Consider the following 115,343-nt stretch of genomic DNA (forward strand, 5'->3'; position numbering starts at 1 on the left):
AAACCGGTCTTATAATATCATCGATTGTTAACCCTTCTGTTACATTAAAAAATCCACCATCTCCCATACCTGCTACAATAGGCAAAGGCGTTACTTTTTTTACCAGCATTGATTTCGGTGGATCTGCATTAAAGGTGCTGCATAAATTTTTCCCCGATGCAAATGGTATTAGTTTTTACGCTTACCTCGCTATACCGCTAAGTAATTCTGAATTTATCGGCCAGATCGGTACGCCTTCTGCAACACAAAAATACTCGTTCGACGGCCTTCTGTTCATTATCTCACCAGCTAATAAATCTTTTTCTTTACAAACAGGCGTTACCTTTTCCTTTACAGAGATCGCGGGGCCGAATAAAGGCAATACAGTTAAACTTGACTTTGTTGGTGGCGGTACGTTGAACCTGGAAGGTGAATTCGATTTGTATTTCGTGTTGCGGGCAGATGTGGAAATGCAAAACGTAGAAATGGTAAAGCGTTTGCAGCAGTATACCAACGCTAAATTGGCAAAACAGCTGAATTTGGCTAGAGACTCTGGTCCGGGATGGAAGGATCCTTTAGGGCTGCAGGGAATTACCATTGAAGATTTCTGGGGTGAAGTTGGTGTATCGGCAGAAGGTGAATTGTTCTTTGGGTTTGGAGGCAATGTTGGTATTGGCGAAACCGATCCGGTAGAGTTGGAAATGGACCTTGTTGGAGGTGTATTGGATGGCGGAGTGCCTGAGCTTAATGCCTTTGTTTTTAAGCTGATTGAAACTGATAAAACAAAGGCGATTCAACTTACCAGCCTCATACAGGAGTTTACTACCCTGAATGTAAGCTGGGTACCTGTACTGAATGGCATCAGCTTTAAAGAGTTTCAGTTATACATAGTGCTTGATCCAAACGGATGGATAAACCCGGCAACCCACACCCTTTATAACATGGGTTTTTATTCAAGCGGCGACATCATTTTTTATGGGTTTGAAGCTGTTTTCGATATAGAAATCTATTTTAACACCGGTATCAAAGCTTCGGGCTATGTAAATAAGCCGCTTTCACTGGCCGGCGGCCTGGTTACACTTTCTAATGCGCAAGCCGATAAAGGGCCTTACGGATTAATAGATACAACAGCCATAAACAGCCCCGACCCGGATAAGCCTTACCTGATTCTTTCCGGTTCCATAACTGTTCTTGGAATTAGTGATACCCTGTATGCCTATATAAAAGAAGGTTCATTTTATATAGATATGACATTACATCAATACATTTTCACTGAGCATTTAATTTGCAGCCTTCATTATTCCGGTAGTTCATTCAGCTTCTTTGGCTCTGTAGGAGGTAGTATTGGTTTGCATGTAAACACACCTGATGTAGTTGAGGGCGGCCTTACCATCATCCCGGCATTAAAAATTGACTTCGACCTTGACCTCACCTGTTCATTGAGTATTAACCCGGGATTCCAATTTAACGTAAGTGGTTCCTTTTCTTTTGGTACACTAACCCTAACCGTTGATTTCAACCTCATAGACATTACATCATGGAATGATCTCAAAGATGATCTCGAAGATTTTTTCGAAAAATATCCGAAAGAATTATTCCGCGATCTTTTAGATAAGATGAACGTAAAAAAATGGATTGACGCGTTGAAACAGGGATTATTTAATGTAGGGGAGGATGTTACAACTATACTTCACCAATATTACCAGGTTTCGGCCGAACTCGCAGCCGAACTGTTGAATGACCTTAACTGGGCGGCGGAAGATATTGAAGATGCTCTCGAAAATGTTTGGGGAAAATCAAAAAAGGAAGCTGAAAAAATCGTCTCGGAAATTTCAAATTTCTGTTCCGTAATTAGTTCTTATGGCTTGCTAAACTTTTCAGGATTATTAACAGTTCGCCCCGATGTGGAAATGTTGCAAAGTTTGTCAAACCTTCCCGGCGCACAGGAAATGCTTTACCGGTATTATTTGTGTCAGAATGAAATTAATGCAATTTGTTCAACAGATGCAGTGGTAAGAAAACGACTTGTGCGGATGTTGCAGGATCACCTGCCGGGCAAAAATGAAACGACGCCTGCCATTGAAGATATAATAACCCTTATGAATATTATACAAAAAAAAGGAACCAGTAAACTTCAAAATAATCTTGATTCTTTAATTACGCTTTTGCGCCGTTATCGCAAGGATACATACATAGCGTTTATGACCAAAATGCAGGTGCCGGGTTATAATGAATAAATAATTACAGACATTAAAACAATTTCCATTGATTGCCGCTTTTGATAATTACACACAAAATTTAAGCAATGCACGGGAACTGATATCCCTGGATATCGAGCGTTTTGAAATTATTTTATTTAAAACTCTGAAAACACAGCGAAAATATATCGGTGTAAATACATTGGAAGCCTATAAACGCGGAAAAAAGTTTCGCCCTATTCTTCTTATGCTGAGCGCAAGGCTTAATGGTAAAGAGGATCCCACAAAACCCCTGCCTGATAAAATTATACGGGCGGCTGTTTCGCTTGAAATGATGCATACAGGTTCTTTAATTCATGATGATATCGTTGATGGCGCTACGCTGCGCAGGGGATTACCCTCGCTAAACGCGGAGCGCGGGCATGAAGAGGCTTTGCTGATTGGAAATATGCAAATGATTGAATCAATGCGAAGCTTTGTAGGCGCTGTAAGATCGAAGAGTGATTTAAGACTTGTGCGGTATTATATGGACACCGCCTTTACGCTTTGTCGCGGTGAGATTGATGAATTAAGGCAAAAACCTTCCTGGAAAACAGCGTTTTTAAGGAAAAGGTATTTGCGTACGATCGACCGGAAAACCGGGAAGCTGATTGCCCTGGCCTGTGAAGCCGGTGCGCGACTGGTGGATGCCAGGATAAGAGAAGTGATTGCCATGGAAAAATTTGGCATGTACAGCGGAAGAGCTTTCCAGATCATGGATGATCTTAAGGATATATTTCATTCAAAGGAAGATTCAGGAAAGGAACAGTTTATTGATCTAAAAAACCGGAAGATATCCCTTCCTTATATCTATGTTCTTGAAGCATTACCTGCACAAAACCCATTAAAAAAAATTCTTTCCGGCAGAAATTATACTGAAGCCGATTTTCAAAAAGCCACAACGCTGGTGCTTCGGTCGCCGGGCATATATAAAGCATATTCTGAAGCCCGTGTATACATGATTAAGGCAATTGAGCAGTTAAAGATCTATGAAAGTAATCCTTATGCTTTATGCCTGCAGCATTTACTGGAATCGGTTATAAATAATTGAGAACCGCATAAAAATTATTATATGAAAAAGCAAACAGACGGAGACATTCTTAAATTCCTGGTAGATTATCTTTGGAAGGAGATGTCTGACCAAAGCTCAAACTTTTTTCTTCCGAAATTGCTTAGCAGCCAGGACATCAGCTATGACCCCTACATTGCAGGTGATTGGGATATGGGTGCCCTTCCGGATAGTACGAATACTGTTTGTACAATAAATTTTGAGCCCGGAACGTGTATCGGACTTCCTACCTTACAACTAAGCGATGTAGAAATTAAAGGCTTATACAATCTTCAGCCCACCCAGGGTATGCCCGAAGTGAATGACACCAATGTAAAAGCAACTTTAAATTTTTGTACACTGCCTATGGGTACGCCTTATGTTACCAGCCAATACATAACGGTAACCGGAAATTACCTGTACAGTCAGTTATGTAAGGCTGATAATGATGAACATCAATATATAACTGATGGAAGGGGAACCTTTACTACATATATTTTCGAAGCCCAGGGTTACGGGGATATGGATATTGTTCCGGACCCTAATGATCCTGATAATAAATTAATGGTGATTATGAATGAAATGAAAATGATTGTTAATTCAACCACATCACTCAATTTGTGTAATGCACCCGGGGCTCCAAAAAACTCCAACATTTGTATTTCTATACAAATGGATAGCGGTACCAGTTACAACTTCCTGGCCAACAAGGCTGCGAATTATAAAACAGTAAGCGACACCATTATAAGTAAAATCAACGAAAAACTCCAGGACCCCAAGGCATTAAAAGATATCAGTGCTATGCTTACAAAGCAAATCAACAACCTTGCAGAAAACCTTAAAGAAAATTAACGGTAGGGCTTCATCACCGTACACCCAGCCGTATCAACAGTTGCTCTCTTCTCGTTCTCGACACATTCAATTGATCGCCATTGGTCATAACAATTATATATCCATCGGCTTTGGAGTACGAGGTGATGTGTTGTATGTTCACCAGCAGCGAGTGATGGGCCCTTTCAAACAGCGCCACCGGAAGCATCTGCACGGTTTCGCCCAGCGACCGCGAAAGCAACAATTTTTTATCTTTTAAAACAATGTTGGTATAAGCTCCCTCTGCCTTGCAATACAAAATATCATTAATATAGATGAAATCGTAACCCGAACGGTTAGGGATAGCTATCCGTTGTTGTTCATGGGGTAGGCCGGCATTGTGAAGCAGATTGGCAATAGCTTTATGATCGTTTTTTTTGCCTTGCATTAAACCGGCGGCTTTGTTTACAGCTGATACCAGTTCTTCACTGGGGATAGGTTTTAACAGATAGTCTACGGCACTCACCCTGAAAGCGCGCACGGCAAACTCGTCGTGAGCGGTAGTAAAAATAATCTGAAAATTTAATTGACCTATCATTTCCAGCATTTCAAAACCACTCATGCCCGGCATTTTCACATCCAGGAAAATAAGATCGGGCGGTTGCTTTTCAATGATCGTCAGTGCTTCCCTGGCCGAGCGGCAGGTAGCTATTACAGTAACATGGGGACAGTATGTTTCTAAATCGTTCTGCAACGAGGTAAGGCAATTCGCCTCATCATCTATAATAATAGCTTTCATCATACTTCTTTTTTAAAAGAAATGGTAGCGATAGTGCCACAGGGTACACCCTGTGCGTTTATCTTATCTGTTATTGTAATGTTTGCGCCACGCTGGTACAGCACATTATACAAATGCATCCTGTTTTGTGTGAGCTGTAAACCCTGCGACGCGTGTGCATCTGCGATGGCCAATTTATTGCGCATTGATTGTTCACGCCCTATACCGTCATCATCAATTATACATAATACATGGTCTTCGCGGTCGGTTACTTTTATCGTTACTTTTCCGCCTTTTTCACGGGGCAATATGCCATGCCAGATAGCATTTTCAATAAAGGGTTGTATCAGTAATGGAGGAACCATCAGCGAATAAATGTTTGCTTCTTCTTCCACTTCAAAGTCAAAGGTTAAGCCCGGGCCAAAACGCAATGCTTCCATTTGCAGGTATAACCGGCATGTTTTTAATTCTTCTTCCAGGCTTATTTCTTTCTGGCTGTTGTGCAGCTGGTTGCGTATCAGTTTTGAAAAGGTAGTTAAGTAGGTGATGGCCTCCTGTTTTTTATCTTCCTGGATAAGCAGTTTAATAGCACTAAGACAATTGAAAATAAAATGAGGATTCATTTGTGCGCGCAGGGCGCCGGCCTCCAGTTCCATTAATTCCCGTTCAACTCGCAATTGCTGTTTTTCTTTTTTACGGATACTTTTAATTCTGCTGTAAATAATAAGAAAAACAAGCAGGGCTGATAATATAACTACTGATGTTAAAAACCAGGCTGTTTTCCATAAAGGAGGTATGATCACCAGTCGCATCTTTTTAACATGCGAACTCCATTTGCCCGACGTATTGGTGGCATTAATTTGTAATTCATAACTGCCCTGCGGCACATTGGTATAGGTGGCGGTATTACCCGATTGGGCATATACCCATTTTTCATCGATGCCTGTCAGGCGGTAGCGGTATTGCAGCTTGCCGGGTATGTTATATTCAAGGGCAGCAAAACTAAACGACAAAAAGTTTTTATGCCAGGGCAGGGTAATCTGCGACAGGCTGTTGACTGATTGTGAAAAAGGTGAACCGGGCTGTCCGTAATCTGCGTGTTCATTATTGATGCTTAAACCGGTAAGTACCACGTGGGGTTCAAATTCATCTGCATTAATAGCCAGCGGATCGAATGCGGTATAGCTTCCTACACCGCCAAAAGCGATCATGCCATTGGGCAGTTGTAAAAATTGGTACCGGTTAAATTCATCATTCAACAAACCATCTTTCGTGGTAAAGCTGCGTACTTCTGCTGTGCGTGGATTAAATGAGAATATGCCCTTATTACTGCTGCACCAGAATATGCCCCTGCTATCGGGCACTATGGCATATACGGTATTGTTGGGCAGTCCATCTTTCGTAGTAAAGCAACGGGCACGGTTGGTGGTTTTATCGAACCTGATAAGTCCTCCACCCAATGATGCTATCCACATAATGGTGCTGTCATCAGGATCGTTCTCCATATCCAGCAACTGACCCGAAGGCAATTGACCCGGCACATCGTTCTGTTCAAAGTGCTGCAGTTTTTGGGTAGTCATATCATATCTGAATAAGCCGTGGCTCATAGATGTTATCCAGAAAATATTTTCACCATCTATCAGCAGATCGTTGAACCCGCTAAGTGGGTATAACGATGGATAAACGGACACTGTTCTGGTATTGATATTAAAGTGAACCGGTCTGAAGCGGGAATCAATACCCCACAGCATCCCTTTTTTGCTAAAGGCGAGCCCGGGAATACCGGTATGCCTGGGTGCCGTTGCGGAAGCATAGTTAAAAACCATGGTGTTCATCCGGCCTTTATACAGGTAACAAAGCTTTGAAGTAAAAGCCGTATCTCCACCGGATACCGAAAACCATATGGCGCCATCTTTTGCAGTTGCATGCCGTATCATGAAATTGTCTGCTGTGTTTATAAAAGCAGATTGCATGTTGCCGGCAGGTACCATAGCGTATCGCTGTAATACATCCTGAAAAAAGTCGTGGTTATACGGGAATCCATTAATGTGGGGCAGGCGCAAATCGTACAATGTAATACCACTGGCGTTACCTCCCGTCCATAAAATACCCGAACAGTCAAACAGCATAGAAATCGTGTTGGGGTTACGGCCCTTTCGAGGTCGCCATACCTGTAACCGGTTGTCGGGTGAAAGCATATATATAATCCCGTTATTATCGAAGTATATATTTTCTTTATCATCCATTACCATTGGTGAGGTTAAGTATATTGTTTGCCTCGGCAATGGCATAACCGTGAACAAACGCCTGTTGGCTTTGTAAATCAGTAATCTGTCTTCGTCGGGTATAACAATGTCTCCATTGCTACGTACAATCGGCCGGTTATCTTTCCATGGTGTTCTTGCATTGAACAGGTGCGGCCGGTTAAAATGATAAGGCTTTATGTCAATGATTTGCCGGTTCGTGTTCATGGTTACGAGGGCCGTGTCGGTAACCAGCAATATATTACCTCTCATGCTTGTTATGCCGCTGATTCTGTTTTTATGCAAGTTCAGTGCTGAATCAGAAAAAAACTGCAGGCTGTTCTGCACAGGGTTATAAATAAATACCCCTCCATTTTGAGCGGGCATCCAGATATTTCCATTGCCATCTTCTGCAACAGACTGCACTACAGACCCATACCCTTTCAATTTGCGGTATATCGCTTTATAAGCAAGATGCCGGGAAAAGTGAAATAATACTTCCGTTATGGTATTCAAAATATCTATGTCGCCCGATTCATATACAATCCATAATCTGGAATGCCGGTCGATATAAAGATTGGAAATTGTATTGGCAGCGAGGCTACCGGTATCGCCCGGCAAATGATTATATAATTTGAATTGAATGCCATCGTACCGCGCCAGCCCGTCGCGCGTGCCGATCCATATAAATCCCTGCTGATCCTGTACCAGTCCGCTGATAAATGCCTGGGGAAGGCCATCTGCCACAGTTAATGTTTTAAAAGGTAGCGGTGCTATAGCCGGCGCCTGAGCTGTCATAGTACAGGGAGCTGCCAGCAACAGAACGATATAAGCGAAAACGGGTTTGAGCATGGTTCAAATGGGGTACATCAAATATAGCAAATAGGATAGCCTGGATAAAATTCAATTGTTACCTGCAGGCTACCGGTTATAAACCCGCGCATACCAACTGTTAATTTTAACTACTATTCGATAAAGGTGGTTAGTAATATTACGTTTAGGCAGATAAGATATAATAAAAAAATATATCCTTATAGGCGTATTAACAAGATAAAGGCTCGGTGTAAGTGTACGATTTTTTTCACGGGCACTGGGCATAGAGCGCATTGCTCTTTAATACCTTTTTGGTCGGTACAATTGGGCAAAAAAGAAATGATTGCGGCTCAGCTTTCCGAAAGAACAGGCGAACTTTTATGTATCGATGAAAAGGAAAGAGTGATTGTCGCCGGGAAGGCCGTGAATTTTCAAAAGGGATATTTTATTTGTAATTAATCCGATTGTACTGCTCCCAAAGCACCGATGATGACACTTGAGCCCGGCATGTCCTGTTTTTTTAATACAGTAACAATTACAGAAACCGATAATAATCGATATTGGTTTTCATGACTATATCAAGCGGTAGGAAATAAGAAGGCGCTATTGGTTTTTTCAATATTAAATAGTCATAAAACAATTTAATTCCCTGGTACGCCTGCTTTTGGGGTTGCTGGCTGATGAGGAAATCGATGGCTCCATTCTTTAACAATTGAATATTCTTATCAATAAGATCATAACCAATCATCCGGTAATTGGATTTTTGCGTTGGGGTAACCGCAGCTGCAATCTTATCAATTCCATTAACGACAAATATTCCTTCCAAATGTGGGTTATCCCTGAAAATGGCCGAAAGCCCTTTGCTGATCACTTGCTCATTTCCTGTATTATCGGTGAATTGTAGTATTCTTCTGCCGGCATTTTTAAAGTAAGTTAAAAAACCTTCCTCCCGAACGGAAAACTGGATGTGGTTATCCTCTTCCCTTTCTATGGAAGCAATTAGTATGTCTGCCTTTTTTGAAATCGTATAATCCATTAAGTTAGCAGCCAGGTACCCACTGTCCTTCGAATTGCTTCCAATAAAGCTGAGGTTGGATAACCCGGGAATATTACTGTCAAAGAAGATGACCGGAACATTTAAATTCTTATAATGTTGCAATAGCCTTATGGTTTCATTATAGAATACCGGTACCATAAATATGCCGTCATAACCATCATGGATCACCTCATCTACGCGTAACTTAAAAGAAGCTTCGTTGTTTTGTTCAAACGTCAGTATGCTGATGTTGATCCCAAAGGGGGAAACTTCTTTCACTGCCTCCTCAAACCCGGCGTTATGGGCAAACCAAAAAGGGATCATATCGGTGGCTTCAGGAATTAAAACTGCGATTGTATAATTTCTTGATGACTTTAACCTGCTGGCCAGGATATTTGGCGTATACCCCAAATCCTTAATGGCCTGCAAAATACGCTCACGGGTTGCTTTGGAAACGCCACCCCGGTTATGCAATACCTTATCAACCGGACCGATGGATACATTAGCCCGTTCTGCAATTTCTTTAATTCCGATGCTTTTATTGGAGCCTGTTTTCAAGGGTGGCAATATACATTTTTAATATAAAAATATTTGGAAGTACAAAATAAAGCATCTAGTATTGCTAAATAGTTAACGTACACTATTTCGCTGTAAAATAATGTAAATAGCTTGTAATCAGCTAAATATCATTTTATGAAACCCTGCCCAAACCGGGTAACGAATTGAGATGATCTAAATAAAAAAAGCCATATGAAAAGTCTAAAAGAATCCTTCGAAAAAGAGGGGTATGTGATTGTTGATGTCTTAACGCAACCCGAAATTGATCACTTCAGGGGTATTATGGACGATTTGCTTAGCCCTAAAATTGAAGCGACTGACAAGCGGGTCCGCAGTTCTTCTTTCCAGCACCTGGGTGATGAAATTGCCTCATTTGGGCAGGAAGCCCGGCAGTATTATTTTCATTTATTGACAAAGCCCGGAACCGAGCCTATTCACCACGCCTTTTATAACCCGGTGATCTTAAAAGTGGTGGAAGAGATCATTGGGCCCAACCTGATCATCAACAATGCATCGATCCTGGCAGCAAATGCAGGTACCTCTTATTCCCTCGGCTGGCACCGTGATATCATCCAGATCCCGCAGGAAGAGATAGAAGACTGGCTATTTTCAAAAGAACGGTTTCATAACAGCGTACAGATCAATTTGCCATTGGTAGATGAAAATTCCCTTTGGATTGTGCCCCGTAGTCATAACCGGCCCAACACACCGGAAGAAAATGAAGCATTCCAGGGCTCGAAGCACTATGCGCCGGTTGGTGTGGAAATGCCCGGCGGTATGCCCGTTCCTTTAAAGGCCGGGCAGGCGGTGATCTATAATAATAATTTGATCCATAGGGGATATACCAAAACGATGGAAGTGCCGAGGCGCACCCTGCATATGGGTTACCATAGCGCGGCACACCCTCCAACCTGGCATTTTTACCTGCTCAACGCCAGCCTGTTAACGCCTGAATACCTGCAAAGGCTTAACCCCACCATGCAAAGGATGATGAACGAATACCTGGAATGCAAACGGCAGTATCCGAAGATGAGCGACACCTGGAAATATGATTATAATTTTCCCGGGCAGGCAGCAAATTAGAGCACCCGGTACCGTGATATAGCTACTATTAACAAGCATAATTGAAAATAAATGAAACTAACGATTGACAAAATACTTGTAAGCTTTTTAGCTTTTCTGTTGCCATCCCTGCTTTTTGCCCAACAGAATATGTTACCTCAGCAAAATGACCGTTGGGCTATACAGCCTGATGGAAGTATCAAATGGATAATCAATGGTCGCCTGCCGCATACTGATCATATTGAAATGTCGGGAGAAAAAGTATCTGTTTGGGTTCAGTATGGATTAGATAGTGCAGGCAGATCTTCTGTTTTGCGAACAGTGGTTTTCCCCACATTCAGGATGCTGCCCGATGTTACCCGAAGCCACATTGATTATACTTTCCTCGACAACGAGCTGCCACGGTTCTTTATTAATAACCGGCAGTTAAAAATGGACCTGGCCGTTGGGAAAAAGTCAGGCAATCTTTCCTATAATATCAAAAGCATCAGCCATAAAGGTATTATGCAGATTGATGCGGTAACAGGTAATCCGGCACTGGTAAAAATTGAACGGCGAATTTTTCCTTCCGTGGACAAACCTATGGTCATTGAAAAATTTGTTTTCACAAATACAACCGATAAGCCGCTTACCATTTCCATGGAATACCTGAAGCGTGAGGTAAGAACGGATAGCATTCAAAGTAAAGAAAGGCCGCACACGATCATCATGGCATCTGTAGGCGATGGCAGCCGGATAGTGCAACCGGGTGAGCGCACCAGTTTTGCCGTTTGTTACCGGGCAACAGATTTTCCCGCCCAGCCCATTACCGTTGATGCAGATGCAGAAGAAAGCGCGCGTAAAAGTCGTATCAACACTATTTTATCACCATTGCAATTACAAACACCGGATACAATTTTGAATACGGAGTTTTCATTTGCCAAGATCAGGGGAACGGAAAGTATTTACAAAACCAAGGTTGGTTATCTCCATGGCCCCGGTGGCCTTGCTTATTATGCAGCTGTGTGGGCAAATGACCAGGCCGAATATGTGTGCCCATTCTTTGCATTCCTGGGCGATAGCATTGGCAACCTCTCTGCGATGGCCTGTTACCGTTTGTTTGCCAGGTATATGAACCCCGAATACCGTCCCATACCCAGTTCCATAGTTGCCGAAGGGGATGGCGTATGGCAAGGAGCCGGCGACAGGGGCGATATGGCCATGATCGCTTATGGTGCTTCCCGGTTCGCACTGGCCTATGGTAATTCTGATTCTGCAAAAGTATTGTGGCCGTTGATCACCTGGAGTCTTGAATACAGCCGCAGGAAATTAAATGACCAGGGCGTTGTTACTTCAGATCATGATGAACTGGAAGGGCGCTTTCCATCCGGCAAAGCCAACCTGGCAACAAGCAGCCTTTATTATGCCGCATTGAGATCTGCGGCCGATCTTGGTAAACAACTGCATCAGCCTAAATCACAGTTAGATTCGTATTTAAAACAGGCAGCAATACTTAAAATTAATATCGAAAAATATTTTGGCGGTAACGTAGAAGGGTTTGAAGCGTATAAATATTACGAAACCAATGATGTATTGCGTGCCTGGATGTGCGTTCCCTTAACCATGGGCATTTTAGAACGGAGCAAGGAAACGATCAACGCCCTGTTTTCGCCCAGGTTATGGACAGTAGACGGATTGGCTACCGAGGCAGGTAAAGAAACTTTTTGGGACCGGTCGACCCTGTATGCACTTCGTGGTGTACTGCAGGCCGGTGAAACAGAAAGAGCCATGGACTATCTGCGCTTTTATTCGCGCAGGAGACTGTTGGGAGAGCATGTGCCATATCCGGTAGAAGCTTATCCCGAAGGTAACCAGAGGCATTTGTCGGCCGAGGGCGGCCTTTATTGCAGAATATTTATAGAAGGCCTGTTTGGCATGCTGCCAACAGGGTTTAACAGTTTTAATTGTACGCCACGGCTCCCAAAGGACTGGAATGAAATGGCATTAAATAACATCCACTCGTTCGGTCATGTCTTCGATCTCAAAATATCCAGGCTGAACAAGGAAAAATTAATTATTACCATAACGGAGGGCAGCAAAATAATTAAATACAAAATAAATGACGGCGATACACAAGCGGTAACTTTATAGCATTATTTGATTCGGGGGGATGTATCGACCGGTGCCTTTATGTTTATTTTAAACACGGTGCTATACAACCGATGGTCTGGCTGCCGGGTTTAATGAGTTGGCGGGCAGAAACAGGGGAGATGCTTTTTTTATCTGTGACGTACAATATAACCCAGTCATCGTATTTTACCACTTTTGCTTTTACTGCTACCGGTGCTGCTACAAATTCTTTTACTGCCTGGTTCATTTTTTCGCCCTGCGCGCCCATTAATAAATAATAATTGGCTTCGCCTTCATTATTTATCACTTTTAAAACGGGAGGTATGCCGCCTGAAATGCAGCGGATAGCACAGTCCTTATGCGGCTTGCCTTCTCCGGGTTTCATTACACCGAAAAAACATTTGGGATCAACAATTTCGCCCAGGATGGTTTGTTCGCCCAATTCTTTTTGCAGTGGTAATATATTTTCACCGGCTGCTTTATTTACCGATACCAGGGGATCATCGGCGGCATCTATTTGCATGAGTAATTTTCCATCGTTATACAGCAGCGTTCCTTTCAATGTGATCTCTTTTTTAACCAGGTCAAGGTGCTTTTCCTTTTCCAGGTCAAGTATAATGCCACCGGCGCCAAATTTTCCATAACCGATCAATGGAATGGTGATATACGAAGCGCGTCCCAACAGGTCTTTTCCACTCATCACTTTAATGGCGGGAACCGGTTCCTTAAAATAAACGCCAGTTATGTTGGTCAGCCGGCCAAACTCAAATTGCCCGGTGCTGAATTTTTTCTGGGCTGTTGCCAGCAGAACACCAACAGTAACTGCGAGGATCAATAAAGCAATGATCACTTTTTTTGTATGCCTGGCAAAACTGCCCGGCGCTTTCGGCATCCAGCCTATATAAAAGTCGTTATTTGACATTTTCTATAATTTGATTATCGGGAATAATGATAGCTGCCCCAGGCCGTTCGGTGCCTTCAGGCAAAGGCTGAGGGTTCAACCAAACCTGTGAGCCTGCTACTTTTACATGATACGTGTTCACTTTTTCTTTGAAAGGAAGGGGCGATTGGCCGTTTTGCGGCAGGTACTGATAGCCATGCCAGGGACAGGTGATACAGCCGTCAATAATTTGGCCCTCACCCAGAGGCCCGCCCTGGTGTTTGCATACGTTATGTATGGCATATAATTTATCTTCAAACCTGAACAGCGCAATCCTTTCTTTGTCTATACAAAAGATCTTCGCGCAATTATCAGGTACGTCCCGGCTTTCGCATACATACACAAACCCTTCACTTTTTAATTTGAAGAGCTGATTGTCTTTTCGTACTTCCCTGGTTCCTGCTACCAGGTGCAGCGTAATAAGGGCGGCAGCGCCGGCCAAAACCATTACGAACAATACGGGGTTGGTTTCATATTGCACCACACCCAGCATTACATGCATAATTACCAGGAAATAGGCCAGGTAAACGAACAGGTGAAGGGTTTTCCATATTTTGGGCGATAGGGTATGTAACCAGAAGTCGTGGCTGGTAATAGCCATTAAGAAGAAGATGACCAGGGCAAAAAATCCCAATGCCTGGAAGGGGAATTTCGATACCGAATTATATTGTGTATTGGCGGTAAATAAAGAAACGAATGGGTTTACATTGCCCAGTGCATGAAACTGCAGAATACTGAAGCTGCCATGTATGAGGGCAATTGTGAACATTGTAACGCCCAAATGCCGGCGATTGTATAGTAAGGGTAAAAACTTTTTGTTGATGCGTGTTAACGGCCCTATGCTTAGTATTACATGCAACAGCAATATTGCCAGCGTGGCCGTAGACCGGATAAGAGCCGTTTCAAATGTATAATCGGGATTGGATATTGCTGTTATTGCAATAAATGTACTCAGGTACAATACGCAAAATGCAAAAATGAACCAGTCATATATTTTTTTCTGACGGTTCCAGCCTACTGCAAGATAAGATACGCCCATATCTCAAAAATTTATTGTGTCAATGATCTGCTGGTGAATAAAGTCGTAGAGGATTAATTGGTCCTTTGAAAAGTTTGCAATTTGAAAAGTTGAGTCAAGGGCAAAGCGATATGTTCCGCGTGATTCTATTCTACCTATCAAAATGCCATTATTTATCGTACTTCCTTTTTGCACCTTATAAATGGTAGCTGTTGGCCAGGTCAACGGTTTTTTATTGAGCCACTCCAATTGAAAGGCCGATCGTTGACGGTTGCTGCGAATAAAAACTATATAATTATCTTTTGTCCTCTGTTTCAATATTTCAGGTAATGGTTTTTCTGCATCAGGCTGCAACAAGGTTTGCATTGGGTATTTTGGAATAGCCATCCAGGCTACAATAATGCCTAACGGCAACAAGACAGCCAGGGCTGTCCATATTTGCAAGTGCCTTTTTCGTAATGATCGTATCATTTTTTCATCCATTTTTTTAGCAATAGGGGCCAAAACACCATGACGCCGGGAATGATGATGATGCGAAATCCGATGCTGCCGCCATGAGCCGTTTCATCGATCCTGTTTACTCCTTTTATTACAAACGGAATGGCAAATAACAGTCCGCACAACAGATAGGTTACTATGAGTATCAATATAATTGTAATGATCATAGCTATGTTCATTGAATGCAGTGAATAGAGATCTTATTACAAAGCAACTATATGAATGGAATTAGAAATGTCGGCCGGTTGACGGAATGGAAGAGGATTCGTACAAATGTCGGGAATATTATGAACATGCCTGCCTGGCCGGTAATGACAATGCTCAGGGTTTTTCTTCCATAAGTAACATGGCAACTGGGCATCCCACCGGCACATTAAATAAGTAAGCGTTACAGCCGGATTAATATGTGATCCGGAGGGAGCGGTTGTTCCAGTTCCATATATAATGAATCTTATGCTGTTTGGAATTCATTTTCCACCGGTACTGTATTCAACACGTTTTGCAAAAGATGATCGCCTACCCGCAATGCATTCGCTGCAATGGTCAGTGACGGGTTGAAGGCGCCGCAACTGGGAAAGAAACTCGCATCTACTACATACAGGTTATCGAGGTCATGGGCCTTGCAATTCAGGTCGAGCACGCTGCTGCGGGGATCGGCGCCAAAACGAAGCGTTCCATTCTGGTGGCTCATGCCGCTGATATCGAGATCGTAGCCTGCCCACTGTATATCTTTAAAACGATTATCCAGTTCGCCCACCTTCCGCATTACCTGTTTCAGCTTTTCTTTTAATCGTTCATAAGCCGGATAATTATTTCGGTAATAATATACTTTTATATGGCCGTCGTTTGTAATGGTAACCCTGTTTTCGGGTGAAGGCAGGTCCTCGGCTGTAAGCCAGAAATCAAGAGTCATTTGTTTTAGTTGCGAATAGGGAACACCGGGATAAATTTTTTCAGCCAGCCATAGAATCGTATCGGGGTCGTTTCTGCCCATCAGCTGAATTTCGCCTAAAGGGAATTCGCTATCATCGGCATTGTGATAAAAGTCGGCCAGGCCCAGGCTTTTTTGAAATACACAATCATTCACCGGTTCTTTTGTAAATGCCACCAGACTACCATTATGGTGCAGCATTAAATTCCTGCCCACCTGGCCCGATGAATTGGCTAGCCCGTTGGGATGTTTATCATTAGCGCTTCGCAGCAATAGCGCGGCACTGTTTACGGCCCCGCAGGCAACAATGACCAGTTCAGTATGGTATTCGATCTGTTCTCCTTTTACTTCTGCAATTACTTTGGTAACACGGGTGCCGCTTGCATTGGTTTCCAGTTTTTGCACCCGGGCATGTGTTACCAGGGTTACCTGTTTATGTTGCAGGGCCGGGCGCAGGGCCATAACCTGACCATCGGCTTTGCTGTCGGTAGGGTCGGGAAAGCCATCGAAATTTTCAAGCATTACCGGCGCCTCTGTTTTTGAAAGATCCTGTGGCAGCTTAATGCCCATAGGCAGGGGAAAGGGCCGCAAACCTACCTGTTCCAGTTTGGCGTTCAGCTCCTGTATCAGTGGTTCATACGATAAGGGAGGCAACGGATATTCATTATTAGCCCAGGGTTCTGTGGGATCAACGCCTCTTTTGCCATGAACGCTGTACATAGCTTCCGCCTGCGTATAATAAGGTTCATAAACACCATAGGGCAGGGGCCATGCCGGGGATCTACCACCGAAATGTTGTACTTCCTCAAAATCACTTTCGCGGAACCGGAACATGGCTGCGCCATACATTTTACTATTACCGCCTACGTTGTAATGAATAAATGGTTTAAAAGGCTTGTCATCCTGATCGTACCAAATGTCATTGGGCCGGTAACGGCCCTGTGTTACCACTTCATGCGCATCCCAGTTCTCTTTTTCCTTGGGAATGAAGCCGCCTCTTTCGAGGATCAGGATCTTTTTTCCGCTGGCCGCCAGTTTATAGGCCATCGTACTTCCACCGGTGCCAGTGCCGATGATAACGATATCATAATGGTTATTCATGATGAAATATGTTTGTGGTTATTTTTTGTTTTCCAGTAAGCCATATTCTTTTATCACGCGTAATAACTCTGCAACGCCCCATGCCTGCGCTACACATCCTTTGGGGCGGTGGGGGGCATCGGCATCAAAGATCTCGGCAACACTGCCTATGCAGCCTTCGTTGAGATGATAGCGGAAATTATTAATAACAGTCCGGGCTTTATTTCCCGAGCCATCCAGCTTCATGATCACATCAATATAGGCGCCAAGCAACCAGCTCCAGGCCGCACCCTGGTGATACGATGAATCGCGTTTGTAAGGATCTCCTTCGTATACACCTGTGTAACGTGCATCATCGGGCGACAGACTGCGCATACCCACCGGTGTATATAATTTTTCAGTCACAACTGCAAGTACCGCTGCTGCTTTTCCGTCATCAATTAAAGGGAAAGGCAGGCTAATGGCAAAAAGCTGGTTCGGGCGAAGCGTAGCATCGGGCCGGCCCTGTTCGTCAATTACGTCGTACAGGTAATTGCCTTCGGCATACCAGAATTTTTGAAGAAAACTTTCTTTTACCCGTACCGCGCTTGTGCGAACGATGGCAGCGTCTGCGGGTTGATCATTTAACGCCAGCAATTCAGCAAAAATGATCAATGCATTGTACCATAATGCCTGTATCTCTACGGGTTTGCCCATGCGGGGGGTAACCACCCAGTTGCCAATTCTGGCATCCATCCAGGTTAACTGGAACCCGGTTTCACCGGCATAAAGCAGGCCATCGTCATCTGCATGAATGTTGTATCGTGTACCGCGATAGTGCCAGTCGATTATCTCTTTCAATACGGGCAATATCTCTTTTATAACAAAAGGAAAGTCATTGGTAGCCTGCAAATACTTATAAATGGCAATGAAATACCAAAGGGTTCCGTCAACGTTGTTATATTCAGGCGGTTCTCCATTATCCTGGAAACGGTTGGGCAACATACCCTTGCTTACGTTTTTTGCAAAGGCCAGCAATACCTTACGGGCATCATCATACCGGCCGGTTGATAAGCATAAACCCGGTAATGAGATCATGGTATCACGTCCCCAATCGGTAAACCAATGGTAACCGGCAATGACCGTTGCCCCCTCCTCGCTGTCGACAGCTCTCTTTACTATAAACTGGTCGGCGGCAAATAGTAATTGTTGAAGGGTTTCGTTATCAGGCTGATTGTTCAATAATGCCCGGCGGCGTATTTTTTCCTGTTGTAACAGGTCGTATGCATTTTTTGCATGCGGATCATCAGTTGAAACAATACATCCCAGTGAATCGCCTTGTTTTAAGGTAACGCTGAGCGCACCGGGTGTAAACAGGTCTTCTATATGATCGAGCCCACGGGATTGCTCTATGTTGTAATGAAAATTATAATACCAGTCGGCATTGCATTGCCATGTACTACCGGGAACTTTTATAAATATACCGGGCGTTCCATTACCGGCATTTGTTTTTAATATACCGTTGCCGAACGATGCCTCATGATGAATGCTGCCGTTGGCATGCATCAGGTTGTGATACCCTCTTACTGCCAGCAAAGGCAATAATTCAAGGGTGAAAGGCTGATCAGCCTTTATTACGTCATATATAACAAGTACCGTATTTTCATGGTGCACCATGGCGATGGTTTTCTTTAACTGAATGCCATCTACTTCATATACAAATTCCGGGAACTGATATTTTGTAAAACCGGTTATATAATTATACCCTTTTGGATGGATAGCAGCCCCATAGTCGTTTACGCCTAATTGAATTTTGTTGCCATTGCTTATGATCGTTTCATCCAGTTTTGAAACAAGCACCATCCTGTCTGCAGGCGGAACAACTGCAGCAACCAGTAATCCGTGATATCGCCGGGTGTTACAATTGATCACCGATGAACTGCTAAAAGCGCCGAGCCCGTTCGTTTCGAGCCATTCATGGCTTATGGCTTCGTTATAATTTTGTAATATGGATGCCGGGAGGGAAAGCATAATGAATGATCTTTTAACAGGTTAATTATTTACATTGGTTCCATTACCGGGTGCTGAACGTTTTCGAATAAGGCAACCCGGTTGATGAGTTCTGCTATTACACCCGTCCACCCGGTTTGATGCGAGGCGCCAACGCCACGGCCCGTATCTCCATGGAAATATTCATAAAATAATACCAGGTCGCTGAAGTGCGGGTCATCGCGATAGAGTGTTGAATGATCATTTACAGGGCGATGGCCGTTTTCATCTTTTTGAAATGTAGAGATCAGTCGTTTTGAAATGGCATGCGCTATTTCATGCAGGGTCATTTTATTACCTGATCCCGTAGGAAATGCTGCTTTACATTTTTCTTTATAATACAGGCAATATTGATGCAATGCCTGCACGATGAGGTAATTCATGGGCATCCACACGGGGCCGCGCCAGTTGCTGTTACCGCCAAATAACGACGTGGTGCTTTCCCCCGGCTGATAATTCAAGCCAAATTCCTGCCCGTTTATGTTTACCGAGTAACCGGCTTCATGTATTTTTGAAACAGAACGGATACCTCCCATACTTAAAAACTCTTTTTCGTCGAGTAACGATTGCAGTAATTTTTCGAGCCGCTGTTTGGGAACGAGCGATAATAAGATATCATCCTGGTCTTTTAAGTCTTCGATCACCAGGTACTGCCCGTTATCTTCCCGGTACTTCTGGAACCATTTTAACCGCCGGTGAAATTCTGGAACTTTTTCAAGCAGGTCTTTCTTTAAAACCAATACGGCAAACAAAGTAGTCAAACCCACCAGGCTACGAACCTTTAATGGGATGTAGCGGCCATCGGGCAGGGCCAGCACATCATAAAAAAAGCCTTCTTCTTCGTTCCAGCTGCCCGTCCAGTTTTCGCCTATACGGTTTAGTGATTCTGCTATATAAACGAAATGTTCAAAGAACTTTGTAGTAACATCTTCATAATTGGGATTTTGCTGGGCAATTTCGAGCGCCATTTCGAGCATGTTCAGGCAATACATCGCCATCCAGGCGGTGCCATCGGCCTGTTCAAGCATGCCGCCGCCGGGAATGGTATTGCTGCGATCGAAAACCCCGATATTATCCAATCCCAAAAAGCCGCCTTCGAAAACATTATTGCCTTTATGGTCTTTTCGGTTTACCCACCAGGTAAAATTGATCAGCAGTTTCTGGAATGCTTTTTCCAGAAAGTCAATATCGCCTTTGCCATGCTTTTCTTTTTCCATTTTATATACCTGTAAGCAACTCCATGCATGTACAGGTGGGTTTACATCGCCGAATGCCCATTCATAGGCCGGCAACTGACCATTAGGATGCATGTACCATTCACGCAGGAACAACAGGAGCTGTTCTTTGGCAAAATGAGGGTCGATCATGCTTAATGGGATACAATGAAAGGCCAGGTCCCAGGCGGCATACCAGGGGTATTCCCATTTATCGGGCATGGAAATAATATCTTCATTGTTGAGTGTATTCCAATGCTGATTACGCCCCGTTTTTCTGCTTTCAGGCGGGGCAGGCTGGTTTTTATCGCCCTGCAGCCATTGGGGCATGTCTATGTTAAAATATTGTTTACTCCATAACATACCGGCAAATGCCTGTCGCTGAATATTGCGTAATTCTTCATTATCGGTAGCGGTTACCCCGGCATAAAATTCATTCGCTTCCAGTATACGTTGGTTAAATAAAGTATCAAACGCTTCAAATGGATGGTGGTAAACGGGTTCTTTGCTTAAGCGGAGCCGGATGGTAACAGCCGAATGAGCGGGAATATTGTATTCGTACATGGGCGCCAGTTTTGTTCCCTCTTTCTTTTCCTGGAGCCAGGCAAATTGTTGTTGCTGTATAGCTGTGTGAAACGCATCTTTTACGTAAGGCGATGCATTGGGAACGCCATACAATTTTTCGGTATTGGTCTCATTTTCGGTAAGAAGGGTATAGGCAGGGGGCTCGAAATAAAAATGATAATTGCCCGGTTGATCGTGTATGATCTCCGCAACGCGAAAACCGTCATTGTTCTCTTTCAGCCGGATGACCGGTTTTTTCTTCATTGATCCGAAACTCCACAAGTTACGCAGCCACAATGTTGGTAAAACGGCTATGTAAGCCGGTTCAGGGTCGCGGTTGTATACTGTTATACGAATGGCAATATCTTCAATATCGTGTTTGGCATATTCAGTGAACACATCAAAGTACCTGCCTTCATTGAATAAGCCGGTATCGGTAAGCTCATATTCATTGTCATATCTCGACCGGCAACGGTTAGTATGTACCAGGTCGTTATATGGATAGGCTGCCTGCGGGTACTTATATAAATGTTTCATATAGGAATGCGTGGGCGTATTATCGAGGTAATAATACAGTTCCTTCACATCTTCGCCATGGTTGCCTTCATTGCCGGTTAAGCCGAAGAGCCGTTCTTTTATGATCGGGTCTTTACCATTCCACAATGTAATGGCGAAGCAAATGCGCTGCATCTCATCGCTTATTCCGGCAATGCCATCTTCGCCCCAGCGATAGACCCTGCTTCGGGCGTGATCGTGCGGAAAATAATCCCATGCATTGCCATAAGGGCTGTAATCTTCCCGAACGGTTCCCCACTGGCGTTCGCTGAGGTAAGGGCCCCATTTCTTCCACGCCGCATTGTTGAGGCGTTGTTGTTCACTGTTCATGTTGAATATTTTTTTTATCATTTAATCACGAGACTATTAATCAACCATTATCTTCAAAACCCGGGTATAAGGTCATGCCGCCGTCAACAAAAAGGGTAGTGCCGTTTACATAATCTGCATCATCACTGGCCAGCCAAACGGCAGCTTTTCCAATATCTTCGACCTGGCCAATGCGTTTTTGCGGAATGAGTTTTAAAAGGTTTTGTAAATGGGCAGCGGTATCCCAGGCATCGTGATTAATAGGCGTTTGAATGGCCCCGGGTGCAATACTGTTGATGCGGATCTTTTTAGGTGCATATTCCTGGGCAATGGTTTTCATCAGCAGATGCACGCCGCCCTTTGAAGCGGCATAATTGGCATGACCCGCCCATGGTATAACTTCATGTACGCTGCTCATGCAAATGATCTTTCCGGCTGATGTTGACTTGCCATTTACCCCTCTGCGTAAGAACTCGCGGATGGCCTCCCGCGCACATAAAAATTGCCCGGTAAGATTTACACTCAGTACAAAGTTCCATTGTTCCAGTGTCATTTCTGTAAACGGAGCATCTTTTTGTAAGCCTGCATTGTTTATAAGAATGTCTACTGTGCCAAATTGATTAATTACATCGGTAAACATGTTCATCACCTGGTCTTCCCTGCTCACATCACACTGGTAAGCAATGGCCATACCTCCATTAGCGGCAATAGACGCCACTACTTCCTCTGCCATTGCACGGCCTGCTGCAGTGGGATAATTGATAACTACTGTAGCGCCGGCTTTAGCCATTTCTTTGGCACAACCGGCTCCAATACCGCTGCCGGCGCCGGTTACAATGGCCACCTGCCCCTGTAATTTCTTTTCCATGTTATATTTGTTTTGTTGAATTAAAGTAAAGCTATTCCCACAGAGCGTACAGGAGATTGCTTTTTAAGTTTCTCAATAGATTGCCTGATCAATGTGACAATGATCGTTACTTTACAAAAGATCAACTGTCGCGGCGTTTACAAATACCGATTAATTCCAGATGCGCATATCATTTAGTTCAATATGCTTCCGGTTGTAGCACAGCAACCCCGAGTCGCGCAATTCATTCAATAATACGTTTACACTTTGACGGGATGTGGCAATCACGTTGGCAATATCTGAATGGGTCAAGTAGTTGTTCAAGATTATTTTATCGCCAATCCGGTTTCCATCTGTATGTGCCCAGTTCTTTATAAAACGGATCAGCCGTGCTTTGGTATCCCGGAACACCAGATCGGCATGGCGGTTCTCCAGCTTTTTTAACTTGTGGTTCACCATATTGGCATAGTGTATGGCCATGAATGGGTTTTCCTGCAATATTTTTTTGAAATCCACCGCATTGAAAAAGCACACAATGGTATTGGCGGTTAATGCTTCTGCAAACTCTTCCAGGGAAGGACTGCCGTGGAGGCTCATATCGCCAAAAACATCCGGTGCAGTTAAAATGTCTTTGATAAGCTCGTTGCTGTCATCATTTAATTCTGCAATCTTCACTTTACCCTGTATGAGCAGAAATATTTTACTGTATGCACCTTCACCATAATTGATCGTTTGTCCCCGGTAAATGGTTTTAACTTTTGCCAGCTGGCAGGTGTCTTTTATCATCTGCTCACTTTCATGGGCAAATAAAGGATGACTTTTCAGGTAGGCGTATTTAATTTCTTCTGACATGATCGTATGTTTAAATGAGGTTTAAGTGATGGGTGAACTGGTTAATTTTTACTGTTGTTTAGCGTTTCTGTAAGTATTTTACGAATTGAAGCGGAGGGAATTATCCATGGCTTAATGGATACTGCCTGGCCTTCTTTGAGAAATAGAAAACCTTCAAGGTCGCAAAGTGGTGACTCCAATGAACAGGCAGCCTCTATTTCATGCGCTGATACGTGCACAAATGTTCCGAAGTTCACTTCGAAATATTTTTTCAGATCTCTTCTCATATTGGTTGCTTTTAAGGTGAATTATTGGTTGGTTGATGAAATGGCGTTCTTGATCTTTGAGATCAATACGTTTTTTGGGGTCAGGCCAATGGCGTGATCGATAACCTGGCCGCCTTTAAAGAAAAGGATGGTTGGTAATTCCATTACGCCATATTCTTTTTCCAGGGTCGTTTCTTTTTCTACATCAACAGTATAAAAGCTGGCTATGTCCTTGAACATCCTTGCCAGATCCATATATACGGGTTCTATGATCTGACAGGTTCCGAGCCAGCTTTTTTTGAACTGTACGATCGCCAGGGTCCTGCTTTCAATTACATGTTTTGTAAAATCCTGCTGGGTAACTTCTTTATTCATATCGGTAAAATTTTTCGGCATACTATTTAAAGGGCTAATGGGGTGCCAATGTGTTCGTGAGGTTTGAAAATCGCTTGAAACGCGCTCCTGTACTGCGTTCTGGAAGATCAGGGTTTTACATTATAAAGGTCGGGACCCATGGAAAAGTCCCAATAGGTTGGGAGTTTCCCAATATGTTGGGAAAAAAGATTGGGAAAGCCTGGGCGGCAAAAATTACGGGCAGAAAATCGTTCAGCATTCTGCGAACCGCATTTCAGGAATTGCCACCTGGTATGTCAGTCGCCCGACATTGCGCGGTTCACACTTATGTTACATTTGTTTGTACATCCAAGATCTAAAAATGAAACACTTCGTATATCAGTTTAAATAAAGCATCATGAAATTATTTGGTTTGTTAACGGTATTATTGCTTTTGCTTGCACCGGCATTATGTGCACAGCAGCATACATATCCCCGCATTAACCGGTTTGCCGATGTAACCGGAACTGCCGGCAGTTCGCAGGGTACGGTGGCGGCTTCTTATGTTCATAACTGGCATTTAGGCAAAAAAAGGAAATGGGAAGCCGGGGTAGGCCTTCGCTGGACCACCTACTTTGGAACAAAGACAGATTTTATTACCGCGCCTGCGCGGCTTGCACGTTCAACCACCACGCCATTTCTTATTGTTTTTGCCGGACAGGAGACCGCCAATTGGGATACGCTTACGGTTCAACGGCCATTGATCAATTCTGTAAACTTTTCAGTGAACTTCGGTTACAACTTTACCCCAAAATGGTCGGCAGGTTTTAATATCGATGTTATCGGATTTTCGTTCGGCAGAAGAGGCAGTGGCATTTTAACCAGCAACGGCAGTACGCGTAATGAACCTAACGCCAAACCCTATGGCTTTAATGTATTGCTTACCGGAGATAACGATTATGGCAGCCTTAACTCGGAATATTTTATCAAATACCGTATCAATACCCGCTGGGGGATCAAGGCGGTTTATGAATATTATTTTGCCGAATACCAGACCACCAATATTAAGCAAACAGCCCCTGATGGCACTATGGTCAGCCGTTTCAGGAATAAAGTAAATACATTGGGATTAGGCGTTTCTTACCACTTTAATAATTAAATCGATCGTTTTATGAAATACTACATTAGCATCGCAGCTATGATGCTGTTCCTGATCGCTGCCTGCACCAAGCAGAATGGATCGCCCACCGCTCCGGTTAATGAAATGCCTGATACTACAGCGGTTCAAACGCATACCGGCAGCTTTGTGAAAGGCCCTTATGGAACGGTTTCAGGTATGGTTGCCATCTTTAAGGAGAACGGCAAGTACTCACTGGCCTTGCAGAATATTATGATCAGCAACGGGCCCGACCTGCATGTATATCTTTCCAAAGAGATACAACCGGTTAATTTCATTGATCTGGGAAAAATAAAATCAATCATGGGCAACCAGTTATATGATATCAGCGGTATGCCCGATTTTGCGCAATACAAATATGCGCTTATCCATTGCCAGCAATATGATCATTTGTTCGGAAGTGCTGAATTAAAGTGAGCGTGCGTGCATTGAATTAAAACGGGCATAATGGTTATTTCTTCCGTTCAATGCCCAGTTTTTTCATCCGGGCTTCCAGTGTGGTGGGGTTCAATCCTAATATTTTGGCCGCTCCTTTTTCGCCGCTTACTTTCCAGCCGGTTTTGTTCAGTACAGCTATGATGTGCTCTTTCTCTAGATCTTCCAGTTTTTGAGCGGCTGGTTGTTCCTTGTTCAGTGTTTTTGGGGCAGGTACCCATTCCCCATATTCAAGGGTATTGCCCCGGCTGAGAATGAGTGCCCGTTCAATGATATTTTCCAGTTCACGGATATTACCCGGCCAGTTATACGCCATCAACGCATCTATTACTTTGCCAGGGATATTGGTGATCTTCTTCCCGACCTTTGCTTCGTATTTTTGACAGAAATGTTTTACCAGTAAAGGAATATCCTCCTTACGGTCACGCAGGGGTGGACTTACGATTGGAAATACATTTAACCGGTAAAACAGGTCTTCGCGAAATTCTTTCTTTTCAATGGCCTGCTCCAGGTTGCGGTTGGTGGCGGCGATAACGCGCACATTCACTTTGAGGGTTTTGGGATTGCCCAACCGTTCAAATTCCCCTTCCTGTAAAACGCGTAACAGTTTGGCCTGTAATTCAACCGGCAATTCACCAATTTCATCGAGGAAGATGGTGCCGCCGTCGGCCAGCTCAAAACGGCCTATTCTTTTTTCCATAGCGCCGGTAAACGCCCCTCTTTCATGACCAAACAATTCACTTTCGATCAAATTGGCGGGCAGGGTGGCGCAATTCACTTTTATTAAAGGCCTTTTACTTCGATTGCTGATATTATGAACGGCACGGGCCAGTAATTCTTTACCGGTACCAGATTCCCCTATGATGAGCACGGTTGCATCAGTTGTGGCAACCTGTTCAATTTGCTGTAGTATCTTTTGAAAGTTCCTGCTCTTGGTCACAATATCATCGAAGTTATTGTTGAACCTGATCTCTTCCTGCAGGTATTTGTTTTCCGCCGCCAGCTGATTTTTCAATTCCTCTATTTCCTGTAAGCGTTTTGCCAGCTCTTCATTGGCTTTCTCAAGATTCTTTTGTGCCTCGATCCTTTCAATTTCTGCACCGGCCCGCGCGGCAAATATTTTAAGTATGGCAGTTTGGTTTTGTTCTTTCGACATCGGCATCTTGTCAAAAGCGGCAATGTTGCCGATTACCTTTCCTGTAGATGGGCTGTGGATGGGCACTGCTACCCATGATTGAATTCCTTTTTCACGCGGGAAGGTCCTTTCCAGGCCCCGGGCGCAAAAAAAGTCTTTGCCCTGCATTACTATTTCACAAGGCGTGCCTGTACTGTCATATTCTATATTTTCCCGCACCTCCTGTCTTTCTACATACGACAACATTCTCAACCGGGTATTATTGCCATTTGAACATTCTACCACCATAGAATACCTGACGTTAAGCGTAGAGGTTACAAACCTGGCCAGTTCGCGAAAATAGTCCTCACCAGTAACGCCGGCTGTTCGTTCTGAAATGGTTCGCAGCAGTTCTTCTTCGAGGCGACGTTTTCTGATATCGCGTACAGTGCTGCAAAAATATTCAACTCCATCGTGCTCAATAAAGTTATTCGTTACTTCTACCGGGTACAGGTTGCCATCTTTACTGCGGTGTTCTGTTTCCAGTATTTGCTGACCACATTGCTTTGTTTCTGTCCAGTTTGCATTCCATTCTTTTTCGGTTAAACCAGGATTCAGGTTGAACACAGTCATTTTCGACAACTCATCCTTATTGTATCCTGTTTCATTGGCTGCTGCTTCATTTACCCGGATGAAGGCGCCGCTTTTATTAAGCCAGTATACCTGGTCGCGTAAATTTTTGAGGGTAGTATGATATAACTCAATTTCATTGAGCCTAAGACGTAATTCTTCGTTTTTATGCTGCAGTGCTTTGTCGGCCTGCATGCGTTCAATCTCAGCGCCAACACGGGCTGCAAAGATCTTTAGGACCGGCAGCTGGTTTTTTTGTTCCGATACAGGCGATGGATTCGAAATGATGATGTGACCGATTGGCTTTCCTGATACACTGCTATAAATAGGTACACCGGTAGCGGCTTCAATGCCCTCAGATGCAGGAAAATGTTTGTACACTTCCTTTCCCATAAAAAAGCCATCACCCTGTAGTATCACTTCACACGGCCGCCCTTTTGTGTCATATTCAATATTGTCGATAACAGTATCGTGATTTACAAGGCAAAGGGTCCTTACCTGTGTACTGCCTTCCTGTATGCATTCGGCTATCAGCGCAAACTGCATATTCAGCGCCCGTGTAAAGTTCCTGCACAATTCAACCAGAAAATCTTTTCCGGTTATGTTCGAAGTGGCTTCTGAAATGGTTTGTAATAACCGTTCTTCTGTTTTCTTTTTACTGATATCTCTTACAATGCTGCAACTGAACTCTTGTCCATTGTAAGTAATAAAATTCCCGGTTATTTCAACATCGTATAAATATCCCGTTTTATGCCGGTGCTGCGCTTCGAAAGTGATCTTCTTTTCTTTTTTTAATCGTTGCCAGAATTGAGGGAAGTTGGCCACAATGGGCGAGGGATTAAGATCAGTGACATGCATCCGGGTCAGTTCTTCAATTGTATAGCCCGAAAGCCGGGCGGCCATATCGTTCACCTGAATAATATTGCCCGCAGCATTTACCCAAAATACTGCTTCCTGCAGGTTGGCTACAGTGTAATGGTATAACTGTAGTTCCTGTTCAAGTTCCATATTGGTTAAATGAGTCATCAGGCGCCTTATAAACTAAAGATACTGCTAATAAATTTAATGCTTTTAAGTGATAAAGTCCGGGAAAATCGAAATGCTAACAGCTGGATAATGCTCTTCGATTTATAGTTCATTGAAAATAGTTTGTGCAACTGATCTTAATAGATCAGCACTGATCCGCTGTTTGAAATCCACATCAATATACTCAAACCGGATATTGCCCTTTTTACTGATAAAGAAAACAGCAGGAACTGGTAATAACTTATCGAGGTTTTTCCCGCCGGAAGAGGTGGGTAGCAATTTATCGTATGCAGCGGGAGCTTTGTAGGCAAGCCCGAATTGCTTTGATGCATTGAGATCGGCGTCGGACAGCAGCATATACTCCAATTTGTTTTTTTCTGTTGACGATCTCAAATTATCGGGGCTGTCTGTACTTATAGCAATGATCTGATAGCCCATTTTTTTTAGTTCCGGCTCTATTTCCTGGATACCCGAGAGTTGCTTATTACAATAAGGGCACCAACCCCCACGATAAAATATCAGTATAGTTGGTTTCTGCGAAATGGCTGCGTTCAGATCAAAGATCTTACCCATGGCGTCAGATAACTTTATTACAGGTATGTTTTCGCCGATGAGCAATGGACTTATGTCTTGCGGTTGAGCGGGTATGTTGGCAGGTATTTGTGCGCTTAAGCTATTAGAAATAAATACTGAAAAAAGAAGTAAGAATGCAAGGCTGATCTTTAAATTTTTTCTGGAAATGATTTTCATTTTAGATTAATGTATTTAGTATTAAATAAATAGCACAGTAAGTGCGGTGCAATTTATTTATTACTTTATAGAGAAAATGTCGGCTGCCTTACAAAATATTAAAGTAGAGAAAGCATATGCGAATCAATATCAAAAGGCGCCTGCACATCCTGCCATTATTTGATCTCGCTACAACCGTACATCTCTTTTATATAAAAAACACCGTCATAAATTTTAGTCCAGGGAGCCAGCATGCTTCTGTGATACCCAAGCCCATTACTGCTACCACCGGCCAGGAAAAAGTTTTCCAGTGTGCCGCTGAGCGTAGCATTGTAGCCGCTGAAATCGAGGAAGGCAAAACGGTAGTCGTCATGCATCCACTTCTCCAGGCTGTTTTTCTTTGGTGTGGGTAATTGATCAGGTTTTCGGCCTACCCATTGGGTGATGCCTTCACGGGAAGTGAAGCCGAGCACATAGGTTTGGTTATTCATAGCGGTATCGGCCGTATATACAGTACCCATGGATTGACCCTGGTTAAGGAATTCCTGGGGATAGTGCCCGCCATATTTTGAAATATGATAATTGTGGGCCCAGATGATTATTTTTTTGCCGGAAAATTTTTCTTCGGTTAACCATTTAAGGTTTATGGCCATTTGCCGGTCCCTTATGTTCATTTTCAGCCAGTAGTCTTTTATCGGCATGTAATTTTTTATATTAGCGATCATTGAGTCTATCACCAATGTCCAGAATGCATCAGGGACCTTCCTTTGCTCCATCTGCTTTTTTATCTCTTTAAGGTAATTCAAACACTTTGTCAGTTGAACGCTGTCTTTGGTGTAGTTATACCAATGTGAAATGAGGGGAAAAATGTCGGTGGCATATTCTTTTGAATTCGTTATCGGTAATTGCCATCTTTTCAGCACACTGTCTAATGCAGGATAAGCTGCGAGGGAGAATATCTGATTATCAAAGCCCGATATATCGAGTGGGTGACCGGTTTTCAGGGTAGCCGGAATATACTGATAGAACAGGTTGCTGCAGGCGTCGCAATAAGTCCATATGGGAAAAAGCGTTTTTTTGAAAAAGGAGTCCAGGTTTCCCTGTTCTTTTTTTACCTGCTCCCAACCGTAGTTCATACCAAAGAAATCGCCTTCGAAGGCCAACACATCAAAACCCTTTTGTTCATGCAGGTATTTTATGATCCTGGTCTTTGCCTGAAAGGTTGCGGCATCGCCATGTTCCTGTTCGCCCAGCATCACTATGCGGGCATTCCCGATGGCATCCCCAATTACCTGCAGGTCGGCAAAATTTGTTGAGTCAGGGCAGATGGAGGTAATGGGATGTGCATGTTCGCGTACGTATTGTTCAATGTTTTTTTGAGACCAGGCGTTTTGCAGCAAACAAAACAAGGCAGCAAAAGCAGCGATACTGCGTTTTTTCATAACGGATAAAATAAGTGTGTGCTACGCCTTCGGAAGTACTAAAATAGTGAATAGTTCCTTAACGAAAGGAGATTTCAGTTTTCGAAGGGGTCAACTGTGATCGCTCCTTTTAGTGTGATCGTTTATGGGAAATAGATAAAAATTATGAAAAATACCATCCGTCACCCGGTAGCTATCGGGAGGCGGATGGTTTTTTTGTGTATGTGTGGATGTCATTTTCGTTTTATGCAATAATCATTTAATAAATAGCCAGAATATGATATTGCCGCTTGCTTTTTTATTTCTTAGTTGCAGGATAAACATCTTAAAAAACAATGATCAGGCTCATGATAAAATATTTCTTTTTTTTCTTATCAATTATTGCTGTACAATCTCTTAATGCTCAGTCTGCCCAACAACCAGACCCTGCCAAAGACCTACGTATGAAATGGTGGCGGGAAGCCCGCTTTGGCATGTTTATTCATTGGGGGGTGTATGCACAATGGGCAGGTGTGTATCATGGTAATAACCAGGCAAGGGGAGGGGCGGAATGGATCATGAATCGCTGTAAAATCCCGGTGGCCGAATATCAGGAGAAAGCAAAAAGTTTCAATCCTGTTAAATATGATCCGGATGCATGGGTGAAACTGGCAAAAGAAGCCGGCATGAAATACATCATCATCACTGCCAAACACCACGACGGTTTTGCGCTGTTTAATTCAAAAGCCAGCAAATGGGATGTTGCCGATGCAACGGCTTATGGCAAAGATCTTTTACAACCATTGGCTGCGGCTTGCAAAAAATATGGTGTTAAGTTAGGATTTTACTATTCTCAGGCGCAGGACTGGAACAATCCCGGCGGATCGGTGGCAAGAAAGGAAATGAAAGAAGGATGGCCTAATCCTGATTCAACTGCTATTGATACTTATACGAAAGAACATGGTGGCCATTGGGATCCTGCACAGGAAACCAGGTCCTTTGCTCAATATATCGATGAAGTTGCCGTACCGCAGGTAAGGGAACTGATGACCAATTATGGCGATGTAGCCGTGCTATGGTGGGATACGCCAACCAACATGACCGATGAGGCCGCACTCAAATTGCAGGCTTTGTTGAAATTGCAACCTAATATAATTACCAATGATCGTTTAAAACGTCCGAACTTTCCCGGCGACACCAAAACACCTGAACAAAAAATTCCCAGCCTTAGTGAGCTGGATGGCAAAGATTGGGAAACCTGTATGACCATGAATGGCAGCTGGGGTTATAAAAGCTGGGACAATAAATGGAAGTCGACCGAAACGTTGATACAAAACCTGGTGGATATTGCATCAAAAGGAGGAAACTATTTATTGAATATAGGTCCTAAGGATGATGGAACTTTTCCGCAGGAAAGCATTGACCGCCTCAAGCAAATCGGCGCCTGGATGAAAATTAACGGCGAAGCGATCTATGCTACGAAGGCAGGTCCTTTAGCTCCATTATCATGGGGACGGGTTACAAGAAAGGAAAGTGCTGCAAATACTACACTTTATGTCACCGTATTTGAATGGCCAAAAGACGGCAAACTGGTAATACCAGGTTTGAAAAATAAAGTCGTATCCGCCAAACTATTGGCTGGTGGTAAAATCAAAGTAAAAAGGGTGGATGACAATCTTGTTATGGAAGTAGGTGCTACTGCGCCTGATGCTATTGCCTCTGTGATCAAAGTGGAATTGAAAGGCAAGGTGGCTATTGTAAATACTACTACCAAATCAGCCATGAAAACAGGAGAGCTCGATTAGCATAGGGCTTATAGTTAATTACAGCCTTGGTGTTACCGGTTTGTGCGGTGGTTCAAAGGTATTGCTACCACGCACTTTGAGTTTGCGGCGATAGACTTTATCGCCACAGGAAACATAGAGGATATTGAAATCGGCGCCGCCAAAACAGCAATTGGAAGGCGAGCCTGATGGCACTGGGATGATAGCATTTACCCGGCCTATCTGGTCAAGTACCTGTATGCCCAGGCGTGTTGTCGTGTATACTCTTCCTGCCGTATCACATTTAAGGCCGTCGGGCCAGGCGTTTTCATCCGTATCGGGTACATGCAGCCAGCCATAGCGTTGTTTATAGGCGAGTTTTCCATCCGGCAGGATCTTGTATATCCAGATCCAGTGAGAGGCCGATTCAGCGACATATAACTGAGTTTGGTCGGGCGATAGCGTGATACCGTTTGGGTATTTCAAGCCCTCATCCACGATCAATTTTTGTCCATTGGGCCTTATAAGATAGATCTTACCCGGTTTGGCGGCGCCATCGGGTACGGTAACGTAGATATTTCCATTGCCTGCTACAACAAGATCGTTGCCGGGAAAGCTATCTGCAACTATGGTCTCTTTTTCGTTCTTATCATAGTGTATGATCTGTTTGGAGGCGCCGGCTACTACATACCGGTTACCATCAGGGCCAAAGCTGGTACCACTTGCTCTTTTGGAATCAGGTTTTATCGTAACCAATTTCCCGTCCAGGCCAACCTTATATGTTTTTGCATTGCGTATATCCTGGAAGAAAACTTCTCCAACCGCATTAGCAGCCGTACCTTCTGTGAACTGGTATCCTTGTCCAACCAACTGCCAGTCCTCACCGGGAATAAGAATATTGTTTAAAAACTCGTTCTTTGAATTTCCTTTTGCTACCAATGTTGGCCAATTTTTCCAAAGCCAGCGCATGGCTTCGGGGAAAAAGGCTGTAGCCTGTTGGTGGTTGTGACCGCCTTCACCCCAAACATGATTAACTTCATAACCGGCAAAGATGAAAGAACGTTCCATCATTTCATTGGCTTTCCACCAATCGCCGCCAAACTTGTTGTTGTCATTGGCGCCGTCCTGCAGAAAGATCCTTATTGGTTTGGGTTCGTATTTGCGGATAAGCACCGGGTAGCGATCGCCGCCACGGAGACCAACATAGGTACCAATGGCGCTGAATACGCGGGAAAATTCATTAGGATATTCCCAGGCAGCCGTGAAGGCGCAAATAGCCCCGCTGCTGGAACCACCAATAGCACGGTCGTTGCCGTTTTTAGACAAGCGAATGGCACGGCCGTCCCTTGTTTTTTGTTTCTCCACTTCGGGTAAGATCTCATTCAAAATAAATTGCGCATAAGCCCCCCCTAAACCATCGTATTCAAAACTGCGGTTGAAGCGAGCCAATGCAGTTGCACCGCTATCGGGCATTACCCTGCCCGGCGCCACGAAAACCCCAATGGTAACGGGCATTTCTTTCCTGTAAATAAGATTGTCGAACACTGTGGGAGCATTATATTGGATGCCATCCTGGTTCACATACACACAGGCAGGCTGATCGGGCCGGTATTGGGCAGGGATGTATATCCAGTATTCACGCGAGGTGCCGGGAAAGATAGTAGATTGATCAAAGGAGAATTTCAGTATTTCGCCTTTAGGCACGCCCGGTTGTACTACACTGGCAGAGTCAACAGGATAATTTTCTACGGGTGGTTGGGCAAATAGAGTAGATGTGGCCATCACTGCAATCGTTAGAAATATCGCTTTCATCTACTAAATATAACACGGATTTTAGTTTGGGGGGAGGGAAATTCTGAATGTGCTCGGAAGCAGGGAACCTGTAGCTGGTAAGCTAAACTGGTCATTTTGAGACAGCGTCACAAGATGGCGCCAAATGGAAATGTAGCGAATGAGCGCACTATTATTGATGTACTAAATACATAAAGTAGACTGGGGAAGAATGTATTTATGGGCGATAAAGAAAGTAATCAACCGCTATGGACTAAGAATTGCAATATGTATAAAAACTTATATTTTTTTTGATATTTCAAATGTGTTCGTAAATTAGCGCTTTAAGATCATCTCATATTTGATCTTTGGCATTGCACAATGCCTTCGAAAAACCCTATTAAATCGTAGTCTCACCCCAACCTATTTTTGTATTCATGTAATTTTTTGCATCTGTTTTTCGTTAATTATTAAATATTTACCCATGTCGTTTAAAGCATTACAAACCACTAGTAAGCTCTACAAGTACTTGACGCCAAGGGAATTTATTTCTTTACTCCAAACAGACCGAGGTTCCATAAAAAAATCAAAGTTCATCGCACCCAAGCTGGGCACTTTCGGCATGGGCAAAATCTACGTTGAATACAATTATGAGCCAAGGTCAAAAACAAGAACAATCCCAAAATGGCAACAAAAATGTAAAGCCTGAATTAGATCAGGATACCATAAAAGCCATAATCTCTCAAAAATCTCAAGAGGTCCAATTAGAATTTCACAGGTTAAAGCTTGAAGAAAAGCGTCTCGAACAGGATGGGAAGCTTTCTGAAAAGGCAATGGACTACAATAGTAAGTTCGTAAAAGATTACCCTAAGCAGCATCGGCAAACCATCATAACATATGGGATATTCATTACGTTAACCTTTTTTGGGGTATTATTCTTTATTGGCTTTTGTCTTTACCGGGGAGATGCAGAAGTCGCCAAACAATTTTTAGCCGTAGTTACTCACTTTATAACGCTTGCAATAGGCTTGTTCGTGGGCAAGAATGTGCAAAAGAAATCTAATAAAGAAAAGCAGGATGGCCCCGAGGATGCTGAGCTCTTGGATTAATCTAAAGGCACCTGCTTCCGGGGTAGCTCCTACAAAAAAACGCCCGCCCTTTCATGTTAGCGGCGTTCTCCTCGGGCGTTATCTTTTTGTTTAGCATAAAGGCAGCCAGCGTAAACCCCAATCATGACTCTACTTCAAGGTTTGTATTACCCGGGTACTGAACAGGTGGATATTTACGCATAATGAGCTGCCTGGGCGTTTTAGCAATTGACATTTATCATTTTTTCCAGCCTGCTCTTCCATGCAGCGAATGACCGATAAAATGATCAGTGATGTAAAGACGCAGTTTGATGAATGCCGCCATATTGTACGGCGCGAAATTTATAGGCCCGTACAAGGCGCCCATACAGACGATGCACCCAATGCCCCACCCAGCAAGTACATGCAGGTAGATTTAATGTACCCCGCTGCGATCGATGGTTACAACGCGGAACGCGTATTTCTTGGTCCGAACTCAACTATTTGGCTGGTCCAGGTGGTGTTTAAGCCGAATCTTTCGATTCTCTAATGTTGTACATAAACTATTGTGACTCTGTTCCATTTCTTATACGCGACATTGCCACGCCGGACAGTCCCAATTCAACTTTTAGCTTTTCGATTGCAGGTGTTAACGTGATGCCGCCTTCACCTTAACATCGAATTCGTTGCTCAGCAACAGGCTCGTGTCTCCATTGCTGATTGTAGTTAAAATATTCGTCGAGCGTTGACAATAATTGCCTTGACTTGTAAAAAAAGGTCAAATAAAATACGTGAAAAACACCTGATTTTATTATCTGAAATCTTTGTAATCTCGAAATCCCACAACCTTAAATTTACCCATTATGGATTTTAAAGATGAAATAAAACTGTTTGGTGACAGAGTAGAGAAACTCAAAGATCAAATTCAAACAGAGGAAGCCACAAAAAATGCCTTCATAATGCCTTTTATTAAAGCATTAGGGTATGATGTATTTAATCCTTTTGAAGTTATGCCAGAGTTTGTTGCTGATATTGGCATTAAAAAAGGTGAAAAAGTTGATTACGCCATTATGCGGGAAGGAGAGCCATGTATATTAATTGAGTGTAAACATTGGGGTGAAAGTCTGGATCCTCATAACTCACAGCTATTCCGATATTTTCATACTACTACAGCTAAGTTTGGGCTTTTGTCGAATGGCATTATTTACAGATTTTATACTGACTTGATAGAGCCAAATAAAATGGATGAAAAGCCATTTTTTGAGTTCAATGTTACTGATATTAAAGACAATCAAATTGAGGAATTAAAGAAGTTCCATAAATCTTATTTTGATGTTGGTAATATTCAAAATACAGCCAGTGAACTCAAGTATATGAATGAACTAAAAACCCTTATAAATATTGAATTCCAAAGTCCAACAGAAGGCCTTGTCAGACACTTTGCGAAGCAAATTTATCAGGGTGTTTTAACTGCCAAACTGATGGATCAGTTTATTGGGTTGACTAAAAAATCAATTCAACAATACATTAATGACTTGATAACAGAAAGGCTTAAATCCGCGCTTAAAAAAGAAAATGATGATCAGAAAATTCCAGAAACAGAGACTGCCAATGTACAACCAGAAGTAAAGGATGTGAAGATCGAAACGACTGAAGAGGAAAAAGAAGGATTTATGATTGTCAAGACAATTCTTAGGCAAAAAATTAAAGCAAACAGAATTGCTTTTAGAGACGCTCAATCATACTTTGCTATATTGTTGGATGATAATAATCGAAAAACTATCTGTAGATTATATTTAAACGGTTCTAAAAGATATATTGGCACTTTCGATGAACAAAAGAAAGAAACAAGAAATGAAATTCTTACCGTTGATGATATTTTCAAATATGCTGAACTGCTCCAGCAGACTGTAGCAAATTATGATGGCGAAAAAGTCAGTGTTAATTAAAATTCATTTTTAGAGGAAATTGACTTTGTTATTTTCATTCAGTGATTGGTCACGCATCAGCCGTTAGTAAACCTAAAATTTATTGATCCCAGTTAAATTCTTAACTAAATGCAATCTTGATATTGCATAGGCCGCCTTTTTTTATTATTTTATCAAATGTCCAGGCTCCTGAAATTTTATGTAGCGTTATCATTGTTATTGCTAATCACTGTTATAGCAAATAGCCAATCCATTTATAAAACCCCATATGGAAAGAAGTATCACCTTGGCAGTTGCCATATGGTAAAAAATGTGTCGGAGAAAATAACACCGGAAAGAGCGTTGGAACTACAATTGGAACCTTGTAAATTTTGTAAGCCTGATATAAATCACTTGAAACCTTCTACTGAAAACAAAGCCAGGGGAAAAAGCATAACTGTGCAATGTAAGGGAATTACCAAAAAAGGTACGCGATGTAAGCACAACACAAGTATTGCTAACGGCTATTGTTTTCAGCATCAACCTGGATAATTCCCCCTAATATACTCCTTCGCCTCCTCCTGTGTCAGCACTGCAAAGTTCTTGTACCGGTCGTGCACATCAATGATTTCTGCCAGGGCATCTGCAACCAATTGCTTATTATCCCAGGTTTGAAGGTGCGCTATTACAGTTTGGAGACACCCTTTTTTGTAAGCAATTTGACCGATCACATGCACCAGGGTGTTTCTTACCCTGGCTGTTTTGTCGTGTTGTAATTCCTTTAGCAGGGGCAGAATGTCTTGCGGGTATTTTCGTCCACGAAGCTCTATGCCATGGCAAATTTCCCGGCGGATCTCTTTGTCTTCGTGATGTAAATACTTTTTTGCCCATTGCAGCACGGGCGTTGGATTTACTTCGCCCATTTTCTTAATAGAACCAATTACGGCATTACGTGGTGAATGATGCGGATCGAATAAGCCTTTATCAAAAAAATGTTGAACAGCACCGAAATCTTTCTTACCAATTTCACCGGCGGCATTAATGACCGTTTGTCGTACTTTGAAATCGGTGTGTTTTAAAAGTGCTTCGAGCGTTTGAATGATGACTGGTTGCAGATTGTTGTTACTGATGTATATTCTGCCGACGGAGGTGTAAGCTGATTTTCTAATGTAGGTATCTTTATCTTCAAAGTAAGCAGTGATTTGTTGCAACTGGGCTGTTTGCAAACCGGTGAGCATATTGTTGTGTATAGTGGCAACAAGTTGTAAACGTTCGGCTTTGGGTAAATCGTAAAACTCCACTGATTTATGGACCTCTTCAGGTTGTATTGTGCTTACATCAAAACCGAGATCCGTTAAATATTGTAGTCCATTTTGGATGGCTAGTTTATTTGTTCCTGTCCAGCCATTTTTTAATCCAAGTAATATAAACTCCCTTATATATTTTGGTTTGTTGAGATTAACCAATATAGGCTCATCATTTTTTGTATCGGTTAAGGGTACACCTACGTTTAACGGCTGGCCCATATAGTAATCATCCAATGTTAAAAAATCTATTACTAATGGCGTTTGTTTATGTCCGGCCAGGAAAATCCTTATTGTTAGTGTGTTTGTATTTGCGCCCGAATCGTAAGTTGTTGCGATGTTGTATACGTATTCCGCGTCGTTAACTTTTATTTTTCGAAGGTTACTTTTCATTTAGTTTTATAAACATTTCAAAGATAATAATTAGTGTAAATTCCTCTTAAAAAGTTAAATAACAGGCAGTTTATACCTGGTTGCAGTAAAAACAGGTTTGGTGCCGGCAAATAAATGCTTATAACTCCCGAAATAAATTTAGTAATGAGGAAAAAGTAGCTATGACCGGGAAAAAAAATTTATAATGAACCGTATTGGATCTATCACTGGAGAGAAAGTACTATCACCCGCGACAAAGTATTTATTTCTGACAAAAATGAGCTATAACCGCAGAAAAAGTAATTATCCTTCAGAAAAATAATTTATAGCCGGAGAAAAAGCAACTATCGCTGCCAGAAAAGCGATCATCTGTTACAAGAAAGTAATCATCTCCCCCAAAAAGTAATTATGGCCAACCGTTTTTACGTTATCTCCGGAAAAAATAAAATATAACCGATAAAAAATAGTTTACCCTAGCATAAGTTTCCATATTCAACTAAAAATATAAAAGATATAACCACTATGATTGCGTTGCAGGTGATAAAATGATCACTAACCCTCTGAGAAAACTACTTTCCCTGCAAATTCTCCCGTCCCATCTTGCCAGGTTTTCGTTCAGTGATATACTTCGCCAGATAATGACCTGTTTTCGACTCACCATGTTTTATCAGGTCTCTTGCCACTCCTTCAAAGACGATGCATCCACCATCCGATCCTCCACCAGGCCCCAGATCGATTATCCAATCTGCCTTCGCAATCACATCCAGATTATGTTCAACAATGATGACGGTATTGCCGCGATCCGCAAGCCGGTGAAAAGTAGACATCAGTTTTTCGATATCCGAAGGGTGAAGGCCTGTTGTCGGCTCGTCAAAAACAAATAGCTGGCCCTGCTCATCGAATTCCATCGCAAGCTTCAACCTTTGCCGTTCCCCTCCGGAAAACGTACTAAGTGGTTGTCCTAATGTCATGTAACCAAGTCCCATTTCCCGAATACGATTCAACAATTCTTTGTCACTCCCTTGAAAAAAACTTCCGGCTTCGGCAACAGTCATCTTAAGCACCTGAATAATATTTTTTCCATTCCAGGTATAGTCCAATACTTTTTTTTGATAACCTGTGCCCTCACACAAGTCACACGTTTCCTCCACCTCTTCCATAAAAGCGAGATCAAGCCTGATCACACCCAGGCCTTTGCATTGAGGACAAGCACCCTCAGCATTGGTACTGAAAAGTGATGCACTCACGTGGTTTGTTTTTGCGAACACTCGGCGAAGTGCGTCGAAGATACCAGTATAAGAAGCGAGATGCGAACGCCTTGAGCCCCGCAACAATTTCTGGTCAATAAGCTTTGCCTGCGGATGTTGCCGGGGCAATTCCTGGTTGATCAGTGAACTTTTTCCCGAGCCCGCTACACCCGTCACTACAGTGATCACCTGCCGGGGAATTTTCACCGTCACATTTTTCAAATTGTGCAGCCGGGCATTCCGTACCGTTAAAAAAGTTTTAGCTTGCCGTGGTTTATGATTTAAAGCCCGGTGCATACGCCAAAATTTTCCAGTGAGCGTATCTGCGTTTTTCAATCCGTTGAGCGTTCCGCTGTAAACAATGTTTCCGCCCTCTTTTCCGGCGCCAGGTCCCATGTCCACAACATGGTCAGCAATTTTTACAATATCGGGGTCATGTTCAACAATAAGTACTGTATTGCCCTTGTCACGAAGCTGCAGAATAATGTCCATCAGCCGGGCAATATCATTAGGATGGAGACCGATACTAGGTTCATCAAAAATATAAAGCAACCCCGTGAGGCTGCTTCCCAAATGCCTTACCATTTTAATGCGCTGCGATTCTCCTCCAGACAATGATGACGTTTCCCGGTTTAGTGACAGGTAACTTAAACCAATGTTTTCCAAATGTGTGAGTCTGGCGATCAACTCATCCAGCACAGATCTTACCTGGTTGTTCCGAATAGCCTTCAGAAATTCGATGAGGTGACTGACCTGCATAGCGCTGCAGTCAGCAATGTTCTTTCCATCAACTTTACAACCAAGCACTTCTTTATTTAGCCGTGCTCCTTTACATGCAGGACATGTTTGCCGGCAAAGTATTTCACGCAGCTCTTCTTCTTTTCGCTTAGACTCTTTGGTTTCCTTTTTTAAAAAGCTTTTGATTCGGGGAATGATGCCTTCATACAACATCGTCTTGCCCCATGCCTTTGTTGGATTTTTGGGTTTATGCTCTTCGGCATACAGCAACATATGCAGTTCATCCTTGGAAAAGTTTTTGATCTTCTTGTCGTTATTAAAATAGCCGGAGTTCACATACCGTGTCCATCGCCACCCACCCGGCTGAAAAGCAGGAAACCGGATCGCTCCCTCGTTCAAAGATTTGTTCTTATCGATCAACGCATCCAGGTTGATGTCTGTAACTGTTCCCAGCCCTTCACACATTGGACACATACCTTTTGGATTATTAAAGGAGAAGACCATGGAATATCCGACAAACGGCTCACCTATGCGCGAGAACAAAAGACGCAGCAACGTATAAATATCCGTAACGGTTCCCACTGTCGATCTCGCATTACCGCCTAACCGTTTCTGATTGATAATGATTGCTACATTCAGATTTTGGATGGAATCAACCTCCGGATGTCCATAATGCGGCATTCGACTTCGCAGGTAGCTGTCGTATGTTTCATTGAACTGTCGTTGTGCTTCGGCTCCAATAGTTTCAAATACAAGAGATGACTTTCCTGAACCGGACACTCCCGTAAAAACGGTGATCTTATTTTTAGGGATCTCAACGGATATATTTTTGAGATTGTTTTCGCGTGCGCCTCTGATCCGGATAACGTTCATGGGTGCTTATTTTCCGGGTAGCGCTTAAAAAATCATACCCGCCTGGCACATATAGCGAATTGCGATAAGGTGAAGGAATACCCCAATGCATCACAAATACGTCAATTTTTTTTCTTCATACTTTTCCTGCGGGGGAAGGTCCCGGAAATACGGTAACTGACGTAACCACCTGGGAAAAAGGAAAAAGATAATGAGCACGCCCATCAGTAATGCAGAAATAAAAACTATTACAATCTGGAAGTGCAGTATCCTCACCTGGTTGGCCTGCTTTTGTTTTAATAATGCTTCCTTCTTCTCATAAATAAACTTCGCCTCCAGGTCAGCTGTTTTTTTACGGGTATCGTCGTTGAAGATACTATCTGAATAGACCTTATATAACTTGAAATAGGTAAGGCTGTTGCGGTAGTCTCCTTTTTTTTCATACAGATCGGCCAAACATTCAGATCCGCTTTTTATTCCTTCTTTATGTTTTATTTCTTTTGCCAGTGATAAACTTGTCATGGCATATGAAATGGCGGTATCTGTTTGTTCAAGCCCGCGGTAGGCTTTTGCCAACGCAACCATCGTGTTCATTCTGCCCAGGTTATCATGGGTTCGCAGGTAATAACCAAGCGAAGTGCGGAATAAAGGTATCGCTTCCTGGTACTGTTTTTTTTCACACAATACATTGCCTATGTCTACCCGTACAAAGGCGGCGACAAATCCGTCGGGATCATTGATAACCCGCAGCGCCTCGCGGTATAATGCCAGCGCCTGGTCATGCTGATGGTGTAGGAGGGGGATGGCCGCCTTATCAACCAGCAGGTAGGCTTTTGCTACAGTATGATTTATGTCCGTGGCTATTTTGTACGCTTTGTTAAAATGCTGTGATGCTGCTGCTTCCTTTCCCGTGTTCAGGTAATACATTCCGATATTCCTGAGCATATTGAGTTCAACCTCTTTATCGTTTATTTTTTCGGCCAGGGCCAGCGCCTGCTGGTAATAAGATAACGACTGTGCATAGTTGCCAGTCAGGGAATAGTAATAACCCATTGAGCAAAAGCTTTCCAGTACGCCCTTTTCATAATGGATGTTGTTAGCATACCGATGTACTTTTTGCGTATAGAACAGCAGGCTGTCTGGGTTTATTTCGTAAAAGCAGGTAGAAAATTTAGCAAGCAGGTTGATATATGCAGTGTCTTTCTCGAATCCTTTTATCTTTTCTTTTTCGTTGAGCAATTGCCGGTAGTTTGCTAACCGGTGGGGTTGAGCAGAAGATGTAAAGGCAATCAACAGCCCGATGAGCGCAAAAGCAATGCGTGTTTTCATAAAGGTTCGGTTTCTTTTCTGTCGCCACAACAATCGTTACAATATAATAAAAAATCATCAAATAATGAATTGTTGCCCACTGTGTATGTAGCTTGTTTCAAAGTCTGCTATACTTCTTTAGCAACCAAATATTTAAGTTTATATATTGACCATTGTACCTTTAGCTGGCGCACAAATATCATTTTTTAAACCATAAACACTTATGTATGAAACGTTATCCTATTTTAACTATTGCTGTTGCAGCCTGCCTGTTAATTACGACATTGGCTTGTGCAAAAAAAATCAATGGGGCGCTGCGGTATGCTGCTTTAGCTGCTGAGCCAACACCGGCTGTGAAAGCGTTGGCCGGCGCTCCTTCAGATGTGGCAAGGGGAAAACTTCGCGCTTTGATCAATAATGTAAAAGGGGCTACCATGCGTAGGTATGCTGCGCGCGATAATGCAGGTCATACCCTTGACTGTATCAAGATCATCGCTAACCCATATGTGAGCGGCCAGTTTATCGGTGTATCGCATGCGGTTTTCAACGGGGTACTGAAAGTTAATTTAGCTGTGTCTACCGATCTGGTAAATTGGACCTGGGTACGGGAACTGGCTGGCTCCAATAATGGACAAGCCTCACAACCAACCATAGCCGTAGCATCGGATGGCGGATTTGTGGTGGCCTGGGAGCAGGAGCCCAATAACCATATCAAGGTAGTGTATTTCAGTAACTGGACTAATCTTCAGGCTGGTGTTGTTGCCAAAAGCTATGACTGCCCACGCACCCTTTCAACTTGCGCAGAAGGCACGCCCAATCTATATTCCGCTAGTTCAACCCGTTGTGATATCGGCCACCATTTTTATTCAAACTGCACCGTCGACCGCGAGGCCCGGGGTACACTAACGAATTTCAGTTCCTGGACCACCAGCGCCCAGTCTAATGTTGATAATGCGATGCTCTATTGGGGCGTCAAAGGCAATATTGGCGATCGTGATGGCTATACGAATTACCTGGGATATAATTTTGGTCTGATTGAAGGGCAATATACTGCCAACGACTGGAGCTCCTGGCGCGTTTTTCTGTATGACTATCAAACCGGAAATGCCGATACAACTACCATAAAGACTGATGGTGGAAGCACTGCCTTTGCGAACCCTACGATCACCAAAACACAATTGAACGGTCAAAATATAATGCTGGTCACCTTATTTATTCCCAGTGAAGGGGCAGCAGCCGGGGAAGCCGGGGAGCTTATTTATTATAGCAAGTATTAATATCGGCGGGTTAAATCAAAATTAGTTTGAAGCCGGTCTTAACTATTGAAGGAACAAAAACGGCATTTTGCAGCCCGGATGTGATAATATGCAGAAGTCATTTTTTGAATTGAGCTGGAGTAAGGAATTTTAATGCACCAGAATTAACATCATTAATTTCAATTGCAATAAATATTTCATACGTCATATTCAATGAAACAAAATCTAACTATCATTTTATCGCTATTCACCCAACTTGTTTTCGGTCAAAGTAAACAGGCAAACGACATTATCAGGGATAAGTCGTTTAGCGCAGCTATTAAAGAGGCTGAGAAATACATTGACTCTTTACGCGAAAAACAGGACCTGCCTGGAATTTCAGTTTGTGTAGGCAACAAAGAGAAGATCTTGTGGGCGGAGGCTTTTGGATATGCAGATGTAGAGAATAAGACCAAATTGTCTATTAATTCTAAATTCAGAATTGGGTCTGTCTCCAAATTACTCACGTCTTTGGCTGTAGGCAGGCTATACCAGGAGGGAAAGCTGGAATTGGATGCGCCGGTTCAAAGATATGTGCCTGATTTCCCTGTTAAGCAATATACTGTTACCAGCCGACAACTGGCAGCACATTTGTCTGGCATTCGCCATTACAGAAAAGGGGATCCCCTGGACATGCCGAAGAATTATAAAAATGTAACGGAGGGCCTGTCCATTTTTAAAAATGATACGCTGCTATTTAAACCAGGAACCAAAAGTGAATACTCAACATATGGTTATTCTTTGTTAAGCGCTGTTATTGAAGGAGCTGCCCATATGTCCTTTTTATCGTATATGCAGGATAGTATTTTTATTCCGTTCGGCATGACCCATACAGCAGCTGATATTAATGACAGCATTATTGCCTACCGGGTAAGATTTTATGATCACGACGGAAAAAAACTGGTGAATTCGGCGCTGGTAAACAATAGCTATAAATGGGCCGGAGGAGGATTTTTATCAACGCCGTATGATCTTGTACATATGATAAGAGGGTTACTTAATCACAAGGTATTGAATGAAAAGACCCTTGAGCTGCTATTTACTCCGCAAAGCCTGGAAAATGGAACCAGCACAAATGTTGGCATAGCCTGGCGTATCAATAAAACAAAAAGCGGCGTCACCTATATTCATCATGGCGGTGCCATACAGGGCGGCAGGACCTTTGTGCTGTTTTATCCCGAAAGCGGCTATATTTTCGCAGTAACGGCTAACGTCGGTGGAGCCCTGCTCAATGTTGATGAAGCGATGGCCGTCCTTCGCCTTTTCATAAATTCGAATACCGAACGATGAAAAAATCAATTGCTCCACTACTTTTTAATATAGGTTATTGGCTCATTTACCTGTTCCTGACCGGGAGAGGTATATTTAAGGATGATGATCCGATAAGCATTTGGCTTGTGAACATTTTTAATGGAATGTGCAGCTTTTTTACGTTTTATTTTTTGCTGGTGCCCAGTTTCCTGGCCAAAAAAAAGTTCCTTCCTTTTATAGGTTGGGGAACAGGGATAATTATTGTTGCAGCGCTTATTCCCACCTTGTTCATCTTATTCCTTAGCCGGGATGCACGTAGTATGATCACAGCCAGTATTCAATGGGAACTGGCGCAAAATATCTTCCTTGTTTTTAGCATCCTTGCACTCCTTAACGGTATAATAGCCACTATTTTCAAAGGCTTTTTTACCTGGTATAATGATCTGCACACAAAAACGGAATTGGAAAAAAAGAATCTACAGATGGAACTGTCCCTGTTGAAAGCCCATCTTAACCCGCATTTTTTATTCAATACCCTCAACAATATTGATATCCTGATCGAAACAGATCCCAAAGCCGCTTCTTCTTATTTACAAAAGCTGTCAGACATTCTCCGCTTTGTTGTTTACGAAACATCCCTGGAAAAGATCCCGCTTACGAAAGAACTCGCTTACATAAGAAAGTATGTTGAACTGCAACAGATAAGAACATCCAATAAACAATATGTACATTTGAAGATCTCAGGTGACCCTGGCCAATTGATGATCGGCCCCATGTTATTTATCCCATTCATTGAAAATGCATTTAAACATGCCAGCAACAAAAAAATGAATGGGGCCATTACCCTGGGAATATCAATAGATGATAAGCAGCTCTATTTTAACTGCACAAATAGGTATGATAAATCCAAATCGTCTATAGAAGCGCATAGTGGAGTCGGGATCGCTTTACTGAGGCAAAGGTTAGACCTGTTATATAAGGACCAGTATGAATTGGAAATAAACCAGCGCGAAAATATTTTTAATGTTACTGCTGTAATAAAATTGGATGGACATTAACTACATCATCATTGAAGACGAGCCATTGGCTATGTTGCGTATTAAACAGTATGCGCAAAATTTACCTTTCCTCAAGATCCTCGGGGCTTTTGATAATGCGCTGGAAGCGATCGTCTTTATGCAAACCGGAAAAGTTGACCTTATTTTTCTCGATATTCAAATGGATGGTCTTTCAGGTATTCAGTTCCTTGAATCTATAAAACAAAGACCTGAAGTTATTATTACAACTGCTTTTGATGAGTATGCAGTAAAGGGATTTGAGTTGGAAGTAGCTGATTATTTGGTAAAACCTTTCCCTTTTGAACGATTTCTTCAGGCGGTAATGCGGGTGCAAAATAAATTAAAGGTTGACCAGCCCGGTATACAGCAGCCATACATCTTTGTTAGATCAAGCTACCAGCATATAAAGATCTTTTGGGAAGATATCCTGTTTATAGAGGGCGTTCGAGATTACCGGAAAATTAATTGCAGGGATGATAAAAAAATTATGACTTCCGAAACATTCACTACGTTGGAATCGAAACTTCCGGGCAACCAGTTTTGCCGGGTACATAAATCTTTTTTGATCTCAGTTAATAAGATAGAATCAGTAGAGAAGGACAGAATTAAAATTCAAAATAAGATAATTCCTATCTCGGAAATGTATAGGGCTGATTTTTATAAGCTCATTAAATAGTTATCCGGTGCTTAGAAGTATCGCATTCATCTACTAAATATAACAACAATTTTAGTTTGCTGGGAACGATTTGATTAAATTAGCAATAGCATTGCACGGATAAATTTTTTTAAAGCTAATATAACGATATGCCTAAGCCAAACTTTAACCGTCGTAAGTTTTTAAGAAACGCAGCCACATTAACAGGAATGAGTTTGTTTGCCGGCCTTCCTGAAAATATAATTGCCGCAGGCAAATATCATTCGGTACCCGACCAAACTGCAGCGGAACAGTGGGGTGACCCGCGAATAAAATTTTCGGTCATTGGTATCAATCATGCTCACATTTATGGGCAGGTGAATGCGGTTATCAGGGGTGGGGGGGAATTGGTATCGCTTTATGCAAAAGAACCCGAATTGATCGCCGCATTCAAAAAGCGATATCCACAGGTAAAACTGGCTAACAGCGAAAATGAAATTCTGGAAGATAAGTCCATTCAACTTATTCTGAGTGCCGCTATTCCTGTTGAACGTGCAGGCATTGGCATTCGTGCCATGCAGCATGGAAAAGATTATATGAGTGATAAACCTGGCATTATATCATTGGATCAATTGGCAGAGGTGCGCCGGGTCCAAAAGCAAACAAACCGCATCTATTCCATCATGTACAGCGAACGGCTCGAGAACAAAGCTACCGTTAAGGCTGGTGAGCTGGTGAAACAAGGCGCCATTGGCAATGTTATACAAACCGTTATTCTTGCTCCACACCGCATGAATGCCAATGATCGCCCGCAATGGTTTTTTGATAAAAAATATTTTGGCGGCATTATTACCGACATCGGCTCGCATCAGTTCGACCAGTTTCTTTTCTTCACCAATTCTGATAAGGCAGAGATCATCTTATCCCAGATTGGAAATGTGGCGCATCCTCAATATCCCGCATTCGAAGACTTTGGCGATATCACGCTGAGGGGCAATGGCGGTACCGGGTATATCCGGGTAGACTGGTTTACGCCAGACGGATTAAAAACATGGGGCGATGGAAGACTTACTATTCTTGGCACTAAAGGTTACATTGAAGTTCGTAAAAACATAGATATAGCGGGAAGGCCTGGCGGCAGCCACCTTTTTATAGTGAACGAAAAAGACACGCAGTATATCGATTGCAGTAATGTAGAACTGCCCTACGGTAAACAATTAGTTGATGATGTCATTAATAGAACGGAAACTGCCATGACCCAACATCATTGCTTCCTGACAACAGAGCTTGCGCTAAAAGCGCAGCAGCATGCGCAGCAACTCAATTTTAATAAAGCGTAAGCCAGTTACATAAAAAAATTAAAATGGAAAAGCAACAAAAACCTTCATCCAGCCGCCGGAAATTTTTAACCGATACCGGCAAAGCTTCATTGGGCACTGTCCTTGCTTTGAACATTCCAACGATTGTTCCGGCATCCGTGTTTGGAAAGAACGCGCCCAGCAACCGCATTAATGTTGCATCTATTGGTTGCGGAAGAATTTCAATAACGCACGACATGGCTGAAATTGCACGCTATGCCGGCGCCAGGATCATTGCTGTTTGCGATGTTGATAAAAAAAGAGCTGATTATGGTCCGCAGGCAGTTAAAAATAATTACACCAAAGCAATAAAAGAAAATGGGGGACTGGCCGGCGATTGGGACATTAAAGTTTATTACGATTACAAAGAACTTTTATTAAATAAAGATATCGATGCCGTTCACATCAGTTTGCCCGATCACCAGCATGCCATTGTGGGTGTGCACGCAGTACGGGCAGGCAAAGATGTTTACCTGCAAAAGCCTGCGTCACTAACTATTGAAGAGGGGAGAATACTTTCGAATGAAGTGAAAAAGAACGGACGCATTTTGCAAATGGGAAGCCAGCAAAGATCAATTGCTCCCTGGCCCCAATTTAAAAAAGCATGTGAGCTCGTTCGCAATGGAAGAATTGGCCAGTTGAAAATAATTGAAGTGGGCTTGCCTGGTGATCCCGGTGGTGGTAATCCAACGCAAATGCCTGTTCCTGCCAACCTGAATTATGATGCCTGGTTGGGCACTACGCCAGAAATTTATTATACCGAAGACCGTGTGCATTCACAGGATGCAACGCCAAAAGGAATTGTAAGCCGCCCAGGATGGTTGCGCTGTGAGCAGTTTGGCGCCGGCATGATCACCGGCTGGGGAACACATCATATGGATACTGCGCATTGGGCTATGGGTATGGATCATAGCGGACCAATTGAAGTATGGGGAACTGCAAAGTTTCCAACCGATGAACCAAATTATAAAGGACTTTGGGATGTACATGGCATCTTCAGGACCGAAGCTATGTATGCTAATGGTGTTCATATGATTGTTTCCAATGAATTGCCCAATGGGGTAAAATTTATCGGCACTGATGGATGGATCTGGGTAACCCGCGGCAAATACAGTGTTACTGATAGCGACCCTGTTGCCAACAGTAATGGCATCAAGCCGCTTGATGCAAGCAATTCAACATTGTTACAGTCAGTTATTGGGCCGAATGAAATTCATTTGTATGAAAGCACTGAGCAACACGCTAACTGGCTCGATTGTATTAAAACCAGGAAAGAGCCGGTTGCGCCAGTTGAAGTAGGCCATCGCTCATGCAGTGCGTGTTTGCTGCACCAGATTGCCATAAAGCTGAAACGTAAAATATATTGGGACCCCGTAAAGGAAGTATTTAAAAACAATGACAAAGAAGCAACAGCCCTTTTGTCAAGACCTCGTCGTAAAAAATATGATTTTAATGCATAGAAAAACAAAATTTTCTGCATCGCAATTCTTAATAAATAACTATAGAAGCTGACGGATAACCGTGAATCATCGTCTTTTAGTAACAACATCTGCATGGACTGGTTGGCCCAATTCTATTTCATACTTATCCTTTCCATCTGATTTGTCCTTAATTTTGAATACGTTGATGGCATTTAATTTATAAAATACCGTTACAGGAGCGCCGCTATTGTACACCAGGGAAACATTGTTGGTAGTACTTCCTTTTCCCCTTGTATTTGCTTTAATCATTTCTTTCACTTTTGCATTCATTTCGGCACCCCATTTATTGCTTTTGTTAAGTATGATGTTTACATTGGAGCTTTGCACGGTTTCTAGAATAATGTATAGACGTGATTGTTCGAGCCCTAATACGGCAATATTACTTTCTATCAATCCTTTCTTTTTGTTGAATGCACCGAGGATATCATCATTGATACGTGTTAATTGTCCATTATTCACCTCGAATGATGCATTTACGCGGTTGGAATCGTAGAAGCTTACTGAGGCGGTAGAGTCGATGTTCTTTATAGCAAGGAAATTAGCCAGCACGTTCAAAGACACATTTTTTGTTTTTGTTCTTTCGGGAATGGCAACCGGGCTTGTTAGGGTCTTAAGATCCAAAATACCACCCGGGATACTTTTGTACTTGCCATCCGAATCAATGGCGAAAATCACACCTACAACATCCAGGGCATTGGGTGCTTCATTCAGTGTCCACTCTTTATCAAGTGGCTTTATAATTTTAGTGCTGCAGGAAAAAATAGAAACACTAGCTACAATAAAAAAAAAGTGAATAGTACACATATGTTATTATTTAGATTTTCAGATGTTGGTTTGTGTTCAATGAATATCCCAGTCAAATTCATCATTGTCGCGCCTAAATACTGGCACTTGATGACCATTCGATTGTTTGTATACTTCTTTGTTTAAAAATGACTTTAGCTCTGATATGGAAACATGTCCGTTTTCGTCCGCATCCGCTTTTTTATCGATCACACCTTCTTTAATGCACCAGGTTAATATACCACTGCCCCATTTATTGCCTTCCCTGGCAAACTGGTTGCCACGCGCAGCGGACATTACAATGGCGCCATTCTCTTCCAGCACGTTGGAGTAAATATTGTTCATCAAATAGTAAGCCTCATCTTCATTCTTTAGCAACTGGTTACTGGCAATGATTTTAGCAGGTAGCACCGAATTGTTCTTATCCAGTGAGTCCTTTAATTTTTGCAGATAGGCTTTTTTATCGATGTTGCCGCTGTTACAGGCATCCAGGAATAATATTTTACGGTGAGCAGGTATTTTTTCCAACGCTTGCTCCAGTTCAGCATACGATAAGCCATTTTGGGTGGGGTCGCTAAATTTCACAGCATGTGTGCCCAGGAAAAGATCTAGCTGTGCATTCAACAATCCATGTCCACTGAAAGAAATGATCACCAAGTCGTTTACGCCACAATGTTGTAATCCTTGCAACTTCTGCATAACAGCTTCTTTGGTAACCTCCCGATTCCTTAATGAATCTGCAATACAGTTATTACCCCAAATGTTTTTGAATGATTTTCCGAGTTGCGATACGTCTGAAGTGGCATAAGTAAGGTTATGCTCTGGTTCGGCATATTCGTTTACACCGATACCCAGGTAATGTATGGTAGGTGTTACTGCATAATCTGACTTAATGAAATATGTAGTGGTTTTGTTCTTCAATAAGGATTCATCTTTACAAACCGGACGTATGTAATTATCTCCACTTTTAAGTAAAACTTTTAACAGGGTATCAAATTTCGTTACTTTTCTGGCGGAGATGTCAATACCGTTAGTTCCCCATAAAGGATTGTTGTTTACAGTTACATTAACAGATTGTAATACCGAGCCGGTAGATTCATAGTACAGTTGGCAAAGAAAAAAGGAATCCTTTGTATAGTAATTCTTATTCCAGTTAGTGATCTGGGCTGTTGGAAATTGTGCCTTCACAAAATCGTCCTGCATCGCTTTATTACGATCCAGGTTTTTCAGATAAGCGATCCTGTACAACTCTAATCGATTGGTATCGGTACTGCCCATTTGTTCTAACACCAGGTCGGGGCGGTTGTAATACAGCTCCAACTGGCCTAATGAATAGCTGCCTTTTGCGTCGTCATTGATAGTGATGTTCTGCAACATTTTTTTCGACGAAGCATAGAAATAATTATTAGGTAAAACTACCAGATAATCACCTCCTTTGTATAAATAAACATGGCCAATGATTTTGCCGTTTGAATCGGCACGCAGGATAGTGCCGAAATTAAAATAGAGATCGTAGAATCGCTGGCCGGATTTTTCCGAGGAGATAACTGATTTCAATACCAGGCCTTGTGGCAACGCAATAGGTTGAAAAGAGTTATTGCCGTAGCATAATAGTTTACCCCCGCTTTCGTAAAAAACCTGGTCCTTGAAATAATTCACGAATCTGCCCGATACCTTTACTTTCGATTCTAAGTCTGCCGCCAGTTTAATGATCCTAAATTCGTTATGGGTTTGCAGTATCAGGGAATCAGTTTGCCCCAGTAACATGATTGAGGTTACTTTTTCTGTGTAACCCACTTTCTTTTTTCTCTTTCCATGCAGGTTGTAAATGGTTAGATAAAAAGGGGCGCGCCAGATGGCGAGGAAATTGTCGTTTACTGTATATAAGGGATGGCCATCGCCATATGCCATATAGGAGCGGCTACGTTTATGCGATAAATCGTATTGAGCAATAGTTTGATTTCTATTGATCCAGATGTTATTTGAAGTTGTTTTGATATCAGGTTCATAGTCTACAGCCCATTTGAGGTAAGGTGCGTTGGAAAGCATTGTGATGATATCTGGGATGATGATGAAATGACCCAAGTAAGTGGTAATAGGTGCCCATACCTGATTATTGAATTGCAATCGCATCATGTAACGTGCAACACCAGCCTTACTTGTGTCTTTATGATAAACCCGGTAATTATTCCAGAAGTAAAAATTAGATGCCTGCGAATCTTTCAGAATAGGCGTGAGTGCATAAGCGTCTTTCTTCCATTTAAATCTGGTAAAATCCAGCTTATCGTAATGACGATTTTCTTTTACAAACCAGGCGTCCTGCGAAATGATTACCGTTTTTCCAAGCAAGTTATCGGCCTGTATATTATTCGTGTTAAATAGGGCTGAACTGAGCTGAAATACCAGCTTACCTTGCTGAATGTCATAAACACCAATGCTTCCGTCCTCCATACCTGCCAGCAATAAATAGGGCAACACAGGATGAAAGGACAATGCACTTGCTTTAACCGGTAAATCAATGATGCGAAGTTCCCTCATGTTATTAATAGGCCGCAAAAAAAGTATTTTGTCTATCTCAGTACGGTACGCGATAAAACTTTCATCTGCATTCACTACTACTTCTTCAAACCCATAGAGCACTGCAGGTACCACAAAAAAAGTATGACCATTCTTTTTGCAAATGATTTTGTTATTCTTCCTGCCAAGGGTTGCAGTAATGGCTGTAGAAGCTGGCCCGGCAGGCTGCCAGGAGGGACTGCTTAAATATCGGTTAATTTCCTGGTGCGCGAAGAAGTCCCACTGCAGCCACGTATTGCCTTTGTCTTTACTCAGTAACCTGCTGCCCGATTGATCGAACTGCAATTCGGTAATGGGCTTTTCATGCCCTTTTTGAAGGTATACTTTCAATTGCTGGCTATACAATATATAGTTCGTCAAAACAAGAAAGTATAATAATAAATAGTTACCTTTCATACAACGGGGTAATTCCAATAAAGGCATGGTTAAAAAGTTCGACACTCATGAACAACAACCCATATTTGTTCGTGGCAAAAAAATCCTTTCCACTTACTAGTCGCATGGTTGTTTCATACATCGGTTTTCCATTAAATATTCCGAATAAGGTATTCATGTTTCGATAGGTAGCGCTCCATACTAACCCACCAGATAGGCTAGTGAACTGGAACCCATCTGACCCATTTACATAACGTCGGTGCGAATACAATACACGATCGGGTGCCATAGTATTGTACAACACAATATGTGTATTGCTACTCTTTGCCTTACTGACAAGCGGGGTTAAAACAGCAGTGTCGGGCACGCCGGATAGGTAATCGGTATAAACGAACAAGATCCTGTTGGCATAGCGGGCATGGCTGTTGATGTAAGAGAGGGTGGTATCGATTGACTGTACCAGGTTACTTGAACCACCATTTGTTTTGATATCGAATACTGGTGCCAGCGAATCAGATTGCAGTTTTTGATGGTCTTCCTGGAACTTACTAAACATGGTCCTGTAAACAGGCACTTTCGGGTTACCGACCGCGCAAATGCCAAAATTAACTTCAAATTTTCCAATATTTTCACTCAGGTTTTGGAAAAAGGCTTCTTTAAATGGAAGTAACTGATCGAGATTAAAACTTTCTGTGATTGAAAGGATTGATTTATCCATCAATAAGAAAATGGACGCCGGTAATAATGGTTTATTGAGCAATTTTGTTTCCACAACTTCGCAAGTAACCAGATCGATATCCCTTGCGCCCTCGATAAGACCAACATGATTGAAATGAAATAAATGTGTAGGTAATAGATTACCATCGTTTACATTGCCATTAATGGCATAGGTCAGCTTTAAAACGCATGAGTTATTGGTATATGAAATAAGGGAGCTACTGCCTTGCACAATCCCGACTTCAGACAGTATGTCGTTTTGTGGTTTGGAACAACCAGTCACTACAATTACGACGTTTATCAGTAAGCGAATGCTCTTCCTCATTTTTGTACATATTTATTACCAAATAAAAACCCTAACTGCAACCGAAATTGCTGACACTGCTTGATCAGTATGGGCTTGTCAGATCGAAAAATTTCGAGGTTGCGGTTCTGAAAATCGTATAGTATATCTAACAGTACACGATGCCTCCTGAATTGAATGCCGCAAGAAAAAGTAGTTTTTAGAAAATAAAATCTATCATGTAAATCAACTAATACTGGTTCACCTAATAAGTTTACAATTATTTCATCACGAAAAGTAGCTTTCAACAACTTGTTAAAATAATTATAGTCTTGCTTAAATGTAATAAGGCTGTAAAACAAGCCTGCTTTCACAAGAATATGAACTGATCGATTGTCGGATACAATATAGCCGATATGAACATGCGGTCTTAATGAATAGTTACTCACCATGATGGCTTGCTGAGAAAAGTAATAGGCCTGTCCGATGGCGTCCTCATTCATATTATACTCTTCCGATTGGAGGCCCAGGCCATACTCGATCATAGTTCTTTTTTTTATGGTTAAAAAAAACAGGTCGACGTTGCTCCGGAACATAAATCTATTGGTGTTATTAACGATAGCTACCGTACCGAGGGCAGGAAAATAGATGTCGGAAGGTTGATAGGTTACCTTATAATATTTTGCCGGCGATATTTCCACGCCCCATGACCTCATCTTAACTTGTTGTCCCTGACAAAGGAGCACAGACATAAATGCGATGCTTATGAAAAACCATCTTTTCATAGCTTAGCCATTTTAGTGGGGTTATACTTTACACTTGGAGCAAAATTGTAACCAAGACGTAAAGTAAGTGAATGGCCGCCTGACGTATAGAAATAATAATTCCGTTCGTAATTAGAAACATTGTCGATTGTAAATCGATGAACCGGGTAGGAATAACTCAGTTGAAAGGCAAATTGTTTGTTCATTATCCAGCAATATCTGTCAAGGTTAATAGCTGGCCTTATCTCGCCGCCATTGCCTTCATACTTGCGAACTACCAGGCTTTGTCCGTTATTATCTATGTCAGCCAGCCTGCTCACCGAAATATCACGCACAAACAACCTGCTATATTCAACACCGAGTGACAGCGAGTACGAACCTTTGTTAAGAAAAAAGTGTTTGAGGTAATACCCCATGCCTGCATTAAACAAACTGCCTTTATAGGGGAACGGAACACTATTATATTCTGTGTCTGCAGGTGTTTTATATAATAAGGGACCATTAAATCGGTAGGCAGTACCTATGTCGATATATATAAAGAATTGAAACATGGAAATGCGGGCATGAATCGCCGGAGCAGTATATGTCATATTATAGTCCCTGATCTGCTGACGACTTGCTTGTAGACCCACCCATATCCCTTCGTTGATAGTTACCCAAAACTTCCTGTGCTGGTAAAACTTTTTGCCTGCTTGCCCAAAGGCAATAGATATGTGTATAAGACAACACAAGGTTAGGTTAATGAGTAAGTAACATTTTCTCATAGCAATAATCAGTAAGAGCTTTTAGGAGTTGTTGCGGTTAGGTTTAGTTTAATCATGTCAATAACCGCAAAGCAAAAAAAATGAATTAATACAGTTCTTTGGGAATGACGGACCTGTTCTTGATGTATTATAAGGGTGAGATATAGGAATAATCAAAGTAATAGGTTATTATGAACTTATTACGTATCATATCAGTTTAAAGCATATAGGACAATAGATTTGGAGGAGGTATGGGCGCTCAATAGATTTTAAGTTTTCTACTTAAATTTCTGCAATTTTCATGTGTAGCGTACAGGTGTTTTTCACGTATTTTAATTGATGTAGGTTACCTAAAAGCTACATCTAAAAGAGCCAACCTCCTGGTTAGGGGCTTATTTATTAATAATAATTATTTGCTGTTTCACCTTTGAAACAATAGGGGAGTAGGCCTTATAAACATTCCACTTTGGGTAAATCGTAAAATAGCATATTCACCTGATTGGATTTTATGATTTTCTAACCCCATTCGTTTTTAAATACTCCGCCAGGGCTTTTATGCTGTCTGTGTTGATATAATCAATACCTAACTCTATGAGCTTTTGCCACCCTTCAATAAAATCCGGGGTGTTCCAGAATCTTATTTTTTTACCTAAAGCATGGCCTTTGTCCACGGCCTTTTTTAATTTTTCCCAATCGTTTGCCAACAGGTCTTCATGTCCATTCCACTGTGAATAATTAATAAAGTTCTCGCCCAGCAGGGCAATGCGGGAAAGCGCCTGCTTGCTATAGTTAGTGCTTAACAGGCCATCGAACCACAGGAACGAAGGATAAGAACTATACGTACTTTGAGGGGGTTTGCTGCCGGTTATCAGTATTATCAGGGAAGGGCACCTGGTAACGGCCGGATATTTCATTAACAGTTCTATTAACTTATTGATGCTGGGGACTGCTTCTGCTTTTATATCGAGCATCAGCATCAGTTTGCGGGAGGTATCGGCATACACATTTCCTGCGTTTTTTTGAATAATGTCTGCCAGTGGGCTCAGGTACAGGTTTTCGAACAGGCGATTTTGCGCTACATCCTTCATTGTATGGGCCACGTACAGTTCATTCTCGCTTAAAATAACGTCAACTTCAATGGAACCATATTGCAGGTTATAGGCAGAATAAAAAGGAGCCGGTTGTTGGTAGTCATTATGTGAATGCGCATTGGCCGTAGTGTAAACAGCAGGTTGTGCAAACACGTGCATGCATGGGAACAGGAGAAATAGCAATAGCGTTTTCATAATAACGTATATCTAAAGGGTTAATAAGGGATGCGCTTTTAAGGAAATAGAATATGGGAGGGATGAATGGTTGGCTGATAGTGTAAACAAATAAAGAAAAATTAAGCGAAAGTTGCAACATTTTTTTAATGTTAGATCAGAAAAAAATGTTTGCGCCGAAATGTAATATGAATTGTATAAGGTGTGTAAATAGATATTCTTCTGGTCTGCTCTCCAATTAGTTGGAGTCTTTTCCCACATTATGTGTGATATAACAATTTCACCCCCCATTTATACGAATTATCCCCCATCAAATAGTATAAAATCTTTTGATATTTATCCAGGTACTGATTTCTAACCAAAACTGCACCATTGCTTATGAAATTGATCTTTATTCGTTTTATGTTTTTTTGTGGTATACTGCTGCTGACGTGTTCGTCAAAAGCGGTGCCCCGCAAAACAACGACTGATCCATGCCATGCCGGTTGGCTTGCCCAAAAGTATACCGGCACCGTATTCGATACCAATTCACCCGTAGCTACACTGGTAAAAGATTCACTGGTGCCACTGAAAAATCCACAGCCTGTTCAATTGCCCTATGTAACAGTGCCTCAACAACTGGCCGTTGCTTCAACGGATGCCGTGTATAACAGTGACCTGCTCAAATCGCCCGTTACCAGTTTTGGAAATGCCCTCGCTTGCAGAATGGCCGGGTTACATACCCTTCAATTTTCCGGCCTCCCCGGATCTGATGGCGCTTCTTTTAATGTAAGAGGCCAAACGCCGGTAATAATTGTAGACGGTGTAGTAACTGGCCTCACGCAATACGACCTCGAAGAAATTGAATCGGTAACCGTTTTGAAAGATGCCAGCGCCATGGCCATGCTGGGCGTACGCGGATCGAATGGCGCCATACTGGTAACTACCAAAAAAGGCATTGAGGCAAAGCCGCTGGTTTCATTGACCGTACAAACGGCCACTCAGCAGCCTCTCGGCTATCCAAAGGCGGTGAATGCTTATGATTACGCCCGGCTGCGCAATGAAGCGCTTCGCAACGATGGTATCGACAGTGCAAATTCGGGCCTTTATTATTCTCAAACGGCACTGGACGCTTATAAAAACCATTCCGATCCTTACAATTATCCCGATGTGAATTACTGGAAAGAGGTTACGAAGAACAGTTCCATGCTCAATCGCTACACATTAAGCACAAGGGGCGGGAACAGGTTCGCAAAATATTTTGTTTCGTTGGAACATGTGAACCAGTCGGGATTTTTTAAAACGGTCGACAGCAATACCTATAACACCAATAATAATTTCAAGAGCTACATCATTCGCTCGAACGTTGATGTAAACATCACACCCAAACTCACCGGCGGCATTTATTTACTGGGCCGCATTCAAAATGCCAACGAGCCGGGTGCAACCACCAGTTTAATTCTGGGCAATATATTGATCACGCCGGCGAATGCCTATCCTGTTTTAAACGAGAACGGGTCTTTGGGTGGAAGCCAGATCTACCAAAACAATATCTGGGCGCAAACGGTGGCTTCGGGTTATCGCCAGAATTATAAAAGAGATGTATTGGTGAATGTTTACCTGAAACGTACCCTCGATGAATTGTTACCCGGTTTGTGGATCAAAGCCAAAGTAGCTTATTACGGAAGTCTTTCTGAATCCATCTACCGCGGAAAATCATTTGCCGTGTATCAAAAGAACGGATCGTCTTATACGCAATTCGGCGCCAATGGTACGCAGGGAAATTCGAATGGCATCGATTACCAGGGCAGGCTCGATTATGAAGAGTTCAGCGCCGGTTACGACAAAACGATCAATGAAGATCATGGTTTAAATGCCATCGTGCTGGTTAACCGCGATAATTCCTCGAATGGTTACGATCTGCCTTATACCATTACCGGAACTTCGGGCCGCATTGCCTATAATTATAAAGGCCGGTATATGGTTGAAGGAAGCTGGGGCATCAACGGTTCTAACAGGTATCCGGATAACGGCAATACGAAACGGGGCGTTTTCCCTGCCATTGGCCTGGGATGGAATATAGACCAGGAAGCATTCATGGCCAACGTTCCGTTCGTATCGGCCTTGAAGTTGTATGGCTCATATGGACGAACCGGTTGGGACAGGCCCGGCTACTTCGTATACTATCCCCGTTTTTTAGATGGCCCCGGTTATTACTTTGGGACCAGCGCAGGTGGCGCTACCACCATCACAGAAGGCACCCTCGCCAATCCCAATATTACTTTTCAAAAAGCCAACAAACTGAATATCGGCCTCAGCGGCCATATGCTCAAAGATCAACTGGCCTTTAAAGTAGAATATTATCGCAACAACTATTACGACATTTTAATGCAGCGTGGTAACAACAGCACCTTGCTGGGGAACGAGTATCCCGACGAAAACATTGGTAAGAACCGGTATTTCGGCTGGGAAGGCCAGGTATCGTGGAGGCAAACGGGTAACAAACTGCAATACTTTATCGCTGCCAATGCTTCAACCATTGGGTCGAAAGTGTTGTACGCCGATGAGGTGAATAGGCCTTATGAGTGGATGAAAAGAACGGGGCAGCCTGTTTCGCAACGTTTCGGATACATTGCCGAAGGTTTGTACCAATCGCAGGATGAGATCAACACCCGGGCAACCACCGTTGGTTATAAACCCCAATTGGGAGATATCAAATACAAAGACCTGAATGCCGATGGTATTATCAATCAGAATGACCAGGCAGCCATGGGCACTACCAAACCGCTTTTCTTTTATGGAATTTCCTTTGGTGTTAGCTGGAAAGGTTTCGACATCAGCGCTGTGCTGCAAGGGGTACAAAACTACCAGGTTTACCTGGGCGGAAACTATTACTGGGCTTTTCCCGACAATGGTTTAGGCCAGGCATGGAGCGAGAACCTCGGCCGGTGGACGCCCGACAATGCAGCAGGCGCTACGTATCCCCGTTTGAGCTATGGCATTAACACCAATAACCATGCTACCTCATCGTACTGGTTGCGGAATAACAATTTCATTCGACTGAAAAACGCTGAGATCGGTTACTCGTTGCCGCAATCGCTGATAAGTAAAATTCGGTTGCAAACCGTGCGGGTGTTTGCCAATGGATATAATCTGTTGACATGGGCTGCATCTGATTTCAGTGACAGGGACCCTGAGGCTTATTTCGGCAGTTATCCTGTTCAACGATTGGTAAACTTTGGTATCAACATTAAATTTTAAGAGGGCGGCTTATGAAAAAATCAATTTTATTCCTTTCGATCATTGTGTGGGGACTACTGGTAATGACCAGCTCCTGCAGAAAATATGAAACCCAGCCCAAAGACTGGTTTACATCAGAACTAACATTCGACTCGCTTGATAAAAATGGTACGGTAACGGCCTTTAACCTGAATAACATCTATACCTACCTGCCAACGGGCTATAACTGGGTAGACCTTGACTTCCTCGACGCCGGTACCGACGATGCCCTGCCTTCGCGGATCAATGCAACGGTAGAGAACTATTCAAAGGGCACCGTTAACCTTATCAACAATCCCGATCCTTATTGGGGTACTGCTTATTATGGCATTCGCAGGGCGAATATTTTTCTGAAAAATGTTGTCAGAACGCCCATTTCGGCCAGCAACATGCAGTTTTGGAAGGCTGAAGCAAGGTTCCTGAGAGCTTATTTCTATTGGGAATTGCTGAAAAGGTATGGTGGCGTTCCGCTGCTGGGCGATACGGTATTGGGCCTGAACGACCATATCGAAATTCCACGCGCCACTTATGCCGAAACTGTTGATTATATCGTAAAAGAATGCACGGCTATCAAAGATAGTTTGCGAGCCGACCCGGCCTCCGATGCAGAGTGGGGGCGTGCTTCAAAAGGGGCAGCCGTTGCCCTTAAATGCCGCGTATTGCTGTATGCTGCAAGCCCGTTGTTTAACGGAGGCGGTGTTGAAAGCGATGCAACGAAAAAAGCGTTGACCGGTTACCTCACCGCCGATGCCACCCGCTGGCAGAAAGTGGCAGATGCCGTAACAGAGTTTAAAGCGTTGGGATATTATAATTTAGTTCCCGCAGGAACGGCGCCGGCAGGTTTTATCAACGTGTTCATCAATAAAAAGAATACCGAGATCATTTTTGCAAGGCAGAGCCCCAATAGTTCCACTCTCGAAAATTTTCAATCGCCCGTTGGTTATACAGTTTCAAATGTGCAATGCTATGGACTCACCAGTCCGTCGCAAAACCTGGTAGATGCATTTCCCATGAGAAACGGATTGGCCATTACAGATGCCGGTTCGGGTTATAATGCCGCCAATCCTTATGCTTCAAGGGACCCGCGCCTGGATGCCACTGTTTTTTATAATGGATTGATGTGGTTGAACCGAACCGTAAAAACCTACCAGGGAGGCGCTGATAAGCCCGATAATCCAACAACATCTCAGGTACAAACAAGAACAGGGTATTACCTGCGCAAATTCCTGGGCAGCTTTACATCAGGCAACGGCTTTTCGAACCAGAGCCACAATTTCCCGATTTTCAGGTTTGCCGAAATTCTGCTCACCAATGCCGAAGCATTGAATGAATTGGGGCTGGTTGAAAATGCGGTGGCAGAGATCATAAGATTAAGAACGCGCGCCGGTATTACTGCAGGCAGCGGTAACCGTTATGGCATCAAAGCCGGAATAACGCAAACAGAAATGCGTGAACTTATAAGAAATGAACGCCGCATAGAACTCGCTTTTGAAGAACACCGGTTTTGGGACATACGGCGATGGAAAATTGCCAGCCAGGTGATGAACGCACCCATTACCGGCATGAAAATCACGAATGGAACGCCGCTTACCTACCAGGTAGTAACCGTGGCGAACCCGGTTTTCCAAAACAGGTTATACCATATGCCCATTCCTTATGACGAAATATTGAAAAACCCAAAACTGATCCAGAATGAAGGATGGTAGCCGGGGCAGTATGGAATTAAAAAACTTCTTCAAATAGCTAATATGATCAAACGCATACTCTATATAATTCTTCCGGTTTTGCTTGCAGGAGTTACTTCCTATGCGCAGATGAAGCTAACCGGCATTGTAACAGATTCAACCGGTTCGGGCATTGTTGGCGCCAACGTCGTTGAAAAAGACATAGCGGGTAACGCAACCTATACCAATGCTTCCGGCCGGTTTACACTTACATTAAGAGGCACTTCCAATAAATTGACGATCTCGATGGCGGGTTACGAACCACAGGATGTGAAAGTGGGTACCAGTGAGGTGCACGTAGTCCTTAAGATGAACGGGGGCGGTTTGGCAGATGTTGTGGTGGTTGGTTACGGACGCCAGAGAAAAGCCACGCTCACCGGGGCGGTGAGTGTTGTTTCCGGCAAGGAACTGCGTGATAACCCTACTGCCAGTGTTCAGAACACCCTGGCGGGCCGGCTGCCTGGTTTCTTTTCACAGCAAACTTCCGGCCGGCCGGGAGCCGATGGGGCAGACTTTTTTGTTCGCGGATTGAGTTCTTATAACGAGGGCAGCAATACGCCACTGATCATTGTAGATGATATCGAATTTTCGTATGAACAATTCGCCAGGCTCGATCCCAATGAAATTGAATCGTTGTCTATTTTAAAAGACGCCTCTACTACGGCCGTTTTCGGTGTACGCGGCGCCAATGGCGTAATGCTGGTATCTACCCGCAGAGGCAAGATCAGCGCTCCCCAAATTGCTTTCAGGGGCGAAACCGCCCTGTCGCAACCCAATGTTATGCCCCGTTACCTCAATGCCTATGAATCGGCCACCCTGTATAATGTGGCAAGAAAAAATGATGGGCAGGCTCCTTTATTTACCGATGCAGATCTGGCTGCTTACAGAGATCATACCGATCCTTACGGGCATCCTGATGTGAACTGGAGAGACGTATTGTTCAAAAAATTCAGCCGGCAATACCGGGGTAATTTCGATATCTCGGGTGGTACCGAAAAAGTGAAGTATTTTATTTCCGCCGGGTATCTTTACCAGGATGGCATGTTAAAGGATTTCGGCAACAAGGTAGGCGTTAACAACAACTTCTATAACCAACGGTACAACTACCGGTCGAACCTCGATATCAAGGTGACCGGGACCACCGATCTGCGGCTAGATCTTTCCGGTAATATCAGCCAGATCAACGTACCGCAGGTAAACAGCCCCAACGGGTATAACGACCTGTTTTATGATTACAGCAGCTTTTTAACACTGGCGCCTTTTGCTTATCCTATATATAATCCCGATGGATCGTTTGGTTACAGCCAGTGGCAAAAAAGCCCGGGCGTAGGCGGCACTGCCTACGACGCAAATAATGTAGTGGGCCGGTTAACCTACCTCGGGTACACAAGAACATTCGAGAATAATATGAACCTCGTGGGCGTACTCAATCAGAAACTCGATTTTATTACCCGTGGCCTTTCATTAAAAGGTACGCTTTCCTATGCCTCCAGCTATGGTGATCCGGATAATAGAAATACGGTTAGTATGACCGGCGGCGATTTCCCTTCCTTTGTTTACGACCCTGTTTCCGATACTTATTCGCCGCGAAACTCAAATATTTACCGGGTTCGCCGGTTGATCCGCAGTTCTTCCAACGGCGGTACTATTCGCAACCTCAATACCCAGGTAGCGTTGAATTACGACCGGAACTTCGGGGGTGATCACCATGTTTATGGATTGTTCATGATGAGCCAGAATTCCGTAGTAAAAGGCAACAGCAATGCAAACTATAACTTCATACCCAATAATTTCCGGGGCTTTACCGGAAGGATCGGGTACGACTTCCGTCAAAAATACCTGGTGGAATTTAACGGCGCCTATAATGGATCTGACCGCTTTGCCAAAGAGAATCGTTTCGGATTTTTTCCGGCAGCATCTGCAGGATGGAATATTTCGGAAGAAGAATTCTTTAAGGAAAATGTTCATTTTGTAGATCGCCTGAAACTGCGTGCTTCGTATGGTCTTGTGGGTAACGACAAGATAGGCAGGAGGTATAGTTACTATTATCTGCCTGTATGGAGCAATCCTGGTAGTGGTGTTACGTATTTCGGTAACCCCAACAGCAATAGCAGCGGTGCTGTATTTGAAGGAACGCTCGGTAATCCCAATGTAAGCTGGGAGAAAGAAAAGAAACTCGACGTTGGTATGGATATGGCCTTCTTTGGCAATAAGCTGACGGCTACTGTCGACTACTTCCTTAACAACCGGTATGATATCATGACCGAGAGAAGTTCATCAATGTCGGGCGCTTTCGGGCAAAGCCTTCCGCCGGTGAACCTCGGCAGGGTAGAAAATAAGGGTTGGGAAGTGGAACTGAACTATTCCAACAAAATCGGCAAAGACTTTAGCTATTCTGTTAAGGGCACCTATTCATACGCGAAAAATAAAATACTGGAACAGGACGAACCTTCTTATAAATACGACTGGATGGCGTATACCGGTAATAGCATCAACATGCAAAGGGTATATACCTGGATCGGGTTTTACCAGGATGCCGATGACATTGCAAAAAGTGCGAAACCCGGACAAACGGTTCGCCCCGGCGATTTGAAATATGCCGACCTGAATGGCGATGGCATTATCGATGGCTACGATCAGAAAGTACAGGGCTTCGCAGATATTCCAAATACAACAGCGGGTATTCAGATCAACATTCGTTACAAAGGATTTAATATAGGCGTGTTCTTTCAGGGCGCTGCCAACTTTTATGTTCGTGGCGGCGGCGAAGCCATTCAGGCTTTCAGCTCGAACCTTACTTCAGCTCACCAACAGGCATGGACACCTGAATTAGGCAACAATGCCAAATATCCACTGCTCACATTAATTCCGGGCATCAGCGATTCGCGTGCAAATGTGTCTACCTTCTGGCTGCTGCCGGGCGATTATATCAGGTTGAAAACGGCGGAAATAGGATATAGCTTACCTGCATCATGGGTGAAAAGGCTGCGAATGAGAGACATCAGGATCTACAGCAATGGATTCAACCTCCTTACGTGGACAAAACTGAGCAAACTGTACCAGCTCGATCCGGAGATCAAAACAGGTACCGACCGGGTGACCTATCCGCCTCAGCGCACGATCAACTTTGGTGTAAGCGCAACGTTCTGAGCGAAGTCGAAGAATAGCGAAGTCGAAGAATAGCGAAGTCGAAGAATAGCGGAGTCGAAGAATAGCGGAGTCGAAGAATAGCGAAGTCGAAGAATATGGATGTCAAGAGAGTACTTAACAAAACTAAATTCAGATGTACAACTATAAAAGACAATTAAAGAAGTTACTGACCATACTGGCTGTAGGAAGCATTTTTGTTTCCTGTACCAAATCGGAAGGCTTTTTGGAGAACAAGACGGCAGGCCTCGATGAAAAGCAGGTGTTTTCAGACAGTCTTCGCACCATTCAGTTTTTAAATGGAATTTATAGCGACATTGGTTTCTCCTTCAATAAAGGCAGGTGGGACACACACGGAAATACCGAACAATCGGTAGATGACGGCGAGTATGGCTTCAGTGCCGCTTACCGCCCTTCGGTGATGTTGTACCAGGGCACCTTATCGGCCACCAACCTGGGCACCACCCGCCCTACAATGATCGATTTTTGGGAGGTGCCCTATACCAATATTCGCCGGTGTAACCTGCTGCTGAGAAATTTGCCTGCCACACCTTTATCGGCTGCCATGCAATCGAGAATGAAAGGAGAAGCAAAATGCCTGCGTGCCTGGTATTACATGCAATTGATGATTGCGTATGGCGGGGTCCCGAATGTGGGTGATTCGATATTCGTTATAACCGACAAACTGAATATTCCCCGTTCGGATTATGCCGACCTCGTAACCTACGTTTTGAACGAACTGAATGAAGCGGAAGCCCTGCTGCCAACACCTGGCGCTGGTTTCCCGGCAGGATATGATAACCTCGATTACGGGCGGGTGACCAAAGGCACATGCTTGGGATTGAAATCGAGATTGTTATTGTACGCGGCCAGTCCGCTGTTCAATGGCGGCGCCATTACCACCGATGGGAACATCGCCAAAATGGTAAGTTATCCAACATACAGCGTAAGCCGCTGGCAGGCTGCCGCCGATGCGGCCCAGGCGGTGATCAATTCGGGCTATTATTCTTTGCATGTAGACAATACAACCCAGGCGGGATTCGGCTTCTATAAAATGTTCATTACCCGCGTGAATAACGAGATCATCTTCGGAAGGTACCGCCCCTCCAATAAGGATTTCGAGGGTTTTTACAACCCGCCAACACGCAGTGGTCAAAATTACACAAGAGCTACGCATAACCTTGCCGTATGTTTTCCTATGATAAACGGGAAAGCGATAACGGACCCCACTTCGGGTTATGATCCCAACAATCCTTATGAAGGCAGGGAACCAAGGTTCCGTTATACCTTAATTTATAATGGAAGCAGGTATGCCACCAACTCGAATACGCAGGGTTTTGTGTGGACGTTTACGGGAACCCCGGGAAACCCCAACGGCGAAACCAATGATAAATATGCCCCGGGTTCCAATACCGGTTACTATATACGAAAAATGTGCGACAGCTCTGTAGCACAGGGCGGCAGCGCCGCCGGTCCCGATAGAACGTGGCCCCTTATGCGCTATGCCGAAATGCTGTTGAACTATGCCGAGGCGATCAATGAAACCGGTCAAACCTCATTGGCTTATCCTAAACTGGCCGAGTTGCGGGCAAGAGCGGGCATCGATCCGGGCATCGACAACCTGTATGGCATGAAAGCGGGCATGACGCAGGCCGAAATGCGCGCATTCATTCAGAACGAAAGACGAATTGAACTGGCCTTTGAAGATCACCGGTGGAATGATATCCGCCGCTGGAAGATCGGGATGACTTTATACAATGGCGGACCAAACGGGTATAACACCTGTATGCACGTGACCCGTGTGGGAACCGGTGGTAATCTAACCACCGGAATTGGATTAACGTTTACCTATGCGGTTGAAAACACCATTCGCCAGCACGTATTTCGTCCTGAAATGTACCTGTTGCCGATACCGGATGTTGAATTACGCAAAATGCCTTTGATGGTCCAGAATCCGGGGTGGTAGTAGTAGCTGATATTTTCATTTCATATAGCAGTTGGTAAAGCCGGGTAAGATCTTTCTGCCCGGCTTATTTTCTTATTAGCTGCGTTTAATATCTTTTAGTCCCCGGATTAAACGTTTGCCAGCTATGCCAGAATTCCTGGTACGCCTGTAACGGTTTCAGCGAATAAGAAGTGTCAATCCCTTTGCCGTCTATCCTGAAATGTTTGTTGTTTAAATGAAGGGTATCATTTATCAATAATAATTTAGCATCTGGCGCAGGCAGCTCAAATGCGAAAAAGCTTCTATTATCGGCGGCCAGCACAACAGCCAGTGAAGTATTATCTAATTTGTCGTGGATGATCCTTTCTTTTTTTAACTGGTTCCAGTCATAGGCTTTTCTTTCGCTGGCTGATTTCACGCCTATCACCCATGATTTATCTTTCCAGGAAAGGCTGTCTGTTCCCGTGAGTTTACTTTTGCTTGTGCCGCTCTCATATTTCAGCGTAGTATCATAAGAAGAAATATAAACTGAATCTGCCTGCAGGATCTTTGATTCGGGGTGCAGTTCCAGCCATTTGTTCATAGAAGTTTGTATACTCAGCACTTCCGGCAATTGCTGTCCTTTTAATTTTCCTGCTACTGCTTTACCGGTTGCCTGCTGCCACCAGCTTTTGGTACCTGCATCTTCCAGCATGGCATTGAAGTGGTCCATGCCAACCAATCTGAATGTTTCTTTTTTCCCATTAATGATCGGTTCAAATACCCGGCCAGTTCGGCAGACGGTGCAATAGGTAACCAGGATGGGTTGGCCGCCAATTACGTCCTGCACATGATGATGATATCCTAAAAACCTGATCGGATAAGCTTTCGCTTCGCCATTTATGGTAACACCGATCACCAGCCGGTTCGAATCCACTTTATTTTCTGTTGCGTTGGCTAATACAATCATTTGAGGTTGTTTAAACATGGCATCGGCTGCCATTGTAAAATTGGTCATGTAAATAACGCCGGCAAGAATAATGAGTGGAACAATCAGCGCCCATTTCCTGCGCCAGTTACCCCTGGCTAATCCAATAAATATCATTATTGCGAATAAGCCGCGAAATACCCAACGCCATTGATATAAAAAATAAGCGGCGTCAATACTGTTTATTCGCTGACTGCCTGGCATGGGCATAATGAAATAAACAGTAGCTGCTTCAAAAAGCAGTAAGCCTAAGCAACCAAACCAAAAGAGTTTTTTCATGCTTCTTGTAATTTACAGAAAAATAAACACAAAAAGATCCCCCTGTTTATGTCTAAAAAGAGCTAATTGAACACAAATACCCTCCCAATCCAATCCAGTTCACAAAAAATTAAAGCAGGCCAGTTAGCCTGCTTTCTTGTTTTTAGCTGTTATTCCCATAGGCTATTGAACCTGCCTTTGCTACCGCCAAAGCATAATACCGTCGCAGGGCTCAGCCCTCGTTTCGTCTTTTGGAATAAAGGGGATCACCCGTTTGTCGGCTCCCTCATCTAAATTGTATTTACCAAAGTCTGCAGGAATGATAGCCATATGCCAGTACCGTCCAAAAGTACCGGTGTACGTGTAATCATAACCGATCAGCAGGTATTTTGAATCGGGCGAGAATATTGGCCAAACTTCAGTGTCATTGCTTTCCGTGATCTGGGTGAGATTACTGCCATCTGCATTCATCATCCACAAATGGTTGCCGCCCCTCAGCGCTATTTTGCTTCCATCGGGACTAACGTTAAAATGCCCCCAATCGGCGAAGTTGAGCGTTTTTACCAGGGTAGCCTGTGTAAATTCCTTGTTGGTACGGTACAAACTGTTGTCTTGCCGGAACAGCAGGGTATTGTCGGGCATCCATTCAATGCTACCTTCCAGTTTCTTTCCCTGGAAGGTAACGACGTTTAACAGGATGTTTCCCTTAAGATCGAGCAGCATGATGCCGTCATCATCGGTGGGGGGCACTGCAAGCAGTTTTTTATCGTAAGAAAATTGGGGGGAACTATGATTGGCATAACCCGTTTCTTTCTGGAATTGCGATACAATAGTGCCATCCTTGAGATTGGTAATAGTATAGAGCTCATTATCGTAGTTCTGCGGAGCATCGGTGACTTCCACCAGCCAGGTATGGTCGCGACTGATATCCCAGCTATTGCGGTTGGTATTGTCCTTGAGAAACGTTCCTTTTACCCCTGTTTTCAGGTCTACTTTCAGAAGGCCATCCGTAGCCCAGGCGTAATAGATCATCCCTGCTCCCAATGCGGTGAAACCTGTGCCCGGTTTTGTTCCGGTTTCATCGTCATCATTGGGTTTTGAGCAGGCTGAAAGGAACAGTACCAGGGCCATCCAGTATAAATGCTTTTTCATGCTGTTAAATTGATTAATGGTGGATAGAATTGCTTCCACAAAAGTCTGCCCGGGCGCATCGCAAGACAATACTCCCAAAGGAGTATTTTTTAGGGGAGGATTTCTCCCTATTTTTAGCCCGCCGTTCAAATATTTGTCAATTGAACAAGTCATTAACAAACAGGGTCAGGGACATTGGGTATTGTATAATGCTGCTGTGCATTTGCGTGAATGCAACCGCGCAACATGTGGTAGACGACCGCAAATTTCCCGATAGCCTGCAACAGGTTTTTGAAAGATCAACTTCGCTGAAGGGCAAACTGGAGGCGCTTTTCGGGCTCTCTGATTATTACAGCACCAGGGACACCGCAAAAGCCCTGGCCTATGCAAGGCAAAGCATCGGGTTGAGCAGGGAGGATGCGTACCTGTCTGCCGTCGCGCATTTCTATTTAGCCGGCGTGTATTTTGAGTTTGATGTCGATCGCAGTCAGCAGGAATATATGTACGCCGAAAAATTATTGCGCCCGTTCCCGCAGAAGGAAGCGCTGATCTACCGGTCGAGGGCATGGAATAATTATGGCGTTATTGAACAACGGCGCGACAATGCGCATGAATATCTCAATATCCTTATCAATAAAGCATTGCCATTGGCACAGCAGGCCGGGGATAGTACAAGAATGGCGTTGAACTATCACAACATCGGGCTGGTGCTGCTTAATTTGAATGAATATCAGAAAGCCCTTCAGTATTTTTCCCGTGCCATTGTCATTATGGAGGCAGGGAATACGGTCTATGCTGACCTGGCTGATGCGTATGTATTATCTGCCCGCGCAACTATTCTAAGCGGCCGGGCTAAACAGGCTTTTCCTTTTCTGCAGAAAGCAAAAAAGATCCTGGAACCGAACCCTGATTCGTATTACTGGCCGCTGTATTATTCCGTTGAAGGGGCGTACTACCGGTACACCCATTCCTATGCACAGGCGCTTAAGAGCCTCGAACGGGGACTGGCGCTGGCTGAGCAAATGAATGATGTATTTGAGAAGCGTAACCTGTTGTATGAGAAGTTCAATGTATACAAAGCGGAGAAGAATTATACTGCGGCTAAAAATATGTTATTGCAGGGGCTGGCTATGGAAGCTACCTTTCCATTTTCCAGGAACAAAAGGCGATTACTGTTCGATCTCACAGAAATGGAAAAGCAATCAGGCAATACAGAAGCCGCCTACCGTTGGTTGATGCAGTATGCTGTTTTATCAGACTCCATCTATGAAGAGCAGACGAAAACCGAGATCGCTGCGCTGGAAGCCCGTTTCAGAACGGCAGAAAAAGAAAAACAGATCCTTAACCTGGAGCATGAGAAAAAGATCAGTGCCAGGGACAGGAAATACCAGTTCCTGCTATTACTCGCGGTGATTGCCGTATTGAGCCTCGTTGCTATTCTCGCTATTATGCAATTACAGCATCGCAAGAAAAAGGCCGCCAGGCGGGAAGAAGATTACAGGACCGAGTTGGAAAGAATAGAAAAAGAAAAACAATTGTCGAATTATACGGCGCTGATGGAAGGGCAGGAGCAGGAGCGCCGGCGATTGGCGCGCGACCTGCACGATGGGCTTGGTTGCAGCCTGGCTGCCATCAAACTGGGGCTTTCGCGCATTCCGGCCGAAAGCGCACAACAGGAACTGTTATTGCAACAGGTAACAGACCAGCTCGATGCTTCTATCAGTGAACTTCGCCTTATCTCGCGCAATATGATGCCGGAAGCACTGCTCACACTGGGGTTGCCCGATGCGCTCAAAGATCTGTGCAGCTCTGTTATGAGTGCGCAACTGCGTTTGGTATATAATGCGTATAATATTGATAGGGCATTGCCGCTTTCAACACAAACCATGATCTACCGCATGATACAGGAAATAATCATCAATGCCGTGAAACATGCCAACGCTTCTGTGATCATGCTGCAATGCAGCCAGGAAGAAGATAGTTTCTTCATCACCGTTGAAGACAATGGGAAAGGCTTCGATGCCGGCAACCATCAGTCGGATGGGATTGGTTTGAAAAACATCCGTAACCGGGTTGACTATTTCAACGGCCAACTGAATATTGAATCATCATCAGAAGGAACCATCATAAATATAGAGCTGCATGTTACCCAACAATCATAAGATCAGTATTGCCATAGTGGATGATCACCCCATTGTGATCCAGGGTTTCAGGTCGCTGCTGGAGAATAGCGAGTTGTATGAAATTGCCGGTTGTTTCACCACAGGTACCGGGTGTATGAACTTCCTGCTGCAACATCCGGTAGACATTGTGTTGCTTGACATCACCTTGCCGGATGGCAATGGCGTTCATTTTTGCGCAGCCATCAGTGAACTGTACCCGCAAACCATTGTTGTTGCACTCAGCAATGTGAATGAGCGAAGCATTATATCACAGATGTTCAGGAATGGGGCCAAAGGCTACCTGCTTAAAAACGTATCAGCCAAAGAGCTGCTGGATGCACTGAACACCGTACTGGAAGGCAATACTGCCATGAGCGTTGAAGTGAAGGAGATCATGCAACAGCCCGACCTAAATACCTTGCAGCCGGTACCGGAACTTACCAAAAGAGAAAAACAGATCCTGCAGTTGCTGGCGGAAGGGCAAAAATCAGCCGCCATTGCAGAAGCATTGTTTATCAGTCCGCTTACCGTTAAAACGCATCGCTCTACCTTGTTGCACAAATTTCAGGTGAACAATATTGTAACGTTGATCAACCGGGCTAAAGAGACGGGGTTGATTTGAACATGATAAAAAGCGTAATAAAGATGAATAGAAGGAGTGAAAGGGGAGCAACGTGCTTAAAAAATATGCGGGATTTTCCCATTCCTATATGTAATTTAGATGACCAGTGCATCGTAAAAAAGATTACTTATATGAAACTTCGTTTTCTTTTCATGATGTTATTGATAACAGTCGCAGCATTATCTGCTTCTGCACAACAGCAGGAATCTGTTATGACCCGGTCGCAGTTCTTTTCATTCGAAAAGAAAAAGATTGTTCCGGTAAAAAGCCTGCGCCTTACTGACACGCTTTCCCACAAACATTTATTAAGGACTAACATACGTAAAGAATGGTATTATGAAGGTGTACCGGTTGATTCCAGCAGTGTGGAAATAGTATATAGAATGCCGGTAGACAAAATGCTTTGCCTGGTGCCGGATTGCACTAAATCTGCTAACATGCCGGTGAAGAAAACACGGCTGCCTGAACAGATGCCGAATGCGTTTTCGAGACGTGGGAGGTAAGAGTAAGATTTAGATTGAAGGAAACAACGCGAAGCTTCCACAATAATTCACAACGGATCTTTACATTGGATTATTCGGAAAGCATTTTGACGAATAATTTAGGGCTTTTTGTTTTAAATCCGCCATAAGTTGTTGCAGACTTTTTAGCATAGATTCTCAAGACTTTAGGCATGTGCACATTATTTTTTACATCGTTATAACTTGATTTAATGGAGGACTATTTACAATCTCTTAGATATTTGACCAATGAATTTTTGAATAGTGATTCTAAAGATTCAATTCAGTTTATAAATGTGGAATTCAATACTGAACCCTTGCCGTTTAAAGGCATGTTTATAATTGCAGATTCTCGAAGATTACTTATTCCAAGTAATATGCCTTTTGAACTGGTCATTTTTGTTACTTTTACCTATTTAACGCCTCTTGGCAAGAAGTTAGAGGAGCTTATGTGTACAAGTGAAGCATTCAATAATTTTGATCATACATTAGTGGGTAAGACTTCGACTTATGTGCTGAAAACGGGTAATAACATAGAGTTAATTGAGTCAACAATCAGAGAAATAATCGACAGAGTTTTCCCTTCTGTAGATAAATCAAACATAATCGTTAGTATTATCAAAACAACAGGAATATTGGGATATCTAACAGATCCTGGATTAACTGTCTGATTAAAGCATATTATGGATTGTAAAATTTAGAAATTTGTTTATGACTCTTCAACCAGATTGTCCGTAAATATTTATTCGATAAAAATTTAATTATAAAATATTGTAAACCAAAGATAAAGGTCTATTTTTAGGAAGCAAGTAATTGGTTCGAATCCAATCTGGATCATAGGAAGATAACCACGTAATCGCATGGTTTTTTGTGCCTATAAAGAGCATTTGACTACGGAGCAATGGTGGCTATCCCATTATATAAAAAATTTAGTATTTTTAGGACAGAATAGATATTTATGAATACACTTACCATTGAAAACAAAAAATACGTTGTGCTTTCACAAAAGGAATATGAGGATCTTAGGATGAAGGCAGTATCGAAAGCAATTCCGGCCAAAAAGCTTTCATTAAAAGAGGGAAAGAAGCTTGCCTATAAAATGATTGACAAATGGGCAAAAGGAAAGTAACTATCCTTGAGCCTGCTGTTGAAGAAGTTGCAAGAATTGCCTTGTATATTGAAGGGGAAGGACTACCGAAGACCGCTAAGCAGTTTGTTGATGAAGCCTTTGCCTTTTTTGAATCTCTCGCAGATGAAAGATTTGTTCATCGCCCTTGTATGCATCCTGCATGGAAAAAATTAGACTTGCGCTGTGCAAATTTCCGTAAAAAGTATATAGTTTCCTACCTTGACAATAAGGATGAAATAATTATTTGTGAATTTGCTTTGCAGAAGTTGTTGAAATGATAACTTTTCAATTTAAACAAATTTAAACCGGTGTTTAAGTTTAGCTTCCAATATCAAAGCCGCATACATCATTCGATTTACGCGGCTTTGTGTTTTTAGAAATATCATCAGGTATATTGATCAGGCATCGGGTATCTCAGGCTCTACTAACTTAGCCAGCTTTTCCAGCGACTCCTGCCAGCCTAAATAGCACATTTCAACAGGTATAACAGAAGGAATTCCTTCCTGCGTAATTTTTATTTCTGTACCCGCAATAGTTTGCCGGAGACTGACTGTGGTGGTCATTTCTCCCGGCAGGTTGGGATCATCGAATTTATCAGTGTATTTCAATAACTCATTAGGTTTTATTTCCAGGTATGTTCCTCCGAATGAATGGCTATTGCCGGTGGTAAAGTTCAGGAATGACATCTTATGTGAACCACCAGTCTTTACATCCATCTGGTGAACGGTGCAAATAAACCCATAAGGAGGCAACCATGACGCAATGGCGGGGGCTTCGGTAAATGCACGGTATACTTTTTCCGGCGATGTTTTAAGAACTCTGTGTAGCGAAACAACATTGTTTGACATAAGCTATTTTTTTTGATCCTACTCGTCTGGCTTTTCGGTTCCGCCCGTTTTTATGGTGGTTACTGCTCCACATATAGTGATTGTTTTTACAGAAGATTGAATTTATCCTCAGCGGGCTTTCTTCATTTGCTCAATGGCTGCCCAACCTTCCGGACTACCCAGCCAATTTGTGCGAGTTCGAGTTCGGCGATGGTGTTGTTGATACTATGCATGTTTGTTTGCTGTTAAGTTAGAAGATCAAAACGTAGGCGGCGTTGCATTCAGATCAGAATCCAGGAAATCAGTGATCATGGGTATCAGTATATCCGTCCGCTGCATCATACCTATATGCGTAGTGCCCGGTAAAATGGCCAGGCGGGATGTAGGCAGCCCGTGTATATCGCCCATTTTCCCACCACCTTTGGCTCGAAACAATTCAAGTGCATGCTCGTATCGTACACCGTCGGCATCGCCAATGGCCATGAACAGCGGAGCTTTAATGTTTTTTACTTCCTTTGTCCAATCATAAGGTTTCAGGTCTATACTGATAACCTTTTTCACAAATTCCGCGAAATGGGCCGGATCGTTTCCCAGACTATCGTATTGTTTTTGTATGGGGGTGCCTTTAAACATATCTGGCGTGAAAGTAGCAAAACTGGCTTCTATCTCGGGCCACCATCCGTCGTGCGCATAGGTGCCTGACAATATCACGAGCCTGCGTACCTGCTCAGGATGGCGCACGGCAAACTGGAAAGCTACGCCACCGCCCATACTATATCCCAATATGTCAGCACTATCTGTTTTGAGGTGCTTGAGTAGGCCGGAAACATCGTCTGCCATACCTTCATAACTAAGTTCCCGGGTGATATCCCTTGTGCGGCCGTGGCCTTGCATTTCCATTACTATTACTTTCCGGTTGTTGGCCAACAGGGGTATGATGTGCGACCAATTCAAAGGTATACTCATATAAGAGCCATGCAGCAGTACGATGGGTTTACCATTGCCGTACACTTCATAATACATTTTTAAGCCGTTTACTTCAGCATAGCCGCTTTCGGCTGGCTTTATATTCTGGTTCACAACTGTATCTTTTGTTTCAGTAGAACCGTTTTGCCCATTTTTCGAACGTGGTTGGCAGGATATCATTACTGCCGCAACAATAGCAACCGAGAGACCTGTTATAATATGCCTGTTCATATCGTGCGTTTTATTACGATACAAATCTCGGCAACATTACCATGCCACCTGCTGTGTGTTTGCGACAATCATAGGGTAGAAAACGACATCTTACGAGCGAAGGATGAAAAAAGAAGTGGAGGGGAGAATAATCAGATGATTATTTGTATTGTTTGCAGTACATGTAAAACACTGAATAATAAATGGTGGCAGGCCCAGACCCTGCCACACAAAGCCAACCTTAATCGATTGCCTGTTTACGCGAGCAATGCCTTTGCTTTCTCTGTGATCATGGACGCAATTTGTCCCTTAAATAGCGATACGGCAAAAGGCAGGTCTGATTCCAGGCGCACTTCATTTTCCTTCACCTGTATAGTGCCGGCAATATAAAAACCTTTGGCTGAAAAACTGAAACTTCCGTTAGGACCATCCCAGATCTCCTGTACATTGGTAACTGTGCCTTTTTGTTCTTCCTGTAAGCGGCCCAGCATTTGTTTAATGCGACTCAATGCTTCATCCTGTGTCTGTGAATGAGGAATGTTCAACGATAACTTCGACATATTTATATTGATTATAATCTTTTTACAAATGTATAAGAATCTGTGAACAGTAAAGGACATAAGTTCATAAATAGGTATACCCACAGTTGGGCAATGGCAGCAGCCTGAAAGTTATGCAACAGGAATAAAGTGTAAGGCTCTTTGGTTATATTTATGCTTTATGACAAGGCCTGTAGTTTTATTCCTTTTCCTGTTGTCTGGTATTTGGGCGCAAGGCCAACCTGCATTTCATCTCTCATTCACGAAAGGGTTGTCTAATACGCATATCACCTGTTCTGCTCAGGCGGAAGATGGTTTGATATGGCTTGGAGCTGAAAACGGGTTATATCGGTATAATGGCTACCAGTTTGATCTGTTTAATGAGGTAGCCAAAGGCCCAACACGATTGTCATCTGCAAAGATCATGTCTTTACTGGCCGATGGTCATTTATTATGGATCGGTACTACCAATGGGTTGAATTGCCTTGATATGCATACTGGCCATGTACAATGGTGGTTGACAGCACAAGAGGCAACTATCACCAGCATTGCAAAAACGCAGCAAGGGCAAATCATAGCAGGCGATAATAACGGTCAGGTGTATGTACAAACCGGGCCACAATTCAGCTTATTGGTGCGCTTGCCGGTTTATAAAAATGTTGATCCTGCTATTCTTCAACTTATTGTTACCGGCCATGAAGAAGGCTGGGTAGTACAGGCCGGTAATATACTACGAATGCATCCGCAACGTGGGACCATTTCGTGGGAATACCGGCAGCGGGCAGACCGGATCCCGACTAATGCTTTTCATACGAGCTTTATAAATAATACGCATTTCATATTATCCTGGAAAAAAAAGGTTGCAGTTATCAATGTACAAAAGCCGGATGTTGAGCATGTCCCTTGCTGGCAGCAATTCGGGCAACAATATGGTCAGTTCTTTATTGGAAATAAACAGGGCCGCCTGTTGTGGATGATGGATGAAAAGAACCGGGTTTTTACCTATGATCAACATACCGGTCGAATAGAAAGCGTTGATCTTTGGAAGCAGCTCAACCCCGGCTCCTATATACCTTATCATCTGTTCTCTTTTGATGATAAGGGTTTTTGGTTATGCACCAGCGGGGGCATTGTTCGGTTTACCCGGGGCAATTCCTTTCTGCATGCGTATGATCTGCAGTCGCCGGCTTCACCGCAATTGCCTGTTACCACCCGGGCTTTTTTCCGGGGGCGCAGGGGATTGTATGTATCTACTTATACGTCGGCCATTTTGCTCGACACGGTGCATCAAAAAAGCCAGTCGTTCCCGCAACCTTTATTTGCTCCGGCTCAAACCTTACCGGCGCCCAATGGCTGGTTATGGGTAGCATCCGAATTTCACGGTTTTTGTAAATACGATCCGGCTACTGAAACGGAAGTGCAGGGGTTTTATAAGAATCCTTACCAGGTTACGATCAGGGAAGGACTCAGCCTGTTACAGGTAGATGATGATAAAATATTGATAGGGGCAGGATCGGGGTTGTATGTGTATTCCATAAAGGCCAATACGCTGAACCCTCCCTTGTACCACCGGTTGGTAAGCAGCTTCCCGGGTAAAAGGATCTTTGCCATGGCGCGTGCGGCTGATGGAAAGATCTGGCTGGGTGCGGAGAACGGATTGTTTTGTATGAATAGTGAATTGCAATTGCAGCAGCAATACGATCACCGAAGCAAACCTGCATTACCAGCAGTCAATATCCGCGCCCTGTTCATTAGTTCCGGTCACAAAGTGGTAATGGGAACATTGGGCAATGGCATACAGGTGCTTGACCCAGCTACCAAAACCATCAGCTCATTTACCAGTCTGCATGGCCTGCCCGACAATTTGATCTATAGTATGGTGCCGGAGAATGACTCTATTTGCTGGTTGGGAACGGGGCACGGTCTTTCCCGGTTTAATTACCGGTCGTTCTCCTGTAGCAATTATTACCGGCAGGATGGTGTGATCAATGAAGAGTTCAATACCCACAGCACCTGGCGGGCGGATGATGGAACCATTTATATGGGCGTGATGAACGGCGTTGTGTATTTTGATCCGGCTGAAATAAGTGCTCAACATGTACCAGTGCGTATACGGTTGACAGGTATGCAACAAAGCGGGCGGCAGGAAAGGCGGGTATGGTTTGGCGCCGATTGGCAAGATCCGGTGCGTATGGGACCATCCGATAAAATAATACAATTTGAATTTGCCCTTTCCGATCTCTCTTCACCAGGGGAGAACCGGTTCCAATATAAAGTGGAAGGACTGGATACTGACTGGAATCTGTTAGGTGCGCAGAACGTGCTGCGGCTCTATAACCTGCCGGCGGGCAGTTTTACGGTACGCATCAGGGGTATGGCGCCTGACGGGTCCCTTACGCAGAATGAAATAAGTGTTCCTGTGAGGGTAGTTCCTTTATTCTATAAAACAATTTGGTTTTATGGGCTGTTGCTGGCAGTTTTGTCGCTGGGGGTATGGTTGCTGTACCGGTATCGCATCCGGCAAATGAAAAAGGTATTTCAATTACGTAATAAAATAGCACGCGATCTGCATGATGATATTGGTTCTACTTTATCGGGCATTTCCATACTTAGCAGCATTACCCAAAAAGAAATGGCCACTCATCCTGGCCGGGCACAGCAGCAACTGGAGCAGATCGGCAGCGATGCCCGCGAGATGCTGCATAATATGAACGACATCATCTGGTCGGTGAACCCGCACCATGACCAGTTGGAACATTCGTTTGTACGGATGCGCCAGTTTGTGGCGCAAACGCTGGAAGCACGGAATATTGAAGTGCAGATCCGTTTCGATGAACAACTGGAATCCGTTGTAATACCTATGGAAGCCCGCCGTAATTTGTACCTGATATTTAAAGAAGCGATCAACAACATTGCCAAATATGCTGCAGCCACCCAGGTACTGATCGTGCTGGAAAAGCAGGAAAAACAGCTTCAACTGTTAATAAAAGATAATGGAAAGGGCTTCGATGTTGACCAGGTAACAACGGGAAATGGGTTGAAGAATATTAAACAGCGGGCGGCCGACATGAATGCGGTAGTGAACATTGAATCTGCACCTGGTAAAGGCGCTGCGTTGATATTGCAACTGCAGGTACCATAAAAAGGGTACAGGCAGGTATACATTTGTCTGGTATTTTTAATACCAGGCTGAAATAAACAGACAATGATCCGCATAACCATTTTTGAAGATAATGATCCATTACGGCAGCTATTGGCTGCTGTGTTGAATGCAAGCAATGCATTTACCCTGGCGGGCGCTTATCCCGATGCCACGGATATTCTCAATGATTTAAAGCAGGAGCAGCCCGATATGGTGCTGATGGATATTGATATGCCCGGCGTGAGCGGGTTGCAGGCCCTGAAAATGATAAAACAATTTAACCCGGTGATAAAAGTGGTGATGCATACCGTGTTTGAAGACAATGACAAAATATTTGAGTCCATCTGCGCTGGCGCTGATGGGTACCTGTTGAAGTCTGCTACCGAACAGGAGTTGCTTCAATCGTTGCTGCAGGTGCATGCAGGCGGGGCCATCATGACGCCTTCGGTGGCCCGAAAGGTACTGACGCTTTTTGCAAAATTCGCCCCTGCAAAAAAAGGGGAGGAGTATAATTTAAGCGACCGCGAGAAAGATGTATTGCGGTTGCTCATTAAAGGCTACAGTTATAAAATGGTGGCTGCTGAACTGAACCTGGCCGTTGAAACCATTCGAACCTATATAAAACGCATGTACGAAAAACTGCAGGTGCATTCCATGAGCGCCGCAGTGGCAAAAGCGTTGAAGGAGGGATTGGTTTAATCAATAGCCAATAGGCAAGAAGCAATATGCAAGATATTGCCCATTGTTCATAGTCTGTTGCCCATTGCCAATTGTCTATGCCAATTGGTCCCTGTCCCCCAAAAGTGGACTTGCCCATCCTACTCATTTAAGGGATTTTTGAGCTGATCATTTCAGGCAAAATTCCTTTATGAAAAAGACAACCCTCATCACTGCGCTGTTATTGTTTTGTACGGTAACATTCGCCAACAATGTACAGGTTTCTACTATATCCTATAATGCGGCAGCCCAGCAGGTTTCATTTACGCTTACCTGGGAAAACAGTTGGGACCTCACCGGCGGCGGCCCGCCCGGTAATCATGATGCTGTTTGGGTATTTATAAAATGCCAAACCGGTAGCGATGTGTGGTCGCATGCACAAATTTCAACGACCCCGTCGAGCCATACACTTGGCAATAGTCTGGCGCTGGCACAGCCTGCGGCCATGAACACTTATGGAGTGCTGATCAAAAGAGGCACTCTGGGCTTTGGGAACATCAATGGCGGCAATAACGTGAGCCTGCAATTGAGTTCCCCGGCCGGCATTACGGCCATACAGGTATTTGCCATTGAAATGGTGTATATAAGCGAAGGTGCATTTGGCATAGGCCATTCAAATCCTGCAACGGACGCGTTTGATGTAGCTACCATCTCCAATGAAAATATGATCCCGGCGGGTTCCCTTAGAGTAAATCCGGCTGATATTCCGGCTGCATTTCCCAAAGGATACAAAGCATTCTATGTGATGAAATATGAAATTTCACAGGGGCAGTATACCGATTTTCTCAATACCCTTACCCGTACGCAGCAAACAGCCCGGGTGGCAACAGATATCAGCGGCACGATCGTAACAAACCAGTATGTAATGAGCAATCAGGCGAGCCTGACGCAATTCAATCACATTATGTGCCCTGCCACGTTGCCAGTAGCAGGAAGTGTTATTTTCTCCTGTGGGGTACCCGAAAAGGCCTGTAATTTCCTGGGCTGGGCCGATTATTCCAGCTATCTCGATTGGGCGGGGTTGAGGCCCTTTACCGAGATAGAATTTGAAAAGATCTGCCGGGGGTTCGATGCGCGTATAGATAACCAGTTTATTTGGGGAACTCCTTATAGTTTCGCTCAACTGCCTACATCTTTAGGCACTGTTGATGCCGATCTAACTACAGAAACAACCATCTGGAGCGATGCGGTTACTAATCCTAACAATTATGCAAATGTGTCCCAGAATTATATAACGGGTGGAAGGTTAATGCGATGTGGTTTTCCTGGCAGCAAGCCCACCAACCGTATTTTATCGGGCGCTGCTTATTTTGGTGCCATGGAAATGGCGGGCAATGCTTCTGAATATGTAATTCAGGTTTTAGACGATGGCCTGTTATTTACAAATGAAAACGGGAACGGGGATGTAACAGATGCTCCTTTAACCTGGCCCAGCAATATCACTGCTTCCGGAGTAAATTTTAAAGGGGGAAGTTTTAGGACACCATTAGCTGCAAATGGCCAGGGATTTTTGATCCATCCGCGATATGCTCCTTCTGGCAAACCTGTCCTCACAAACAATAACAGGTATGATTACATGGGTGGCCGCGGCGCTCTTTCTTTATAAATTCATTAGTATTACCATGAAACTATTATGCAACATTTTATTATATGCCTGCGTCGCCTTTCTTAATTATAACGCCAAAGGGCAGGTGGCCATCTATACCGGCGGTAGCGGCGACGGGTTTGCCAGCGCTGTTGAAAGATCGGTAATCACAGGCGGCGCCGGCGATGGGTATGCCACTGCACAAATAACGGTGCCGTTGCCCGTTCATTTACTGTTTTTCAAAGCGAGCCGGACCGAGGATAGATCTGTGCAGATTATATGGAGCGCCGAAACAGATGCATTGCACGACCGCTTCGAACTGGAACGTTCCTATAACGCTTTTAATTTTACGGTCATCGATGTAAAGAAAAATGCCAACCCGGGCGCCCTGGCCAAAGTGAGCTGTTCGGTAACTGATGAAAGCGCTGTTGCAGCTGCGCCGGCCATGCCCGGTAAAATAAACGTGTATTACCGGTTACGGTCGGTTGATAAGGATGGCAGCTTCTCCTATTCGCCGGTACAACGCATCGCGTTTGACCCAACTGGTGTGGCATTGATCAATAAAGTGTATCCCAACCCCGGTAATGGAATAGTGTATGTTGAAACTGTCACTTCCGCTTTAATTACTTACAGGCTCTATGATGCCCAGGGTAGAACGGTGGCGGCTGGTAACTTCTCTGGCAATACAACTTTACCATTCAGTAACATGGCGGCAGGTTCCTATTGGTTACATGCTGAAAGCAATGGCAGGAAAGAAACATTCCGGATTGATATTGTCAGATGATAGCTATAAAGTCTCTCTGCAAAGTGCATCATTATAAAAATTTCAAAAACAATGTCTTCTCTGATATTAAAAAAGGTGGCTTTATTTAAAAGGCCACCTTTTTTATTTTGCGTGCGTCCCTAATCTATAAACAAGTCGTGTAAAACAAATACAAATCTTTTTTTTTAGAATGGAAAAAAAGATATTATTTTGTCTACTGTGTTAGTGGACTAATAAGAAAGCCTGCTGATACTTGTAAATGGTAACTGTTAACCACCAGCAGTATACCGGTTTATTTTGCATTTAAATACAACTGAAATGAGACTTTCAAAAAAAAGCTCGTCATGCGACCAACGTGTGACCCGGGTGGTAGTATATTATCCTAATTCTTCTTACAGAAGTTTCTGTTGTTGTTGCTGTTAACAGAATTCTCCTCTCGATTTTAGCTTGCTGCGTTCAGTAGTGGGTCATTACATCTATATACATATTTCAATAACCTGCGCAACAGTCCGGTGATGGGGTGGTATAACCGGTGGTTGGTTTTACTGCAGTCTTACTGGCTGTTGCTCAGGTTACCTGGCAGTTAATGCCATTTATTAAATAATCAATACTAATTGTATGAAATTTTTTTCAGGACGAAGCATGTTCATTGCTTTAATCCTATTGCCGGCATTTATAACGGCGCAAACAACTAATAAGCCGGTCATCAATTCAGTGGTTACCGGCAAGGTAACCGACGGCAACACACCGCTTGAAGGCACCACTGTTCAAATAAAAGGGACCACCAATACAGCCACCTCTGATTTTGAAGGAAACTTTACCCTAAAAACAGGGCAGAAGCTACCCTTTACCCTGGTAGTAAGCTATATAGGATATCAGAAACAGGAAGTAGTGGTTTCGGGGTCTCATGTTGACGTTGTGCTTCATACAAATAAAAATAAATTGGATGAAGTAGTGGTGGTAGGTTATGGCACACAAAGAAAAAAAGATCTCACTGGTTCCGTAGCAAGTGTTTCCAAAGAAAACCTTAGCCGTCCGGCTTCTTCTTTAGATAATCTTTTACAGGGGGCTGTTGCCGGTGTAGTAGTAAATCAAAGCTCCGGTCAACCGGGAGCAACGGCCACCATTCGTATCCGGGGAGGTAATTCGCTGAGTTTTGGCAATGATCCTTTGTATGTGATCGATGGATTTATCTATTACAACGATAATAGCCTCACCAACCTGGCGCCGGCCTCAGGCGTTGTGCCTGCTGTAACCGGCGTTTCAACCAACGGTTTGTCTACCATTAACCCTTCCGATATTGAATCAATAGATGTATTGAAAGATGCCGCCGCCACCGCTATCTATGGATCGCGTGGCGCCAATGGCGTAGTGATCGTTACTACAAAAAGAGGAACAAAAGGCAGCAACAATATATCCTTCAATTCATCGTACGGTGCACAGTACAATACAAAACTGGTTCCAGTGCTCAACGGACCACAATGGGCGGAGTTATTTGATGACCTGTACAAAGCAACGCCCTCCATTCAGGCAGGGTTAGCTGCCAATAAAAAACTCATCGATTCTGCGGGCGCCGCCGGTGTCAATGGCAACTGGCCGGAAGCAGCTATCAGAACAGGCTCCGTACAAAATCACCAGCTAACTATTTTTGGTGGAGATGAAAAGTCGCGTTACTCCGTATCTGGTAATTATTTCAATCAAAAAGGTATTATCCTGGCCACTGATTTTAAACGATATTCAGCCAGGGTGAATTATGAAAAAGAGTATTCCAAAAAATTAAAACTGGCTACCAGCCTTTTTGGAAGTAATTCTTCCGAAAATAAGCTAACGGGCGCCGCGTATAACGGCATTGGTTTCAGCAATGCGTTTTCTTCACTCAGCCTCGTTAACCCACTGCAAACGGTGACAAATGCAGATGGTTCGTACAATACGACTTCGCAGCCGGCCATCAATCCCACACTGAATACCATTAACGGGCAACAGTTCTCTGATAATGCAATACTTAATATTGCTTCTATTATCAACCAAACAAAATTGTCACGTGCCCTGGGCAATTTTTCTGCTGAATTTAAAATAACGCCTGAACTGGTGGCAAAATCTACAATAGGGGTAGATCTGTTGAACACCAAACTGAACTACTATGCGCCTTCATATACCAACCCCGGCAATCTGGGGGGAACGATCACCGGTTCCGGTTCGGTTGGCACCATCAACTATGTAAGCTGGTTGAACGAAAATACCATTGCCTATGATCATGCCTTTAAGGACAGGCATTTTCTTTACGTGTTGGCGGGATATACCACGCAATTCCAAAAATCTGAAAATACATTCCAGGCCGGACAATCTTTTTCTTCCGACGCAACTACGTATAATAATCTGTACAACGCTTCTGCCAACAAAGTGATAGGTTCGGGTGAGGCCAAACAAACCCGAAACTCATGGCTGGGCAGGATTTCTTATTCTTTGCTGCACCGGTATAACCTAACGTTGGCTGCCCGGGCCGATGGCGCATCACCGGCAGGCACGAATAAAAAATGGGGACTGTTTCCCTCTGTTGGTTTTTCATGGAATGTATCTGACGAAGACTTCTTCAAAAAATTTGATAAAACGATCAATAACCTGAAGTTGCGATTAACATACGGACGTGTGGGTAATGCCAATTTCCCGGCGTACAGTTCATTGGCCACCATTACTTCTTACGGATATTATTTCGGAAGCCCGCTTACCACCACCACTGGCCTCGCACCTTCTCAGTTGTCAAATCCTGATCTAACCTGGGAAACTACCACGCAGTACAATGCCGGCGTTGACCTGGGTTTGTTTAATAACAGGATCACCGCAACAGCCGATGTGTATTATAAAAAGACAACCAACCTGTTTATCACGGGCACAGGCCTGGTGCCGTTATCTTCCGGTTATGCGTCAGCGTCGCAAAATATCGGTAGCCTCGAAAACAAGGGTTTCGAGTTCACCCTGAATAGCGACAATATCAAGTCGAAACATTTCACCTGGCGTTCAACATTTATTTATGCTACCAATGCCAATAAAGTGTTGAGCCTGGGACCCAGTGAGTCTTTTTTCCCCGTAGCTCCCACGGGACAGGTATCACCGGTGATTGTTAAAGTAGGCTTGCCTGTAGGTACTTTCTGGGGATACAATACCGACGGTCTTTTAACCACCGCAGATGTGTACGGAGCCAAAAAGGCGCCCATACTGGCCGGCGTATCACAGGTAACCGGCGACCGGAAATATGTAGATACCGATGGCGATGGAGTAGTAACTACCGCAGACAAGCACAACCTGGGCAACGCGCAGCCGAAGTTTACTGCCAGTTTAAGCAATACTGTTACCTGGAAAAACCTTGACCTGTCTATATTCTTGCAGGGTTCATTCGGTAATAAAATATTTAACCTGTTGCAACAACAGTTGGAAAAAACTACCACTACACAAAATGTATCTACTGTGCTGCTTGATCGCTGGGATTCTGTTTCAAATCCAAACGGGAAGTTTCCGAAAGTGGTAAATGCACCGGTGGTACAGGTAGCAGATGTTTATATTGAAGATGGTTCTTACATAAGGCTGAAAAATATTACCCTCGGGTATAATTTCTCGAAAGATCTCGCTTCAAAAATTCTTGCTAAACAGATCAGGGTATATGCCTCTGTTCAAAACCTGCTGACGATCACGAAATATAATGGACTTGATCCGGAGGCTAATTTCTATGATCAGAATAACCTGCAGCCCGGTATTGACTATGGTGTATATCCCAACTACCGTACATATACCGTGGGCATCAATGTTACTTTTTAAATCACGGCAAATAATAATAGAACAATGAAAAAAATAGGAATAATAATAACAACTGCCGGTGCTTTGAGTTTTCTTGTATTCTCATGCACAAAGCTGAGTGAGGCACCCCAGGGAAGTTTAACTCAGGAAAATTTTTACAAAACACAAAGTGATGCAGTAGCAGCCGTAACGGCAGTATACAGCACTTTGACCACAGATATTAATAATGATTTTCCGATCTACGGTCGTAACCTCAATCTTATCGTAGATAATACAAGCGATAACCAGGTGTATAGCCCTTCAAATACCAACCCCGATGTGCGGGCCCTGGGCACCGCCACGTATGTAAGCACAAACGACCGCGTGCGCAAAATTTATGCACAGTTGTATTGGGGTATAAACAAGGCCAACATCGCCATTGATAAAATTCCAACCATTCCGGCAGCTCAATTTGTAGATCCGGCGCGTTCGGCGTCTAACCTGGTGAATGAGGCGAAGTTTATACGGGCCTTATTGTATTTTGACCTGGTTCGTTTGTTCGGCGACGTGCCTTTACTGTTGCACGATCAGGCTACAGTGACAGAAGCCGGTGCGCTCGTTGATCGTACGCCAAAGGAAACGGTATACCAGCAGATCATCGCTGATCTTGATTCGGCCGCCAGTTTACCAGCCAGCTACACCGGTGTTAACGTTGGCCGGGTAACCAGGGGCGCAGCGTATGCATTAAAGGCGAAAGTATACATCACCCGCCAGGAATGGGCTAAGGCCATAACAGAACTTAAAAAAGTAATAACAGCCGGCACCGCCAACCTGACAAATGCCACTACCGGGGCCTATGGATATGATCTTTTCCCAAAATTTTCCGACGCTTTTCAACCTGCCACCAAAAACGGGAAAGAGCATATTTTTTCTGCACAATTCAACGGCACTACCGGTGGATTCACTAGCACCAATACCCTGAGCTCGTTTACCTGGAGTAATTCTGCTTACACCGCCGATATACCTGCCGATAAAAGCGTGGTGGAGATGTTTGATATAACTGATCAGCGCCGGTCGGCTACTTTTTACGATTCCTTATTCAATCAATCTACCGGCAAATGGGTTAAATGGCCTTTCTATAACTTTTTGAAGTTTGTTGATCAAAGCACCGGTTTTGTTACTGCCCTGCAGGGCAACCAGGGCGCAAACAGCAAAATGAATTTCCCGGTGATCCGCTATTCGGAAGTATTGCTGTTGTATGCGGAAGCACTGAATGAATTGAATGGCGGTCCAACCCCTGATGCGTATGCGGCAATTAATATAGTGCGGGGAAGGGCATACAATTCTTATACCTCAGGTGGCAACTATACCAACCATACGTATGATCTATTGCCAGGACTCAGTCAACTGGCTTTTCGGGATGCCGTTTTTACAGAAAGAAGAAAAGAGTTTATCCAGGAATGTCAGCGCTGGTTCGACCTGGTGCGCAGAACGGACCTGGGGCCCGGACAATATTACCTGAAATCGGTATATGCCATGCCTGGTAATCCCAAATCGGCAGCAGCGCTAAAGAACACGCTGTTCCCCATACCGCAAACCGAAATTGATTTGTATGGCGGTAAGAACCCAAATTTTCAACAAAACCCGGGATGGTAATATCCCGAATAAACAATAAAAAAAATGAACCATAAAGCATCTCATCTATTACATGCAGCCGTTTCTGCCGGATTGCTATTGGCTACCGGACAGGTAAAAGCGCAATCACCTGCCGAGCAACCCTACCAGGGCGTGATCGGTAAAACATTAAATGATTCAAAAGAATGGTGGGCGAAGCCGGCTACGCCACCTGCCGGAGCCCCCAATATTGTATGGATACTATTAGACGATGTTGGCTTTGGCGCTTCCAGCGCATTTGGTGGTCTTATACGTACCCCCACGTTCGATAGCCTGGCAAACAATGGTCTTCGTTACACGAACTTTCATACGGCGGCCATTTGCGCGCCCACCCGCTCGGCATTGCTTACAGGCCGCAACAGCCATTTTGTGCATGTAGGTGGTTTTTCGCATATAGCCTTGTCGGCCGGGTTTCCTGGCTGGGATGGACGGATACCTTCGAAAGACGGTACCATTGCTGAAATATTGCGGGATAACGGGTACAATACATTTGCCGTAGGTAAATATGGATTGACGCCTGATGAAGAAGCTACCGATGTAGGACCTTTCGATCGCTGGCCCGGCGGAAAAGGTTTTGAGCATTTTTTTGGTTTTCTTGGTTCGCAAACCGATCAGTATAAGCCCGACCTTGTAGAAGACAACGCGCATGTTACGCCTGATGGCCGTCATTTGAACGAACAGATCACCGATAAAGCCATCAGCTATATTGCCCGCCAGCAAAAAATAGCGCCCGGTAAACCATTCTTTTTATATTATTCACCCGGCGCTGTGCATGCACCGCACCAGGTAGATAAATACTGGAGCGACCAATACAAAGGCAAGTTCGATGCCGGCTGGGATGCATACCGCGAAGCAGTACTCGCTAATCAGAAACGCCTCGGTGTTGTGCCTGCCAATGCACAGCTCCCGGCGCGCAATGCAAGGGTGCAGGATTGGAATGCACTGCCTGCCGACCAGAAAAAGTTGTTCACTCGTTTTATGGAAACATACGCGGGTTATCTTACCTATACCGATTACCAGATAGGCCGTGTTGTGAATTATCTCAGAGAAAACAACCTGCTTGAAAATACGATCATAGCCGTGATCATCGGCGATAATGGCGCCAGTAAAGAAGGTACCCGTGAGGGCGTGATAACGCCCCGCACCAACCCGGCGCGTACCAAAACGGAAGAAGAATTTTTAAAAACCAACCTCGTCAATATCGATTCAATCGGCACCCCCGCAGGATCTGCAAACTATCCTTTGGGCTGGGCGCAGGCCACCAATACACCATTCCGTGCATGGAAGCAGGATGCCGATGCCGAAGGGGGGACACATAACCCGCTGATAATTTTTCATCCCAGATCAATTAAAGAAAAAGGCGGCATTCGTAATCAATATGGATATGTGACCGACCTGTTGCCTACCACGTTGGAGTTCGTGGGAATAAAAGCGCCTGAATATATACGTGGCATTCGCCAGGATTCTATCCAGGGCACTTCACTGTACTATTCATTTAACGACGCCAAAGCGCCTTCACGGCACCTGGTGCAGCATTATTATATCTTCGGTTCCCGTTCAATTTACTACAATGGCTGGAAAGCCTCAGCCGCCCATCATCCTGATAATGTTGATTTTGATTTTAAACCGGGCCAAATTGTTGCAGACAGAAGTTTCGATGAAGATGAATGGGAATTATACAACCTGAATGAAGACTTTAACGAGCGGGTGAACCTGGCCAAAAAATACCCGGAAAAGCTGGCGGAATTGAAGAAAATATTCGATGAGCAGGCCGAGAAAAATCATGTCTACCCACTGATCGACTGGTATGATGTAAATAATAAAAGAATACACCATCCCAATGGAAGCGATACACAGGGACCTATTAAATAATGATGGCTGATTCAATTGTTAAAACGCTTTGTAAATTTTTATGTTACAAAGCGTTTTTTCATTTGAGCGCACAGCCATATTCATTGGTGTGAGCCGTTAATGAAAAGCAAAAGGATAAAAACAATTTGGGCGATGTAAAGTATTGTTGTAAATTAGCCTACTGATTAAGTAGACTATAAAAGACTCGTTATGGAAATTAATTCATCAAAGCATTATCTATCGCCGCCAGGCAGGGCTATTCGAATAGCTGAACCTTTTATTATAGTCCTTCAATCTACATCTTCCCGTTGTTGTTCCTGTCGTTGCTAAACGGCCTATAAGGGTAAATCATTTCCACTCCTGACATTACCCTGTATTCTCCAATAGAATATATTATCTGGAATGTGTGGCTTTTATTAGTCATAAGCTGCACTATTATTAATCATTTATACCTGTAATATGAAAAAGTTTGAACAACATACGTTTCATTTGGAAGAAATCATAACCGATGCACATATCGCTTATTTTAATAAATACGGTATTATACAGTTTAAGAATTTTGTCAGCAAAGAAAGGGTGCGGGAATTTATCAGGGAAGTAGAAAATGTACAGCAATTTTTGATCCGGAATGATATTAAGAAGGTAAACGGAATACCACTTAAGTTCGGTCATGACGAATATGGAAGTCCTTTCATTCAGCGCCTGGCTTTTACTTCTCAATACAGCCAGAAACTTCATGAATTCTTAAAAGATCCCCGCATTCACTCGCTTACGAAATTGCTGGGGGCGTATGAAGGCAGAGTTGGGGAGAATGAGAAAGATGGACTGGTAGTAAATCATTATGTAAACACTGCTAACAGCCAGTATAAACAATTGGGCTGGCATACCGATAGTCCACGCGACCTCTTTTTAGGATCACGCATTTTGCCAATGTTAAATGTAGGGATCCATTTAGACGATTGTCCGAATGCCAACGGTGGCCTTCGTGTTATACCGGGCACGCATAACCAGGGATTGTTCAGGTTGTTATTCAGAAAGAAATACTTCATAGATAATACGCCTGATAAGAAAGAAGTTGGGCTCGACATTGAAGCCGGAGATCTTACCGTACATGATGGCCGGTTATGGCACCGGGTACAGCAATCACCATTTATTGGTGAGAAAAGCCGCAGAAGAGTTATGTATATACCAATTATAACCGGTGCCTATCAACCGAAACATAAAGACAGTCCAACCCCCTTTTATCATCGACTGGCGCAATTAAAGTTGAAACCTGCTCCAAAATTAGCAGGCGTAACCCTGCCATTGAATAGTGAACACGCACAGGAAGCTAGAGCGTAATAATTTTAATACCGTTAAACTTTATAATTATGTCATTTGCATTAGTAACCGGCGCAGCCAAAGGCATTGGTAAAGGCATAGCCAAAGAGCTGGCCCGGCTTGATTTTGATCTGTTGCTGGTTGATATGGATGAAGTGGAACTGGCGGTTACAAAAAAGGAACTGGAATCAACATCCGGGTCGTTGGTGTATACTTTGCCACTTGATCTGTCTTCGCCCGGTGCACTACAAACAATAATGTCGTGGACGTCTATCTGGCATGACGAATTGCAGGTGGTAGTTAATAATGCGGGGTATGGATTAAACGGTTCGTTTGAGCAACTGGAGCTGGAAGAGCAGTTGAATATGATCGACGTGAATATAAAAGCACAGGTGTCGCTGTCGCATGCCTATATTCCTGTTTTGAAAAAACAGGGACAGGCATTTTTATTGAATGTGGGCAGTACAACCTGTTATCAAACTGTTCCGTATTTGAATGTGTATGCTGCTTCAAAAGCTTTTGTAGTGTCATTCACCCGGGGATTAAGATTTGAATTACGTAACACCCCGGTATCGGTAAGTGTATTGATCCCAGGCAGTACAGATACAGATTTTGTGAACCGGGCCCGTATGTCGGCGGAAGTAAAGAAAACCGCAGAAAGGTTTAACATGTCGCCCGGGCTGGTGGGAAAGATCGCCGTGCGTGGTTTATTTAAAGGGAAAGCGGAGATCATACCTGGCTTCAGCAATAAGTTACATGCCTTTTTCCCACGCTTCTTTCCAAAATCATTCGTAGAGAAGATTGGCGGAAATATTTATAAGCCAAAAGCTCCAAATGCGAAATTAATAAAGACCGCACCGGTCAGTTTAGCAATAAAATAAAAGTCAAATAGTAAATAGTCATAGCCGGTTATTCTTAATTGGCTCTCAGTAAATAAGCCATCGCTTTTAAGGGTGGCTTTTCTTCATCCTGATTAAAGTTAACACCAAAGCCATACTGTGCTTTATGATATTATATACAATAACACATTTATGAAAAGAATACGCTTCAACTGGAAGCGATCAAGGCATTTCCCACAACAATTTTTATTGATAAGAAAGGTGTTGTTCGCAAGATCCACACCGGGCTCGATGGCCCTGCAACGGGAAAATATTATGACGCTTTTAAACATGAATTTGATGAAGAGGTATCGAAACTTTTGAAAGAAGAGTAGTTTTCGCGGGTGCAACAAGATGACTGGGAGGTTCCGGTAAAGAACCAGTGGGTGGAGAAATTGGATAAAACCATCAAAGAGATCGACACGCCTACCATTTTAATTGCTCATAGTCTTGGGTGTATTACTGCCGTTCATTGGGCCGTTACGTAAATTCAAGTCGTCATAAAGAAGGGGCCGTCCTTAAAAAAATCAAACAATGACTATCGGTTACACTTATTGTCGTATCGCAGTATATCTGTCCACACAGATCCCCCGCATTTAGAAACTACGCCTTAAATACCCGATATCCTAACCATATCCTGGGGATATCCTGCGTTCAACCACGGCATTACTATCTGTTTGCCATAGAGTTGTTATGTTATATACTCGAATTTCAATTAACTGCGTTGTTTATACGCAATGAAGGCGTCTGTCAAACTACACATGTTGATAAAAAATAATCAGTAACTTTATTACATGGCCGAAGTTTTTGCACCATTTATTATTAACCGAACAATAGGTAAGCTTACCTTCTATTGCATGGAAGGCAGGAACCTCGTGCGCAAGAAAAGTAGTCTTACGCGAAGGAAAGTATTGCATTCTCCACGGTTTGAACGCACCCGGCAAAATGCAGCCCTGATGGGCCAGGCATCGAAAATCGGGGCCTTTGTATATAATGGCTTGCCTGTTCATTGGCGGCAGTTCTGGATGTACCGTTCATTTACCGGTGAAGCGTACACCATGTTGAAAAAGGGGAGGGAAGAGCAGGAAATAAGACAGTTTTTGTGGGATCGATATGTTCAGGAAGTGGTTTGCAAACTTACTGAAGCAGCACCAGTACTATCAGAATCCATCACAACAAAACGAGCATATAAAAAGCAAGATCCAAATTACTGGGAAACCAAAAGCCGAAAAAGCATTCAGCGCAAGGTTCGTATGCAGCAGCAGCAGCGGTATTCCGCCCTGTTGGCCGAAGCGTCAAAAATGGCATCGGAGTTTTATCGTGAATTACCGGCGCATTCCCGAAAGCGTTTCCATTTTCAACAATTGACTGCATGGGCAATGCAGTTATTAAAAGAGGAGGATCGCGCTATAACGACAACCGCTCTGGCGCCGCCGGCACTACTGCCTGATTGTATCAAGGTAACCAAAGAAAAAAGAAAGACGGATAAGATAGGTTATGTCAATTATCAAAAAGGATTTTTCGTTTTCATATCGCCAGTTTTTACCGTCGCCGGTAATACTTTTCCTATTTCCAATAAAAATATTTGTTATTATCCTCGGCGGGGCGGAAATACTTTAAAAATGGTTCCCAGGTTGTTGCTTTTTCAAAGTCTTCTACACGCAAGGCATAAGCATCAAGTTGCTCAATGTGAGGGATAACCTTCGTTAAAAACAGCATGGCTATTTCTTTACTGTTATCGATCACTTCAGCATCAGTATTGATATCGGGGTCGTAGCAAAACAGGTTGTTAAGGTAATATTCCAATTCTCCCATGTAATATAAAATAGTATACAATCCTTGTCCGATATCATGATCTTCAAAAACCGGTTCTTTCAATGAATGATCACGGTACCACTTTTTAATTATAATGCCTATATCAATATAAAAATCTTTCTCCTTAGCATTTACTTTAAAGTTTAATACAATAATCAGTTCCTGCGTTTCAGAAACCCAGTTATTACGTTCACTTTCCCTATAACCCAACTGCATGAAAATAGATTCCCAGATCTTTTGCAGTTCATCGTAGTGCATATACGCGGTTTAATAATTAGTAATTAAATACGAAAGGCCGTTTCATCTACACCAGCACGAACTCACCAAAACAGCCCCCTAATTTAAAACACTATTTCCAAATTCTGCTAATATGTCTAAAAGCGTATAATCACGCCTAAGCCGCCAATCACGCCAAAAGGAAACAATATGGCCATTATGGCCATAATGGCCAAAACGGCCACAGGTTTCCGGGCACCTGCCTAACATTGTATCGCAATTGCAAATCATCGATGAAGGCTTCAACGGGATGTGCCTCTTAAACAAACCGGATTATTTTTCAACTATTAAAACAAATAACAATGGCTAAGCAAGAATCAATTATTGAAATTAAAGGAACAATCGGCAAACTGAGCTTTTATAAAACAGAAGACGGTTACATGATACGTAAGAAAACGTCTTTATCGAAGGAGCGTATTGCCAAAGATCCTGCGTATGCACGTACACGCGAAACAATGGACATGTTTGCAAAAGCGGGAGCTGCCGGAAAACTGCTACGTGATGCGTTACGTCCAATTGCAGTAAATACTTCCGACAGCAGGGTAATAAGCCGTCTGTCAAAGCAAATGACGAAGGTTATAAAAGCAGACAGCACCAACCCACGTGGTAAAAAGAACGTGCTCGATGGTGAAACGGAATTGCTGACCGGCTTTGAGTTCAACGCCAGGGGTAAGCTTTCCAGTACTTTAATTGTTACCTACGAATCGTCAATCGATCGTGCATCCGGTACCGTGCAGGTAAAGTTACCCTCTTTTGTTCCCGACAATAAGGCGATCGCTTCCCCTTTCGAAGCTACCCATTTTCAGCTTCATATGGCCGGGGTGGAAGTTGACTTTGAACGTGCTGCTTATGTGGCAAAGTTCAAAAGTTCCGATCAGTTGGTATTGAACGGTAAGGAGCTTGCTGCATTCGATCTGAGTGTTGCACTTCCTCCTAGCAGCACCCATCCTTTATTCCTGGCATTGGGTATAGAATTCTTCATGGAAGATGTTGACGGCAATAAACCATTGAACAATGGCGCCTTCAATGCCCTTGCCATTATAAAAGTGAGCGGTGTGTAATGAAAACCATTGCTGATCTTTTAAAGGAAGCAATATGAACGATGCATCTTTTACCCCAGCATCAAAAGCCGGCACGGCAGGTGGTATAATGACCATTTTACTGGTGAATATTAATTCCGGTGAGATACTCAAAACCATAGCACTGGCAGCCATAGGCGCTGTAGTGAGCTTTACGGTATCGATATTCCTGAAGTGGATGATTCGCCAGATGAAAAAAGGGTAGCCTGCTTTTTCCGGTAAGTAAACCGGCCCCTTCCCGATAACAATCGGGAGGGGTCTTTTTTTAAACCTGTTAATTTATTTTATGGAACTTAGATTGCTACGAGCTCAGTTTCCCAATAGTATGATGGGGCAGCTCTTTATGAATAACCAATTGCTTTGCATTTATGTTGGTGCAAATAACCAGAAAGGCTGGACGCCCATCGCAGGCTTACCCGATGGCAGATATTGTTTGCACAAACCAGGCGAAGAAAATAAACATGGAAGTATTCAGGTTACCAGCGCCAACAACCGTAAACCATTGCGTATGAAACTAAGTAATTTATTGCATGATGAACTAACTGGTTACGATAAAGAGGCGCCGCTATATCTTAGCTGGAAATCAGGGCAGCAACAAATGACCGGATTGGCGAAGCAAAATATCGATAAAGTGATCGCCGCAATTGATAATGGTGATGAAGTGCACCTGACTATCTTTTCTCAATACTTAGGGTAAACAGCATTCCTGTTTTTGAAGTAAGGGATCAAAGTTGTACTGTATCCCGGTTCAAGTTCTTCATTTATTTTGAATCAAGTTATATATTTAAGTTGGAAAATTGATTTGTAAAAAAGTAAATATTCCCCAATAGAATTGAATACAAGTTTCGGTGTATAATCTTCCCATTCAGCAATAATACTTGTGAATTTTCTTTTTCTCCACAGTTCATCCTGGTCAATCGCCTTTTGGTTGTAGTAAAGCTTTATTGTGCCGTCCTTAACTTCACTCCGATAAATGCTTTGGGCAAATTGATCATGCCATGGGAATTGAAATGCCATGATTTCCTTCGCATCAATTTCATTCAGTTGATGAAATTGATTCCTGAGCGCTTGATATATTTTACTTTGTTCTTTTATATTATCCGCAGAAGCTAACCTATTCTTTTTGTTCATTTATCGAAGTTTGAACGATGCTATTATCCGCTAAACGGGATGGAGGAAGAAAACGGAACTCCCAATAACTCCTAATTTTTAAAAATTTAGGAGTTATTGGGAGGTAATTGCTAAGCCATTCAATGCTGCAATAATAAAATATTGCCCGTTTATTATGTATTGCCTTGAATATCAATTAATAAAGGATAGTTACAAAACCAGTCGCATCCCTTATTAAAACCTAATGCAAAGGTTCCAGGTGATGCTTTACTGTCCATTTTCCTATCTGATCTCCCATCTTCTGGCCGGCAACACAGGCAAAGCGGAAATGTATACCAACCATCACTCTTGAATCTGCGTTTTCATCAGCAGCTTCTTTAAAACTATCAAAATGCCTGACAGCTCCCGCTGGAGAAGCGGTAGTACTTGTCATTGAAAATGGACTATGATTTCCAAAAAAATGAGTCAGTACGGTTGCCGCAGCATTGCCTAAAACACAGTGGCCTGAAGGATAATCCGGCACAGGCGGTGTTGGCAATAAAGGTTCCCAGTCAGCATCAGGAGTGGTTTTATCATTTCCATCTGTTGCGGCTGCCCGGATAGCTGTGTAAGGCCGCCAGAAATTATAAAAATACTTGGCTTCCAGGAAGGCAGTATAGCCGTCGGCCAGAGCCATATTCAGCAGCGCAAACATCCGCGCTGTTGTATACAACCCGGGATTTTGGGTCGTTGCCGAAACTCGGGCAACCCGGTTCCAGCCAATATCGGAATATTCAAACCACCATGCCGAATAAGCGCTTTGGTCAGCCGTACGTACGGTGCTGTTGAGTTCTCCCACTTCCTTTACTTCATTAAAATCTCTGGTGTAAGTACCGCTGGTTAACGATGGGGGCGATGAACTACGGAATTGATCATGCGTTTCAAGCGAAAACAATTGCATAGTTTTCCAAAAAACGCCAAATTGAAAGTCGAACGGAGGCACTGCTACATAAACACCAGGAACCGTGGAAGGGGGAACTGGCGATACAGGATTTTGAAAGGCGCCATCTCCTGCCCGTAAGGCCAGGATAGCCTTTGCGGATTCCATGCCAATTGCAATGCCCCATGTTTTAGCATGTCCGCTGGCAATTTTTGAGAGCGATTCAGCAAGCTTTGCATCCAGCATGGCCGCCGAATCGGGCCAGGAAGCCATTAATACAGTATGCGCTGCACTGGCAACCGCTGCAAAAGGATCAGCCAAAGGATTTACCCCATGAAAGATATAATGTTCGTAAACCGGTACTATGGCATTCAGCGCATCATGAATGGCAATGTGTACCATGGCTTCGCTACGTACTGCTAATAGTGGATTGGCTTCCGCAGCACCACCGGCAGCTTCAAACGCAACGTTATTCCATTTAATTACTTCGCTGTTTGAAAGAACGTCATTGAAAGATCGTGATCCCAGCAGATTTTTCCAGTTTATATGATCAGAAGGGATATTTTTTTTACATGATAAAGCGATGAAAGAAAAAAATAATCCTGTGATTATCCATTTGGTTAACCGGTTCATAAAAGAAGAATTAATGGTTGAAAATGGAGGTTACTGTAGGTGCAGAAAAAGCCCAAAACAGCCAAATCGGATAATCATTCGGAAGTTTTTAGTAAGAGCCGTAAATATATTTTGAGAAATCGGGCGGGCTTCGCCCTAACTGATAATGTAATATCGTTACTATCCGGTCATAACAGATAAAACGTTTTCCCCAAAGTAAATTCAGCCGCACAGTTACCGGTTATAAGGAAATATCTATTGAATGATATTAATAAAGCTACCACAATATCATGCAGGAGCCATTGAAAACTGAGAACAATCAGGGAAATGCCTTAACCTGTTTCTATGGTAACAGTAAAAAGAGGAACAGTAGATGAAGGATGATCCATTTCCTCGTAATTGTTGGAGACACTAATTATTTAATAACTTCTGATTTAAAATAGAAAGAACATAAAGCATAAAAATATATACAGATGATTGCGCTAAACATCAGGTAATTGTATTCTTTTCGCAATGGAAAATTATGCCCTTGCTGTTAAATGCGATATGCTACGAGAGTACTTTTGCGCTTTGCTGATCACTCTTGTAGTACTTACTAAAGTAAACGTTCAAACGAATGTATGAACCTGGGGCAGTGGCGATAATACGGCAAAAACAGCCCTGTTGTAAAAAAATAAATATAGTTCTGGATAGGTTTCCAATCAGGTACATAGAGTAAAGCATCCCGTGACGGCGGGGTGCTTTTTTTATTTGATGGAAAAAATTATGAATATGAAATCCAACTATTACTATTTCTCTCCGGCACTAAAGAAAATACCTTGTGCCGCAACTGTTAAAAACGGTACTCCCCACTATGAAGCCCAAAATAACTGTGCTCCGTGCACTGCCCATTCTATTTTGCATCCAACTGCCCATATGCCTTTTTCTAACGCTGCCCTGCCCGTTATTGGCGGATGGCAATATTACGGCCTCCGGAGCAGTAATCAGTACCACCACGCACATGTCAATCAATACTGTTCGAAATAACAGGGCTTCAAAGTTATATGTCAATACGGCTTTGCTGGAAAGCAACGCCGCCAGCCTCAATACATTCAGCGCACCGGTGACCGGCTTTATCGGTGTTCGGTTTGATTACACTTTAGGTAATGACGGACCGGGCGCTTTTTCAGAAACGATTTTATTTAATTCGGTGTTATCAGATGTAGACCGGCAGGCGATCAATTGTAACCAGAATTTGTACTATTCATTGGGGCTTGGTGCGGCTTATACAGGGGGGCAGCGGCTATGGGGAAGGTGATTAAACAATAAGATTTTACAGTCGAAGGCATGGTTTAATCAAATTGCCACCAAACAACCCAACCTGATCGCTATAACAGTAACGTTCATGTACATGTTATAACGCTCAGGCCGGAAGTCGTTTACTATATGCTGAAGGAATAATTAGCGGGTAGCAGCTACGTATTCTTCCAGGGTGATCTTTCCGCTGATCAATTGTACATATAATAAATTACTGTCCAGTCCTGATTTTTTGATTTGGCTAACCAATTCTTTGTCAAAAAACAAGGTTTTAATAATTGAAGTCATAATTGTATGTTTTTAAGTTTATAATCTGGAGTAATAAGATCGTTCATGCGGCGAAACAACCGGATAGTAGCAGTAGATGTACCGGGGGATATATCCTTTCTTTGACAATACAAAGATAATCGCAGGTTTCAGAGTTGTTAAATCAACTTGTAAGCGGTTCTATTATCCCAAAAGCAGGCATTTTATGTAAAACCCTTGCTGGTATTATGTTTCACGGGGTATAAATATGACGTCCAACAGTTGCCCGGCCCATTTCTATATCCACATATTTGCCAGCCCACCGGGATCTCCCTCTGATACACAACACCTTCGGGAACCGGATTTTTAGCCTAATTTTGCCTCAAATTTTTGATTTTGAGTGTTCCTGTGTTTTTGATTACTCCGCCTTTTACGCAGCTTAATACGCCGTATCCGGCGACGGCTTACCTGAAGGGCTTCCTGAATACCAAAAATATCCGTTCCTTCCAGAGCGATCTGGGCATCGAGGTAACGTTGGCCCTGTTCTGCCAGGAAGGGCTGCAGGAATTGTTTGATCGTATCAACCGGCTCGAAAAACCTTTGAGCGACAATGCCGCCCGTATGGTGGCCTTACAGGAAGATTATATTTATACGATCAACGATGTGGTGCTCTTTTTACAGGGGCATAATCCTACGTTGGCGCACCGCATCTGCAAGCGGGATTTTTTGCCCGAAGCCAGCCGTTTTGCGCAGTTGGAAGACCTGGACTGGGCTTTCGGCTCTATGGGCACGCAGGACAAAGGCAAGCACTTTGCCACCATGTACCTTGAAGACCTGAGTGACCTTATAAGCGAATGCGTAGATGAGCATTTTGGCTTTAGCCGTTATGCAGAAAAACTGGGCCGCTCCGCCAACAGCTTCGACGAACTGTACAACGCCCTGCAAAAGGAATACACTTTTATTGATGAATTGCTGATCACATTGCTGAAAGCGCACATGGAAAGGTTACGACCCAAACTGGTAGCCATTTCCGTTCCTTTTCCCGGCAATTTGTATACTTCCCTGCGCTGCGGGCAGTATATCAAACAGCACTACCCCGAAGTGAAAGTGGCCATGGGGGGCGGATTCGCCAATACGGAACTGCGTTCCATCACCGACCCGCGGGTGTTCGAATGCTACGATTACATTACCCTCGACGATGGCGAAGCGCCTCTTGAACAACTGGTGCAACTGGTGGAAGGCCACGGTTCTGCTTCAATACTGAAAAGAACTTTTACCCTGCAGGATGGCCTGGTGCAATACATCAACAACGAAAGCTGCTCCGATTACAAACAGGCGCAGGTGGGCACACCTGATTACAGCGATTTCCTGCTCGATAAATACATCTCTGCCATTGAGGTGGTAAACCCCATGCACCGCATGTGGAGCGATGGCCGGTGGAACAAACTAACTATGGCGCATGGTTGCTATTGGGGCAAATGCACCTTCTGCGATATTTCACTCGATTATATCAAACTCTATGAACCGATTGCCGCTTCGCTGTTGGCAGACCGCATGGAGGAAATGATGAAACAGACCGGACAGAATGGTTTTCACTTCGTGGATGAAGCCGCTCCGCCGGCCATGATGCGTGCATTGGCGCTGGAGATCATCCGGCGCAAATTAACGGTGAGCTGGTGGGCCAATGTGCGTTTTGAAAAAAGCTTTACCCGCGACTTTTGCCTGCTGTTGAAACGTTCCGGCTGTATTGCTATCTCCGGCGGATTGGAAGTGGCCAGCGACCGCCTGCTGGAGTTGATTCAGAAAGGCATCACCGTAGCACAGGTAGCCAGGGTGAACAAGCACTTTACAGAGGCAGGCATCATGGTGCATGCTTACCTGATGTACGGTTTCCCCACCCAAACCGAACAGGAAACGATCGATTCGCTGGAAATGGTGCGGCAAATGTTTGCCTCAGGCGTATTGCAGTCGGCCTTCTGGCATTTGTTCACCATGACGATGCACAGTCCCATAGGTATGCAACCGGAGAAATTCAAGGTGAAAAGAGAGTCGGCCCTGGTGGGCGCTTTTGCCAACAACGACCTCGTGCACATCGATGAAACAGGCGCCGACCATGAAGAATTTGCGTTTGGACTGAAGAAGTCACTGTTCAACTATATGCACGGCATAGGTCTCAACGACCCGCTGCAGAAATGGTTCGACTTTAAAGTACCCAAGACCAAAGTAGCCCCTGATTATATTCAGAAAGTATTGGAAGATGATCTTTATACGGCTGCCAAACCCACTACCAGGATCGTATACCTGGGCAGGCCACCTAAGGTAGAACACTTCATCAAAAGTAAGAAAGGCAATAGCTGGGAAATGACCTCACTCACCTTTCAGGACAAACGCCAGCAATACAGCATCAGTGTCGGTCGCGAACAAGGCAACTGGCTGGCCCAAATACTGCAGTTGCTGTCGATCTCCAATCCTAAAACACTCACGCTACAGGATGTAATGGACAGCTACAAAGCCGCCGGACTGGAAGACTTTGAACTTTTTTGGGACAATAAACCGGTGAATACGTTACATAAGGTTGGTTTGCTGAAGTTATAAAATGAGCGTTCACTGGCAAAGAATTAAGGCTCAAACAAAAAGGCTCCGACATTACCGCCGGAGCCTTCGCAATAACCTGATATTAATTTACAACTTCACAAATTTTATATACACCATTTCTCCATTCTTCTTTTTCAAAATAACAATATACAGCCCGGCCTTTAGGGAAGCAGTATGGAGCGTTACCTGCTTTTGTGCGGCTATTGATTGAACCTGTATTTTCTGGCGGCCTTCCACGCCTGAGATCTCCAGCATTTGCCACTGGTCGCTTAGTCTTAGGCCATCAATGATCAGATACGTGTTAACGGGATTCGGCCAACTTGAAATACCATAGTAGGCAGCTGGTACAGGATCAATTCCGGTAACTGTATTTACCTTAAATGTAACCGGTTCACTTTGTGCTGTTACGGCATCACCACAATTGGTAGCAGTTTGTGCCACGCAGCGGATCTTATCACCTGTTTTTTTAGGTGTGTAATTCACTGTTCTGGTAACGGCGCCGGTGATGGTCTGCCAGTTGTGGGTCGCAGTGCTGTCCTGCCATAAGTAGCTCGTCACGCCATGTCCATTCACCAGGCTGGCGGTAACAGTTATAATGGTGTCTTGTGGTACTTCGGTGGGGGCCGTTATACTGATGGTGGGAATAATTGCCCTGTCAACGATCATCGTCACTTTATTACTTTCCGCCACAGGGGGCCTGGCGCAATCGGCATTGGATGTCATTGCCACATACACCTGATCACCATCCGCCATCGAATTGCTTCTATATATGTTGCTGTTAGTTCCTACGTTGTTCCCGTTTACTTTCCATTGCCATAGGGGAGTGGTTCCGCCACCATATCCCTGCGCAGTAAATGTTACCTGTGGCGTACCGCAGATGTTTGTGTTTGATGCAGAAACAGCAACGGATGGTGTAATGATCGACTTCGGCATAGCCCTAAGCACGTTGCTGGTGTCGCCCCCCTTTGTCTGGCAAACGGCATTGCTGAACATCATTACATAAATATCCGTTTGGCTGGTAATAAAGGCTGTCGTATAGCTATTATTGTAAGTAGTGGCTGCTAATACACCGCCTTTGATCCATTTATACAATGGCCTTGTGCCGCCATCGACCGGCGTAGCCGTATAGGTAACCGTATCGCCTTCACAAAAAACAAGCGGACCGTTAATAGTGACCTGTGGAACCGCCACCGGCGTTACGTTCATGGTAATGACGTTGCTTGTAGCTGTAGCAGGCGATGCGCAGGAAGCGCTGCTGGTGAGCCGAACGCTTACCTGGTCCCCTTGCTGCACATTAGTGGAAAAAACGCTCGTATCCGTGCCGGCATTCACCCCATTCACCAGCCATTGATAAGCAGGATCGGCTCCGCCGTATAAAGGAACAGCAGTAAAGACGGCCGCACCGGCACACACCGAAGTGCTGCCGGTAATTACATTCACTGCAGGTGTTAACGAACTGCTGATCGAAACCTCAACCGTATCGCGGACTATTTGGGTACCATTGGTTACTTCTATGAAATAAGTGGTGGATGCCGCAGGATTAACCACGGGCGCAGGTGAGCTGGAAGTAAATCCTGCCGGACTGGAAGTCCAGTTATAGATATGATTGGGGTTGCCATCCCGGCCAATCGTTACAGTATCGCCGGTACAAATTGATGTGTCGGCTCCTGCACGGGCTACCGGCGTGTTCTGGTATTCATAAGCACCGAGGTCAACTTTATTCAACGCAATACGGGCGTCACCCAAAATATCAACTGGTATATTTTGAACGGCTGCATTTTGTCCGTAATTAATGGCGGCAGAAGCATAATGCAATTGCAATCCATCATCTTTTGTAAGCCAAATGCCATCAGGCCCTTTGGGATCGTTCACTGCCAGGAACCCGGGGTCAACAGCTATGAGGCTGTCGTTAGTTAATGGACCGCGGCTATACTGTAATATGCAATTGGATGCGATACTATACCCTTTATAGTTGATGTCGGCGCCGGAGTTGTTGGTATAATTCCCGGCCAGGTTTCCATTGAAAATGCAATTTTTAAATCGCGCAGCATGCAATCCATCATAGTACAAACCGCCCCCGGCCATGTCAGGCGCATTGGTAGAGGTGGCTTTATTTTCCACAAAGCTGCAGTTCGTAACGTTGGCGTATCCGGCAGTGCTTCCGATGAATAATCCGCCGCCTATGCCATTTGCATTCGTGGCAGTTGTATAATTTTTGTAGAATACGGAATTGCTGATGTCGCATCCTGCGTTTACACCTATTGCACCACCATTACTATATGAATAATTGTTCTCAAAAACGGAACCGGTCAGGTGCAGATACCCTTTTGAGTAAAGCGCCCCGCCTTCATTGGTGCTTGAATTGCGGGTGAAAGTACAGCCGCTTACAGTGGTTCGCGAAAGTGAAGTGATGCTTACACCACCGCCATAAGGGGATGACCGGTTGTTTATAAACCGGCAATTATAGATCCCGGTATTGCTATACAAAACACACATGCCAGCCCCGCCTGCAGCATTTACCGCAATGCCACCTGAATTATATCCATCCCGTATCTCAAAACCATCGATATGCACACTATCGGTAACTGCATTTACAAATACGATCAACCCCGAATTGTCGAGTGAATCGGTAACATCGCCAATATTACCACTTAAGATCGTTGGATGCTTTACCGCATCGCGGTTCGCTTCAGTTGGGTTACCGGTGGCCGGGTATCCGCCATACAAAGCTAACGGGTGGCTTATAACAAAGGAGCTGTCTCTTTTACTTACGGCAGGCTTATAGGTGCCGGCAGCCACCCGTATGGTGTCTGCACAGGCATTGCATAATGCAGCCTGCAGATCGGGATAAGCATCGTTCCAACTGGCGCCCGTGTTATTGCCGCTGGCGGCACTGTTCACATAATAGCTGCCTGTGTTGCTGGCCGAGTGCTGCAATTCATAGGCTCCCATGTCTATCACTGCATTGGCAATACGCTGATTGTTCAACACATCGGTAGCAAGGATGGTGCCCAGGGCGCTGTTACCGGTATTTACAGCCGGCGAACATACAGCCAATTGCAAACCGTCATCGGCGGTAAAGAGCCGGCCATCGGGGCCCAAAATATAGTCGAGCCGATTGAACCGCGGCACTTTTCCCACAATATTGCCATTCTGCCCATGGGTCCCATAATTCTGGGTGAGGCAATTTGTGAGTATTGATGATGAATTGGCGGGTGGATTAAAAATATTTTGCTGGTCGGCAATATCCTTCTCTCCGGGGTTTAGTTTGGCCGGCCAGAAAATGGTATTGTTGGCCCGGAATACAGAACTATCGTCATTGGTCACCAGTTCCTCGCGTGCCGTAATATCCAATGGTGAATTAGGCGCGAAATAGGTGTTCACTACTGTACAGTTGTTCACCAGGGGCGTACTGCGCTTGTTCCACATAAACCGTCCGTGCACACTTAAGCAGTTATTAATAACCGGGGCCGACTGGTTGAGGTTACGCATCACCAGCTTGCTGCTGTCGAATAAACATTTATTGAAGACCAGGTGGCTATTGTCGTTATATATGGCTGGCGTACTGCCGTCTGTTTGAATATTTCGAAAGATGGAATTTGTTACAAGACCTGTTGTGTTGGCGGTATTACGCAGGAGCGGCACACGATTATTGTAAGCCCTGAAAATACAATTGTTAAGCGTAAGTACGGTGGCGTAGGTGCTCATAAAAACGGCATCCGCATTCGAAATATCTTTCCAGAACAGGCAACTGTCGAAAGTGGCTGACGAGTTGTTCAGCGATATGCCGTCTGAAGCCACACCATATGCGCGGAAGTTACACCAGGCAAAAACCGTGTTTGAATTTCCTCCACAACCTACAGCAGTACCCCCGGCTTCAGAAAAGCCGGTATTGAATTCACACCTGTACACATACGGCGTACATGCCTCGCCGATGGCCAGGCCTGTTACCCTGATCCCCTGTGAAGCATCGACCCTGAAGTCGCAGTTCATTATCGTGAGGCTTGCGCCATATCTAACCGAAACGGCATGCACGTTGCTGCTGTTATCACTGCTTGCCCAATTTGTGAACTTTATGCCATCGAGCAGGGTAGTGGAATCGGTACGATAAATTTTTAACACCGGTGAATAATTACCGGTTGACGCTTTCGAATAGTTGCCCTTCAGGATGGTAGGGTAGCGCCATGGATCTCTGTCTGCATTCGACGGGTTACCCGTTGCCGGATAACCACCCATAAGTACCTTGCCCGATTCAAGGGAAAAAACACTATCTGTATAGGAGTTCGGTGTTAGATAAGTGCCGGCAGCTATTTTTATGGTATCGGCACAATACAACATAGCCTGCTGTAAAGAGGTGAATGCATTTGCCCAGGTACTGCCGTCACCGGTGCCTGTGTTTGCTGCGCTGTTGTTTACATAAACGGTTTTCAGATGCGAACCAGGCGCCTGCTGCATTTCATAGGCGCCCAGGTCAACGGTGCCTGCATTGAATATACGGGGATTGCCAATTATGTCGGTGGTTATTGATCCCAACAGGCTGTTGTTGCCGTAATTCAGTGCGGGCGAACAGGGGACTGTTAGCTGCAGGCCATCATCGGCCGTGAAAAATTTATTGTCTGCACCAGCTGGTTGCTGTTGGTTCAGGAACCGGGGATGCTGATTCGTTAGCAGGGTATTTATGTTGCTATCGAAATAAGTTTGGGTAATGGAATGGCTTGCAACGATGGTATGATTATAGGAATTGATATCTGCATTCTCGAACCGGTTACCTTGCAGGTTGCCCCAGAAAATGCTGTTTTTGATCTGAATAGAACCGGTGCCGGTACCCATGATGGTGAGGCCCGTATTGTTTACCAGGGTGCAGTTGTAGATGGCCAGCGTGGCATTTTCGTTTTTTATAACTTGTGAATACCCATAATTGCTGGCAATTACACAATTGTAAAAAGCGGTATTCGCATTTGTCGTATTATAAACCGGACTTTCATCGTTCCTGCTAAGAACACAATTGATGAATGTAGCCTGGCTATTGTTAATATAAACTGCATTTCCCCAGCTATTTTCGAATACGGTGTTTTTTACAAGAACGGTGGCAGCATTTACAATTTTTAAACCGCCTGTTCGTGAGCATTTCATTATGAACCCATCGATCACAACAGCATTGGCGATATTCTGTAGTAAGAGCACATTATCAGGAGTTCCGTTAGTTCCGCCATCACCACTAAGTATAGTAGGGTGGGTTACCCAATTGCGTTGTGCATCAGTAGGGTTGCCTGTATTCGGATATCCTCCCAATATAGTAATTCCCTCGTGAATACGGTAGCTATAGAGGCTGCCCGACGATACATTATCATAAATGGCTTCAGCAACTAAAACGGTGTCGCCGGCTAGACCCAGCTCTACGCCAGCAGTAAGTTTTGTGTAGGCGTTTACCCACGAAGTTCCATTATTATTACCTATGGCCAATGGGTTCACATAGATCCTCTTGGCAAAACAGGTAGAGGATGCCATAAGCAGCATGAACAGTAAAAATTTTCTCATAGCTTAGACGGCAATTCCGTTATAAAGGTTTTTGGGAAAAAAGCGGATTACCATCACTCAAATCTACAATCTTTCACCTGTTTTTTACAATGCTCCTTCCTTCACCCATCATAGCCATTTTATATATGATCTATGCGTATCCATCGCATGCCAGCGGCCTCAGCAGCCTGCACACCCGCCTGCCCGTCTTCAAAGACGAGGCACCGGGAAGGGTCAACACCTAAACGCTCCGCTGCATGTAAAAAAGGATCGGGGTAAGGTTTGCCCCGGGATGTTTCACCGGCGCATACCAATACTTCTACAAGCGAGGTAATACCGAGTTGCTGAAGGGTGGTGGAAACTGAGACCCGGCTGCCACCAGACACTACACCGATACGAACCTTTTGGGCATGTGCTTTCAGATGTGCTACCACAAATTCGATAGGCTTTGTATCAGCGATAAAAGTTTCCTCATACAATTGGTTCTTTAGCTGCGTAAAATTGGCCGGGTTAAAACTACCATCATACCGTTTCCTGATCTCCTCCGCAACCTGAATAATAGGCCAGCCTGCCAGTTCATCGATAATTGTATCATCCAGCGCAAACCCATACATAAGCGCTGCTGCGCGGTAAGAGGCCTTGTGCCCGCCCATGTTATCAGCAAGTGTTCCATCACAATCATACAGAAAGGCATCATAATCCCCGTTGCTCAGCCCGGTAAGGATCGTTTGTTTTTTTGTTACAATAGAAGCACCGTTCATACCAATCTATTAAATAATTTTATGCAAATAAGAATCAAAGAACCTGGAGAACCATCCTGGCCTGTGAACACCGCGCTCCACCAGGAAAATGCCTGCCGCTGCACAACAAATACCCGCCAGTACGTCGAGCACATAATGATGACTGGTATATACAGCCGAACACCAGATGCCTGCCATGATCACGGCAAAAACAATACTGGCAAACCGGTACCGCCCTTTTAAGCCATAAAACAATACGATCACCGGGTAGGAAGAATGTAAAGAAGGCATGGCAGCAAAAACATTCGATCCCTTGGCGTACAAAGATCGAAAAACCGGAACACCCACCAGTTCGTCGAACCGGTTCAGTCCGGCCGTATTGCCGGGCGTAGACGCGATAAATTTAAATTGATGTTCCTGTACATACCAGGGTGGGGCCGCCGGGTAAATATAATACATAACAAAACCGATCATATTCACCACGAAGAACGCCAGGGCGAACCGCAGGAACAAAGGCCGGTTCCTGAAGAATAAATAAGAAGCAAACAACAGGGGCACCGGTACCCAGCACAAATAAAAGAGGCCACTTAGCAAATCGCCGGCTATGGTGTGATGTTGCCGGAAAAATTCATTGGGGGTAATGGTCCCTGTTGCAGTAGTAATACCGAACAAATGTTTTTCAGTGTTGTACAATTCGCCAATATGCACATGCCCGAAAGTATAATTGGGAAAGGCTTTCATGTAATCAAAAATGATCCAGTACACGATAAAGATCGAAAACCCGGTAATAAACTTCCGCGTAATGCCGGAAGCATAATACAACCCGTTGAATAGGGCGATCAATACCAGTTGATCGGTCTTGAAGCCTACCAGCCATACAGACAGCAACAGGTATACTGCAGCTATAAGCGTAGTGATTATAACAGTTCGGGGAGCAAAGGGAACAGGAACAGATCTAAGCATGATTACTTTTTCTTCTTGGGAAAACCGGATTGAAAAATAACATCCCACAGGGAGGAGCTTACACCATATCCCTTTGTGGGGTCATCGTAATGATGAAGCATGTGATGCTGCTTTACCCGCTTCATCAGCCTGCTTTTGAAATTATAATGATGCATGGCATAATGCATCATGTCGTACACCAGGTAGCCGGCAACAAAACCGGCAAAGAAAGGATATAAGTAGGTTTTATTCGTAAACACCAGTGAAAACAAAAGATAAAAACCTGCAGCCAGTGGAATGCTGGCAGAAGGCGGCATCACCAGCCGCTTTGCATCTTTCGGGTAATCGTGATGCACGCCGTGGAAAATAAAATGGATCCGCTTTCCCCAGGCGGAAGATGGCTCAAAATGAAAAACAAAGCGGTGCAGCACGTACTCAGTGATCGTCCATACCACTAACCCCGCAGCCACCAGCAAAAAATAATGAACTATTGAAATGTTTTTATCAAAAGCCAGCCATGTCATAACGGCAATAACGGGAACATAAATAAAAAGCGGCACGGAGAAATGCACCTTCGACAATGCTTCCATCCAGTTGCTCCTGAACATCCTAACAGACTCGGTAGTATTAGAAACATACAGTTTTTTCATAGCGAATAAAAATAAGTACTTAGGTTAAGTACAATAATTATGGACTAAACTTTAAGTTACCAGTTGCCGGTTGCCAGTTTCCGGGGAGGCCTGTGTTTTAAATTTCCCGGTAACAGGTACCTGGTAACCGGGAACTATTTCTCTTTGATCTCACTTTTCAGCACCTTCTTACGTTCAGCAACAGGCTTATTGGTGTACGGGTCTATGCCGCTTACCTCGAAATATTCTATTTCAGGCGACCACATAGAGCCGCCCGTGATCTTTACAAAAATGCTCTTGAGTATCACCATCTTCTTGTTAATGGACGCATAGATCCTGAATTGTTTATCTGCCCCTTTTATCAGGTACATGGTATAGCCTGCGTAAGAAACCAATCGCACCCGGTAACTGCTGTCTGGTAGCTGCTTTATTTTCACCCCATAAGCAAACGCGCGTTGAATAAAGCTCAGTTCGGCCCTTTGGCCCTGCTCGGCATATCTTATCCAGAAAACATGTATCGGGTTACTTTCATTCAGTTTCCCATTCTTATAATTGAGCTCATATACGATCGTATTGGTATTGGAGGTTCGCTGCAAATAAAACAGTTGATGGGCATTATCTGCCGGCACAGGGAATCCTTCCTGCGCTGCTGCATATAAAGACAATAGGCTGCACAACACCATCCCGAAAATGCGTTGTCTCATACTTAATTATCAAGCGCTTTTTTTGCGTCCATCAACCTTTTAATAGCGGTAACATTCGTTAAAACGGCCATTACGGTAATGGGTATTGTAAAAACTGACATTGTTTCAAACACATGGAAAGGAATGCCGGGTACACTCAGCTTATAATCACCACCAATAACTGAAGCCGTAATGCCACAGGCAATAGCCGATACGGCTGTTAACACCACTCTTTCCGGCCGCTGCATCAATCCGCCTTTGTTTTGAATTCCCAGTCCTTCACTCCGGGCGCGTGTATAGCTTACCATCATAGAGCCGATAAGGGCAATGAAAGCAAACAAAGAGCTCAGGAAATAGTGATGCGCCACCAGGTAATAACAAATGCCAAGGAACATAAACAGTTCGCTGTAGCGGTCAAGTACAGAATCGTACAAAGCGCCAAAGCGGGAGCTCATATTGCCTATGCGCGCCACCTGCCCATCGAGCATATCGAACAGGCCGGCAAAGAGGATACCGGCGCCAGCCCAGCCAACATAAGAGAGATCTCCCCGGTTGCCTTCTTCGGCTCCCACAATAAATACCACAGCTACGCCAATATTCAACACAAGGCCGGTAGTGGTAATAAAATTCGGCGTCACGCCTGCTTTTACCAACCCGCGTACCGCAGGATCAATCACACTGTAAATATTTTTTTGCAAACGGTCACGTATAGCGATCTGGCTCATAAAATAACTGTTTTAATCAAAATTCAAATCTTGCCCTGGCGCGAATAGCCCAGTTCGGTACATTCGGGTTTTCCATATAGCTAAGCCGCTTTACCAGGTCTACCCGTAGTATCTTGAAAATATTACCAATCCCTGCATTCGCCTCCATATAGGGCTTGCCAGCCAGCGAGAAAGTGGTCACTTTGCCCCACTCGTCGGTAGGGAACAGAAACGTTTCTTTGTTAAAGGCCGGGTTATTTTCTTTTCGTACACCGCCTATCACCATTTTAAAACCGGCCACTTCACGCAGCTTCAACTTTTTGATGAAGGGCAGCTTATTAAAAATAAATCCATTGAAATAATAATCGGTGCTTACCGATGCATAGTGGTCGCTTACAAACTCCATGAAGTTCATCATGTTGAAAGAATTAAGCTGATACGCATATGTTTGGTTGGCCCGGTGAATGGTGAGCAAAGGGTAGGGGACCTGTCCGAAAATATTCCCGGCCTCTGTAACCACATCGGCATAACCGAATTGCGAGAAATAGAATCGCTTGAAAATATTTAACGTCAGTTGCTGGTAATTATAATCCCCGTTCACGAATCCTCTGATACCTGAAATATAGCGAAGGCGAAAAATAGGATACTTGTTATTGATCGGGATGCGGTAGGTTTTTCCCTGGTAAAACTGTTCATGGGGCGCCCAGCGCAGTTCAGCCGAAAGTTCTGTAGTGGTAATGTTGGGAATGTTGGCGACGCCACTGCCATTCAACTTTTCATAAACAATGTTACCGGCCGGCTGTTGCTTCCAGTTTTTGAACCCTAATGTATAGCTGATGTTCTTGCCAAACTCCCGCACATACTCGGCAATGAAAATATCATTGTACAGCCACTTATTATTATCGCCCCGCTTAAACGAGAGCAGGAAATTATCTTCCTGTACAAACTGCAGTTCCTGTCCCGGGATTTTTGTATCATGTTGATAGCTCAGCCGCAAGAAATTCAATGGGAAAGAATAGATCGATTTATTGTTGAAAGAATAAGCGCCTGATAAAAAATACTTCCAACGTTCGTCTTTAAAGCCATAAGCGGCATAGGTTTCAAAATACAGCCGCTTACTGAACTTTGGTGTGGTACGGCCGCCAAACCGCAGCCTGAAACCTTCCACGGGGTTGAAACTATAAAAGGCATTCACGGGCCCAATGTCGAACGGACCTGCTGCTTTATATCCTGCCAGCAGAAAAGTGGCCCAGTCCATCATGCGGCGGTACGACTTCATATGCTGAAGGCTGTCCATGTTGGCATAAGCCTTTTCTTCGGTAGCAGACAAGGCTGTATGCCGGTTAGCTGTCCAGAAACTGTCGATGGCGCCTGCAGGCGCATCAACGATCACTTCGGGTTTGCCTTCATACACCGAGTCGGCAGCGGGCTGGTTGATCACATAATTCTTATAAGAAACGGTGCGCTCGCCCACCAGGCCGCCGGTAGCTTTTTTAGACAAGGCAAATTCGGAGAGGATATTGCTCATCACCACGTGGTAGCGGCCATCGGTGCCGCGTTCGAAATCCTGTTTAATGCGCAGCTCCCTTGTCCAGTTGATGTTGGCATGTTTGGTCAGGCTCATCTGGATCTTTTGAACTGCATAGTTGCCATCGAGCGTAATGAACATGGAACCCCTGAACAAAAGGTCGTTGGGATTGCGCGGTGCAAAAGTAAGTTTCACCAGTTTGATGCCGTCCAGCTCTACTGTATCGCCTACATAAAACCGATAGAAAGTAGGAGCGAGGTCTGAAATAGGACTGAGCAACTGGTTCGATAACAACATGAGATTTGGTTCGTAAATATCAATGGGCGTATACATGCTGTTCAGGTAGCGTGTAATGCCATCGTTGTCTACAAACTCGCCCAGGTTTACCTTCTTCTTTGCCAGCACATATGTTTTTTCTTTTGAAGGATCTTTTCTGAAGAACTTGTTTGAAAGGGTTTCCTCCAGGTATACCGGTACCAGCGCCTTTCCTTCGAGCTTGGAAGTATCCTGGTTTTCGAGCAAAAATTTGTAATTCTTTAAAAGCCGGTTGTTCATCAGCTTTTCAGGCTTATTCGTAAGCGACAATTCCATCTTCTCGTATTGCTGGTATTGTACATAATCAAAAGCGCTCATCCTGTTGCGATCCCTGTTGTCAACCACCTTTCTGATAAGGTCAACCGCCGGGTTATTCCTGTTGCTGTATTTGCCCCGCTTTCTCGAATTCACCACCACGGCCTTCATTTCTTCTACTTCCATGTTTATATCAAGGTCCTGCGTAATGCCGGCCTCAATTTTTTTACGCAACACTTTATATCCATTGAAAGAAAACTCCAGCGTAGTATTTTTCGGGTTATTGGTGGAAATGCTATAACTGCCATCTTCGCCGCTCACCACGCCCTTGCTACCCCTGAAATAAATACTTACAAAAGAAAGCGGCGCATGCGTTTGGGCATCTCTTACAATTCCCCTGACCACTGTTTGGGCCTGCGCACAAACAATGAAGCAGGTAACAAAGAGGAATAAGGCCAGGCCTTTCTTACTATCGATCAAACTAATCATCTTCTATCCAATTATTGCTGAACACAAAATTCTTTTGCAGGGGATAATTATACAGGAAAGCAACCAGCAGCGATGTCACTACTTTTGATACGGTGTAATGCCAACCAGCCTGGCAGGCCAGTACATATACACCACCCGTATTCAATAGCAAATTGCCGGCCCATACCAGCGCATACTTCCACAGTTGCCTTACTGCTTCTAAATTTATGCTAAACGCTAAACGCTTAACGCCTAACGCGAAATACAGTTTAATATGGTGCATTTCGTTCTGCGTTCTGCGTTCCGCGTTAGGCATTCTGCGTGTATCTCCTGCCTGAAAAACCCAATGCCTGCCTATCAAAAAATTAATAATACCTCCCGTTACTGTACCTGCCGCTGCCGCCATTACCACATTTGTTCTGCACACTTGCACCAACAGCACGGTTATCAAAAAATCACTTAGTGAGGCTGCCAGCGATGCTATATTGGCTTTCAGAAAAGTGATCATTGGTAATACAAAAATTTTGTGATTTTGAGGTTTCGGGATTTCTAGATTTCGCAATGTATTAAGTTGCTGAGCAATATAAAATCTCAAAATCTCTAAATCGCAAAATCAGAAATAACAATCAGCAGCCATAAGATCAAGTGGGCATAAATACCTGCCAGTACATCATCGGCCATTACGCCTATGCCACGCGGCAGCAATTCTGCCTTTCTTATGCCCAGCGGTTTTATAATATCGAAAAAACGGAAGAGCGCACAGCCTGTAATGATATACACACCACTATGTGGTAAAAAGGCAAGTGTTATCATCATGCCTGCTACTTCGTCAATAACGATCTTGTTGCTATCGTGTTCCCAAAAGGTTTCCATTTTGGTAGCGCTCCATGTTCCGGCAGCCAGTAAAAGGGCCAGCAGCAAAACCTGGTAAACATACCCTATGGGAAAAAAATACCAGGCTATACAAAAAACAACTGCGGCGGCTGTACCTCCTCCCTTTATGAGGCCAATGCCACCTGCA

The 115,343-nt window shown here is 43.8% G+C and carries 88 protein-coding genes (2 of these 88 only partly in view); 43 read left to right on the forward strand and 45 right to left on the reverse strand.

Annotated features, from left to right (window positions below; genetic code table 11):
- The 3 genes in view from FAM09_RS23100 to FAM09_RS23110 are tightly spaced (at most 28 nt apart) and all read left to right on the forward strand, a layout consistent with a single transcriptional unit that may run on beyond the window.
- On the forward strand, positions 1-2,216 hold the 3' portion of the coding sequence (locus FAM09_RS23100; RefSeq protein WP_136579527.1) for a hypothetical protein. It extends 1,900 nt beyond the left edge of the window; the window shows 2,216 of its 4,116 coding nt (coding positions 1,901-4,116); its start codon lies off the left edge, out of view; the stop codon is at positions 2,214-2,216.
- A gap of 28 nt (positions 2,217-2,244) precedes the next feature.
- Entirely contained in the window at positions 2,245-3,267 is a 1,023-nt protein-coding gene (locus tag FAM09_RS23105) for a polyprenyl synthetase family protein (RefSeq protein WP_136579528.1), read from the forward strand.
- Between the two features lie 21 nt (positions 3,268-3,288).
- Positions 3,289-4,116: a hypothetical protein gene (locus tag FAM09_RS23110; RefSeq protein ID WP_136579529.1), complete on the forward strand. Its 828-nt coding sequence runs from the start codon at positions 3,289-3,291 to the stop codon at positions 4,114-4,116.
- 13 nt (positions 4,117-4,129) lie between these two features.
- Here FAM09_RS23110 and FAM09_RS23115 read toward each other — a convergent pair whose 3' ends face one another.
- The 3 genes from FAM09_RS23115 to FAM09_RS23125 all read right to left on the reverse strand — a co-directional run bounded on the left by FAM09_RS23115 (position 4,130) and on the right by FAM09_RS23125 (position 9,502).
- Positions 4,130-4,876, reverse strand: a complete 747-nt coding sequence (locus FAM09_RS23115; protein WP_136579530.1) for a LytR/AlgR family response regulator transcription factor — start codon at positions 4,874-4,876, stop codon at positions 4,130-4,132.
- The gene (locus FAM09_RS23120) at positions 4,873-7,947 is read right to left on the reverse strand and encodes a ligand-binding sensor domain-containing protein (protein WP_136579531.1); all 3,075 of its coding nucleotides are present in this window, start codon (positions 7,945-7,947) and stop codon (positions 4,873-4,875) included. The genes FAM09_RS23115 and FAM09_RS23120 overlap by 4 nt, the downstream gene beginning before the upstream one ends.
- Positions 7,948-8,443: 496 nt before the next feature.
- Positions 8,444-9,502 (reverse strand): LacI family DNA-binding transcriptional regulator, encoded by a 1,059-nt coding sequence (locus FAM09_RS23125; protein ID WP_136579532.1) that lies wholly within the window; start codon positions 9,500-9,502, stop codon positions 8,444-8,446.
- Positions 9,503-9,694: 192 nt separating this feature from the next.
- On the opposite strand from FAM09_RS23125, the gene FAM09_RS23130 reads away from it, so the two are divergent.
- Complete coding sequence (locus FAM09_RS23130) at positions 9,695-10,585, forward strand: phytanoyl-CoA dioxygenase family protein (RefSeq protein WP_136579533.1); 891 nt, start codon at positions 9,695-9,697, stop codon at positions 10,583-10,585.
- A 51-nt stretch (positions 10,586-10,636) separates the two neighbouring features.
- On the forward strand, positions 10,637-12,694 hold the full coding sequence (locus FAM09_RS23135) for a glucosidase family protein (protein WP_136579534.1): 2,058 nt from the start codon (positions 10,637-10,639) through the stop codon (positions 12,692-12,694).
- A 43-nt stretch (positions 12,695-12,737) separates the two neighbouring features.
- Here the strand turns inward: FAM09_RS23135 and FAM09_RS23140 are convergent, their stop codons facing one another.
- The 11 genes from FAM09_RS23140 to FAM09_RS23190 form a co-directional block, all read right to left on the reverse strand.
- The gene (locus FAM09_RS23140; protein ID WP_136579535.1) at positions 12,738-13,595 is read right to left on the reverse strand and encodes a hypothetical protein; all 858 of its coding nucleotides are present in this window, start codon (positions 13,593-13,595) and stop codon (positions 12,738-12,740) included.
- Entirely contained in the window at positions 13,585-14,652 is a 1,068-nt protein-coding gene (locus FAM09_RS23145) for a Rieske 2Fe-2S domain-containing protein (RefSeq protein WP_136579536.1), read from the reverse strand. The genes FAM09_RS23140 and FAM09_RS23145 overlap by 11 nt, the downstream gene beginning before the upstream one ends.
- Before the next feature lie 3 nt (positions 14,653-14,655).
- The gene (locus FAM09_RS23150) at positions 14,656-15,102 is read right to left on the reverse strand and encodes a hypothetical protein (RefSeq protein ID WP_136579537.1); all 447 of its coding nucleotides are present in this window, start codon (positions 15,100-15,102) and stop codon (positions 14,656-14,658) included.
- The gene (locus tag FAM09_RS23155; RefSeq protein WP_136579538.1) at positions 15,099-15,296 is read right to left on the reverse strand and encodes a hypothetical protein; all 198 of its coding nucleotides are present in this window, start codon (positions 15,294-15,296) and stop codon (positions 15,099-15,101) included. Before FAM09_RS23155 ends, FAM09_RS23150 begins: the two co-directional genes overlap by 4 nt.
- A gap of 284 nt (positions 15,297-15,580) precedes the next feature.
- Complete coding sequence (locus FAM09_RS23160) at positions 15,581-17,161, reverse strand: FAD-dependent oxidoreductase (protein ID WP_208025640.1); 1,581 nt, start codon at positions 17,159-17,161, stop codon at positions 15,581-15,583.
- Between the two features lie 18 nt (positions 17,162-17,179).
- Positions 17,180-19,150: an amylo-alpha-1,6-glucosidase gene (locus FAM09_RS23165; RefSeq protein ID WP_136579540.1), complete on the reverse strand. Its 1,971-nt coding sequence runs from the start codon at positions 19,148-19,150 to the stop codon at positions 17,180-17,182.
- A gap of 29 nt (positions 19,151-19,179) precedes the next feature.
- Positions 19,180-21,831, reverse strand: coding sequence for an MGH1-like glycoside hydrolase domain-containing protein (locus FAM09_RS23170; RefSeq protein WP_136579541.1), 2,652 nt, complete (start codon positions 21,829-21,831; stop codon positions 19,180-19,182).
- Between the two features lie 40 nt (positions 21,832-21,871).
- A complete protein-coding gene (locus tag FAM09_RS23175; RefSeq protein WP_136579542.1) occupies positions 21,872-22,678 on the reverse strand; it encodes an SDR family oxidoreductase in 807 nt (268 codons plus the stop codon).
- A gap of 150 nt (positions 22,679-22,828) precedes the next feature.
- Positions 22,829-23,509 (reverse strand): Crp/Fnr family transcriptional regulator, encoded by a 681-nt coding sequence (locus tag FAM09_RS23180; protein ID WP_136579543.1) that lies wholly within the window; start codon positions 23,507-23,509, stop codon positions 22,829-22,831.
- A 41-nt stretch (positions 23,510-23,550) separates the two neighbouring features.
- Positions 23,551-23,775: a hypothetical protein gene (locus FAM09_RS23185; RefSeq protein ID WP_136579544.1), complete on the reverse strand. Its 225-nt coding sequence runs from the start codon at positions 23,773-23,775 to the stop codon at positions 23,551-23,553.
- 21 nt (positions 23,776-23,796) lie between these two features.
- Positions 23,797-24,129 carry a thioredoxin family protein gene (locus FAM09_RS23190; RefSeq protein WP_166437252.1) on the reverse strand — a complete coding sequence of 111 codons (333 nt, stop codon included), beginning with the start codon at positions 24,127-24,129 and terminating at the stop codon, positions 23,797-23,799.
- A 376-nt stretch (positions 24,130-24,505) separates the two neighbouring features.
- On the opposite strand from FAM09_RS23190, the gene FAM09_RS23195 reads away from it, so the two are divergent.
- Together FAM09_RS23195 and FAM09_RS23200 are read left to right on the forward strand one after the other, a co-directional pair.
- On the forward strand, positions 24,506-25,246 hold the full coding sequence (locus tag FAM09_RS23195; protein ID WP_136579546.1) for an outer membrane beta-barrel protein: 741 nt from the start codon (positions 24,506-24,508) through the stop codon (positions 25,244-25,246).
- A 12-nt stretch (positions 25,247-25,258) separates the two neighbouring features.
- Complete coding sequence (locus tag FAM09_RS23200) at positions 25,259-25,681, forward strand: DM13 domain-containing protein (protein ID WP_136579547.1); 423 nt, start codon at positions 25,259-25,261, stop codon at positions 25,679-25,681.
- A 34-nt stretch (positions 25,682-25,715) separates the two neighbouring features.
- On the opposite strand, the gene FAM09_RS23205 is transcribed toward FAM09_RS23200, so the two are convergent.
- From FAM09_RS23205 to FAM09_RS23215, 3 genes are all read right to left on the reverse strand, one after another.
- Positions 25,716-28,451 carry a sigma 54-interacting transcriptional regulator gene (locus FAM09_RS23205; RefSeq protein WP_166437253.1) on the reverse strand — a complete coding sequence of 912 codons (2,736 nt, stop codon included), beginning with the start codon at positions 28,449-28,451 and terminating at the stop codon, positions 25,716-25,718.
- 120 nt (positions 28,452-28,571) lie between these two features.
- Positions 28,572-29,219: a peroxiredoxin-like family protein gene (locus FAM09_RS23210; RefSeq protein WP_136579549.1), complete on the reverse strand. Its 648-nt coding sequence runs from the start codon at positions 29,217-29,219 to the stop codon at positions 28,572-28,574.
- 155 nt (positions 29,220-29,374) lie between these two features.
- Positions 29,375-30,640 carry an erythromycin esterase family protein gene (locus FAM09_RS23215; protein ID WP_136579550.1) on the reverse strand — a complete coding sequence of 422 codons (1,266 nt, stop codon included), beginning with the start codon at positions 30,638-30,640 and terminating at the stop codon, positions 29,375-29,377.
- A gap of 326 nt (positions 30,641-30,966) precedes the next feature.
- Here FAM09_RS23215 and FAM09_RS23220 point away from each other — a divergent pair, with 326 nt between their 5' ends.
- Positions 30,967-32,403, forward strand: coding sequence for an alpha-L-fucosidase (locus FAM09_RS23220; RefSeq protein WP_136579551.1), 1,437 nt, complete (start codon positions 30,967-30,969; stop codon positions 32,401-32,403).
- 18 nt (positions 32,404-32,421) lie between these two features.
- Here FAM09_RS23220 and FAM09_RS23225 read toward each other — a convergent pair whose 3' ends face one another.
- Positions 32,422-34,173 (reverse strand): SMP-30/gluconolactonase/LRE family protein, encoded by a 1,752-nt coding sequence (locus tag FAM09_RS23225; protein WP_136579552.1) that lies wholly within the window; start codon positions 34,171-34,173, stop codon positions 32,422-32,424.
- A 608-nt stretch (positions 34,174-34,781) separates the two neighbouring features.
- On the opposite strand from FAM09_RS23225, the gene FAM09_RS23230 reads away from it, so the two are divergent.
- From FAM09_RS23230 to FAM09_RS31610, 4 genes are all read left to right on the forward strand, one after another.
- Positions 34,782-35,240, forward strand: coding sequence for a hypothetical protein (locus tag FAM09_RS23230; protein WP_136579553.1), 459 nt, complete (start codon positions 34,782-34,784; stop codon positions 35,238-35,240).
- A gap of 241 nt (positions 35,241-35,481) precedes the next feature.
- The gene (locus FAM09_RS23235) at positions 35,482-35,748 is read left to right on the forward strand and encodes a hypothetical protein (protein WP_136579554.1); all 267 of its coding nucleotides are present in this window, start codon (positions 35,482-35,484) and stop codon (positions 35,746-35,748) included.
- A 313-nt stretch (positions 35,749-36,061) separates the two neighbouring features.
- On the forward strand, positions 36,062-37,147 hold the full coding sequence (locus FAM09_RS23240) for a type I restriction endonuclease (protein WP_136579555.1): 1,086 nt from the start codon (positions 36,062-36,064) through the stop codon (positions 37,145-37,147).
- Between the two features lie 279 nt (positions 37,148-37,426).
- Positions 37,427-37,657: a DUF5763 domain-containing protein gene (locus FAM09_RS31610; protein WP_394347826.1), complete on the forward strand. Its 231-nt coding sequence runs from the start codon at positions 37,427-37,429 to the stop codon at positions 37,655-37,657.
- Here the strand turns inward: FAM09_RS31610 and FAM09_RS23245 are convergent.
- The 3 genes from FAM09_RS23245 to FAM09_RS23255 all read right to left on the reverse strand — a co-directional run bounded on the left by FAM09_RS23245 (position 37,645) and on the right by FAM09_RS23255 (position 42,947).
- Positions 37,645-38,802 (reverse strand): HEAT repeat domain-containing protein, encoded by a 1,158-nt coding sequence (locus tag FAM09_RS23245; protein WP_243751761.1) that lies wholly within the window; start codon positions 38,800-38,802, stop codon positions 37,645-37,647. The two genes, FAM09_RS31610 and FAM09_RS23245, sit on opposite strands and share 13 nt — an antisense overlap.
- Positions 38,803-39,350: 548 nt before the next feature.
- Positions 39,351-41,639, reverse strand: coding sequence for an ATP-binding cassette domain-containing protein (locus FAM09_RS23250; RefSeq protein WP_136579556.1), 2,289 nt, complete (start codon positions 41,637-41,639; stop codon positions 39,351-39,353).
- 90 nt (positions 41,640-41,729) lie between these two features.
- A complete protein-coding gene (locus FAM09_RS23255; RefSeq protein WP_136579557.1) occupies positions 41,730-42,947 on the reverse strand; it encodes a tetratricopeptide repeat protein in 1,218 nt (405 codons plus the stop codon).
- 206 nt (positions 42,948-43,153) lie between these two features.
- Between FAM09_RS23255 and FAM09_RS23260 the strand changes: the two genes are divergently transcribed.
- The 6 genes from FAM09_RS23260 (at position 43,154) to FAM09_RS23285 (ending at position 49,982) form a co-directional block, all read left to right on the forward strand.
- Positions 43,154-44,203, forward strand: coding sequence for a hypothetical protein (locus tag FAM09_RS23260; protein ID WP_208025641.1), 1,050 nt, complete (start codon positions 43,154-43,156; stop codon positions 44,201-44,203).
- Positions 44,204-44,395: 192 nt separating this feature from the next.
- The gene (locus tag FAM09_RS23265; RefSeq protein WP_136579558.1) at positions 44,396-45,511 is read left to right on the forward strand and encodes a serine hydrolase domain-containing protein; all 1,116 of its coding nucleotides are present in this window, start codon (positions 44,396-44,398) and stop codon (positions 45,509-45,511) included.
- On the forward strand, positions 45,508-46,530 hold the full coding sequence (locus FAM09_RS23270; protein ID WP_136579559.1) for a sensor histidine kinase: 1,023 nt from the start codon (positions 45,508-45,510) through the stop codon (positions 46,528-46,530). Before FAM09_RS23265 ends, FAM09_RS23270 begins: the two co-directional genes overlap by 4 nt.
- Positions 46,520-47,206, forward strand: a complete 687-nt coding sequence (locus tag FAM09_RS23275) for a LytR/AlgR family response regulator transcription factor (RefSeq protein WP_136579560.1) — start codon at positions 46,520-46,522, stop codon at positions 47,204-47,206. Before FAM09_RS23270 ends, FAM09_RS23275 begins: the two co-directional genes overlap by 11 nt.
- A gap of 128 nt (positions 47,207-47,334) precedes the next feature.
- Positions 47,335-48,504 (forward strand): Gfo/Idh/MocA family protein, encoded by a 1,170-nt coding sequence (locus FAM09_RS23280; protein WP_136579561.1) that lies wholly within the window; start codon positions 47,335-47,337, stop codon positions 48,502-48,504.
- A gap of 23 nt (positions 48,505-48,527) precedes the next feature.
- Entirely contained in the window at positions 48,528-49,982 is a 1,455-nt protein-coding gene (locus FAM09_RS23285) for a Gfo/Idh/MocA family protein (protein ID WP_136579562.1), read from the forward strand.
- Between the two features lie 66 nt (positions 49,983-50,048).
- Here the strand turns inward: FAM09_RS23285 and FAM09_RS23290 are convergent, their stop codons facing one another.
- From FAM09_RS23290 to FAM09_RS23315, 6 genes are all read right to left on the reverse strand, one after another.
- On the reverse strand, positions 50,049-50,807 hold the full coding sequence (locus tag FAM09_RS23290; protein WP_136579563.1) for a hypothetical protein: 759 nt from the start codon (positions 50,805-50,807) through the stop codon (positions 50,049-50,051).
- Between the two features lie 36 nt (positions 50,808-50,843).
- Positions 50,844-53,759 carry a caspase family protein gene (locus FAM09_RS23295; protein WP_166437254.1) on the reverse strand — a complete coding sequence of 972 codons (2,916 nt, stop codon included), beginning with the start codon at positions 53,757-53,759 and terminating at the stop codon, positions 50,844-50,846.
- A complete protein-coding gene (locus tag FAM09_RS23300; RefSeq protein ID WP_136579565.1) occupies positions 53,749-54,780 on the reverse strand; it encodes a hypothetical protein in 1,032 nt (343 codons plus the stop codon). Before FAM09_RS23300 ends, FAM09_RS23295 begins: the two co-directional genes overlap by 11 nt.
- Positions 54,777-55,523, reverse strand: a complete 747-nt coding sequence (locus FAM09_RS23305; protein ID WP_136579566.1) for a hypothetical protein — start codon at positions 55,521-55,523, stop codon at positions 54,777-54,779. Before FAM09_RS23305 ends, FAM09_RS23300 begins: the two co-directional genes overlap by 4 nt.
- Positions 55,520-56,092, reverse strand: a complete 573-nt coding sequence (locus FAM09_RS23310; RefSeq protein ID WP_136579567.1) for a hypothetical protein — start codon at positions 56,090-56,092, stop codon at positions 55,520-55,522. Before FAM09_RS23310 ends, FAM09_RS23305 begins: the two co-directional genes overlap by 4 nt.
- 659 nt (positions 56,093-56,751) lie before the next feature.
- On the reverse strand, positions 56,752-57,531 hold the full coding sequence (locus tag FAM09_RS23315) for a PI-PLC domain-containing protein (RefSeq protein ID WP_136579568.1): 780 nt from the start codon (positions 57,529-57,531) through the stop codon (positions 56,752-56,754).
- A 357-nt stretch (positions 57,532-57,888) separates the two neighbouring features.
- On the opposite strand from FAM09_RS23315, the gene FAM09_RS23320 reads away from it, so the two are divergent.
- The 4 genes from FAM09_RS23320 (at position 57,889) to FAM09_RS23335 (ending at position 67,605) form a co-directional block, all read left to right on the forward strand.
- Positions 57,889-60,750, forward strand: a complete 2,862-nt coding sequence (locus FAM09_RS23320; protein WP_136579569.1) for a SusC/RagA family TonB-linked outer membrane protein — start codon at positions 57,889-57,891, stop codon at positions 60,748-60,750.
- Between the two features lie 11 nt (positions 60,751-60,761).
- Complete coding sequence (locus FAM09_RS23325) at positions 60,762-62,474, forward strand: RagB/SusD family nutrient uptake outer membrane protein (RefSeq protein ID WP_136579570.1); 1,713 nt, start codon at positions 60,762-60,764, stop codon at positions 62,472-62,474.
- Positions 62,475-62,516: 42 nt separating this feature from the next.
- Complete coding sequence (locus tag FAM09_RS23330) at positions 62,517-65,642, forward strand: SusC/RagA family TonB-linked outer membrane protein (RefSeq protein ID WP_136579571.1); 3,126 nt, start codon at positions 62,517-62,519, stop codon at positions 65,640-65,642.
- 133 nt (positions 65,643-65,775) lie between these two features.
- Positions 65,776-67,605 carry a RagB/SusD family nutrient uptake outer membrane protein gene (locus FAM09_RS23335; protein ID WP_136579572.1) on the forward strand — a complete coding sequence of 610 codons (1,830 nt, stop codon included), beginning with the start codon at positions 65,776-65,778 and terminating at the stop codon, positions 67,603-67,605.
- Positions 67,606-67,690: 85 nt separating this feature from the next.
- Here the strand turns inward: FAM09_RS23335 and FAM09_RS23340 are convergent, their stop codons facing one another.
- Both FAM09_RS23340 and FAM09_RS23345 read right to left on the reverse strand, forming a co-directional pair.
- Positions 67,691-68,830 (reverse strand): DUF3179 domain-containing (seleno)protein, encoded by a 1,140-nt coding sequence (locus FAM09_RS23340; RefSeq protein WP_136579573.1) that lies wholly within the window; start codon positions 68,828-68,830, stop codon positions 67,691-67,693.
- Between the two features lie 180 nt (positions 68,831-69,010).
- Complete coding sequence (locus tag FAM09_RS23345) at positions 69,011-69,961, reverse strand: TolB-like translocation protein (RefSeq protein ID WP_136579574.1); 951 nt, start codon at positions 69,959-69,961, stop codon at positions 69,011-69,013.
- Between the two features lie 140 nt (positions 69,962-70,101).
- Here FAM09_RS23345 and FAM09_RS23350 point away from each other — a divergent pair, with 140 nt between their 5' ends.
- The 6 genes from FAM09_RS23350 to FAM09_RS23370 all read left to right on the forward strand — a co-directional run bounded on the left by FAM09_RS23350 (position 70,102) and on the right by FAM09_RS23370 (position 74,631).
- Positions 70,102-72,102, forward strand: coding sequence for an ATP-binding protein (locus FAM09_RS23350; protein ID WP_243751762.1), 2,001 nt, complete (start codon positions 70,102-70,104; stop codon positions 72,100-72,102).
- Positions 72,083-72,724, forward strand: a complete 642-nt coding sequence (locus FAM09_RS23355; protein WP_136579575.1) for a response regulator — start codon at positions 72,083-72,085, stop codon at positions 72,722-72,724. Before FAM09_RS23350 ends, FAM09_RS23355 begins: the two co-directional genes overlap by 20 nt.
- A gap of 131 nt (positions 72,725-72,855) precedes the next feature.
- A complete protein-coding gene (locus FAM09_RS23360; protein WP_136579576.1) occupies positions 72,856-73,227 on the forward strand; it encodes a hypothetical protein in 372 nt (123 codons plus the stop codon).
- 209 nt (positions 73,228-73,436) lie between these two features.
- Complete coding sequence (locus FAM09_RS23365) at positions 73,437-73,895, forward strand: hypothetical protein (protein ID WP_136579577.1); 459 nt, start codon at positions 73,437-73,439, stop codon at positions 73,893-73,895.
- Between the two features lie 287 nt (positions 73,896-74,182).
- Positions 74,183-74,353 (forward strand): hypothetical protein, encoded by a 171-nt coding sequence (locus FAM09_RS30790; RefSeq protein ID WP_153825472.1) that lies wholly within the window; start codon positions 74,183-74,185, stop codon positions 74,351-74,353.
- Positions 74,335-74,631: a type II toxin-antitoxin system RelE/ParE family toxin gene (locus tag FAM09_RS23370; protein WP_136579578.1), complete on the forward strand. Its 297-nt coding sequence runs from the start codon at positions 74,335-74,337 to the stop codon at positions 74,629-74,631. The genes FAM09_RS30790 and FAM09_RS23370 overlap by 19 nt, the downstream gene beginning before the upstream one ends.
- A gap of 120 nt (positions 74,632-74,751) precedes the next feature.
- On the opposite strand, the gene FAM09_RS23375 is transcribed toward FAM09_RS23370, so the two are convergent.
- The 3 genes from FAM09_RS23375 to FAM09_RS23385 all read right to left on the reverse strand — a co-directional run bounded on the left by FAM09_RS23375 (position 74,752) and on the right by FAM09_RS23385 (position 76,916).
- Positions 74,752-75,201 carry an SRPBCC family protein gene (locus FAM09_RS23375; RefSeq protein ID WP_136579579.1) on the reverse strand — a complete coding sequence of 150 codons (450 nt, stop codon included), beginning with the start codon at positions 75,199-75,201 and terminating at the stop codon, positions 74,752-74,754.
- Positions 75,202-75,438: 237 nt separating this feature from the next.
- Positions 75,439-76,377 (reverse strand): alpha/beta fold hydrolase, encoded by a 939-nt coding sequence (locus tag FAM09_RS23380; RefSeq protein WP_136579580.1) that lies wholly within the window; start codon positions 76,375-76,377, stop codon positions 75,439-75,441.
- Between the two features lie 236 nt (positions 76,378-76,613).
- Positions 76,614-76,916 (reverse strand): polyhydroxyalkanoic acid system family protein, encoded by a 303-nt coding sequence (locus FAM09_RS23385; protein ID WP_166437255.1) that lies wholly within the window; start codon positions 76,914-76,916, stop codon positions 76,614-76,616.
- 160 nt (positions 76,917-77,076) lie between these two features.
- Between FAM09_RS23385 and FAM09_RS23390 the strand changes: the two genes are divergently transcribed.
- The 10 genes from FAM09_RS23390 to FAM09_RS23440 all read left to right on the forward strand — a co-directional run bounded on the left by FAM09_RS23390 (position 77,077) and on the right by FAM09_RS23440 (position 93,081).
- Positions 77,077-80,037, forward strand: a complete 2,961-nt coding sequence (locus tag FAM09_RS23390; RefSeq protein ID WP_136579582.1) for a ligand-binding sensor domain-containing protein — start codon at positions 77,077-77,079, stop codon at positions 80,035-80,037.
- Between the two features lie 63 nt (positions 80,038-80,100).
- Positions 80,101-80,736, forward strand: a complete 636-nt coding sequence (locus tag FAM09_RS23395; protein WP_136579583.1) for a response regulator — start codon at positions 80,101-80,103, stop codon at positions 80,734-80,736.
- Positions 80,737-80,905: 169 nt separating this feature from the next.
- Positions 80,906-82,360, forward strand: a complete 1,455-nt coding sequence (locus FAM09_RS23400; RefSeq protein WP_136579584.1) for a hypothetical protein — start codon at positions 80,906-80,908, stop codon at positions 82,358-82,360.
- Between the two features lie 16 nt (positions 82,361-82,376).
- Positions 82,377-83,123, forward strand: coding sequence for a T9SS type A sorting domain-containing protein (locus FAM09_RS23405; RefSeq protein WP_166437256.1), 747 nt, complete (start codon positions 82,377-82,379; stop codon positions 83,121-83,123).
- 597 nt (positions 83,124-83,720) lie between these two features.
- Complete coding sequence (locus FAM09_RS23410; RefSeq protein ID WP_243751763.1) at positions 83,721-86,912, forward strand: SusC/RagA family TonB-linked outer membrane protein; 3,192 nt, start codon at positions 83,721-83,723, stop codon at positions 86,910-86,912.
- Positions 86,913-86,936: 24 nt separating this feature from the next.
- Positions 86,937-88,526: a RagB/SusD family nutrient uptake outer membrane protein gene (locus FAM09_RS23415; RefSeq protein WP_136579586.1), complete on the forward strand. Its 1,590-nt coding sequence runs from the start codon at positions 86,937-86,939 to the stop codon at positions 88,524-88,526.
- A 24-nt stretch (positions 88,527-88,550) separates the two neighbouring features.
- Positions 88,551-90,416 (forward strand): arylsulfatase, encoded by a 1,866-nt coding sequence (locus FAM09_RS23420; RefSeq protein ID WP_136579587.1) that lies wholly within the window; start codon positions 88,551-88,553, stop codon positions 90,414-90,416.
- A 438-nt stretch (positions 90,417-90,854) separates the two neighbouring features.
- Positions 90,855-91,736 carry a phytanoyl-CoA dioxygenase family protein gene (locus FAM09_RS23425; RefSeq protein WP_136579588.1) on the forward strand — a complete coding sequence of 294 codons (882 nt, stop codon included), beginning with the start codon at positions 90,855-90,857 and terminating at the stop codon, positions 91,734-91,736.
- A gap of 29 nt (positions 91,737-91,765) precedes the next feature.
- Positions 91,766-92,596, forward strand: a complete 831-nt coding sequence (locus FAM09_RS23430; protein ID WP_136579589.1) for an SDR family NAD(P)-dependent oxidoreductase — start codon at positions 91,766-91,768, stop codon at positions 92,594-92,596.
- Between the two features lie 341 nt (positions 92,597-92,937).
- The gene (locus FAM09_RS23440) at positions 92,938-93,081 is read left to right on the forward strand and encodes an alpha/beta hydrolase (protein WP_136579590.1); all 144 of its coding nucleotides are present in this window, start codon (positions 92,938-92,940) and stop codon (positions 93,079-93,081) included.
- Between the two features lie 1,078 nt (positions 93,082-94,159).
- On the opposite strand, the gene FAM09_RS23445 is transcribed toward FAM09_RS23440, so the two are convergent.
- Complete coding sequence (locus tag FAM09_RS23445) at positions 94,160-94,666, reverse strand: DUF4304 domain-containing protein (RefSeq protein WP_136579591.1); 507 nt, start codon at positions 94,664-94,666, stop codon at positions 94,160-94,162.
- Positions 94,667-94,986: 320 nt separating this feature from the next.
- Here FAM09_RS23445 and FAM09_RS23450 point away from each other — a divergent pair, with 320 nt between their 5' ends.
- The 3 genes from FAM09_RS23450 (at position 94,987) to FAM09_RS23460 (ending at position 96,460) form a co-directional block, all read left to right on the forward strand.
- Positions 94,987-95,745: a hypothetical protein gene (locus FAM09_RS23450; RefSeq protein WP_136579592.1), complete on the forward strand. Its 759-nt coding sequence runs from the start codon at positions 94,987-94,989 to the stop codon at positions 95,743-95,745.
- 34 nt (positions 95,746-95,779) lie between these two features.
- Positions 95,780-95,968 carry a hypothetical protein gene (locus FAM09_RS23455; RefSeq protein WP_136579593.1) on the forward strand — a complete coding sequence of 63 codons (189 nt, stop codon included), beginning with the start codon at positions 95,780-95,782 and terminating at the stop codon, positions 95,966-95,968.
- A gap of 81 nt (positions 95,969-96,049) precedes the next feature.
- A complete protein-coding gene (locus FAM09_RS23460; protein WP_136579594.1) occupies positions 96,050-96,460 on the forward strand; it encodes a hypothetical protein in 411 nt (136 codons plus the stop codon).
- Between the two features lie 74 nt (positions 96,461-96,534).
- Here FAM09_RS23460 and FAM09_RS23465 read toward each other — a convergent pair whose 3' ends face one another.
- Both FAM09_RS23465 and FAM09_RS23470 read right to left on the reverse strand, forming a co-directional pair.
- Positions 96,535-96,894, reverse strand: a complete 360-nt coding sequence (locus tag FAM09_RS23465; protein ID WP_136579595.1) for a hypothetical protein — start codon at positions 96,892-96,894, stop codon at positions 96,535-96,537.
- A gap of 220 nt (positions 96,895-97,114) precedes the next feature.
- A complete protein-coding gene (locus FAM09_RS23470; RefSeq protein WP_136579596.1) occupies positions 97,115-98,425 on the reverse strand; it encodes a vanadium-dependent haloperoxidase in 1,311 nt (436 codons plus the stop codon).
- An 832-nt stretch (positions 98,426-99,257) separates the two neighbouring features.
- On the opposite strand from FAM09_RS23470, the gene FAM09_RS23475 reads away from it, so the two are divergent.
- Entirely contained in the window at positions 99,258-99,701 is a 444-nt protein-coding gene (locus FAM09_RS23475; RefSeq protein ID WP_136579597.1) for a hypothetical protein, read from the forward strand.
- A gap of 143 nt (positions 99,702-99,844) precedes the next feature.
- On the opposite strand, the gene FAM09_RS30795 is transcribed toward FAM09_RS23475, so the two are convergent.
- A complete protein-coding gene (locus FAM09_RS30795; RefSeq protein WP_153825473.1) occupies positions 99,845-99,988 on the reverse strand; it encodes a hypothetical protein in 144 nt (47 codons plus the stop codon).
- 354 nt (positions 99,989-100,342) lie between these two features.
- Here FAM09_RS30795 and FAM09_RS23480 point away from each other — a divergent pair, with 354 nt between their 5' ends.
- Complete coding sequence (locus tag FAM09_RS23480) at positions 100,343-102,541, forward strand: B12-binding domain-containing radical SAM protein (protein ID WP_136579598.1); 2,199 nt, start codon at positions 100,343-100,345, stop codon at positions 102,539-102,541.
- Between the two features lie 87 nt (positions 102,542-102,628).
- Here FAM09_RS23480 and FAM09_RS23485 read toward each other — a convergent pair whose 3' ends face one another.
- From FAM09_RS23485 to FAM09_RS23525, 9 genes are all read right to left on the reverse strand, one after another.
- Positions 102,629-108,079, reverse strand: coding sequence for a choice-of-anchor Q domain-containing protein (locus FAM09_RS23485; protein ID WP_136579599.1), 5,451 nt, complete (start codon positions 108,077-108,079; stop codon positions 102,629-102,631).
- A 119-nt stretch (positions 108,080-108,198) separates the two neighbouring features.
- Positions 108,199-108,819, reverse strand: a complete 621-nt coding sequence (locus FAM09_RS23490; RefSeq protein WP_136579600.1) for an HAD family hydrolase — start codon at positions 108,817-108,819, stop codon at positions 108,199-108,201.
- Positions 108,820-108,828: 9 nt separating this feature from the next.
- Positions 108,829-109,761: a phosphatase PAP2 family protein gene (locus tag FAM09_RS23495; RefSeq protein ID WP_136579601.1), complete on the reverse strand. Its 933-nt coding sequence runs from the start codon at positions 109,759-109,761 to the stop codon at positions 108,829-108,831.
- Positions 109,762-109,763: 2 nt separating this feature from the next.
- Complete coding sequence (locus FAM09_RS23500; RefSeq protein ID WP_136579602.1) at positions 109,764-110,390, reverse strand: sterol desaturase family protein; 627 nt, start codon at positions 110,388-110,390, stop codon at positions 109,764-109,766.
- Positions 110,391-110,524: 134 nt separating this feature from the next.
- Positions 110,525-111,073 carry a DUF4833 domain-containing protein gene (locus FAM09_RS23505; protein ID WP_136579603.1) on the reverse strand — a complete coding sequence of 183 codons (549 nt, stop codon included), beginning with the start codon at positions 111,071-111,073 and terminating at the stop codon, positions 110,525-110,527.
- Positions 111,074-111,075: 2 nt separating this feature from the next.
- On the reverse strand, positions 111,076-111,777 hold the full coding sequence (locus tag FAM09_RS23510) for a CDP-alcohol phosphatidyltransferase family protein (protein WP_136579604.1): 702 nt from the start codon (positions 111,775-111,777) through the stop codon (positions 111,076-111,078).
- A 16-nt stretch (positions 111,778-111,793) separates the two neighbouring features.
- The gene (locus tag FAM09_RS23515) at positions 111,794-114,343 is read right to left on the reverse strand and encodes a DUF5686 and carboxypeptidase-like regulatory domain-containing protein (protein ID WP_136579605.1); all 2,550 of its coding nucleotides are present in this window, start codon (positions 114,341-114,343) and stop codon (positions 111,794-111,796) included.
- Positions 114,336-114,830: a GtrA family protein gene (locus FAM09_RS23520; RefSeq protein WP_136579606.1), complete on the reverse strand. Its 495-nt coding sequence runs from the start codon at positions 114,828-114,830 to the stop codon at positions 114,336-114,338. The genes FAM09_RS23515 and FAM09_RS23520 overlap by 8 nt, the downstream gene beginning before the upstream one ends.
- 92 nt (positions 114,831-114,922) lie before the next feature.
- A protein-coding gene (locus FAM09_RS23525; protein WP_136579607.1) for a phosphatidylglycerophosphatase A family protein crosses the window boundary here: on the reverse strand, positions 114,923-115,343 show its 3' portion. It continues 29 nt past the right edge of the window; the window shows 421 of its 450 coding nt (coding positions 30-450); its start codon lies off the right edge, out of view; the stop codon is at positions 114,923-114,925.

Origin of the sequence: Niastella caeni (assembly GCF_004834005.1) — a bacterium.
GTDB classification, from domain to species: domain Bacteria; phylum Bacteroidota; class Bacteroidia; order Chitinophagales; family Chitinophagaceae; genus Niastella; species Niastella caeni.

Excerpts from the sequence above, each read along its gene's own strand:
- FAM09_RS23110 (WP_136579529.1), top strand. The coding sequence starts at position 3,289 with ATGAAAAAGCAAACAGACGGAGACATTCTTAAATTCCTGGTAGATTAT.
- FAM09_RS23115 (WP_136579530.1), bottom strand. The coding sequence starts at position 4,876 with ATGATGAAAGCTATTATTATAGATGATGAGGCGAATTGCCTTACCTCG.
- FAM09_RS23120 (WP_136579531.1), bottom strand. The coding sequence starts at position 7,947 with ATGCTCAAACCCGTTTTCGCTTATATCGTTCTGTTGCTGGCAGCTCCC.
- FAM09_RS23130 (WP_136579533.1), top strand. The coding sequence starts at position 9,695 with ATGAAAAGTCTAAAAGAATCCTTCGAAAAAGAGGGGTATGTGATTGTT.
- FAM09_RS23135 (WP_136579534.1), top strand. The coding sequence starts at position 10,637 with ATGAAACTAACGATTGACAAAATACTTGTAAGCTTTTTAGCTTTTCTG.
- FAM09_RS23140 (WP_136579535.1), bottom strand. The coding sequence starts at position 13,595 with ATGTCAAATAACGACTTTTATATAGGCTGGATGCCGAAAGCGCCGGGC.
- FAM09_RS23145 (WP_136579536.1), bottom strand. The coding sequence starts at position 14,652 with ATGGGCGTATCTTATCTTGCAGTAGGCTGGAACCGTCAGAAAAAAATA.
- FAM09_RS23150 (WP_136579537.1), bottom strand. The coding sequence starts at position 15,102 with ATGATACGATCATTACGAAAAAGGCACTTGCAAATATGGACAGCCCTG.
- FAM09_RS23155 (WP_136579538.1), bottom strand. The coding sequence starts at position 15,296 with ATGATCATTACAATTATATTGATACTCATAGTAACCTATCTGTTGTGC.
- FAM09_RS23160 (WP_208025640.1), bottom strand. The coding sequence starts at position 17,161 with ATGAATAACCATTATGATATCGTTATCATCGGCACTGGCACCGGTGGA.
- FAM09_RS23165 (WP_136579540.1), bottom strand. The coding sequence starts at position 19,150 with ATGCTTTCCCTCCCGGCATCCATATTACAAAATTATAACGAAGCCATA.
- FAM09_RS23170 (WP_136579541.1), bottom strand. The coding sequence starts at position 21,831 with ATGAACAGTGAACAACAACGCCTCAACAATGCGGCGTGGAAGAAATGG.
- FAM09_RS23175 (WP_136579542.1), bottom strand. The coding sequence starts at position 22,678 with ATGGAAAAGAAATTACAGGGGCAGGTGGCCATTGTAACCGGCGCCGGC.
- FAM09_RS23180 (WP_136579543.1), bottom strand. The coding sequence starts at position 23,509 with ATGTCAGAAGAAATTAAATACGCCTACCTGAAAAGTCATCCTTTATTT.
- FAM09_RS23185 (WP_136579544.1), bottom strand. The coding sequence starts at position 23,775 with ATGAGAAGAGATCTGAAAAAATATTTCGAAGTGAACTTCGGAACATTT.
- FAM09_RS23190 (WP_166437252.1), bottom strand. The coding sequence starts at position 24,129 with ATGAATAAAGAAGTTACCCAGCAGGATTTTACAAAACATGTAATTGAA.
- FAM09_RS23195 (WP_136579546.1), top strand. The coding sequence starts at position 24,506 with ATGAAATTATTTGGTTTGTTAACGGTATTATTGCTTTTGCTTGCACCG.
- FAM09_RS23200 (WP_136579547.1), top strand. The coding sequence starts at position 25,259 with ATGAAATACTACATTAGCATCGCAGCTATGATGCTGTTCCTGATCGCT.
- FAM09_RS23205 (WP_166437253.1), bottom strand. The coding sequence starts at position 28,451 with ATGGAACTTGAACAGGAACTACAGTTATACCATTACACTGTAGCCAAC.
- FAM09_RS23210 (WP_136579549.1), bottom strand. The coding sequence starts at position 29,219 with ATGAAAATCATTTCCAGAAAAAATTTAAAGATCAGCCTTGCATTCTTA.
- FAM09_RS23215 (WP_136579550.1), bottom strand. The coding sequence starts at position 30,640 with ATGAAAAAACGCAGTATCGCTGCTTTTGCTGCCTTGTTTTGTTTGCTG.
- FAM09_RS23220 (WP_136579551.1), top strand. The coding sequence starts at position 30,967 with ATGATAAAATATTTCTTTTTTTTCTTATCAATTATTGCTGTACAATCT.
- FAM09_RS23225 (WP_136579552.1), bottom strand. The coding sequence starts at position 34,173 with ATGAAAGCGATATTTCTAACGATTGCAGTGATGGCCACATCTACTCTA.
- FAM09_RS23230 (WP_136579553.1), top strand. The coding sequence starts at position 34,782 with ATGAGCCAAGGTCAAAAACAAGAACAATCCCAAAATGGCAACAAAAAT.
- FAM09_RS23235 (WP_136579554.1), top strand. The coding sequence starts at position 35,482 with ATGCAGCGAATGACCGATAAAATGATCAGTGATGTAAAGACGCAGTTT.
- FAM09_RS23240 (WP_136579555.1), top strand. The coding sequence starts at position 36,062 with ATGGATTTTAAAGATGAAATAAAACTGTTTGGTGACAGAGTAGAGAAA.
- FAM09_RS31610 (WP_394347826.1), top strand. The coding sequence starts at position 37,427 with ATGGTAAAAAATGTGTCGGAGAAAATAACACCGGAAAGAGCGTTGGAA.
- FAM09_RS23245 (WP_243751761.1), bottom strand. The coding sequence starts at position 38,802 with ATGAAAAGTAACCTTCGAAAAATAAAAGTTAACGACGCGGAATACGTA.
- FAM09_RS23250 (WP_136579556.1), bottom strand. The coding sequence starts at position 41,639 with ATGAACGTTATCCGGATCAGAGGCGCACGCGAAAACAATCTCAAAAAT.
- FAM09_RS23255 (WP_136579557.1), bottom strand. The coding sequence starts at position 42,947 with ATGAAAACACGCATTGCTTTTGCGCTCATCGGGCTGTTGATTGCCTTT.
- FAM09_RS23260 (WP_208025641.1), top strand. The coding sequence starts at position 43,154 with ATGAAACGTTATCCTATTTTAACTATTGCTGTTGCAGCCTGCCTGTTA.
- FAM09_RS23265 (WP_136579558.1), top strand. The coding sequence starts at position 44,396 with ATGAAACAAAATCTAACTATCATTTTATCGCTATTCACCCAACTTGTT.
- FAM09_RS23270 (WP_136579559.1), top strand. The coding sequence starts at position 45,508 with ATGAAAAAATCAATTGCTCCACTACTTTTTAATATAGGTTATTGGCTC.
- FAM09_RS23275 (WP_136579560.1), top strand. The coding sequence starts at position 46,520 with ATGGACATTAACTACATCATCATTGAAGACGAGCCATTGGCTATGTTG.
- FAM09_RS23280 (WP_136579561.1), top strand. The coding sequence starts at position 47,335 with ATGCCTAAGCCAAACTTTAACCGTCGTAAGTTTTTAAGAAACGCAGCC.
- FAM09_RS23285 (WP_136579562.1), top strand. The coding sequence starts at position 48,528 with ATGGAAAAGCAACAAAAACCTTCATCCAGCCGCCGGAAATTTTTAACC.
- FAM09_RS23290 (WP_136579563.1), bottom strand. The coding sequence starts at position 50,807 with ATGTGTACTATTCACTTTTTTTTTATTGTAGCTAGTGTTTCTATTTTT.
- FAM09_RS23295 (WP_166437254.1), bottom strand. The coding sequence starts at position 53,759 with ATGAAAGGTAACTATTTATTATTATACTTTCTTGTTTTGACGAACTAT.
- FAM09_RS23300 (WP_136579565.1), bottom strand. The coding sequence starts at position 54,780 with ATGAGGAAGAGCATTCGCTTACTGATAAACGTCGTAATTGTAGTGACT.
- FAM09_RS23305 (WP_136579566.1), bottom strand. The coding sequence starts at position 55,523 with ATGAAAAGATGGTTTTTCATAAGCATCGCATTTATGTCTGTGCTCCTT.
- FAM09_RS23310 (WP_136579567.1), bottom strand. The coding sequence starts at position 56,092 with ATGACATATACTGCTCCGGCGATTCATGCCCGCATTTCCATGTTTCAA.
- FAM09_RS23315 (WP_136579568.1), bottom strand. The coding sequence starts at position 57,531 with ATGAAAACGCTATTGCTATTTCTCCTGTTCCCATGCATGCACGTGTTT.
- FAM09_RS23320 (WP_136579569.1), top strand. The coding sequence starts at position 57,889 with ATGAAATTGATCTTTATTCGTTTTATGTTTTTTTGTGGTATACTGCTG.
- FAM09_RS23325 (WP_136579570.1), top strand. The coding sequence starts at position 60,762 with ATGAAAAAATCAATTTTATTCCTTTCGATCATTGTGTGGGGACTACTG.
- FAM09_RS23330 (WP_136579571.1), top strand. The coding sequence starts at position 62,517 with ATGATCAAACGCATACTCTATATAATTCTTCCGGTTTTGCTTGCAGGA.
- FAM09_RS23335 (WP_136579572.1), top strand. The coding sequence starts at position 65,776 with ATGTACAACTATAAAAGACAATTAAAGAAGTTACTGACCATACTGGCT.
- FAM09_RS23340 (WP_136579573.1), bottom strand. The coding sequence starts at position 68,830 with ATGAAAAAACTCTTTTGGTTTGGTTGCTTAGGCTTACTGCTTTTTGAA.
- FAM09_RS23345 (WP_136579574.1), bottom strand. The coding sequence starts at position 69,961 with ATGAAAAAGCATTTATACTGGATGGCCCTGGTACTGTTCCTTTCAGCC.
- FAM09_RS23355 (WP_136579575.1), top strand. The coding sequence starts at position 72,083 with ATGTTACCCAACAATCATAAGATCAGTATTGCCATAGTGGATGATCAC.
- FAM09_RS23360 (WP_136579576.1), top strand. The coding sequence starts at position 72,856 with ATGAAACTTCGTTTTCTTTTCATGATGTTATTGATAACAGTCGCAGCA.
- FAM09_RS23365 (WP_136579577.1), top strand. The coding sequence starts at position 73,437 with ATGGAGGACTATTTACAATCTCTTAGATATTTGACCAATGAATTTTTG.
- FAM09_RS30790 (WP_153825472.1), top strand. The coding sequence starts at position 74,183 with ATGAATACACTTACCATTGAAAACAAAAAATACGTTGTGCTTTCACAA.
- FAM09_RS23370 (WP_136579578.1), top strand. The coding sequence starts at position 74,335 with ATGGGCAAAAGGAAAGTAACTATCCTTGAGCCTGCTGTTGAAGAAGTT.
- FAM09_RS23375 (WP_136579579.1), bottom strand. The coding sequence starts at position 75,201 with ATGTCAAACAATGTTGTTTCGCTACACAGAGTTCTTAAAACATCGCCG.
- FAM09_RS23380 (WP_136579580.1), bottom strand. The coding sequence starts at position 76,377 with ATGAACAGGCATATTATAACAGGTCTCTCGGTTGCTATTGTTGCGGCA.
- FAM09_RS23385 (WP_166437255.1), bottom strand. The coding sequence starts at position 76,916 with ATGTCGAAGTTATCGTTGAACATTCCTCATTCACAGACACAGGATGAA.
- FAM09_RS23390 (WP_136579582.1), top strand. The coding sequence starts at position 77,077 with ATGACAAGGCCTGTAGTTTTATTCCTTTTCCTGTTGTCTGGTATTTGG.
- FAM09_RS23395 (WP_136579583.1), top strand. The coding sequence starts at position 80,101 with ATGATCCGCATAACCATTTTTGAAGATAATGATCCATTACGGCAGCTA.
- FAM09_RS23400 (WP_136579584.1), top strand. The coding sequence starts at position 80,906 with ATGAAAAAGACAACCCTCATCACTGCGCTGTTATTGTTTTGTACGGTA.
- FAM09_RS23405 (WP_166437256.1), top strand. The coding sequence starts at position 82,377 with ATGAAACTATTATGCAACATTTTATTATATGCCTGCGTCGCCTTTCTT.
- FAM09_RS23410 (WP_243751763.1), top strand. The coding sequence starts at position 83,721 with ATGAAATTTTTTTCAGGACGAAGCATGTTCATTGCTTTAATCCTATTG.
- FAM09_RS23415 (WP_136579586.1), top strand. The coding sequence starts at position 86,937 with ATGAAAAAAATAGGAATAATAATAACAACTGCCGGTGCTTTGAGTTTT.
- FAM09_RS23420 (WP_136579587.1), top strand. The coding sequence starts at position 88,551 with ATGAACCATAAAGCATCTCATCTATTACATGCAGCCGTTTCTGCCGGA.
- FAM09_RS23425 (WP_136579588.1), top strand. The coding sequence starts at position 90,855 with ATGAAAAAGTTTGAACAACATACGTTTCATTTGGAAGAAATCATAACC.
- FAM09_RS23430 (WP_136579589.1), top strand. The coding sequence starts at position 91,766 with ATGTCATTTGCATTAGTAACCGGCGCAGCCAAAGGCATTGGTAAAGGC.
- FAM09_RS23445 (WP_136579591.1), bottom strand. The coding sequence starts at position 94,666 with ATGCACTACGATGAACTGCAAAAGATCTGGGAATCTATTTTCATGCAG.
- FAM09_RS23450 (WP_136579592.1), top strand. The coding sequence starts at position 94,987 with ATGGCTAAGCAAGAATCAATTATTGAAATTAAAGGAACAATCGGCAAA.
- FAM09_RS23455 (WP_136579593.1), top strand. The coding sequence starts at position 95,780 with ATGAACGATGCATCTTTTACCCCAGCATCAAAAGCCGGCACGGCAGGT.
- FAM09_RS23460 (WP_136579594.1), top strand. The coding sequence starts at position 96,050 with ATGGAACTTAGATTGCTACGAGCTCAGTTTCCCAATAGTATGATGGGG.
- FAM09_RS23465 (WP_136579595.1), bottom strand. The coding sequence starts at position 96,894 with ATGAACAAAAAGAATAGGTTAGCTTCTGCGGATAATATAAAAGAACAA.
- FAM09_RS23470 (WP_136579596.1), bottom strand. The coding sequence starts at position 98,425 with ATGAACCGGTTAACCAAATGGATAATCACAGGATTATTTTTTTCTTTC.
- FAM09_RS23475 (WP_136579597.1), top strand. The coding sequence starts at position 99,258 with ATGAAGCCCAAAATAACTGTGCTCCGTGCACTGCCCATTCTATTTTGC.
- FAM09_RS30795 (WP_153825473.1), bottom strand. The coding sequence starts at position 99,988 with ATGACTTCAATTATTAAAACCTTGTTTTTTGACAAAGAATTGGTTAGC.
- FAM09_RS23485 (WP_136579599.1), bottom strand. The coding sequence starts at position 108,079 with ATGAGAAAATTTTTACTGTTCATGCTGCTTATGGCATCCTCTACCTGT.
- FAM09_RS23490 (WP_136579600.1), bottom strand. The coding sequence starts at position 108,819 with ATGAACGGTGCTTCTATTGTAACAAAAAAACAAACGATCCTTACCGGG.
- FAM09_RS23495 (WP_136579601.1), bottom strand. The coding sequence starts at position 109,761 with ATGCTTAGATCTGTTCCTGTTCCCTTTGCTCCCCGAACTGTTATAATC.
- FAM09_RS23500 (WP_136579602.1), bottom strand. The coding sequence starts at position 110,390 with ATGAAAAAACTGTATGTTTCTAATACTACCGAGTCTGTTAGGATGTTC.
- FAM09_RS23505 (WP_136579603.1), bottom strand. The coding sequence starts at position 111,073 with ATGAGACAACGCATTTTCGGGATGGTGTTGTGCAGCCTATTGTCTTTA.
- FAM09_RS23510 (WP_136579604.1), bottom strand. The coding sequence starts at position 111,777 with ATGAGCCAGATCGCTATACGTGACCGTTTGCAAAAAAATATTTACAGT.
- FAM09_RS23515 (WP_136579605.1), bottom strand. The coding sequence starts at position 114,343 with ATGATTAGTTTGATCGATAGTAAGAAAGGCCTGGCCTTATTCCTCTTT.
- FAM09_RS23520 (WP_136579606.1), bottom strand. The coding sequence starts at position 114,830 with ATGATCACTTTTCTGAAAGCCAATATAGCATCGCTGGCAGCCTCACTA.